The organism is Pseudoxanthomonas koreensis (assembly GCF_041890415.1).
GTDB classification, from domain to species: Bacteria; Pseudomonadota; Gammaproteobacteria; order Xanthomonadales; family Xanthomonadaceae; genus Pseudoxanthomonas; species Pseudoxanthomonas koreensis_A.
Map to the genome: position 1 here is coordinate 1,347,801 of NZ_CP169056.1, position 113,160 is coordinate 1,460,960.

101 protein-coding genes and 1 pseudogene (2 of these 102 running past the window's edge) are annotated in these 113,160 nt (G+C 68.1%); 41 read left to right on the forward strand and 61 right to left on the reverse strand.

Annotated features, from left to right (window positions below):
* The 36 genes from ACEJ41_RS06145 to ACEJ41_RS06320 form a co-directional block, all read right to left on the reverse strand.
* Positions 1-1,234 carry the 5' portion of a flagellar hook-length control protein FliK gene (locus ACEJ41_RS06145; protein ID WP_374013902.1) on the reverse strand. It extends 47 nt beyond the left edge of the window, so only the first 1,234 of its 1,281 coding nucleotides appear in the window; its start codon is at positions 1,232-1,234; the stop codon falls past the left edge of the window.
* A gap of 2 nt (positions 1,235-1,236) precedes the next feature.
* Entirely contained in the window at positions 1,237-1,698 is a 462-nt protein-coding gene (gene fliJ, locus ACEJ41_RS06150) for a flagellar export protein FliJ (protein ID WP_374013903.1), read from the reverse strand.
* A complete protein-coding gene (fliI, locus tag ACEJ41_RS06155) occupies positions 1,695-3,143 on the reverse strand; it encodes a flagellar protein export ATPase FliI (protein ID WP_374013904.1) in 1,449 nt (482 codons plus the stop codon). The genes fliJ and fliI overlap by 4 nt, the downstream gene beginning before the upstream one ends.
* Positions 3,140-3,745 (reverse strand): FliH/SctL family protein, encoded by a 606-nt coding sequence (locus tag ACEJ41_RS06160; protein ID WP_374013905.1) that lies wholly within the window; start codon positions 3,743-3,745, stop codon positions 3,140-3,142. Before ACEJ41_RS06160 ends, fliI begins: the two co-directional genes overlap by 4 nt.
* On the reverse strand, positions 3,742-4,731 hold the full coding sequence (gene fliG, locus ACEJ41_RS06165) for a flagellar motor switch protein FliG (RefSeq protein ID WP_374014082.1): 990 nt from the start codon (positions 4,729-4,731) through the stop codon (positions 3,742-3,744). Before fliG ends, ACEJ41_RS06160 begins: the two co-directional genes overlap by 4 nt.
* Before the next feature lie 13 nt (positions 4,732-4,744).
* Positions 4,745-6,436, reverse strand: coding sequence for a flagellar basal-body MS-ring/collar protein FliF (gene fliF / locus ACEJ41_RS06170; RefSeq protein ID WP_374013906.1), 1,692 nt, complete (start codon positions 6,434-6,436; stop codon positions 4,745-4,747).
* A 17-nt stretch (positions 6,437-6,453) separates the two neighbouring features.
* Positions 6,454-6,828: a flagellar hook-basal body complex protein FliE gene (gene fliE / locus ACEJ41_RS06175; protein WP_374013907.1), complete on the reverse strand. Its 375-nt coding sequence runs from the start codon at positions 6,826-6,828 to the stop codon at positions 6,454-6,456.
* Positions 6,829-6,970: 142 nt separating this feature from the next.
* Complete coding sequence (locus ACEJ41_RS06180; protein ID WP_374013908.1) at positions 6,971-10,456, reverse strand: glycosyltransferase; 3,486 nt, start codon at positions 10,454-10,456, stop codon at positions 6,971-6,973.
* Between the two features lie 44 nt (positions 10,457-10,500).
* The gene (locus ACEJ41_RS06185) at positions 10,501-11,808 is read right to left on the reverse strand and encodes a CDP-glycerol glycerophosphotransferase family protein (protein WP_374013909.1); all 1,308 of its coding nucleotides are present in this window, start codon (positions 11,806-11,808) and stop codon (positions 10,501-10,503) included.
* Positions 11,805-12,935: a DegT/DnrJ/EryC1/StrS family aminotransferase gene (locus ACEJ41_RS06190; RefSeq protein ID WP_374013910.1), complete on the reverse strand. Its 1,131-nt coding sequence runs from the start codon at positions 12,933-12,935 to the stop codon at positions 11,805-11,807. Before ACEJ41_RS06190 ends, ACEJ41_RS06185 begins: the two co-directional genes overlap by 4 nt.
* Positions 12,936-13,013: 78 nt before the next feature.
* Complete coding sequence (locus tag ACEJ41_RS06195) at positions 13,014-14,528, reverse strand: glycosyltransferase (protein WP_374013911.1); 1,515 nt, start codon at positions 14,526-14,528, stop codon at positions 13,014-13,016.
* Positions 14,525-15,796 (reverse strand): ATP-grasp domain-containing protein, encoded by a 1,272-nt coding sequence (locus ACEJ41_RS06200; RefSeq protein WP_374013912.1) that lies wholly within the window; start codon positions 15,794-15,796, stop codon positions 14,525-14,527. The genes ACEJ41_RS06195 and ACEJ41_RS06200 overlap by 4 nt, the downstream gene beginning before the upstream one ends.
* Positions 15,793-18,309, reverse strand: a complete 2,517-nt coding sequence (locus tag ACEJ41_RS06205) for an FkbM family methyltransferase (protein ID WP_374013913.1) — start codon at positions 18,307-18,309, stop codon at positions 15,793-15,795. Before ACEJ41_RS06205 ends, ACEJ41_RS06200 begins: the two co-directional genes overlap by 4 nt.
* Positions 18,306-18,731, reverse strand: a complete 426-nt coding sequence (locus ACEJ41_RS06210; RefSeq protein ID WP_374013914.1) for an adenylyltransferase/cytidyltransferase family protein — start codon at positions 18,729-18,731, stop codon at positions 18,306-18,308. The genes ACEJ41_RS06205 and ACEJ41_RS06210 overlap by 4 nt, the downstream gene beginning before the upstream one ends.
* A gap of 44 nt (positions 18,732-18,775) precedes the next feature.
* The gene (locus ACEJ41_RS06215) at positions 18,776-19,702 is read right to left on the reverse strand and encodes a hypothetical protein (protein WP_374013915.1); all 927 of its coding nucleotides are present in this window, start codon (positions 19,700-19,702) and stop codon (positions 18,776-18,778) included.
* A 31-nt stretch (positions 19,703-19,733) separates the two neighbouring features.
* Complete coding sequence (locus tag ACEJ41_RS06220) at positions 19,734-21,218, reverse strand: sigma-54 dependent transcriptional regulator (protein WP_374013916.1); 1,485 nt, start codon at positions 21,216-21,218, stop codon at positions 19,734-19,736.
* Positions 21,215-21,595, reverse strand: a complete 381-nt coding sequence (locus ACEJ41_RS06225; RefSeq protein WP_374013917.1) for a response regulator transcription factor — start codon at positions 21,593-21,595, stop codon at positions 21,215-21,217. Before ACEJ41_RS06225 ends, ACEJ41_RS06220 begins: the two co-directional genes overlap by 4 nt.
* Positions 21,596-21,610: 15 nt before the next feature.
* Entirely contained in the window at positions 21,611-23,041 is a 1,431-nt protein-coding gene (rpoN, locus tag ACEJ41_RS06230; RefSeq protein WP_374013918.1) for an RNA polymerase factor sigma-54, read from the reverse strand.
* A gap of 192 nt (positions 23,042-23,233) precedes the next feature.
* Complete coding sequence (locus ACEJ41_RS06235; RefSeq protein ID WP_374013919.1) at positions 23,234-23,875, reverse strand: response regulator; 642 nt, start codon at positions 23,873-23,875, stop codon at positions 23,234-23,236.
* A gap of 127 nt (positions 23,876-24,002) precedes the next feature.
* The gene (locus ACEJ41_RS06240; protein ID WP_374013920.1) at positions 24,003-24,587 is read right to left on the reverse strand and encodes a PilZ domain-containing protein; all 585 of its coding nucleotides are present in this window, start codon (positions 24,585-24,587) and stop codon (positions 24,003-24,005) included.
* Entirely contained in the window at positions 24,584-24,886 is a 303-nt protein-coding gene (locus ACEJ41_RS06245) for a hypothetical protein (protein ID WP_374013921.1), read from the reverse strand. Before ACEJ41_RS06245 ends, ACEJ41_RS06240 begins: the two co-directional genes overlap by 4 nt.
* The gene (gene fliS, locus ACEJ41_RS06250) at positions 24,883-25,311 is read right to left on the reverse strand and encodes a flagellar export chaperone FliS (RefSeq protein ID WP_374013922.1); all 429 of its coding nucleotides are present in this window, start codon (positions 25,309-25,311) and stop codon (positions 24,883-24,885) included. The genes ACEJ41_RS06245 and fliS overlap by 4 nt, the downstream gene beginning before the upstream one ends.
* Positions 25,312-25,398: 87 nt before the next feature.
* Complete coding sequence (fliD, locus tag ACEJ41_RS06255) at positions 25,399-26,766, reverse strand: flagellar filament capping protein FliD (RefSeq protein ID WP_374013923.1); 1,368 nt, start codon at positions 26,764-26,766, stop codon at positions 25,399-25,401.
* A 209-nt stretch (positions 26,767-26,975) separates the two neighbouring features.
* Positions 26,976-28,178: a flagellin gene (locus ACEJ41_RS06260; protein ID WP_374013924.1), complete on the reverse strand. Its 1,203-nt coding sequence runs from the start codon at positions 28,176-28,178 to the stop codon at positions 26,976-26,978.
* Between the two features lie 471 nt (positions 28,179-28,649).
* On the reverse strand, positions 28,650-29,852 hold the full coding sequence (flgL, locus tag ACEJ41_RS06265; protein WP_374013925.1) for a flagellar hook-associated protein FlgL: 1,203 nt from the start codon (positions 29,850-29,852) through the stop codon (positions 28,650-28,652).
* The gene (flgK, locus tag ACEJ41_RS06270; RefSeq protein ID WP_374013926.1) at positions 29,849-31,732 is read right to left on the reverse strand and encodes a flagellar hook-associated protein FlgK; all 1,884 of its coding nucleotides are present in this window, start codon (positions 31,730-31,732) and stop codon (positions 29,849-29,851) included. Before flgK ends, flgL begins: the two co-directional genes overlap by 4 nt.
* Before the next feature lie 3 nt (positions 31,733-31,735).
* A complete protein-coding gene (gene flgJ / locus ACEJ41_RS06275) occupies positions 31,736-32,881 on the reverse strand; it encodes a flagellar assembly peptidoglycan hydrolase FlgJ (RefSeq protein WP_374013927.1) in 1,146 nt (381 codons plus the stop codon).
* Positions 32,881-33,951: a flagellar basal body P-ring protein FlgI gene (locus ACEJ41_RS06280; protein WP_374014083.1), complete on the reverse strand. Its 1,071-nt coding sequence runs from the start codon at positions 33,949-33,951 to the stop codon at positions 32,881-32,883. The genes flgJ and ACEJ41_RS06280 overlap by 1 nt, the downstream gene beginning before the upstream one ends.
* A 92-nt stretch (positions 33,952-34,043) precedes the next feature.
* The gene (gene flgH, locus ACEJ41_RS06285) at positions 34,044-34,727 is read right to left on the reverse strand and encodes a flagellar basal body L-ring protein FlgH (RefSeq protein WP_374013928.1); all 684 of its coding nucleotides are present in this window, start codon (positions 34,725-34,727) and stop codon (positions 34,044-34,046) included.
* A gap of 32 nt (positions 34,728-34,759) precedes the next feature.
* On the reverse strand, positions 34,760-35,545 hold the full coding sequence (gene flgG, locus ACEJ41_RS06290; RefSeq protein ID WP_374013929.1) for a flagellar basal-body rod protein FlgG: 786 nt from the start codon (positions 35,543-35,545) through the stop codon (positions 34,760-34,762).
* A gap of 330 nt (positions 35,546-35,875) precedes the next feature.
* Positions 35,876-36,628, reverse strand: coding sequence for a flagellar basal body rod protein FlgF (locus tag ACEJ41_RS06295; protein ID WP_374013930.1), 753 nt, complete (start codon positions 36,626-36,628; stop codon positions 35,876-35,878).
* Positions 36,628-37,884, reverse strand: coding sequence for a flagellar hook protein FlgE (flgE, locus tag ACEJ41_RS06300; protein WP_374013931.1), 1,257 nt, complete (start codon positions 37,882-37,884; stop codon positions 36,628-36,630). Before flgE ends, ACEJ41_RS06295 begins: the two co-directional genes overlap by 1 nt.
* A 41-nt stretch (positions 37,885-37,925) precedes the next feature.
* Positions 37,926-38,594 (reverse strand): flagellar hook capping FlgD N-terminal domain-containing protein, encoded by a 669-nt coding sequence (locus ACEJ41_RS06305; protein ID WP_374013932.1) that lies wholly within the window; start codon positions 38,592-38,594, stop codon positions 37,926-37,928.
* 11 nt (positions 38,595-38,605) lie between these two features.
* Entirely contained in the window at positions 38,606-39,013 is a 408-nt protein-coding gene (flgC, locus tag ACEJ41_RS06310) for a flagellar basal body rod protein FlgC (protein ID WP_374013933.1), read from the reverse strand.
* 19 nt (positions 39,014-39,032) lie between these two features.
* Positions 39,033-39,449: a flagellar basal body rod protein FlgB gene (flgB, locus tag ACEJ41_RS06315; RefSeq protein ID WP_374013934.1), complete on the reverse strand. Its 417-nt coding sequence runs from the start codon at positions 39,447-39,449 to the stop codon at positions 39,033-39,035.
* Between the two features lie 123 nt (positions 39,450-39,572).
* Positions 39,573-40,520: a chemotaxis protein gene (locus ACEJ41_RS06320; protein ID WP_374013935.1), complete on the reverse strand. Its 948-nt coding sequence runs from the start codon at positions 40,518-40,520 to the stop codon at positions 39,573-39,575.
* 112 nt (positions 40,521-40,632) lie between these two features.
* Here ACEJ41_RS06320 and flgA point away from each other — a divergent pair, with 112 nt between their 5' ends.
* The 4 genes from flgA to ACEJ41_RS06340 all read left to right on the forward strand — a co-directional run bounded on the left by flgA (position 40,633) and on the right by ACEJ41_RS06340 (position 43,299).
* Positions 40,633-41,283 carry a flagellar basal body P-ring formation chaperone FlgA gene (gene flgA / locus ACEJ41_RS06325; RefSeq protein ID WP_374013936.1) on the forward strand — a complete coding sequence of 217 codons (651 nt, stop codon included), beginning with the start codon at positions 40,633-40,635 and terminating at the stop codon, positions 41,281-41,283.
* Between the two features lie 90 nt (positions 41,284-41,373).
* On the forward strand, positions 41,374-41,679 hold the full coding sequence (gene flgM / locus ACEJ41_RS06330) for a flagellar biosynthesis anti-sigma factor FlgM (protein WP_374013937.1): 306 nt from the start codon (positions 41,374-41,376) through the stop codon (positions 41,677-41,679).
* 3 nt (positions 41,680-41,682) lie between these two features.
* Positions 41,683-42,027, forward strand: coding sequence for a flagellar protein FlgN (locus ACEJ41_RS06335; RefSeq protein ID WP_374013938.1), 345 nt, complete (start codon positions 41,683-41,685; stop codon positions 42,025-42,027).
* Positions 42,028-42,156: 129 nt separating this feature from the next.
* Complete coding sequence (locus ACEJ41_RS06340; RefSeq protein ID WP_374014084.1) at positions 42,157-43,299, forward strand: ATP-binding protein; 1,143 nt, start codon at positions 42,157-42,159, stop codon at positions 43,297-43,299.
* A gap of 54 nt (positions 43,300-43,353) precedes the next feature.
* Here ACEJ41_RS06340 and ACEJ41_RS06345 read toward each other — a convergent pair whose 3' ends face one another.
* Positions 43,354-45,069, reverse strand: coding sequence for an EAL domain-containing protein (locus ACEJ41_RS06345; RefSeq protein WP_374013939.1), 1,716 nt, complete (start codon positions 45,067-45,069; stop codon positions 43,354-43,356).
* Entirely contained in the window at positions 45,066-47,213 is a 2,148-nt protein-coding gene (locus tag ACEJ41_RS06350) for a PAS domain S-box protein (protein WP_374014085.1), read from the reverse strand. Before ACEJ41_RS06350 ends, ACEJ41_RS06345 begins: the two co-directional genes overlap by 4 nt.
* Before the next feature lie 76 nt (positions 47,214-47,289).
* Between ACEJ41_RS06350 and ACEJ41_RS06355 the strand changes: the two genes are divergently transcribed.
* Positions 47,290-50,094, forward strand: a complete 2,805-nt coding sequence (locus ACEJ41_RS06355) for an EAL domain-containing protein (RefSeq protein ID WP_374013940.1) — start codon at positions 47,290-47,292, stop codon at positions 50,092-50,094.
* Positions 50,095-50,279: 185 nt separating this feature from the next.
* Here the strand turns inward: ACEJ41_RS06355 and ACEJ41_RS06360 are convergent, their stop codons facing one another.
* The 5 genes from ACEJ41_RS06360 to ACEJ41_RS06380 all read right to left on the reverse strand — a co-directional run bounded on the left by ACEJ41_RS06360 (position 50,280) and on the right by ACEJ41_RS06380 (position 54,238).
* The gene (locus ACEJ41_RS06360; protein ID WP_374013941.1) at positions 50,280-50,531 is read right to left on the reverse strand and encodes a hypothetical protein; all 252 of its coding nucleotides are present in this window, start codon (positions 50,529-50,531) and stop codon (positions 50,280-50,282) included.
* Between the two features lie 127 nt (positions 50,532-50,658).
* Positions 50,659-51,852 carry a methyl-accepting chemotaxis protein gene (locus tag ACEJ41_RS06365; RefSeq protein WP_374013942.1) on the reverse strand — a complete coding sequence of 398 codons (1,194 nt, stop codon included), beginning with the start codon at positions 51,850-51,852 and terminating at the stop codon, positions 50,659-50,661.
* Positions 51,853-51,992: 140 nt separating this feature from the next.
* On the reverse strand, positions 51,993-52,604 hold the full coding sequence (gene hflD / locus ACEJ41_RS06370) for a high frequency lysogenization protein HflD (RefSeq protein WP_374013943.1): 612 nt from the start codon (positions 52,602-52,604) through the stop codon (positions 51,993-51,995).
* Between the two features lie 48 nt (positions 52,605-52,652).
* Positions 52,653-53,786, reverse strand: a complete 1,134-nt coding sequence (mnmA, locus tag ACEJ41_RS06375) for a tRNA 2-thiouridine(34) synthase MnmA (RefSeq protein ID WP_374013944.1) — start codon at positions 53,784-53,786, stop codon at positions 52,653-52,655.
* Positions 53,783-54,238 carry an NUDIX hydrolase gene (locus ACEJ41_RS06380; protein ID WP_374013945.1) on the reverse strand — a complete coding sequence of 152 codons (456 nt, stop codon included), beginning with the start codon at positions 54,236-54,238 and terminating at the stop codon, positions 53,783-53,785. The genes mnmA and ACEJ41_RS06380 overlap by 4 nt, the downstream gene beginning before the upstream one ends.
* A gap of 210 nt (positions 54,239-54,448) precedes the next feature.
* Here ACEJ41_RS06380 and clpS point away from each other — a divergent pair, with 210 nt between their 5' ends.
* Both clpS and clpA read left to right on the forward strand, forming a co-directional pair.
* Complete coding sequence (gene clpS, locus ACEJ41_RS06385) at positions 54,449-54,775, forward strand: ATP-dependent Clp protease adapter ClpS (protein WP_374013946.1); 327 nt, start codon at positions 54,449-54,451, stop codon at positions 54,773-54,775.
* A gap of 134 nt (positions 54,776-54,909) precedes the next feature.
* Positions 54,910-57,195: an ATP-dependent Clp protease ATP-binding subunit ClpA gene (clpA, locus tag ACEJ41_RS06390; protein ID WP_374013947.1), complete on the forward strand. Its 2,286-nt coding sequence runs from the start codon at positions 54,910-54,912 to the stop codon at positions 57,193-57,195.
* 104 nt (positions 57,196-57,299) lie between these two features.
* Here clpA and infA read toward each other — a convergent pair whose 3' ends face one another.
* The 4 genes from infA to trxB form a co-directional block, all read right to left on the reverse strand.
* Positions 57,300-57,518: a translation initiation factor IF-1 gene (gene infA, locus ACEJ41_RS06395; RefSeq protein WP_374013948.1), complete on the reverse strand. Its 219-nt coding sequence runs from the start codon at positions 57,516-57,518 to the stop codon at positions 57,300-57,302.
* 74 nt (positions 57,519-57,592) lie between these two features.
* Entirely contained in the window at positions 57,593-58,342 is a 750-nt protein-coding gene (aat, locus tag ACEJ41_RS06400) for a leucyl/phenylalanyl-tRNA--protein transferase (RefSeq protein WP_374013949.1), read from the reverse strand.
* Entirely contained in the window at positions 58,339-59,469 is a 1,131-nt protein-coding gene (locus tag ACEJ41_RS06405) for a GNAT family N-acetyltransferase (RefSeq protein ID WP_374013950.1), read from the reverse strand. Before ACEJ41_RS06405 ends, aat begins: the two co-directional genes overlap by 4 nt.
* Positions 59,470-59,533: 64 nt before the next feature.
* Positions 59,534-60,490, reverse strand: a complete 957-nt coding sequence (gene trxB, locus ACEJ41_RS06410) for a thioredoxin-disulfide reductase (RefSeq protein WP_374013951.1) — start codon at positions 60,488-60,490, stop codon at positions 59,534-59,536.
* Between the two features lie 389 nt (positions 60,491-60,879).
* On the opposite strand from trxB, the gene ACEJ41_RS06415 reads away from it, so the two are divergent.
* The 3 genes from ACEJ41_RS06415 (at position 60,880) to ACEJ41_RS06425 (ending at position 65,375) form a co-directional block, all read left to right on the forward strand.
* Positions 60,880-63,231: a DNA translocase FtsK gene (locus tag ACEJ41_RS06415; protein WP_374013952.1), complete on the forward strand. Its 2,352-nt coding sequence runs from the start codon at positions 60,880-60,882 to the stop codon at positions 63,229-63,231.
* Between the two features lie 74 nt (positions 63,232-63,305).
* Positions 63,306-63,953 (forward strand): outer membrane lipoprotein chaperone LolA, encoded by a 648-nt coding sequence (gene lolA / locus ACEJ41_RS06420; RefSeq protein WP_374013953.1) that lies wholly within the window; start codon positions 63,306-63,308, stop codon positions 63,951-63,953.
* Between the two features lie 129 nt (positions 63,954-64,082).
* Positions 64,083-65,375, forward strand: coding sequence for a replication-associated recombination protein A (locus ACEJ41_RS06425; RefSeq protein ID WP_374014086.1), 1,293 nt, complete (start codon positions 64,083-64,085; stop codon positions 65,373-65,375).
* Positions 65,376-65,429: 54 nt separating this feature from the next.
* Here the strand turns inward: ACEJ41_RS06425 and ACEJ41_RS06430 are convergent, their stop codons facing one another.
* Together ACEJ41_RS06430 and ACEJ41_RS06435 are read right to left on the reverse strand one after the other, a co-directional pair.
* Entirely contained in the window at positions 65,430-67,910 is a 2,481-nt protein-coding gene (locus ACEJ41_RS06430; protein ID WP_374013954.1) for a glycoside hydrolase family 9 protein, read from the reverse strand.
* 297 nt (positions 67,911-68,207) lie between these two features.
* The gene (locus ACEJ41_RS06435) at positions 68,208-70,328 is read right to left on the reverse strand and encodes a cytochrome D1 domain-containing protein (protein WP_374013955.1); all 2,121 of its coding nucleotides are present in this window, start codon (positions 70,326-70,328) and stop codon (positions 68,208-68,210) included.
* A 183-nt stretch (positions 70,329-70,511) separates the two neighbouring features.
* Between ACEJ41_RS06435 and ACEJ41_RS06440 the strand changes: the two genes are divergently transcribed.
* Both ACEJ41_RS06440 and ACEJ41_RS06445 read left to right on the forward strand, forming a co-directional pair.
* Entirely contained in the window at positions 70,512-72,770 is a 2,259-nt protein-coding gene (locus ACEJ41_RS06440; protein ID WP_374013956.1) for a TonB-dependent receptor domain-containing protein, read from the forward strand.
* Positions 72,771-72,947: 177 nt separating this feature from the next.
* Entirely contained in the window at positions 72,948-73,070 is a 123-nt protein-coding gene (locus ACEJ41_RS06445; RefSeq protein WP_374013957.1) for a DUF924 family protein, read from the forward strand.
* A gap of 38 nt (positions 73,071-73,108) precedes the next feature.
* Here ACEJ41_RS06445 and ACEJ41_RS06450 read toward each other — a convergent pair whose 3' ends face one another.
* The 6 genes from ACEJ41_RS06450 to ACEJ41_RS06475 form a co-directional block, all read right to left on the reverse strand.
* Positions 73,109-74,284: a porin gene (locus ACEJ41_RS06450; protein ID WP_374013958.1), complete on the reverse strand. Its 1,176-nt coding sequence runs from the start codon at positions 74,282-74,284 to the stop codon at positions 73,109-73,111.
* Between the two features lie 221 nt (positions 74,285-74,505).
* Positions 74,506-75,633: an NAD(P)/FAD-dependent oxidoreductase gene (locus ACEJ41_RS06455; RefSeq protein ID WP_374013959.1), complete on the reverse strand. Its 1,128-nt coding sequence runs from the start codon at positions 75,631-75,633 to the stop codon at positions 74,506-74,508.
* Complete coding sequence (locus tag ACEJ41_RS06460) at positions 75,630-75,863, reverse strand: hypothetical protein (protein ID WP_374013960.1); 234 nt, start codon at positions 75,861-75,863, stop codon at positions 75,630-75,632. Before ACEJ41_RS06460 ends, ACEJ41_RS06455 begins: the two co-directional genes overlap by 4 nt.
* Complete coding sequence (locus ACEJ41_RS06465) at positions 75,860-79,198, reverse strand: efflux RND transporter permease subunit (RefSeq protein WP_374013961.1); 3,339 nt, start codon at positions 79,196-79,198, stop codon at positions 75,860-75,862. The genes ACEJ41_RS06460 and ACEJ41_RS06465 overlap by 4 nt, the downstream gene beginning before the upstream one ends.
* 1 nt (position 79,199) lies before the next feature.
* Entirely contained in the window at positions 79,200-80,294 is a 1,095-nt protein-coding gene (locus ACEJ41_RS06470; protein WP_374013962.1) for an efflux RND transporter periplasmic adaptor subunit, read from the reverse strand.
* A gap of 10 nt (positions 80,295-80,304) precedes the next feature.
* A complete protein-coding gene (locus tag ACEJ41_RS06475; protein WP_374013963.1) occupies positions 80,305-80,508 on the reverse strand; it encodes a DUF2892 domain-containing protein in 204 nt (67 codons plus the stop codon).
* A gap of 185 nt (positions 80,509-80,693) precedes the next feature.
* On the opposite strand from ACEJ41_RS06475, the gene ACEJ41_RS06480 reads away from it, so the two are divergent.
* Positions 80,694-81,029, forward strand: a complete 336-nt coding sequence (locus ACEJ41_RS06480; RefSeq protein WP_374013964.1) for an ArsR/SmtB family transcription factor — start codon at positions 80,694-80,696, stop codon at positions 81,027-81,029.
* A 156-nt stretch (positions 81,030-81,185) separates the two neighbouring features.
* Here the strand turns inward: ACEJ41_RS06480 and ACEJ41_RS06485 are convergent, their stop codons facing one another.
* Positions 81,186-81,539, reverse strand: coding sequence for a hypothetical protein (locus ACEJ41_RS06485; RefSeq protein ID WP_374013965.1), 354 nt, complete (start codon positions 81,537-81,539; stop codon positions 81,186-81,188).
* 138 nt (positions 81,540-81,677) lie between these two features.
* Here ACEJ41_RS06485 and ACEJ41_RS06490 point away from each other — a divergent pair, with 138 nt between their 5' ends.
* From ACEJ41_RS06490 to ACEJ41_RS06530, 9 genes are all read left to right on the forward strand, one after another.
* The gene (locus tag ACEJ41_RS06490) at positions 81,678-81,968 is read left to right on the forward strand and encodes a hypothetical protein (RefSeq protein WP_374013966.1); all 291 of its coding nucleotides are present in this window, start codon (positions 81,678-81,680) and stop codon (positions 81,966-81,968) included.
* Positions 81,965-82,177, forward strand: coding sequence for a hypothetical protein (locus ACEJ41_RS06495; protein ID WP_374013967.1), 213 nt, complete (start codon positions 81,965-81,967; stop codon positions 82,175-82,177). Before ACEJ41_RS06490 ends, ACEJ41_RS06495 begins: the two co-directional genes overlap by 4 nt.
* A gap of 286 nt (positions 82,178-82,463) precedes the next feature.
* A complete protein-coding gene (locus ACEJ41_RS06500) occupies positions 82,464-83,621 on the forward strand; it encodes a replication initiation factor domain-containing protein (RefSeq protein ID WP_374013968.1) in 1,158 nt (385 codons plus the stop codon).
* Positions 83,609-83,905 (forward strand): single-stranded DNA-binding protein, encoded by a 297-nt coding sequence (locus ACEJ41_RS06505; protein WP_374013969.1) that lies wholly within the window; start codon positions 83,609-83,611, stop codon positions 83,903-83,905. The genes ACEJ41_RS06500 and ACEJ41_RS06505 overlap by 13 nt, the downstream gene beginning before the upstream one ends.
* 216 nt (positions 83,906-84,121) lie before the next feature.
* A complete protein-coding gene (locus ACEJ41_RS06510; protein ID WP_374013970.1) occupies positions 84,122-84,349 on the forward strand; it encodes a major capsid protein in 228 nt (75 codons plus the stop codon).
* A 141-nt stretch (positions 84,350-84,490) separates the two neighbouring features.
* Positions 84,491-85,834 carry a hypothetical protein gene (locus tag ACEJ41_RS06515; RefSeq protein ID WP_374013971.1) on the forward strand — a complete coding sequence of 448 codons (1,344 nt, stop codon included), beginning with the start codon at positions 84,491-84,493 and terminating at the stop codon, positions 85,832-85,834.
* Between the two features lie 3 nt (positions 85,835-85,837).
* A complete protein-coding gene (locus ACEJ41_RS06520; protein WP_374013972.1) occupies positions 85,838-86,161 on the forward strand; it encodes a DUF2523 family protein in 324 nt (107 codons plus the stop codon).
* A gap of 1 nt (position 86,162) precedes the next feature.
* Complete coding sequence (locus ACEJ41_RS06525) at positions 86,163-87,302, forward strand: zonular occludens toxin domain-containing protein (RefSeq protein ID WP_374013973.1); 1,140 nt, start codon at positions 86,163-86,165, stop codon at positions 87,300-87,302.
* 20 nt (positions 87,303-87,322) lie between these two features.
* A complete protein-coding gene (locus tag ACEJ41_RS06530; RefSeq protein WP_374013974.1) occupies positions 87,323-87,919 on the forward strand; it encodes a TraX family protein in 597 nt (198 codons plus the stop codon).
* Between the two features lie 1,246 nt (positions 87,920-89,165).
* On the opposite strand, the gene ACEJ41_RS06535 is transcribed toward ACEJ41_RS06530, so the two are convergent.
* Together ACEJ41_RS06535 and ACEJ41_RS06540 are read right to left on the reverse strand one after the other, a co-directional pair.
* A complete protein-coding gene (locus ACEJ41_RS06535; RefSeq protein WP_374013975.1) occupies positions 89,166-89,303 on the reverse strand; it encodes a hypothetical protein in 138 nt (45 codons plus the stop codon).
* A gap of 150 nt (positions 89,304-89,453) precedes the next feature.
* A complete protein-coding gene (locus tag ACEJ41_RS06540) occupies positions 89,454-90,383 on the reverse strand; it encodes a DNA-binding protein (RefSeq protein ID WP_374013976.1) in 930 nt (309 codons plus the stop codon).
* Between the two features lie 102 nt (positions 90,384-90,485).
* On the opposite strand from ACEJ41_RS06540, the gene ACEJ41_RS06545 reads away from it, so the two are divergent.
* The 15 genes and pseudogenes from ACEJ41_RS06545 (at position 90,486) to ACEJ41_RS06615 (ending at position 106,823) form a co-directional block, all read left to right on the forward strand.
* Complete coding sequence (locus ACEJ41_RS06545; RefSeq protein WP_374013977.1) at positions 90,486-91,571, forward strand: site-specific integrase; 1,086 nt, start codon at positions 90,486-90,488, stop codon at positions 91,569-91,571.
* Between the two features lie 1,602 nt (positions 91,572-93,173).
* Positions 93,174-93,248: pseudogene (locus ACEJ41_RS06550) on the forward strand (SEC-C metal-binding domain-containing protein); the annotation flags it as partial.
* 40 nt (positions 93,249-93,288) lie between these two features.
* Complete coding sequence (locus ACEJ41_RS06555) at positions 93,289-94,209, forward strand: hypothetical protein (protein ID WP_374013978.1); 921 nt, start codon at positions 93,289-93,291, stop codon at positions 94,207-94,209.
* Complete coding sequence (locus ACEJ41_RS06560) at positions 94,155-94,634, forward strand: hypothetical protein (RefSeq protein WP_374013979.1); 480 nt, start codon at positions 94,155-94,157, stop codon at positions 94,632-94,634. The genes ACEJ41_RS06555 and ACEJ41_RS06560 overlap by 55 nt, the downstream gene beginning before the upstream one ends.
* A 215-nt stretch (positions 94,635-94,849) precedes the next feature.
* Positions 94,850-95,941, forward strand: a complete 1,092-nt coding sequence (locus ACEJ41_RS06565; RefSeq protein ID WP_374013980.1) for an AAA family ATPase — start codon at positions 94,850-94,852, stop codon at positions 95,939-95,941.
* Between the two features lie 10 nt (positions 95,942-95,951).
* A complete protein-coding gene (locus ACEJ41_RS06570; protein ID WP_374013981.1) occupies positions 95,952-98,150 on the forward strand; it encodes a S8 family peptidase in 2,199 nt (732 codons plus the stop codon).
* A 66-nt stretch (positions 98,151-98,216) separates the two neighbouring features.
* Positions 98,217-98,468 carry a hypothetical protein gene (locus ACEJ41_RS06575; protein WP_374013982.1) on the forward strand — a complete coding sequence of 84 codons (252 nt, stop codon included), beginning with the start codon at positions 98,217-98,219 and terminating at the stop codon, positions 98,466-98,468.
* 184 nt (positions 98,469-98,652) lie between these two features.
* Positions 98,653-99,399 carry a LuxR C-terminal-related transcriptional regulator gene (locus ACEJ41_RS06580; protein WP_374013983.1) on the forward strand — a complete coding sequence of 249 codons (747 nt, stop codon included), beginning with the start codon at positions 98,653-98,655 and terminating at the stop codon, positions 99,397-99,399.
* Complete coding sequence (locus tag ACEJ41_RS06585) at positions 99,396-100,016, forward strand: hypothetical protein (RefSeq protein ID WP_374013984.1); 621 nt, start codon at positions 99,396-99,398, stop codon at positions 100,014-100,016. The genes ACEJ41_RS06580 and ACEJ41_RS06585 overlap by 4 nt, the downstream gene beginning before the upstream one ends.
* A complete protein-coding gene (locus ACEJ41_RS06590) occupies positions 100,013-103,324 on the forward strand; it encodes a UvrD-helicase domain-containing protein (protein ID WP_374013985.1) in 3,312 nt (1,103 codons plus the stop codon). The genes ACEJ41_RS06585 and ACEJ41_RS06590 overlap by 4 nt, the downstream gene beginning before the upstream one ends.
* 103 nt (positions 103,325-103,427) lie before the next feature.
* A complete protein-coding gene (locus tag ACEJ41_RS06595) occupies positions 103,428-103,934 on the forward strand; it encodes a hypothetical protein (protein WP_374013986.1) in 507 nt (168 codons plus the stop codon).
* On the forward strand, positions 103,934-104,404 hold the full coding sequence (locus ACEJ41_RS06600) for a hypothetical protein (protein WP_374013987.1): 471 nt from the start codon (positions 103,934-103,936) through the stop codon (positions 104,402-104,404). The genes ACEJ41_RS06595 and ACEJ41_RS06600 overlap by 1 nt, the downstream gene beginning before the upstream one ends.
* Positions 104,385-104,876, forward strand: a complete 492-nt coding sequence (locus tag ACEJ41_RS06605; RefSeq protein WP_374013988.1) for a hypothetical protein — start codon at positions 104,385-104,387, stop codon at positions 104,874-104,876. The genes ACEJ41_RS06600 and ACEJ41_RS06605 overlap by 20 nt, the downstream gene beginning before the upstream one ends.
* Positions 104,873-106,231 carry a ThiF family adenylyltransferase gene (locus ACEJ41_RS06610; RefSeq protein ID WP_374013989.1) on the forward strand — a complete coding sequence of 453 codons (1,359 nt, stop codon included), beginning with the start codon at positions 104,873-104,875 and terminating at the stop codon, positions 106,229-106,231. Before ACEJ41_RS06605 ends, ACEJ41_RS06610 begins: the two co-directional genes overlap by 4 nt.
* Positions 106,232-106,238: 7 nt before the next feature.
* Entirely contained in the window at positions 106,239-106,823 is a 585-nt protein-coding gene (locus ACEJ41_RS06615; RefSeq protein WP_374013990.1) for a hypothetical protein, read from the forward strand.
* A 105-nt stretch (positions 106,824-106,928) separates the two neighbouring features.
* Here the strand turns inward: ACEJ41_RS06615 and ACEJ41_RS06620 are convergent, their stop codons facing one another.
* Positions 106,929-107,411, reverse strand: coding sequence for a hypothetical protein (locus ACEJ41_RS06620; protein WP_374013991.1), 483 nt, complete (start codon positions 107,409-107,411; stop codon positions 106,929-106,931).
* Between the two features lie 365 nt (positions 107,412-107,776).
* Between ACEJ41_RS06620 and ACEJ41_RS06625 the strand changes: the two genes are divergently transcribed.
* From ACEJ41_RS06625 to ACEJ41_RS06635, 3 genes are all read left to right on the forward strand, one after another.
* The gene (locus ACEJ41_RS06625) at positions 107,777-108,334 is read left to right on the forward strand and encodes a DUF924 family protein (RefSeq protein ID WP_132986085.1); all 558 of its coding nucleotides are present in this window, start codon (positions 107,777-107,779) and stop codon (positions 108,332-108,334) included.
* Between the two features lie 93 nt (positions 108,335-108,427).
* A complete protein-coding gene (locus ACEJ41_RS06630) occupies positions 108,428-108,991 on the forward strand; it encodes a hypothetical protein (protein WP_344760060.1) in 564 nt (187 codons plus the stop codon).
* Positions 108,992-109,111: 120 nt separating this feature from the next.
* Positions 109,112-110,278: a porin gene (locus ACEJ41_RS06635; protein ID WP_374013992.1), complete on the forward strand. Its 1,167-nt coding sequence runs from the start codon at positions 109,112-109,114 to the stop codon at positions 110,276-110,278.
* Between the two features lie 114 nt (positions 110,279-110,392).
* Here the strand turns inward: ACEJ41_RS06635 and ACEJ41_RS06640 are convergent.
* Positions 110,393-111,543, reverse strand: a protein-coding gene (locus ACEJ41_RS06640; RefSeq protein ID WP_198429481.1) for an IS3 family transposase whose coding sequence is annotated in 2 segments (ribosomal slippage) — positions 110,393-111,288 and positions 111,288-111,543 — 1,152 coding nt in all. Because the reading frame shifts where the segments join, the coding sequence is not laid out codon by codon here.
* 179 nt (positions 111,544-111,722) lie between these two features.
* Here ACEJ41_RS06640 and ACEJ41_RS06645 point away from each other — a divergent pair.
* A protein-coding gene (locus tag ACEJ41_RS06645) for an IS3 family transposase (RefSeq protein WP_374013993.1) occupies positions 111,723-112,810 on the forward strand; the annotation gives its coding sequence in 2 pieces (ribosomal slippage) (positions 111,723-111,975 and positions 111,975-112,810; 1,089 coding nt in all).
* Between the two features lie 71 nt (positions 112,811-112,881).
* Here ACEJ41_RS06645 and ACEJ41_RS06650 read toward each other — a convergent pair.
* Positions 112,882-113,160, reverse strand: the end of a protein-coding gene (locus ACEJ41_RS06650; RefSeq protein WP_374013994.1) for a cation transporter. It continues 342 nt past the right edge of the window; 279 of the gene's 621 nt are visible here — the last part of the coding sequence; its start codon lies beyond the right edge, outside the window — the gene reads right to left on this strand; its stop codon occupies positions 112,882-112,884.

A 113,160-nucleotide genomic window follows, 5' to 3' on the forward strand; every position in this document is an offset into this window, starting at 1 on the left:
CTGCCAGCTCGCTGCCGGCGTCGCCCAGGGCACCGCCTTCCGCATTGCCGCCAGTGCCTTCGCCGGTGGCCTGGCGGCCACCTTCCTGGGACGACTGCGATTGCTGCTGGCCGACGCCGGCGTGGGCCAGCTGGAACCCGTGCTGGCCCAGCATGTCGCGCAGGCGCGGCAGGCTGCTTTCCAGGGCCTGGCGCACTTCGGGCTGGGCGCTGGTGAACTCGGCGCTGATGCGCTCGCCATCCATGCGCAGGCGGATTTCCACCGGTCCCAGTTCCTGCGGCGAGATGCGGATGTGGGCGTGGCCGATCTTCTGGCCCGCCAGCCAGCGCACATGTGTGCCGACATCATCGGCAAAGGTGTCGCCATGCAACTGCGGCGTGGGGGCATGCGGGGCGGACAGCGGCAGGGCGGGGCCCGGCGCGCTGCTGCCTGGGGTCGGTGCCGCGCCCTGGATGGCAAAGGTGGCCGCCGGCCCTTCGTTGGCCGCCACGGTGATGGGGCTGGGGGTGGCCGACGCGGGTGTTGCGGTGGTGGCGGGCAGGGCATCGGGCAGTGCGGGGGCCGGGGCTGACGGCCTGGTGGCCGGCAGCGGGTCGGCTGCGGCGGCTCCTGCCGGCAATGCAGGACCGGCGCGGCCTGGCGTGGCCTGTGGGCCGGCAGCGGTCGATGGATCGGGCTGCAATTCGGGGGCGGTATTGGTGGGTGCGTCCTGCGTCGGCGCGGCGGCGAGGGCCGCTGCCGGCGCCTGCTCCGGCAGTGCGGCAGCCGCAGCCTCGGCGGTCGAGGGGAGTGCCTGCGCGGGCGTCGGCAGCGGCGGCGAGGCCGGTGCCGGCGTGGGGGCCGGAGGTGTTGCTGCGGCCGGGTCGAGCAGGCTGGCCAGCCCGGGCGGCGGCCAGCCGGAGTCGGTGTCGGAGCCGGTCTCGGCGGTGGTTTCGGTGGCGGCGGGCTCGCTGCGCTCTGCCACGGCCTCCGGCCGGGTGTCCTCGGCGGCAGCGGCCTCGTCGGTGCCGGCGGACGGGCGTTGCCCGGCCTCGTCGCCGGCCGGGTCGGTGGTGCGCGGGGTGCGGGCCTGGTCGGTGGCCGATTGCGCAGGGCGCGAAGTGCGTTGCGCCGCCGCATCGCCCTGCAGCATGCGCGAAAAGGTCCCGTTGCCGCTGTCCTCCGGTGCGCTGCTGCCTGCACCGGGAACCGGCTGCGCCGGAGCCGACGTGGCGCCAGCGGCGATGGCGGACATGTTCAAGGCGACTCCCCCTCGGATTCACTGGCCTGCTCATGGGCAGCGCGCACGCGGCGCGCGCCCAGGTCGTCCATCTCGCGCTGGCTGCGGCGCTCGTCCACCTTGCGCTCCTGGGCCCGGTAACTGGCGGCCAGCTGTTCCAGCACCTGCTTGTCGCGGCTGGCCAGCAGCAGGCGGGTACGTTCGGCCTCCAGGTGCTGGCGGCTGTTGTCCACGTTGCGGCTCTGCTGCTCGACCGCGCTTTCCAGGCGGTCCAGGAAGGCGCGCCGGTTGGCCAGCTGCGCCGGGCTGGTGGCCGCCATCTGGCTGCAGCCATATTCGTCCACGTAGCGGCGCAGCTCGTCCAGGCGCGATTCCTGCAGCACGTGCGCACGCTGGCGCTCGGCCAGCTCGCGGGCAACTGCGTCCTCGTGCTCCTGGGCACGGCGCAGCAGCGGGTCGATGCGTCGGGACTGCATCATGCTGCGTTCTCCTCATGCTCGTGCAGCGTGTCTTGCGCCTGCACATGCAACAGTCGGGCCAGAGCTTCGCGGCTATGGTCCAGGTCCGCGGCGCGGGCCACGTCCTGGCCGAGGAACTCGACGATCTCCGGCCAGCGGTCCAGCGCCTCGTCCACCACCGGGTCGCCGCCGCGCTGGTAGGCGCCGATGGCGATCAGGTCGCGGTTGGAGTTGTACGCGGCGACCAGGCGCTTGAGCGCACGGATGCGCTCGCGCCAGGTCTCGTCGGCGATGTCCTGGACCACGCGGCTGACCGAGGATTCCACGTCGATGGCGGGGTACAGGCCGGCGTCGGCAATCCGGCGCGACAGCAGGATGTGGCCGTCAAGGATGGCGCGTGCGGCGTCGGCGATGGGGTCCTGCGGGTCGTCGCCCTCGGTCAGCACGGTGTAGAAGGCAGTGATCGAGCCGCGCCCGGCGGCGCCGTTGCCGGCGCGTTCGACCAGCGCCGGCAGCTTGGCGAACACCGACGGCGGGTAGCCGCGGGTGGTGGGCGGCTCGCCCACCGACAGGCCGATCTCGCGCTGGGCCTGGGCGAAGCGGGTCAGCGAATCCATCAGCAGCAGCACGTTCAGGCCCTGGTCGCGGAACCACTCGGCGATGGCGGTGGCGCGGTAGGCGCCGTGCAGGCGCGCCAGCGGCGGGCGGTCGGCAGGCGCGGCCACGACCACGGCGCGGCGCAGGCCTTCCTCGCCCAGGGTGGTCTCGACGAAGTCACGCACTTCGCGTCCGCGTTCGCCGATCAGGCCGACCACGATCACGTCGGCGGCGGTGTAGCGGGTCATCATGCCCAGCAGGGTCGACTTGCCCACGCCCGAACCGGCGAACAGGCCGATGCGCTGGCCGCGGCCGATGGGCAGCAGGGCATTGATGGCGCGCACACCCACATCCAGCGGCTGGATGATGGGCTCGCGTGCCAGCGGGTTGATCGCCACGCCGGCCATGCCCACGCTGCCTTCGGCGCGGACCGTGCCCTTGCCGTCCAGCGGCACGCCGTCCGAATCGATTACCCGGCCGAGCAGGCCTTCGCCCACTTCCACGCCGCCGCGGCGCCGGACCGGCACCACCCGGGCGTTGGGCAGCAGGCCATGCAGCTCGGCACTGGGCATCAGCGAGGTGCGTTCGCCGGCAAAGCCCACCACCTCGGCTTCGACCCAGCCGCCATCGGCCACTTCGACCCGGCAGGTGGCGCCCATCGGCGCCTCGCAGCCGGTCGCCTCCAGGGTCAGGCCGACCGCACGGCGCAGCACGCCCTCGCGGATCAGGCCGCGGCCGGCGGACGGATCCAGCGATATCGCGTCCAGGCGCGTGGCCAGGCGCAGGTTGCGGGCGGCCAGCCAGTCGGCCGGGACCGCGCCGGGCACGACCGGCGCAGGAGTGGCGGGCGCAGGGGGAGGTGGGGTCATGGGCCGCTCCCGGCCTTGTGGATCACGCTTTCCAGCGCCCCGCGCAGGCGCGCTTCCAGGGTGCCGTCGATGCGCGCGGCCTCGGCGTGCACGCGCAGGTCGCCACGGCCCAGGGCAGGGTCCGGCGCCAGGCGCACGCCTGCGACCAGGGTCAGCAGCGGAGCCAGGGTGGCGATGTCGTCCGGATGCAGGCGAACCTCGACCTCGCGGCTGGCACCGCCCACCGCGTCCACGGCTTCGCCCACCAGGTCCGAAAGCAGTACCGGATCGGCGTCGTAGGCACGCCCGACCAGGCTGCCGGCGATGCGCACGGCCAGTTCACCCAGCGCGGTGGTGACCTCGTCCTCCAGCCGCGCCAGGGGACGCGAGAAGTTGTCCAGGATGCCTTCGATCTGCGCGGTCAGCCGGCGCACCTCGGCCTGGCCCTGGCCGAAGCCCTCCTGGTGGCCGCGCGCCAGGCCTTCTTCATAGCCTTCACGACGCGCAGCCTCCTGGATGGCCTGGATCTCGTCCAGGGTGGGCGGCCGCAGCACCGGCGCCTCGGCGTCCGAGTCGCCCGGCCGTGCGTCCAGTTCCGGTGCCAGCCAGCGCACGGCGCTCATACAAGCTCCTCGCCACCGGCGCTGTTGAGCGCGATCGCGCCCTCATCGGCCAGGCGCCTGACGATGGCCAGGATCTCCTTCTGCGCCGCCTCCACGTCGGACAGGCGCACGGGACCACGCGCATCCATGTCCTCAAGCAGGATTTCGGCGGCACGCTGGGACATGTTGCGGGTGATCTTCTCGCGCACCTTGACGTCGGCCCCGCGCAGGGCGATGCCCAGGCGCTCGCCGGAGACCTCGCGCAGCAGGGTCTGCAGCTCGCGGTCATCGAGTTCGACCAGGTCGTCGAACACGAACATCAGGTCCTGGATGCGCTGGCACAGCTCGGCATCCACCTGCGAGATCGCGCCCAGGATCGACTGGTCCTGCCCGGTTTCCAGGAAGTTGAGGATGTTGGCCGCCACCTTGACCCCGCCGATGCTGGAGGACTTGAGGTTCTGGTTGCCGGCGAACTGGCGCTCCATGATCTCGTTGAGCTCGTTCAGGGCATTGGGCGGGATGCCGTCGAGGGTGGCGATGCGCAACAGCACGTCGGCGCGCACCCGCTCTGGCAGGAACTTGAGCGCATCGGCGGCCTGGTCGCCGTCCAGGTGCGAGAGCACGATGGCGATGATCTGCGGATGCTCGTTGCGCACCAGGTCGGCCACCGCGCGTGGGTCCATCCACTTGAGGGTGTCCAGGCCGGTGGTGTTGCGGCCCAGCAGGATGCGGTCGATCAGGCCACCGGCCTTGTCCGCACCCAGCGCCTGGACCAGCACGTTGCGGATGTAGTCGTCGGCGCCCACGCCCAGCGAGGTCTGCTTTTCCAGTGCGCCCTGGAAGTCGTCCATGACCTTCTCGACCTGTTCGCGGCTGATCCCGCTCATGGTCGCCATGGCCAGGCCGAGCTTCTGCACTTCCTTGGCGCCCATGTGCTTGAGCACCTCGGCCGCGTCGCCCTCGCCCAGCGAGAGCAGCAGCACGGCGGCGCGCTGCACGCCGGTCAATTCTTCGGGATTGCTAGGCTGTCTCATTGCCCAACCAGTCCTTTACTACCTGGGCGACCCGCTTGGAGTCGGTCTTGACCGCATCGCGCGCGTTGCGCAGGCGGTCCTCGTAGGCGCTGGAGGCCAGCGCGATGGGCTGGCGCGGGGCCGCGCCGATGCGCGCGGTGTCCGCGGCCAGTTCCGGATCCTGCTCGCCATCCACCAGTGATACCTCGGCGGTCGACAGATCGCCATCATCACCTCGCCTGGGCATGGGCGCGGCGATCTGGCGCAGGGCCGGGCGCAGCACGCCGAACAGCAGGGCCAGCACCACCGCCGCACCGAGCACCAGGCGCAGGGCATCGTGCAGGCGCGGATCCTCCCACCACTTGTTCGGCTCCATCGCCGGGTCGCCCTGTTCGCGCACGAACGGGGCGTTGACCACCGAGACCACGTCGCCACGCGCCGCGTCGAAGCCCACCGCCTGGCGCACCAGGTCCTGGACCCGGTCGATCTCTTCGGCACTGAGCGGCTGGAGCACGGACTTGCCGTCCTTGCCGGTACGCGGCACGTGATCCACCAGCACCGCGGCGGTAACCCGGCGGATGCGCCCGGCCGGCTGGCGGGTGTGCTGCAGGGTGCGATCCAGCTCGAAGTTGCGGGTGGCCGAGCGCGAGGTCTCGGTGGCGGCGGCCACGGCGGGCGCCGCATCGGCAGCCGGATCGGTGGCCTGTGCAGTGGCGCCGGGTGGCGTATTGCTGGCCGCGCCGGGAATGCCCTGGGGGCCATCGACCGGCGTGTTGTTCTCGCTGACCTGCTCGCTGCGCAGCTTGGGCGGCTCGCCGTTGAACAGCTCGCGCGCTTCCTCGGTGACCGAGAAGTCCATGTCCACGGTGACCTCGGCGTTGATCCGGCCGGGGCCGGTCAGTGGCTCGAGCAGCTCGCGGATGCGCTGGTTGTAGGAGGTCTCCTGGCGACGTACCTGCTCGAACTGCACTGCGCGCAGTTCCGAGTCGCTGTCGGCACCGTTGCGGCTGAGCAGGCGCCCGTTCTGGTCGACCACGGTCACCCGCTCGGGGGTCAGGTCGGGGATGGAAGAAGACACCATATGCACGATGGCATCGACCTGGTTGCGCTCGAGCACGGCGCCGGAGCGCAGTTCCAGCACGACCGAGGCGCTGGCCGCCTCGCGCTGGCGGGTGAACGCGGACGGCTTGGGGATGGCCAGGTGCACGCGCGCGTCGCGCACCGGGCGCAAGGTGGCGATGGTGCGCACCAGTTCGGTTTCCAGTGCGTGCTGGTAGCGGGCGCTCTCGACGAACTGGCTGACGCCGAACCCCGGGTCGCGCTCCATCAGCTCGAAGCCCAGGCGGCCGCTGTCGGTCAGGCCGGAGCCGGCCAGCTTCAGGCGCGCGTCGTGCAGGTGTTTTTCCGGTACCGAGATCGCGCCGGTGGCCTGGTCCAGCTTGAACGGGATCTGCGCGGTGCGCAGCAGGTCGGCCGCTTCGGCCGTGGCCTTGGGATCCATGCCGGTGTAGAGCGGGCTGTAGTCCGGCTTCTGCGACCAGAAGAACACGTACAGGCCGGCGGCGACCGCCAGGGCGATCATCAGCATCGTGCCGAACTTCCGGGCCAGCTGCATTTCCTGCAGCTTGACCACCGCCTGCGCGGCCTTTTCAGTGGCCTGCTCGCGGTTGAGGGATTCCTTGGAAAGCGTGATGGCCATCGGGTCTCAGTCCTGGGTCACAGCGGCATGTTCATGACGTCCTGGTAGGCCTGCACCATCCGGTTGCGGACCTCCACCGTGGCGCGGAACGCCACCTGCGCCTGTTGCGAGGCGACCATCACCCGGGCCAGGTCGGCGCCCGGGTCGCCACGTTCGAACGCGGCCTGGAGTTCACCGGACTTCGCCTGGGCCTCGCTGACGCCATTGATGGCGTTGCGCAGGGTCTCGGTGAAACTCGGTGCCCCCGTGGCGCCGGCCTTGTCGGGTTCCTGGAGGCCGCGCAGCCCCTGGATCGCGTCGCCCCGGGCCACGTCACCCGTCCGCGAAGCCTGGCCCAGTTGGCTCTGGTAGGCGCGGATCTGTGACAGGACGGAGCTGATCGAATCGGTCATGGGTGGCCCCCCGACGGGAACGTGCCGGTCTTGCCTGCCTGATGCAAGCAGTGTGCCGTAACCGCGACGGGATCCCGGCGGGCCATGCGCACCGCGCCGCCAGCACCCCCGGACGGTACGGCAGGAGCCGGCCCTGCCGCAGTCAGTCGGGCAGCCAGGCGCGCAGCCACTCCTGCAGGGCGTCGCCTTGCAGTATCCAATCCCGGCGTACCGCCTCGCGCAGGGCCAACCCGGCCGCGGCGCTGGCATCGCGGTCGGCCAGGTGCTGGCGGATTGCCCCCACCCAGTCGTTGTGCCGGTTGCGGACCCGGGTCACCGGCAGGTCGCCCCGGTACGGCTCCAGGTCCGAGCACACCACCGGGTAGCCGCAGGCGCCGTACTCGAGCAGGCGCAGGTTGCTCTTGCACTGGTTGAAGCGGTTGTCCTCCAGCGGGGCCAGGGCCAGGTCAAGATCAAGCAACGCCAACGCCCGCGAATAAGCATGAAAATCAACGCCTTGATGGAACTCCTTGATGTAGGGCCGAAGCTTCTCCGGGCACAGGCCGAAGAATACCCAGTCCACCTCGCCGGCCAGTTCGCGGACCACCTCGGCAATCATCTCCAGGTCGCCGGCATGGCCGATGCCGCCGGCCCAGCCCACGCGGGGGCGGCCGCCTTCCGGGCGTGACCCGGCAGCAGGCAGGTGGCTCCACGACTTCGGCTCCAGCCGGTTCTGCACCACCCGGATTTGCCCGTGGAAACCGGACATAGCCTCGGCCAATGCGTGAGTGGAGACCACCAGGCGGTCGCAACGGACCAGCACCTGGCGCAGGGACGCAGTGATGTCCTTGGGCATGTCCGCCCGGTGGGCGCTTTTCATTGGCAGGCCGGGCAGCCAGTCGTCCAGTTCGTAGACCCGGAAGGCGGGCGAGAAGCGTTGCATGCGCTCGATGCTGGCCAGCACCACGCCCCCCAGCCTGCGCTGCAGCACCACGACGTCCGGATCCACGCGGGCCAGTTCCAGCGGCTCGAGCAGGCGGGGGGTACAGGCGCCTTCGGCCATGCCTGACGCGCGCAATGCCTCGAAGGGCTGGATCACCCGGTACTGGCCGCTTCCCCACGGATCGGCAGGCTGGGCAAGCACGCGGGGCAGCAGGCCTGCCGGCAATTGCCGCCAGGACAGGTCCGGCTCGGCCAGGTTGAAGCCGCCGGTCGCATCCAGGCGCAGGGACGGATGGTGGAGGCCATCGCCAGCCAGGGCCGGGAGCCAGCGTTCGTACAAGGCATCGTTGACCCGCTGCGTCTGGGCGACGTCCGGGAGCGTCGGCGCGTGCAGCAGCAGGGCGTCCGGCACGCAGACAACACGCCTGCCGGCCTGGCGGATGCGCAGGCACAGGTCCATGTCGGCGCCGCCATCGCTGAAGTGCTCGGCATCGAAGCCGCCCAACTGCGCAAACATCTGCGCATCCACCAGCATGCAGTCGTCGGCCACGGCCGCGCAGCCGTGCGCCACCTGCAGCCGGCCCAGATAGCCCGGGGCATCGATCGATTCGCCGTGGAAGGCGCGGCTGCCCGCCGGCACCAGGCCCGGCACCAGGCCGGCATGGGTCACCTTGCCGTCGGCCGATACCGTGCGCGCACCCGCTGCTCCGATCCCGGGCCGCAGCCCATGTTCCACCAGCAACTCCAGCCATTGCGGTTGGACCACGGCGGCGTCCTGATGCAGGAAAAGCAGGAAGCGGCCGCGCGCCTGGCCGGCGGCCAGGTTGCAGGCCGCGGCGTGGGGCACCGGGGGATCGAGGGCAAAGGCACGGACGCGTTCTCCCGCCAGCCCTGCAACCTGCTCCATCCACTGCCGTCCCTCGGCCGGGGTGCCGTTGTCCACCAGCAGCAATTCGTAAGCGGGATAGGTGGTTTTCTCCAGTACCGAGAGCACGCAGCGCTGCAGCAGGGCGAGCTCGGTGCTGGCGATGACCACCACCGAGACGGGTGGGCGCGCGCTGGTGGTGTAGCGGATCCGGTGCAAGCCCCGGCCCAGGCCCTCCACGCTGGCGCCGTCGTGGCCCACGGCCGCCAGATGGCGACCGATGGCGGCGTGCTGCGCCGACTCGTCCCATTGCGGTGACTCGCAGAACAGCAGTGGTTCGGGCATATGCACGACCGCATCGGCACCGTGGCGCTCCAGCACACGCAACGCCAGGTCCAGCCCGGCCACGCCATCCAGGGCAGCCGAGAAGCCGCCTTCATCCAGCAGCGTGGAGCGGCGGATCACCCAATGCCCGGCGAGCCTGGATGGGTTGGCCAGCAGCAGGTCGGTGTCCAGCGCCGGGCGCAGGATGGGACTGATCGCACCGGTGTGGTCGCGGTGCCACTCGTCCGCAAACACGGCATGCGTGCCAGCGTGGCCGTGCGCCAACTCCACCAGCAGCCGGACCAGGCCAGCCAGCGTGAACTGGGTGCCCGCCTGGACCACCAGCAGCCAACCGACATCCCATTCGCGCAGTTCCGCATCCAGTGACGCTGCGTCCATGCCTGCCCGGCTCACGCCGACGCCCGCCGGCAACGTGCCGGCTGGTGCGTCACAGACGCGGAAGGTGATGCACTCCATCAGCCCGGCCTGCAAGGCCAGCCGCGCTACCGTGCGCTCCACCGCCGAGAGGCGATGCCCCGTGGCCATGACCAGGATGCCCAGCGTTGGCCGGGCAGGCATGTCCCGGAGCCAGGCGTCCAGCCGGTCCGAGATGGACGCCACCGGCGCACGCCGGGCCTGCCATTCATGCAACTGCCAGCGCTCCTCCGCGATCACGGCCACGTCGGCCAGCAGTTGCTGCAGGTCGATGCGTTGGGCCGGGGCCGAGCCGTCCAGCGGGGCAACGCTCACCTGGCCGGCATCGTCGTCGGTATGCCGGTACCAGCCCAGGCGGCGGATCGCGGCGCGAAAGTCGGCGTGCCCCTGCTCGCCGATGCCCACGCGGGTGCGGCCTGCCTGGCTGAACTGCTGCGGCGACTGGCGTGCATTCACCAGCGGTGCGGCCAGCAACGCCAAGTCGCCGTGCTGCAGCAGCTTGGCGTACAGGGCCAGGTCCGACACCCAATGGATGCGGGTGTCGCCCAGCCAGGGCAGGCGGTCCCCGAAGGGCAGTAGATCCTCGCGCCGGCACAGCACGCAGCTGGGCTCACCGATGAAATTGATGGTGTGGTCGGCCAGGAACGACACCAGTTCGGATCCATCCACCAGTACGTCACGGGTGAACGGGAACAGTGTGGCGGCGATATCCGGCAGCCAGCGGCCGACCGGATTGATGCGCCGCCGACGTGACGACGCCAGCATGACGCCCGGCCTGTTTTCCATGGCGGCCACCAGCGCGGCAATGCACTCCGGTTCCATCACGTCGTCGTCGTGCAGGAACTTCACGTAGTGGCCTTGCGCAATCGCGATACCGCGCGCGGTGCTGGCCGTCTCCCAGAGTCGCTTGGGATTGCGGGAGTAGTGGACCGGGAAATCCACCTCCGCGGCGAACTCCTGCACGACTGCTTCCACCGCGCCGTCGCTGGAGTCATCGCACACCACCAGTTCCAGCGGGCGGTACGTCTGCATGGCCACGCCTTGCAGCGTGCGGGCGAGGTAGCGGGCCTTGTAGGCAGGCATCACAACGCTCACCAACGGCGTCGGACCCGTGTCGTGTGCGTGCGTCACCGCCTCCTCCGGGCGTCGACCAGCGCTTGGGTGTGGGCGATCACCCGCTGCGCGCTGTTCGCATCGGCGTGGGCAAAAAATATCCGTTGCACCATCCGATAACGATCATCTGGGAGGGCGCCATCCCCCGACAGCAAACGGTCCAAGGCATTGATCAGCGCATCGAAATCCCGTGCCACCGGGCCAGGGAATGCCAGCCCCATGTGGTAAAGCAGGCCGTTCTGGTGGTCACGATAGTGCTCCAGGTCATAGGCGAAGGACACGACCGGACGTTCCAGGCACAGCGCATCGATGTAGACCGACGAGTAGTCGGTCACGACTGCCCAGGATGCGCGCAGGACCGGGGCAATTTCGGGGAAATGCTCGTGCCCGAGGTCGAGGAAGGGACGCTCGTGGCCGGCTCCGCTGGCCAGAGCAACCGGCCCGTTGGCGAGGTAATGGCCACGCAGCCCCAGTACCGCGCCGTGACGTTGCAATACCTGCGCAAGGCGCTCGATCTCGTCCGGGCTGAAGGGGTAGGACAGGCGTTCGGCGACACTGGCATCACGGTAGGTCGGCGCGTAAAGCACCAGCCGGCGGCCCGCACGCAGCCGGTGCAGCGTCGCCAGGCTCTCTACAAGATCGGCTGGCAACTGTGACTCCGGCATCAGCAGGAAGTCGTTGCGCGGAAGTCCGCAGGCCCATACCCGCGATGGCGGGATTGGGTGGAAGATGGCCGCCATGGCGTGGCTGTCCACGTCGGACGAGGCAACCAGGCCATCGTAATGGCGGCGTTCCAATCGCCGCGACCGGATCCGGTCGCCATGGCGGCGTTGCGCCGGATTGGCCAGTGCAAACAGGCGCTTCAGCGGAATGCCATGCCACATGTTCACCACAACCCGGCGGCGCATGGCCGGACGTGGGGCGCTGAAGCCGCCGTTGCGCCATGCCAGTGACATGTCCATGGCGGTTGAGTTGGTCAGCATCAGGACGCCGCAGCGGGCCAGCGCCCAGAGTCCAGCGATGCTGCCCAGCTCCCACACATGGGCGCGACCGGCGGGGTCCAGTCCCAGTGGTGGCGTTCCGCCGCGGTGGAACACGTGGCAGTGCAGGTCATGTCGTTGCCGGGCCTGCTCGAACACGGCGCGCGCATTCTCCACCAGTTGGTCGGGTTTGAGCGGGTGGCCGAAGAATGCCCAGTGATCCATGCGCTTGGGAACTACCCGGTCCAGCAGCCACCATGCCGCCAGCAGCAGCCGGCCGATGCCGGCCCCGGTGATGCGCCGGTGACCCCAGCGTTGCCAGGAAGGTTCCACCTGGCTCATGCGACCCGGAGCTTGGCCCGTGCGGTAATCAGCTCGCAGATCCGGCCGACTTCGCAATCAGACAGGTCCGGATGGATCGGCAGGCACAGCACCCGTCGCGCCGCAGCGTGCGCGCGGGGCAGGTTGCCCGGGGCGGCAGAGGGCAGCCCGCGGTACATCGGGAACTCGCTGATCAACGGATAGAAGTAACGGCGCACCAGGATGCTTTCATTGCGCAGAAGCTGGTACAGATCATCGCGTGCCAGCGGATACGGCTCATCCACCATCACAGGGAAATAGGCGTGGTTGGCAGTGCCCTGGCCGAACTCGTAGCGGCACTCCAGGCCCGGTACCCCGGACAGGTGCCGGCGGTACAGGGCATCGATCTGCGCGCGGCGGGCCAGGGCCCGGTCGATGTGCTTGAGCTGCAACAGCCCGAAAGCGGCGCTGACCTCGTTCATCTTGCCGTTGATGCCGGGTGCGACCACGGTGGTTTCGTTGACGAAGCCGAAGTTCTTCAGGTGGTCGATGCGCTGTTTGGTCCGTGCATCAGGGCAGATGATGGCGCCGCCTTCGAATGTGTTGAAGACCTTGGTGGCATGGAAGCTGAGGACCGAGAGGTCGCCGTGGCGCAGGACGCTACCGCGTGCATCCCGCACGCCGAATGCGTGGGCGGCGTCGTAGATGACCTTGAGGTTGTAGGTGTCGGCGATACGGCCGATGGCGGCCACGTCGCAGGGGGTGCCATAGCAGTGCACCGGCATGATCGCAGTGGTCTGCGGCGTGATGGCGGCTTCGATCCGGGCCGGGTCCAGGTTGCAGGTGTCCGGGTCGATGTCCACGAATACCGGCTTGATTCCGTTCCACAGCAGGGAATGGGCGGTTGCCACGAACGAATAGGGCGTGGTGATCACCTCGCCGGTGATGCGCAGGGCCTGCAGCGCGGTCACCAGGGCCAGGGTGCCGTTGGCGAACAAGGCGATGTGCTTGACCCCAAGGTAGGCGCACAGGGCCTTCTCCAGCGCCTGGTGCATGCCACCGCCATTGGTCAGGATCCGGCTTTCCCAGATCCGCTCCAGGTAGGGGATGAACTCCTCCAGCGGCGGAAGGAGGGGGCTGGTGACGGGGATGGGCTTGGACGCTTTCATGGGTCGATGCCTCGTGGCGCCGTGCTTTGCAGGGACTTGTCCTGCGGTGGTGCAAGTTGCGTGCCGCCATGGTGCCACTCAACGGGCAAGAAACCCCATTCCGCCGGCCTTGGGCGAATACAGCAACTGCCCGTGCGGGCAGGACAGGGGTAGCCGCGGCGGGAGGTCCGGCGACACCATCGCCTGGCTGATCCGGTACCTCCCGTGGATACCGTCGTGCGTGCGGAAGTGCATGACCAGCCCGTACAGGGCGCCCGGCTCCCACGCCAGGTCGGTCATATCCAGCGCATACCCGTAGTCATCCTCCCCGATCAGGCCTTCACGGACGAGGACCTTGGTGTCTTCGCCATAGATCGAATGCAGCTCGAAATCGACCTCGCCCCCGGCCATGATCGCGGCGCGCAGGTGCAGGGTCAGGGACAGGCGCCGCGCCTCCAGGCGGATGTCGCGCAACTGGAAGAAGCCGATGACGGGAAAGTACAAGCGCATTGCTTCGCGCGGGATCGGGACCTCCGCGTTGTCCAGGAACGGCTGCTTCCAGTAGCAGGCCCCTTCGATCTCCGCGACCCAGCCGCGCTCGTGGGTAATGCCAAGCAGGAAGCAAAGGCCTTCGGTCTCGTCGCGTCGCACCAGTTCCAGGTACAGGCGGCGACGCGGGCCCAGTGGCCGGCAGTCGAGATCGCCATACAGGTCCAGCAGTCCACGCAGGGCAGGCATGAACACCTGCCGGAACGAAGGCGAACCCACGATCCCGGAGGCCGCATGCAGGGCGCGCTGCAGGTTGGCCAACGCGATGCGCTGCCGGTACGCATGCGCCGCTGGCATCTGGGCCAACATTTCCCACTCCAGGCGCGCCGAGCGCATGCGGTCCAGGAAGTTGGCCGACTGGCGCAGGTTGCGGGTGATCGAGCCTCCGTCCGACGCGGGGCGGTCGCGCCACAGGTACACCAGTTGCGGGATGATGGCGGTGCGGCGGCTGAGCCAGTAGGCCCGGTGCACGAACGGCCTGTCGGCATACAGCAGACCCGGCTCCATCCCCAGCCCGTGCTCGCGGAGGAAACCGGTGCGAAAGACCTTGTTCCAGTAGAAGCCATCGTGGTGCAGGTCCGGGAATTCCTCGGCCGAATCGAGCACCCGAGGGCGTGCCCACACGTAGGGTTCATACAGGAAGGACACAGAGGAAATGCCGTCCTCCTGCAGCCGCGCCGCCCGGCCCATGCTGATGTCGGCCCCGGTGCGCAGTGCTTCCTGCATCAGCAGCCGGTAGCCATCCGCGGTGACCATGTCGTCAGAGTCCACCAGGGCGACGTACTCTCCACGCGCCAGCGAAATTCCCAGATTGCCCGACACCGCGCCGCCCTCGTTGGGCTTGGTGATGCAACGGAAGTTCGGATGCGCAGCCTCGTACTGGCGGCAGATGGCCAGGCTGTCGTCGGTACTGGCATCGTCGATGGCGATCACTTCGATGTTGCCGTAGTGCTGGCCGAGCAGGGAATCGAAGCACTCCCGCAGGTAGGGGGCGGTGTTGTAAACCAGCACCACGATCGAAAGGAGTGGCGTGGGGTCGCGTGTGTCCGTTGTCGGCTGGCTCATGCGCGCAGCTCCAGCAGTTGCTCCACCGCGTCGAGGTCGAACACCGGTATGCCACACGCCATATGTACGTCCCTGCGTTCACGGTAGGAATCATCGATGAAGATCGCGTCGCGGTCGCCGCCGATGGCCGCGCTTTTGGGCGACCGGTCCTGCAGGTGGACGATCCGCTCGAACAGGTCTGGACAGATCCGATGGCGCGCAAGGCACTCCAGCGGCTGTCCGGCGTGGCGGGTGAGCAGGACCACGGCGGTGCCGCGTGCGTGCCACTGGTAGAGCAGGGCCATCAGCAGCGGGTTGACCGCGCCATCGATCACCAGCGTGTCGTCCAGGTCCAGGTACACCCGGGCATAGCTCAAGCTGGTGCGGTAGCGATTGCACAGGGCGCGGTCCATGACCACCGCGTGCCCCTGCGCCAGTACCGAGAACGGCTTGCCCAGGTGCGCGTACACGTGCAGCAGCGGATAGTTGATCCCACGCATGCGCGACAGGGCCATCGAGCCGGCGATGCGGGGCGCCACTTCCAGCAGCTTGGGCACACCATGGCGGTCCATTCGCACCTGGAAGAACCACGCCCCCTTCAGGGCCAGCTCGGCGGCGATGGCTTTGGCCATCGCTCCGACCCCTGGCGTGGCGGCCGCTGGAGCGGTACGCACGCTGATGCCGGATTTCACCCGTTCGCGGGTCCGGGGGGCGGCATCGAGCAGGGTCCCGGTGGCATCGGAGATGCAGTCCACTGTGTACTCGGCGCCCGGGAGGTACTCGCTGAACAGGTAGTCCCGGGCGTTCTCCAACAGGTAACGGTGGCGGTCGGAATCATCAACGCGTTCCGCGCCCTGGCTTCCCTGTCCCACCGCGGGCTTGGCGAAGATCGGGTAGCCATCGGCCAGCCCGTCGATGGTGGCCGGGACGATCCCGAGGTGGGCCAGACGGACGTAGGTGAGCCGTTTGTCGCGGCAGGTGGCGGCGATGTCGGGCCCGGGCACGGCAGCTGCGCAGTGCAACCGCGACGCCATGGCCAGCACCGGGATGACGCTGTCGTGCGCGGGCAGGACCAGGTCGATCGCCCATTCGTCGATGAGCGCATTCAGCTCATCGATCAGCGCCGGCGACCGGGCGTCCGCGCCGATGTGCCGATAGCGCGCGTACACGAACTCGCCATGGTCCGGGACGGACGAGACACCATGCAGGCGGATGTCCTTGGCATGGCGCAAGGCGGCATGGATCTCCAGCCCGATCTCGGAGCCGCATGGGAAGACCAGTACGTTCATGCCCACGCCGCGCCCCGTTCCGGGGGCGCGGCAACTGGACTGGCCAGCAATACCGCCTCCCAGCCATCGGGCAGTTGCACCCACTTGAAGGAGAAGTCGTACGGCATTCCGGTGGACGCGAGGAAGCGCGGAATAGTCAGCACGTCGTCCCACTTGTGGTAGAGGCAGAGTGCGAGCATCGGATGGAACCTGCGGATGGTCCGGCGCGCACCTTCCAGCGCCGGGACCTCCGACCCCTCGATGTCCATCTTGATCAGGTCCACGCGCGCCAGGCCCGCCCGCTCCACATAGTCATCGATGGTGATGGTGGGGATCAGTTCCTCGCTGCCGTCGCCACCATCGGCGCCGACCGAGGTCGCGCCCTGGAGCCGGGCCTGGCGGATCGTGACCTGGTCGCCGCTGCGGTCGGACAGGGCGAGGCGGTTGACCACCACCCGGTCCGCGATGCCGTTGAGTGCGTTGTTGTATTCGAACAAGGCGATGTTCTCGTCGAGCAATTCGAAAGCGTGGACCTGGCAGTCGGCTCCGGTTTTGGCGCAGAACAGCGCGGCGGTGTCCCCGACGAACGCCCCGGCATCGATGATGACGTCACCCGGCCTGACCCGGAAAGTGTCGTTCTGATACTGGTCGTAGAGCACGTCGTGGATGCTCAGCACCCACTCGTAGGTGGCCAGGCGGAAGTCGTATCCTTGCGAGCGCAGGTCCTGCAGGCTGTAGGTGCGACCATCAACCACCACCGGTGCACGCGTTTCCGCGCGGATGCGCCGGACCTCGGCGCGGTAGGCGGCCATCTCGTCCGGATCGACCAGGTCGATTCCGCCCCATCGCCTGGCGAACCACACCAGGAAGCGTGCACGCTCGGCATCCGGCAGCTTCTCGTACACAAGCGAGGAAATGGTGGCGGCATGGGGGGCATACCGGCGCATCAGTGCCTGCAGGCGCTCCGTGTCAGCACTATCCAGGCAGGCCCCAAGTGTGGCCAGGTCCGACGCAAACAGGGATGGTGCAGGAGCCGGGCCGAACACGGCCTGGACCACCCGTTGCGCTACCTGGCCGTCGTTCAATGCGCAGAAGCGCTCGCGGAAGGCGGCGTAGCGCTGCGCGTACTGTTCCTGCACTTGCGGCAGCGTGGTCAGCAGCCGGACAAGTTCGGCCGTGGTCCGGGCAACCGGGCCGGGAAGGTCGTGATCGACATCCAGGTACAGCCCGCGCACCTGTGTCTCGTACTGCTCCAGGTCGTAGCAATAGAACAGGATGGGGCGGCCGGTGACCGCATAGTCGAAGAAGACCGACGAGTAGTCGGTGACCAGGATGTCGGCGATGGCGCACAGGAGCGAGATGTCGTCCACGCCCGAGACGTCCCGCACGTTGTGGGGCAGGGCGGCTTGGTCAAGTCTGCTGGCGACCAGGTGGTGGCCGCGCAACAGGAGGATCTGCCCGGGCGCGAGCGCAGCGGAAACCGCCTGCAGGTCCAGCTGCAGGTCGAGGTCAAAACGCCAGTTGCCTAGCGGCTTGTGGTCGCGCCAGGTCGGGGCATAGAGGATGAATCGGGCATCTGCGGGCAAGCCAAGCCGGCCTGCCAGAGCGGTGCGGTCCAGGCCTGGGTCCAGCAACGGGTCGGTCAGCGGATAGCCGGCCTCGAGGGCTTGGCCGTCGTAACGGAAGGCGCGGCGCAGCGTCTGCGTGGAGAACGGATTGGGGCTCAGCAGGGTGGTCCAACCCTGCGATTCGGCATGGAAACTTTCGCGCGCATCCGCCTCTGGTCCGTCGACCTCGATGTCATACCCCAGCCGCTTGAGTGGCGTCCCATGCCAGGTCTGGAAGTAACAGGTCTGCGGTTTTCGTCCAGGCACCGGGAAGCGGATGTTGTTCACCCGGTATTTCGCCGTCGCCAGCAGTCGGTAGTATTCGGCCGACCCCCGGGCTATGCGTTGTGGATTCCCCGGGATCGATTCCCGGCCCGAATAGGCCCACACGCAGCGCAGGTCCGGGCGCATCCGGTGCAGGGCTTCGTAGATGTAGCGCGGGTTGCCGGCATAGCTTTTGCCCAGGAAGCTTTCGAACAGCACGAGGGTGTCGTCCAACGGCAGTTCCTCAAGCCAGCGCGGAAATGCGGCGCGGGCATCCTCTGCCTGGACGACTGCCTGGTGCCGCTCCCACGGCCCGGTCAGCAGAACCAATGATCCCAGGCTGTCGCTCAGGTACGCCGACAGCCCGCAGTTGCCCATGCGGGCGTTGAAGAAGTGCCGGCCCTGCGTCTCCGCCGGCCGGGGACGCAAGGGGGCCTCCACGCCAGCATCGTCAACCAGCAGCACGTCCCAGCGCTGCAATCCCTTGGCATGCAACCCTGCCAGGGGCACATGGGCATTGGCGTTGGTGGAGAAGACGATGTCGACGGTGGCCGCGCGGTCACGGCGGCGCAGACGCAGGCCGGCAGGGCGCACGCCAGTACAGGGCTGGACCCGGAGGTTGAGGGCGTCGTCGTGCAGCCACAGCTCGATGGCAGGGTTCATCGCAGAGTGTGCCCCTGCATCGGTGTTGACGTGCCGGTGCGCCGGATCTCCTCCTTCAGCGCAGTGGTGGAGACGTCCTCTGTCCGCGGAAGGTAGCGCACCTGGCAGTACTGGCCAAAGTGGTCGAAGTGGCCGGTCCAGTCCGAACCCATCACCAGCAGGTCGGCCCCCAGCCGCTGGATGTCGGCGGCCTTCTGCTCCCAGGTGTCCTCCGGGAATACGTCATCGACATAGCGGATAGCGCGCAGCACCGTTTCCCGGTCGGCATAGCACTGGGTGGCCTGCTTCTTCTTGAGCGCGTTGAATGCGTCGCTGGAAAGGCCCACTACCAGGCGGTCACCCAGCGCCCGCGCCCGGCGCAGCAGGTTCACATGCCCGACATGGAGCAAGTCGAAGGTGCCGTAGGTCAAGATGAGCGTCATGGGTTGTCCCTGGGCTGCAATGGCTCATGCACGATGCGTGCCCATCAGCCGATATGCCGGTGCAGTTCAGCGGGATCTATCAGGTCTGTGGAGACCCCCCGGCTGGAGAGTAGGTCCAGCGTGTGTTCCAGGTCATAGGCGAACATGCTGCGGAGCGGGTCGAAAGCGTGGTCGGAAAAATCCGGCTCCGGCTCGTCGAACTCCAGGTCGCTGAGCGTGAAACGGGAATCAAGGGGTGGCCCCGCGCTGGCGCCGCCAGCCAGGCGCACGGCCATTGCCGCGCGGCGGTCCGGGTCGGAAAGGCTGTGGGTGGTCAGGACCACGACATCCTCGGGCTGGTAGCGGTCCAGCAGCATCCGCAGGCCGTGGTAGTAGAAGCTGAAGCGCAGGACGGGCTGGTGGGGAAAGACCTGGCGTGACTGGAAGAAGGCGGTCTCGTAGGCCAGCCGCTGCAGGAAGCTACCTTCAAGCAGGCGGCTGGTCTCTGCGTCGAAATGCGCTTCCACATGATGTGCCGATGCGCGGGGCACGCTGTGCAGTACTGCTTCCTTGCGCTGGCGATGCCACTCGTCCGGGGCGTCCGGGGGCGTAGCGCCCGCAACCTGGTGCAGGCGCTCTATGAACTGACTCGCGCCGTCTGCCCGCCTCGCAAGCAGCTTCTTCATCCGGTAGTCGCTCCACGCCCTTTCGAACGGGTTGCGAAGACACAATGCGACCCTGGTGTGGTGTTCCGGCAGGCGCGACACCACCCGCTGGTTGTCGAAATAGCCGGGCGTCGCGTCCAGCAACGGGGACTGGCCGGGCAGGGGCGGTGCAGGTGGATGGAAGTTGGACGCGGTCCGCAGGTAGGTGCCGGGCTCCTTGACGCCGGGGATCGCATAGGTGGCCAGGCCATTGCTCACCAGCCATCCAGCCAGGGCGGTGGTACCGGCTTTGGCTACGCCGATGATGAAAATGTAGTGGGGCGTCACGGTCGTTCTCCGCAGGCAGCCATTACCGGCATTACCCCGCCAGCTCGCCCTGTTCCTTGTCGATCCCGTACTTGCGCATCTTCTCCACCAGGGTGGTGCGGCGCAGGCCGAGCAACTGGGCCGCATGGGCGACCACGCCCTGGGTGCGCTCAAGTGCTTCGCGGATCAGCTGCAACTCGATGGCGGCCATGTGCTCGCGCAGGTCCAGGCCTTCCTCCGGGAGGCTCGTGGCAGCGAGGGTGGCGGCGGGCTGTTCAGCCGGCGCGGCCGGTGCGGTCTTGCGCTTGGCGGGTGTGGCGGCGGTGGCCGGGGCAGGGGACGGTACCGGCATCTCCGGTTCGGTGCCCGGCGGAATATGGGCGCGGTAGCGCGCCGGCAGGTCCTCCAGCCGCACCAGGCCGCCCGGGTTGAGCACCGCAAGGCGCTCGACCAGGTTGGTCAGCTCGCGCACGTTGCCCGGCCAGGCGTATCCGGCCAGCGCGGCCAGCGCGTTGTCGGCAAAGCGGACCTCGCCGCGGCCGGTGCGGGCAAGCTGGTCGGCGATGGTTGCCACCAGCACCGGCAGGTCCTCGCGGCGCTCGCGCAGCGGTGGCATCTCGATCGGGAACACGTTGAGCCGGTAGAACAGGTCTTCGCGGAAATGCTCCTCGGCGATCCGGTCTTCAAGGTTGCGGTGGGTAGCGGCGATCACCCGCACGTCGCACTTGATGGTCTGGTTGCCGCCGACGCGTTCGAAGCTGCGCTCCTGCAGCACGCGCAGCAGCTTGACCTGCATTGGCAGGCTCATGTCGCCGATCTCGTCCAGCAGCAGGGTGCCGCCGTCGGCCATTTCGAAACGGCCCTTGCGCGCGCTCAGCGCGCCGGTGAAGGCGCCCTTCTCGTGGCCGAACAGTTCGCTCTCCAGCAGGTCCGGCGGGATCGCGCCGCAGTTGATCGCCACGAATGGCCCGTCGTGCCGTGGCGATTGCTGGTGGATGGCACGCGCTGCCACTTCCTTGCCGGTACCCGATTCACCCAGGACCAGCACCGTGGTATCGAACGGCGCCACCTGCGCGATCATCCTGCGCAGGCGCTGCACGGCCGGGCTGTTGCCGGTGGGTCCACTGTCCTGGCCCACGGCCGCGCCGGCCTGTTCCTCGGCATCCAGGCGGGTGAGGCTGGCCCGGCGCAGGCAGGCTTCAAGCTGGACGTGGCGGATGGGCGATTCCAGTGGCCACACGCCGGCCTCGTGCAGCCCGTGCGCAGCGGCGAAGGCGCTGGTCTCGCCCTCCAGCAGCAGGACCGGCGGCGGCAGTGGCGCCGCGCCCACCCAGGAAAAGAAATCGCGCGCGGCTGCCGCATCGTCCAGCTCACCCACCACCAGCGCCATCCAGTCGGTCGGGCGCTGGCGGGTGGTGGCCACGTCGCCGGGCGAGGCAGCCCAGCGCGGGTTGAGGTCCATGAACTCCAGCAGGCCACACAGGCGCTCGGCACGCTCGGCCTGGCTGTCGATCACCAGGATGCGGGATTCGCTCATGCTGCTCCCTGTTGCGCCAACTGCTCCAGGATCGGCATCACTTCCTGCAGGTAGGACAGCTTGCTGACGAAGTTGTCGGCGCCGGCGCGCATGGCGTGCTCGCGGTGCTCGGCATCGTCGAAGTGGCTGGCGATCACGATGTACGGGGGCTCGTCCTGGGTCTTGATCAGGCGGGTGGCCTGCAGGCCGCCCATCTCGGGCATGGCCAGGTCCATCAGTACCACGTCCGGGCGCAACGCCTCGGAGCGTTCGATTGCCTCCAGCCCGTTGCCTGCGGTGCCCGCCACCTCCAGCCAGTCCACCTTGCGGAAGTGGCGCATGGCGGCGTTGATGAAGCCATCGTGGTCGTCAACCAGCAGAACGCGGATGTTGCGCATGGGGGCGTTTCCAGGTCAGCCGGCGCGGACCAGCGCCGGGGCAGGAGAAGCGGCACCCCGGCGGCGCTCGCGGGCCGGGGCGATGGACAGCTGCTCACGATACTTGGCAACGGTCCGGCGCGCGATGTTCACGCCCTGGCGGGCGAGCAGGGCGGCAATGGCCTCGTCGGCCAGCGGCCGGGCCGCCGGCTCGGCCTCGATCAGGCGCCGGACCATGGCCTTGACCGCCGCGCCGGACACGCTGGCCCCTTCCAGGCGCACGGCAAAGAAGTGCTTCAGCTCGAAGGTGCCGCGCGGGGTCTGCACGTACTTGCCGCTGGTGATGCGCGAAACGGTGGATTCGTGCATGCCGATGGCGTCGGCCACTTCCTTCAGGGTCAGCGGGGCCATGGCTTCCTCGCCCTGCTCCAGGAACGCGGCCTGGCGCTCGACGATGACCTTGGTCGTGCGCAGCAGGGTGTCGTAGCGCATCGACAGCCCGCGGGTCAGCCAGCGCGCTTCCTGCAGCAGCTCGCGCAGGCGCCCGGCACCCTCGCTGTCGCCCGCCTGGGACAGGGCGCGCTCGTAGGTGGCGTTGATGTTGAGTTTCGGCGCCGTGACCGGGTTCAGCGCCACCCGCCACTGGCCGCCGCCGTGCCACACCACCACGTCGGGGACGACATAGCCGGCATCGGCCGGGTCGGCCTCGACCTGGGCCGGGTGCGGCTGCAGGGACAGGATCAGGCGCACGGCCTCGGCCACGTCCGGGGCCTCGGCCTGCAGTGTGCGGGCAATGGCGGCATGGTCATGGGCGGCCAGTTCGGCCAGGCACTGGTCGAGGATGCGGGTGGCCAGGGTGCGGCCGGCACAAGGCGAGGGCAGGGCGGCAAGCTGGGCGCGCAGGCACTCACCGGCGTCACGCGCGGCCAGGCCTGCGGGGTCGCCGTGCAGCAGGCGCTGGCGGATGGCCTCGACCCGCTCGGCAACGACATCGAAGCGGGCCACGGCGCGCAGCAGCAGCGCCTGGTGGTCTCCATCCAGGTAGCCGGCGTCGTCGCAATGCTCCAGCCAGAATTGCGCGATCTCCAGCTCGCCGACGTCCAGCTCCAGGGCCAGCTGCTGCAGGGTGCGCACGAACGGGTCGGTGGAACCCGGTTCGGCGATGCGCTGCATGCGGTCTTCGCCTTCGCCGCTCCAGCCGGCACCCGGCACGTCCCACATGGATGGCTCGGGCAGTTCGTCGAAGGCGGCCGTTTCCAGCGCGGTGGCGTCGGCGGCATCGCGCGCGTCGTCGTCCCGGGACGACTCGGCTTCCTCCTCCAGTTCGAGCATGGGGTTCTGCTCGAGCACCCGGGTCACCTCCATCTGCAACTGCTGGGCGTTCAACTGCAGCAGGCGGATCGACTGCAGCAACTGCGGGGTCAGGTGCAGTTGCTGGGACATCTGGACGGACGTGGTGGCCTTCATCGCGACTTCCCCCGCGCCAGGACGCCGGCGCTGTGAAGCCATCGTGAACCCCCGGCGCCGGAAACTGAATCGGGGCTTACCCGAGTCGGGTCATTGTTTCCCCTACACCGTGTAGGGGTTTGCCTTACATGAAAAACGACGCCTGGATGCGTGGTGCTGGAAACCCGGCAGGCTGATGCCCGGCCGGCGTCCTCAGCCCAGTTCCTGTTCGTGCTTGACCGCCAGCAGCACCAGCTCGCTGGCACGGCGGCACCCCAGTGCCTCCATCATCCGCGCACGGTGGGTTTCCACCGTCTTGACGCTGATCCCGAGGTCGGCGGCGATCTCCTTGCTGCTCAAGCCGCGTCCGATATGGGCCAGGATCTCGCGCTGGCGCGGCGGCAGGGCGGCCACGCCTTCGGGCTTGGCTGCGCGGTTGCGGCCGAGCAGCGGGGCAATCATGCGCGCGGAGATGCGCGGGCTCAGGAATACCTCGCCGGCGGCGGCCGAGCGCAGGGCCAGTTCCAGTTCCAGCGGCGCGGCGTCCTTGACCACGAAGCCGGCGGCGCCGCGGTCCAGGGCGTCGCGCACGTGCTGCGGGTCGTCGTACATGGACATCATCACCACCCGGATGCCGGGCGCCTGCTCGAGGATGCCGCTCAGTGCCTCCAGGCCGGTGCGGCCGGGCAGGGACAGGTCCAGCAGGACCAGGTCGGGACGGTGGATGGCGGCCAGGTCGATTGCCTGGTCGGCGGTGCTGGCTTCGGCCACGACGTCGACGTCGGCGAAGGTCTGCAGCAGGCGGCTCAGGCCAGCGCGGACCAGAGTGTGGTCGTCAACGATCAGGACTCGCACGGATGGCCAATTCGCTCCCGTATTCCAGGAATCACCTTAGCCGATCGCGGCGGCGGCGGGAAAGCGCGGCGGGAATACCCGTGCGTATGTGCCCTCGCAGGCGCCGCTGTTGCCGGTGATCCGGCTCCTAGCGCCGGCGCGCGTCGGCGATCTGGCGGCGGTGCATGCGGAACAGGTGGCGGTTCATGGCTTCTTCCAGGCCCGGCGGGAAGGCCGGGAAGCGCAGCCACAGCACCAGGCCGTTGGCATCCTCGGCCGTGGCCGCCACGCTGGCGGGCAGTTCCAGATCGTCCGGCAGCCACTCCGAGGGTTGCAGCCGCAGCAGGCCTTGCGCTTCCTGGGCGGGCACCGTGGTCCCCGGCTCCAGGTGCAGGCGCAAGCCCCGGGCCGACCAGCGCAGGGTGCGCATCGGCAGGGCGTCCATCGATTGCCGGGTCAGGCGGCCCAGCAGCACCAGCATCAGGTCGAGCTTGGCATCCATGCGCTGGACCAGCATGGGCAGTTGTTCGCCGCGCTTTTCCTCGCCGCTATCCTCGCCACGCAGGTCTTCGACCTGGGCCAGCCCCAGCAGCAGCGCCTCGGCCTGCGGCAGCCGTCCGGGGCGGGTGAGGCCGACGCTGAAGTCGGCCGGGAGCACCGCGTCGCAGCTGAGGGTCTCGGCAAACAGGCCGGCCTCGGCAGCCTGCGCCGCCTGGGGCCAGCCCGTGTTCATTGCGCGCTCTCGCGATAGCTGCGGCTGGCCTGGCCAGACTGGCGCAGCCCGCGCAGGGCGGTAGCCGCCGCTTCGCGCGCGTTCGCCATCTCGCCGTACAACTGGTGCTGCAACTGCAGCAGTTCCTGCAGTGCCTGCAGGGGCGCCTGCAGGCCCACGGTGTCGATGTACTCGCGCAGGCGGCGGTCGTGGTGCGCCAGCACGTCGCCGGCGCGGGCGAAGTCCTCGGTATCGAGCGCGGTACGCAGGCTGGCAAGATCCTGGCGCAGCCCTTCGAGGGTGGCGTGCCCGGTGGTCACGGCGCGGTTTCCAGCGTGGCCGGCGCATGCTGGCGCTGGCCGGCGGGGATCGCGTTCCAGGCGGCGTCGATCTCGCCAAGCAGGCTCAACGCCTCGTCCAGCGCTGCATGGTCGTTGTGCAGGTTGGCCTCGGTCAGGCGCTGGACCAGGTAGTCGTACAGCGAGGAAAGATTGCCCGCCAGGTCGCCGCCGGCCTCGTGGTCGAGCGAGCCATTGAGGTGGCCGATGATCGCGCAGGCTTCGCCGATGGCCTTGCCCTTGCGTGCCAGGTCGCCGTTGTCCAGGCAGGCCTTGGCCAGGCGGATCCGCTCGCACGCACCCGACAGCAGCAGCGCGACCAGCTTGTGTGGATCAGCGTCCATGACGTTGCCGGACACTTCGAGTTTGCGGTACTGCTCGGCGTATCGGCGGCTGGACCCAAGCATGGTGTTCTCCTGCGAACGGATGTGCCGGACGGGTGTGGGGGCGCCCGGAAGGCTGTGATCAGGTTATCGGCGCGGCCGGCCTATCCTTTATTTATTCGAGTTGTTGGTCAGGGACTGCAGGGACGACAATTGCTGGGTCAGGTAGGAACTGGTGCTCTGCATCTGCGCCATCAGGGTGTCCATGGCGGTGAACTGGGCCATGTAGCGCGTCTGCACCGCTTCCATCCGCCGGTTCAGTGCATCCATCTGGTCGGACAGGTCGCCCATGCGCCGGTTCAGGCTGCCGGTGCGCTGGGTCAGGGTGCCGGTGCTGGCATCGATCGCGCCATTGATCTGGGTGGCCAGCCTGGACCCGACCGTACCTTCGGCGCCGAACAGCTTGCGCACGCTGTCCGGGTCGGTGGCCAGGGCACTGTCGAGCTTGGATGTCTCCAGGCTCAGGGTGCCGTCGGTGGCCACGGTGAGCCCCATCGCGCGCAGTTCGAAACTGTGTTCGCCCAGGGCGCTGCGCAACTGCTGCTGCAGGCCGCGCACCATCGAATCGCCGGTCAGTGCCGAAGCGCGCCTGGTTTCGGGATCATAGGCGCTGACCCCGCGCAGCACGCTGTTGGCGGCGTTGTACATCGACACCAGCGACTGCAGGTTGGCCTTGAGCGCGCTGTTGTCGGTACCCACGTTGACCGTGAATGCCTCACCCGGCTTGGCCGCGGTGAGGTTCAGGGTCAGGCCCGGCACCAGGTCGGCCACGGTATTGCTGTCGGCGGTGCGCAGGAAACCGTCCACCTTCACCTGTGCATCGGTGGCGGCCACGGTTTCCTGCAGCGTGTTGGCGCCGCCACCGGGTTCGTACACCAGTGCCGCAAGCCCGCCATCGCCACCGCTGGCGGTGACCGTCAGCATGCCTGCGCTACCGGCGGTGGTGGCATTGAGCACCAGGTGCTGGCCGGCGTCGGCATTGACCACGCTGGCGGTCACGCCCTTGCCACCGCTGGCGGTATTGATGGCCTTGGCGATGTCGGCCAGGGTCGCCCCTTCGGCGATGGCCACCTCGTAGCTGCTGCTGCCCGCGCTGATCTGCAGGGTGCCGTGGCCGACTGCCGCGTCCTTGGCGAACGCGGCCGAACCCAGCTTGTGGGTGTTGGCCAGCGACAGCACCTCGACCTGGTAGCGCCCGGCGGCCACGTCGCCGGCGGCGCTGGCGGTAAAGCCGGCCTTGTCCTGGACGGTGGCCTTGAATGCCGGCGTGTCGCTGCTGGTGGCGAGTTTTCCGATCGCCGCGTGCAGGTTGTCCAGCGCACTCTTCACCGTGCCCAGGGCCGAGAGCTGGGAATTGATCTTGGCTGCCGCGTTGTTGATCCGGTTCTCGGCTGGCGCCCGTTCGGCGGCAACAAGCTGGCTGGTCAGCGTGTTGATGTCCAGGCCCGAGCCCAGGCCGCTGAAACTGATCGTCGCCATATGGATCCTCCAGTGGAACTTGCCAGGCAGCGGGTGCCTCGAGGTTGGTAGCGGCTGCTTGCGCCGGGACTTTAGCCTGGCAATCCTTCCTGGGAAGCAAGACCTGTTCCAGCCCGCTGGCCAGCGAGCAATAAAAAACCCCTCCCGTTGCCGGGAGGGGTTGCCTGCGCCACCGGGGGGGCGCGCCCTGGAGAACCGCGTGCGGTGGATCAGCCCAGCAGGCTCAGCACGCTCTGGGTGGAGGCATTGGCCTGGGCCAGCATCGCGGTACCGGCCTGCGCCAGGATCTGCGTGCGGGTCAGCTCGGCGGTCTCCTTGGCGTAGTCGGTGTCGCGGATACGGCTGCGAGAGGCCGACAGGTTCTCGGAGGTGGTGTTCAGGTTGGCGATGGTCGAGGTGAAGCGGTTCTGCACCGCACCCATCTCGGCCCGCGAGCTGCTCACCGCGGTCAGGGCCTTGTCCACCACCTCCAGCGCACGCTGGGCGCCGGTGAAGGAGGAAATATCCAGGTCCGCCAGCTTGGCCGGGCTGGTGAGGTTGGTGGTCGGGGCGGTCATGGCACCACCGGCGTAGGTGACGCCCGTGCCGCCAGCCATGGTGCCGCCGGTGGCCGCGGTGATGTCCTGACCGGCACGCAGCGACTCGAACTTGATGTTCGCGCCGTCGAGCGAGGCATACACGCCGGTCTGGTCCAGCTTGTCGTTGAAGGCGGCAATGATCTTGCGGTTCACCGCGGCGGCATCGTCCCCGTCTTCGATCTTGACGTTGTCGATGTTGACCGTGGTGGCGCTGGTGGCACCGGCGGCCCGCACGCTGACGCTGATGCCGGAGACCGTGCCCGAGGCGGTGGCCGCACCGGTCGCCGCGACGCCGGTCATGTCCGAGGCGAACTCGGCCTTGCCCAGCGTGTCGATATTGGCGTCGACGATGCTGTTGATGCCGATGGTCTGGCCGGAGTTGGCGCCCACCTGGAACAGCGCGCCCTGGAAGCTGCCGTCCAGCAGCTTGGTGCCGTTGAAGTTGGTCTGGTTGGCGACGCGGTCGATTTCCTTCAGCAGCTGGGTGACTTCGGCGTTCAGCGCCTCGCGGTCCGACGCCGAGTTGGTGGCGTTGGCCGACTGCACCGACAGCTCGCGGATACGCTGCAGGTTGTTGCCGATCTCGACCATCGCGCCTTCGGCGGTCTGGGCCAGCGAGATGCCGTCGTTGGCGTTGCGGGCGGCAACGTCCAGGCCGCGGATCTGGGTGGTGAAGCGCTCCGAGATCGCCAGGCCGGCCGCGTCGTCCCTGGCGCTGTTGATGCGCAGGCCCGAAGACAGGCGCTGGATCGTGGTCGCCAGGCTCGCGCTGGTGGTGTTGAGGTTGCGCTGGGCGTTCAGCGACATCACGTTGGTGTTGATGACTTGTGCCATTTTGATTCTCCTCTAAGCGTTCTATCCCGGCGGGAAGGTGTGTTGGCCTTGGCCGGAGCCTCCGCAGGGGGGTCATCAAGCTGACCGGTGCCGCTGCTGGAATGAATAACGGCGCTTTGTCAAGAACCTTTAGAGGCTTGCCGGAACTTTATGCCTTTCCGGTATCCCCGCTTGGCTGCGTGTCGCTGCGCCACGGTAGCGGTTGCCCGCCGATATGGTTAACGGCAAGGGGGCGGGAGAATTTAGGGGGGTTTCTCCCGGATGGGGGAGAAGGGTGCGGATGCGGTGCCTGTAGGAGCCGGTCTTGCCGGCGACAGGGCTCTGCCTGCCCCGGCCGCGGTCGCCGGCAAGACCGGCTCCTACAAACACGTGGCGGCATCTATGCGGGAAGCAGGCGCGGCGCCGGCACGGGAAGCAGGCACGAGGTCGATACGGAGGGGCCGGCGTGGTGCCGGCACCTGGAAAGCCGTATCAGCGCAACAGGTCGAACAGCGACATGCCCTGCATGCGTGCGAACACCGTCTGCGCGGTCTGCAGTGCGGTGGTTTCCATCCGGTAGCGGGTGATGGCCTCGGCGTAGTCCAGGTCACGCAGGTCCGAGAGCGTGGCCTGCATGGTGACGCCGTTGGCCTCGCGCATGCTGGTGGCATCGTCGATCGCCGCAAGCTGCGCGCCGCCGGCGGCGCGCGCATCGATCATGTTCTCCGACGCGCGGGCCACGTCGCGCATCGCCGCCTGCAGGGCGTTCTGCTGCACCGTCTTCTCCGCCGGCGTGACCGGGTTGGATTCGAGGGTGTCGATCAGGTTGCGCAAGGTGGCGAATACGTCCCGGTTGGGTGCCGGGCCGATGGCGAAGCTGTCTCCTGCCACGGGCTCGCCTTCGATGCGCAGGCGCACGCCGCCGTGGCTGATGTCCTCGCCGCTGTTCCATGTGCCGGTGCCGACATTGGCGCCGAGTCCATCGAGCACGTCGTAGGTGTCCGGGCCGGTGAATACGACGGTGTAACTCTCGCCGTTCCAGCCGCCTCCGGTACTGCGGCCGTAATCGATCAGCACGCCGGTGCCGCCGTTGCCGGTGTCGGCCAGGGCCTGCACCGTGCCATCGCCGGTGCGCACGCGCATGAAGATCTCGCTGCCCGGGGTGGCGTCGTTGACGAAGGTTTCCGGTGCGATCTCGACCCGGCGCTGGGTCTGGTCGCCGTTGTAGGCCACGCCGCCGGCGGTCTTGCCGAAGGGAGCCGAATCATCCGCGCTGCCGCCGAACAGGTAGCGGCCGGCGCCATCGGTGCTGTTGGCCAGGCTCAGCAGGCCGTCATGGATGGCGCGCAGTTCCGCGGCGATGGACGCGCGGTCGTCTGCGGTCAGGCTGCCATTGTTGGCCTGGATGGTCAGGTCGTTGACCCGTGCCATGTTGCTGCCGGCCTGGGCCAGCAGGTTCTCCTGCAGCCCCAGCCGGTTGGCCACGGTGACGGCGTTCTTGCCGAAGCGCTCCAGCTCGGCCAGCGCACGATCCAGGCCCACCGCGGTGCCGGCGGCAACCGGGTCGTCCTTGGCGGTCACCAGCTTCTGCCCCGAGGCGAGCTGCTGCTGCAGGGTGGTGAGCTGCTTCTGGCGCAGGGTCATGCTGGCCAGCGACTGGCTGAACATCATGCCGGTGGAAATGCGGTTGTTCATCGGCGCACCGCGCTGAGGATGGTCTGGAACATGGTGTCGGCGGTGGAGATGATCTGCGCGGCCGCCTGGTAGGCCTGTTGCAGGCGCAGCATGTTGGCCGCTTCCTCGTCCAGGTTGACCCCGGCCACCGAATCGCGCGCGGCCTGGGCCTGGTCGTGGATGACCTGTTGCGCATCGGCGGAGTACTGGGCCTGGCGCGCGGACGAACCCACCATGGTGGTCAGCCCGCCCATCGCACCGTTGAGGCTGATGGTGCCGCCGTTGAGCAGGCGCGCGTCGTCCAGGTTGGACATCAGCACCGCGTTGCCGTTGTCGCCGCTGCGGGCACTGGTGCCGGTGACACGGAACTGGTCGCCTGCCTCCGGTGCACCATCCAGGGTGAGCGACCAGCCATTGGCGCTGATCGTCTGCCCGGCCGTGAACGCGAACGGTCCGCTGGCGCCGACCATGTACTGGCCGGCGTCGATGAACTCGATGGTCACGTCATCCAGCAGGGTGGGATCGGTGGCATCGGTGACCTGCAACCCGGAGAGGATGCCGCTGCCCATGTTGTCGAGGTCGGCACTGCCGGACACCGGGCTGGCTGCCGCAATCCGCGACGGGTCGGTGATCGCCACGCTCAAACCGCCGGCACTCGCACCGGTGGGCTGCAGCAGGAAGCGCTCGCCGGCCACGGGCGGCGGGGCGGTGGAGACCACCAGTTCGACGCCGTCCACCCGCAACGGATCCAGCGCGGTGCCGGTACCGGTCAACGTGGCCAGGGCGCCGGTGTCGGTGCGGGTGGCGCTCCAGTTGGTGCCGTCGAAACGCAGCACCAGGTTCTGCCCGGTCAGGGCAGCGGGGTCCACCACCTGTGCCTGCAGGCTGGCGCCGCTGGTGTTGTTGGCGTGGGCGTTGGCCCGTGGCGCGGTCACGCTGAAGAAGTCGCCGCCCATGTCGCCGTACAGGTCCATGCCGGCCCGGTGCCCGGCATTGAACGAGGTCGCCAGCGACACCGCGATGCGGCCCAGCTCGGCCATCGCCGGATCCAGCACGGTGCCACGGAACTGGGCCAGGCCGCCCATGCTGCCGCCGAGGGTGCGCTGGTCCAGGGCCACGATGGTGTTCTGGCTGTGCAGTGCCAGTTGCAGGCGCTCGGGGCGGTACGGGTCGGCGACGGTGGTCACCGCCGAGGCCGTGGCGCCGACCACCAGCGGCTGCCCGCCGGCCGTGAACACGTTGAGCATGCCGCCATCCTGGTCCACCGCGGTGCCGCCGGTGTAACCCACAAGTTCGGAGATCAGCTGGTCGCGCCGGTCCAGCAGGTCGGGCGAGGCGGCCGACGGATTGTTGCCGATGGTGGCATTCATCCGCGCGATCTCGCCGGCCAGGCGGTTGATCTCCTGGGTCCCGGCGACCAGGCCGTTGTTCACTTCCGCATCCAGCGCACGCAGTTGCCCGTCGAGCTGGCGGAAGCGCGTGGCCAGCGAGTTGCCCATGGCCAGCAGGTCCTGGCGCTCTGCGGTGCCGGCGGCGTTGGCGGACAGCGCGGTGACCGAATCGAAGAAGTTGGACCACAGCCCGGCCACGTTGGTGGCGCTGTCGGAGAACAGGCTGTCGACCCGGTTGGACAGGCTGGAAAGCTGCTGCAGGCGCGAAAGTTCGCCGCCGCTGTCCAGCAGCCGCGACGTGGCCAATCCGTCGGCGATGCGCTGGATGTCGTTGATCTTGACCCCGTTGCCGACATAGCCGTAGCCATAGTTGGTCGGGTTGCGGGTGGCCAGTTCCACCCGCTGGCGGCTGTAACCCTCGGTGTTGACGTTGGCCACGTTGTGGCTGACCGTCGCCAGCGCACGCTGGAATGCGACCAGGGCGCCAGTACCTGTGGACAGGACGGACATCGCTTACCTCCGGGTTGCGGCGCCCAGGGCGCCGGCAGCACTGGTGATGGCCGCGCCTGCATCGGCGGCCAGCCCGGCCCCGGTGCGCGCAGTGTCGGCGATCGCCTGGACCGCCCGGCCGATGGTGGGGCCGTGGGCGATGGCGGTGATCTTGGCCGCATAGGAAGGATCGGTCGCATAGCCCGCGTTCTGAAGGGCCTGGGCGAAGCGTTTGACGTCGCCGCCCGATTCCAGGGCCTGGCGGTAACGCGGGTTGTTCTTGAGCATGCGCACGTAGTCGGCGAAGCTTTCCGCCGGCGAGGCGTAGGCGCGGAACTGGGCGGTCTCGTTGCGGCGCGTGCCGTTCACGTATTCATGGGTGCCGGCGGTGGCGCGTTCTCCCTTCCAGCCGGTGGCCTTGATCCCGAACAGGTTGTGGGCGTTGCCGCCGCTGTCGCGCTGGATCTGGCGCCGGCCCCAGCCGGTCTCCAGCGCCGCCTGGGCAACCAGGGCGCGCGCGTCCACTCCCAGTTCGCGGGCGGCGGCCTGGGCGTGCTGCCAGATCCCGGCCACGAAGCTCTCCGGGCTGCGCGGGGCCAGGCCGGTCACGGGAGGGGCGGGCGCCGGCTTCGGGGTGGCGCGGGCCGAGGCCACCGCGCCGTCCACGCCCGCCATCAGGCGTTGCACAAGGCCGTCGAGCGGGGAGGTGCCAGCCGCGCTGCCGCCATCCTCGCGGCCGGCGATCAGGGCCAGGGCGCGATCCAGCCCGCCACCGGCGTCCAGTGCGGCCGCTCCCTGGCGGGTGGAAGCAAGGGCTGCGGCCGCCGAACGGGTGGGGCCGGGCCGGTTGGCCTGCGGCAGGCTGGTGTCGAGCGTCGGGGCGGGGCTGTCGGCGACGCCGGACTGCCGCGCCAGCTGGCGCGCGATCATCGGCGCCAGGCCCAGCCCCTTGCCTTCGGTCATCGCCTTGGCCAGTTGCTGGTCGTAGAGGTCGCGGAAGGTCTGGTTCTCGCCCGGGAACAGGGAGTCGCCAAAGCTCGCATCGCGCATGCTCTTGACCAGCATCTGCGCGAACTGCCCCTCCAGCTGGCGCGCCACCTGGTTGATGCGCGCGGCATCGGCCTGGGCAGGCGTGGACAGCTCCAGCGGCGGCGTCAGACCGATGCGCATCAGATGACTTCCAGCTCCGCGCTCAGCGCGCCGGCCTGGCGCAGCGCTTCCAGGATCGCGATCAGGTCGCCGGGTGCGGCGCCGACCTCGTTCACCGCGCGCACGATCTCGTCCAGGGTGGTGCCGCCCTCGAACTTGAACATCCGGCTGCCTTCCTGCGCGGTGCTCAAGGTGGAGGCGGGCGCCACCACCGTGTTGCCGGCGCCGAAGCTGCCTGGCTGGCTCACCTGCACCGACTCGTTGATGGTGACGGTGAGCGATCCGTGGGCGACGGCAGCCGGCATCACCCGCACCTGCGAGCCGATCACCACGGTGCCGGTGCGCGAGTTGACGATGACCTTGGCCGCGGCCGCGCCGGGGGTCAGCTCCAGGTTTTCCACCCGGGCCAGGAAGCCGATCCGCGCACCCGGGTCGATCGGCGAGGTCACCGCCACGGTGACCCCGTCCACCGCGCGCGCAGCGCCGGGGCCGAAAGCGTTGTTGAGCGCATCGACCATGCGTGCGACCGTGGTGAAGTCGTTGCGGTGCAGGTTGAGGGTGATCTCGCCGCTGCTGTCGAACACGTCGCCCAGCGCACGCTCGATGGTGGCACCGTTGGGAACCCGGCCGACGCTGGGTACGTTCACCGAGACCCGCGATCCGTCGCGGCCCTGGACGCCGAAGCCGCCGACCACCAGGTTGCCCTGGGCGATCGCATAGACCTGGCCGTCGGCGCCCTTGAGCGGCGCCATCAGCAGCGAGCCGCCGCGCAGCGAGACCGCGTTGCCGATCGAGGACACGGTCACGTCGATGGTCTGGCCGGGCTTGGCGAACGGCGGCAGCTCGGCGTGGATCGCCACCGCGGCCACGTTCTTGAGCTGCGGGTTGACGTTGTCCGGGACGTTGACGCCCAGCTCGCCGAGCATGTTCTTCAGGCTCTGCACGGTGAACGGTGCCTGGCTGGTGCGGTCGCCGCTGTTGTCCAGGCCGACCACCAGGCCGTAGCCGACCAGGGCATTGCCGCGCACCCCGCCGACCTGGGCCAGGTCCTTGATCCGCTCGGCGTGGGCCGGCGCCAGGAATGCGCCCATTACCGCGAGCGTGCAGAGCAGGGCGCCGATCGGCCGGCTCAGGCCGCGGATGCGGGATTTCGGGATGGCGTGAAGGGTGCGCATGATCGACCTCAGTACGGCGCCAGCCGCGAATTGAAGAACCGGGCCAGCCAGCCCATCGCGTTGGACTGGGCAAGGGCGCCGCGGCCGCCGTAGACGATGCGTGCCTCGCCGACGCGGTTGGAGGAGACGCTGTTGTCGCGGCCGATGTCGGCGGGGCGCACGATGCCCTGGATCTGCACCAGTTCGTCGCCCTGGTTCAGGCGCAGGCTCTTCTGCCCCTGGATCACCAGGTTGCCGTTGGGCAGGCGCTGGACCACGCTCACCGTGACGCTGCCCTGCAGGCGATTGCTCTGGCTGCTTTTGCCCTGGCCATCGAAATCGCGCTCGGCACTGGCCGAGGCGGACAGGATCTCGCGGCCGTCGTAGGTCACCGGCCCGCCGAACAGCGCCGGCGCGCCCATGCTGATGCCGCCGCTCTTGCCGACCTGGGTGCTGGCGCTGGTCTGGGCGGTGGTGGACTCGACCAGGTTGATGGTCAGCAGGTCGCCCACGTCGCGTGCCACCCGGTCCGAATACAGCGAAAGCCCAGGCCCGGCCTGGTAGATGGCGCCCGGCGTGGCCGCCATCACCGGCGCCACCACCGGCGTGATCGGTGCCATCGGCGGGTAGGGACGCACGTCGCCGGCGGCCACGCAGCCGCCGAGCACGGCAGTGGCGACCAGGGCGATGGTGGTGCGGAACGCGAGGTTCATGGCGCTCTCCTGCTGCGCGGGCTGCGCGCGGGTCAGACGTTGTTGTTCAGGTAGGCAAGCATCGAGTCGGTGGTGGAGATGGCCTTGGCGTTCATCTCGTAGGCGCGCTGGGTTTCGATCATGCTCACCAGCTCCTCCACCACATTGACGTTGCTGCCTTCCAGCGCGCCCTGTTCCAGCATGCCCAGGCCGTTGAGGCCGGGGGTGCCGTTCTGGGCCGGGCCGGAGGCGGTGGTTTCCAGGTACAGGTTCTCGCCGCGCGCCTGCAGGCCGGCGGGGTTGACGAAGTCGGTCAGGGTCAGCGCGCCCACTTCCAGCGCCTGGGCCTGGCCGGCCATCTGCACGCTGACCGTGCCGTCGTTGCCGATGGTCACCGACTGCGCGCCCTCGGGCATCTGGATGCCCGGCTGCACCGGGTAGCCGCTGCTGGTGACCAGCTCGCCCTGGGCGTTGATCTGGAAGCTGCCATCGCGGGTGTAGGCCGAGCTGCCGTCGGGCATCAATACTTCAAAGAAGCCGCGGCCGTTGACCATCACGTCGAGGGCGCGCCCGGTCTGCTGCGGGTTGCCCTGCTGGAAATCCTTGGAGGTGGACACCACCCGCACGCCGGTGCCCAGTTGCAGGCCGGAGGGGAGCTGGGTCTGGGCCGAGGTCGAGCCGCCGGGCTGGCGCAGCTGCTGGTACAGCAGGTCCTCGAAGTTGGCGCGGTCGCGCTTGAACCCGGTGGTGTTGGTGTTGGCCAGATTGTTGGAGACCACCGACATGCGCGTCTGCTGCGCATCCAGCCCGGTCTTGGCGACCCAGAGTGCCTGGTTCATGACGCGATACCTCGTGAGGCGGATTGACGCCAATGCACATGCATGCGGCGTGCCAAAGGTCTGGTCGCGGCGGTGCGATCCTCGGCCGCAGCACGGAAATCCAAGGCCGCGGAACGCTCGCCGGCCTCCGGCTATTACGTTGAGCGCCGGCCGAGCCTGAAGCGACCTGGCATGGGTGTGCTGACGGGAAGTAAAGAAGGAGGGCCTGGCCCGCAGGGCCGGGGCCGGGGGACATGAGCGGCAGCACACCCATGCCGAGGCGCCGCAGCACAGCGTCCGCATCCTCGCTGACTGGGGGAGAAGAACCTGGAGAAGGAGAGTGTGGCGGGATCAGCCGCCGCTCAGGCGCAGCAGCGAGTTGGCCGCGCGCGCGTTCTCGTCGCCGCGCGAAATCACCTTGACCTGCATCTCGAACTGGCGCTGCAACTGGATCATCTGCACCAGCGCACCGGCCGCGTCCACGTTGCTCTGCTCGAGCGCGCCGGTGGTCATTACCGCGCCCGGCGCCTGGGCCAGCGGCAGTTGCGGGTCGACGTTGCGCATCAGCCCGTCCAGGCCGCGGGCAAGCCGTTCCGGAGCGGCGTCCACCACCTTCAGCCGGCCGATCTCGGCCATGGTGTCGGCACCTTCGCCCAGCGGCACGATGGAAATCGTGCCGTCCTGGCCGATGGTCAGTGCCTGGTGCGGGGGCAGGGCGATGGGATTGCCCTGCTGGTCCAGCAGCGGCCGGCCACCGGCGGTGACCAGCTGGCCGTTGGGGGTCAGCGACAGGTTTCCGGCGCGGGTATAGGCCTCGCTCCCATCGGCCGCCTGCACCGCCAGCCAGCGGTTGGCCTCCAGCGACACGTCCAGCGGGTTGCCGGTGACCTGCTGGGCACCGGCCCGCGTATCAAACCCCTGGTCGATGTGCATGGCCGCCGTGCGCGAGGCGTGGCCGGCACCGCGCACCGGAAACGCCTCGGTGTTGGCCAGCGCCGCCTTGAAGCCGGCGGTGTCGGCGTTGGCCAGGTTGTGCGACACCGTGCCCTGCGCCTGCAGGGTGGCGCGCGCACCGGTCATGGCGATGTAGAGGGCCTTGTCCATCAGCGGATGTTGAGCACGGTCTGGGTGGCCTGGTCCTGGGTGGAGATCATCTGCGCGTTGGCCTGGAAGTTGCGCTGCGCCACGATCATGTTCACCAGCTGCTCGGTCAGGTCCACGGTGGAGGACTCCAGCGCGCCGGACTGGATCTGGCCGTAGTCCGAGCTTGCCGGCGCACCGGTGCGCGGGGAGCCGGAGCTGAAGGAGGCCGCCCACATGTTGTTGCCCTGCGGCTGCAGGCCCTGCGGGTTGACGAAGTTGGTCAGCGCCACCTGGCCAAGGGCACGGTCGGCGCCGTTGGAATAGCGGGCGAACACCACGCCGTCCTCGCTCACGCTGATCTCGCTGAGCTTGCCGGCGGCATAGCCATCCTGGTTGACGCCGCGCAGGGCGAAGCTGCTGCCGTACTGGGTGCTGCCAGTCAGGTTCAGGGTCATGTCCAGCACGCCGGCGCCGGTGGCGGGCGTGTAGGGATCCAGTGCCACCTGGCCATCGGGCGGCGAGACCAAAGTGCCGGTATCGGAGAACTGCAGGGTGGTCGGCGCGCCCACCGCGGTCCCGTCCACGAAGTTGTGGACTTGCCATTCGTTGACGTTGGCCGTCTTGACGAAATACGAGGTCTGCACGTGGGCCACGCCCAGCGAGTCGTAGACGGTGACGCCGCCGCTGGAGGCGTTGTAGCTGTTCGGGTCGGCCGGATCGAACGGGATCGGGGTCGGCACGGTGGCCGGCGGCACCGGCGGAGTGGCCGGCTGGTCGGCGTTGCCGGGCAGGGTGAACATCAGGTCGATGCTGCTGGTCTGCTGCGGCGGGCTGTCGGTGGTCTGCAGCTGCAGGTCGGTCAGCCGGCCCACGTCGAAACCGTTGCCGCCGGCGTTGGGGGCGAACACCTGCAGGCGGGCGCCGTCCGGGGTCACCACGTTGCCCTGGTTGTCCGGCTGGAAGTTGCCGGCGCGGGTGTAGAGCATGTTGCCGTTCTTGTTGACGGTGAAGAAGCCTTCGCCGTCGATCGCGAAGTCCAGGCTGCGCCCGGTCGGGTCGATGTTGCCCTGCGAGAACTGCTGGGCGACGTTGCTGATCTTCACGCCGGTGCCGATCGCGTTGCGCGACAGGCCGTAGGTCGTGTACGAGAACAGGTCGGCGAATTCGGCCCGCGACTCCTTGAAGCCGGTGGTGTTGACGTTGGCGATGTTGTTGGCGGTGACGTTGAGGTCGGCGTTTGCCGCGTTGATGCCGGACAGCGAAGTATTGAAGCTCATGGCGGACTCCTGCGGGAGATCGTGCGTTGGTCGGTGTCGGCTCAGCTCACGCGGAGCACGTAGTCGAGCGGTACGGTGCCCAGGCCGGGCAGGTCGAGGTAGAGGCCATCGCTGCCGACGGTGACGCTGTCGACCCGGCCCTTGACGTAGGTATCGAGCTTGCTGGCAGTGCCATCACTGGCCAGGTGGCGGGCGGTGATGCCGTAGCTGCCGGCCGGCAGGCGTTCGCCGCCGGCGCCGGTGCCGTCCCAGGCGAAGGCCACCTCGCCGGCACGGCTGGCGGCCATGCTGAATTCATGCACCTTCTGGCCATTGGCATCGGTGATCTCGAACAGCACGGTGCCGGCCTCCGGGGCGGCCACCGCGCCGCGCACGCCGCCGTCCTCGCCCAGCGACAGCCGCGCCGAGGGCACCATCACTTCGTGCCCGACCAGCGCCGCGCCGCGCAGCACCTGGTCGTTGCCCAGGGCACTGGAAAAGCCCTGCACCTGGGTGTTGAGGTCCTGGATGCCCTGGACCGTCGAGAACTGCGCCAGCTGGCCGAGGAACGCGCTGTTCTCCATCGGCTTGAGGGGATCCTGGTGCTGGAGCTGCTTGGTCATCAGGCGCAGGAAATCGGCCTGGCCCAGTGCGTCGTCCTTCTTGTCGGCCTGGCTTGGCTGCGTGGCCAGGCCAAGGCTGCTGTAGATGTCGGAAGCGATGGTGCTCATGTGCGGGTCCCTCAGCGGCCCATGGACAAGGTGGCCAGGGCGAGTTCCTTGGCCGTGGAGATGACTTCGACGTTGGCCTGGTAACTGCGCGAGGCCGAGATCAGGTTGACCATCTGCGCGACCGGGTCGATGTCGGGCGAGAACACGTAGCCGTCGCCATCGGCCAGCGGGTGGCCGGGCTCGTAGCGGCGCACCGGCGGTGCCTCGCTCTGCGCGATCTCGCGCACGCGCACGCCGGTGAGGTTGGGATCGGCCGCGCTTGCCTGGGCCTGGAACACCGGCTCGAGCGGCTTGTAGACCTGCTCGACCGAACCGGCCACCGAATCGGCATTGGCCAGGTTGGAGGCAATGGTGCTCAGGCGCACCGACTGCGCCTGCATGGCGGAGCCGGCGACGTCGAAGATGGGCAGGTTGCTCATGGCATGTCCCCCTTGGCGCTTACTGGCCGGTGATGGCGGTGAGCATGTTGCGCACCTTGGATTCGAGGAAGCTCAGCGACGCCCGGTACTCCAGCGCGGCACGGCCGTAGGCGGCGCGCTCGGCATCCGGGTCCACGGTGTTGCCGTCCAGGCTCGGCTGGCTGGCCTGGCGGGTGAACTGGAACGGCAGGCCGCCGGTGTCGATGGCGTCGGACAGGTGCCGCTCGTGGGTGGAAACCAGGCCGCCTCCGGCCTGCTGCACGCCTTCGCGTTGCTGGCGGGCGGCATTCAGGGCGGCATTGAAGTCGATGTCCTGGGCCTGGTAGCCGGGCGTATCGGCATTGGCCAGGTTGCTGGCGATCAGCTTCATCCGCTGCTCGCGCAGCGGCAGGGCATCGGCATGGACCCCGAAATAGGATGCGATCGGATTGGACATGGGCGCCTCCTGGCGGACCGTTGCCAGGGGATAGGCAAGCGGCGTGCCAGTGGCGCGGAGGCCGTGGTGTCGGGAAAGTGTCCTGGCCGCGGCAGGCGGCCCTTGTGCAGCGGCCCGCGACGATCAGGCGGCGCTGGCAACCTCGCGCAGGCGCGCCAGGACGTGTTCGGCCAGCTCGTGCGGGCTGTATTTGGCGACGAAGGCATTGGCGCCCACGCGTTCGACCATGGCGTTGTTGAACACGCCCGACAGCGAGGTATGCAACAGCACGTACAGGCCCGACAGCCCCGGATGGCGCCGGATTTCCGTCGTCAGGGTATAGCCGTCCATTGCCGGCATCTCGATGTCGGAGATGACCATGGCGTAGCGCCGGGCCGGGTCTTCGCCGCTGGCGTGCACCTGCAAGAGGTGGTCCAGGGCCTGGCGGCCGTCCGAGAGCAGGGTCACGCCGACCCCCAGCTGGTCCAGCACGCTGCGGATCTGCTGGCGTGCCACCCGCGAATCGTCGGCCACCAGTACCTGCAGCGGCGGCGCGTCGGCCGGCAGCACCATCTCCGGGGCCAGCACCGCATCCATGCGTGCCTGGGTGATGTCCGACAGCACGCTCTCCACGTCCAGCACCTGGATCAGTTCGCCCTGGAAGCGGGTGACCGCGGTCAGGTAGCTGCTCTCGGCGCCAAGGTCCGGCGGCGGATGGATGTCCTCCACCGCGATGTTGACGATGCGTTCCACGTCGCTGACCAGGAACCCCTGCACCGAGCGGTTGAACTCGGTCACCACCAGGTACTGGGTGGCGCCGTCGCCCTCGGGGATGTCGCGTTCGGGATGGCCGATGGCCAGGCCCAGGTCCAGCACCGGCACCGAGCGCCCGCGCACATCGGCCGCGCCCGCGAACTGCGCCGGCAGGCCGGGCAGCTGGAACAGCGGTGGCTGGCGCAGGACCTCCTGCACCTTGAACACGTTCACGCCAAAAAGCTGACGGCCGCCAAGGCGGAACAGCAGCAGCGCCAGGCGGTTGTGTCCGGCCAGCCGGGTGCGCTGGTCGATGCGGTTGAGCAGGTTGTGGGTCATGCGTCCGGTATCGGCGCCGCGCGCGGCCGCTTGAGGGACGCCCGGCCACCGGTGCGGCACGCCGCTTGCATGAAGCCAGGCAGGTTTTTGGGCCGATCCGGCCGAGGTTGCCATGATCCTGTCGCGCTGCGCGCTCATGTTTCTGCTTGCCCTGCCGATGACGATGGCACTGGCCGGCAACGGCTTCCAGCCTGTGGAGTCCATCCGGAACGCGGCGCTGGGCGCGGTGGCCGGTGGCCAGGCCGAGGTCAACCTCGACCCGGCGCTGCGGATGCCGGTGTGCGGCCAGCCGCTGCAGGCCCAGCAGGCCTCGGCGGGTACGGTCGAGGTGAGTTGCCCGGGTGGCTGGCGCCTGTACGTGCCGGTCAAGCTGCGCCGCAGCCAGCCGGTGCTGGTGCTGGCGCGCGGGGTGGCCGCGGGCGAGCCGCTGGTGGCCGAGGCATTGGTGGTGGAAACCCGGGATGCGTCGCGGATTGCGGGTGCGGCACTGGCCGACCCGGCCCAGGCGGTAGGCCAGGTGGCCCGGCGGGTCCTGACCGCCGGCACCGTGCTCACCGCTGCCGACCTGGTCGCGCCGCGGCTGGTCAGGCGCGGCGACCAGGTCGCCCTGGTTTCGCGCCGGGGCGGGGTAGAGGTGCGTGTGGCCGGTCGCGCCTTGGGCGATGCCGGCGAGAATGAGCGGGTCGCGGTGGAGAACCTGTCCTCCCGCCGCGTCCTGCAGGGCCGGGTGGGGCCGGGCGGCGACGTCCTGGTGGCCCATTAGCCGGTTTCCGAGAATATTGTGATCCAGTCCTAAAGTTTCCTCCCGACCCTGCCGATACTCCCGGCGTAACCCGTTCAAGGACTCATCATCATGAGCCAGAAGATCGAAGGAGCTCCGCCCCCTCCGGCGGTGCAAGGCACCGGCCCGCTGGGTCGGGTGGCCCACGCAGGCGGCGACCGTTCCGCCCCGGTAGAGAACGTGCAGGCCGGCGACAGCCTGCGCCTGACCGGCGAGGCCACCGGCCTGCAGACCCTGCAGCGCGAGCTGGCCGCGGCCCCGGCCGTGGACTCGGCCCGCGTGGCGGAAGTCCGCCTGGCGCTGGAGTCGGGCAGCTACCGGGTCGACCCGGCGCGCATTGCCGAGCGCATGCTGGACATGGACCGCCTGCTGGCCTGAGCCATGACGACTCCGGCCACCAGCGATGCCGCGCTCGACCGCCTGGCCTGCGCCCTGGCCGAGGAGCGCCGTGCACTGCTCGATCACGACATCGAGCTGCTGGTACGTTCCACCCAGGAGAAGCTGGCCGCCCTGCGCGAGCTGGAAGCCGAGCTTCCCGATGGTCGCGCCGAGCGTCTGGCCGAACTGGCCGAAAGCAACCGCAGCAACGGCGCACTGCTGGCGCGCCGCCGGCGCGAGGTCAACTGGGCGCTGCGCCACCTGGGCCGTGCCGAGAGCTCGCCCGAATACGACGCACAGGGCCAGGCGCAGCAACTGCAATCGCGCCGGGACCTGGCGGTGGTCTAGGCACGGCGACCGGCGCCCGTTGCGGGCGGCTAGAATCGCTGCTGGCCTCCACCTCCCAGTGTCGTGACCACCATCTCCGGACAAACCCCTGCCCTGACGCCCGCGATCCTCGATGCGTTGCACGCACGCATGCTCGAGGGCGTGCTGCTGTACCACGCCGACGGCATGCTGCTGTACGCCAATCCGGCCGCCCATGCCTTGTGCAGGAACTACCCGCGCGACCTGGACCATGGCCTGACCCTGGACCTGCTGGTGCCCGATGGCGCCTTGCCCCAGGCCCGCGAAGAGGGCCACTGGACCGGGCACCTGTCCTTTGGCCAGGGCTCCATGCTGCTGGTGCACCTGTACTACGCCGAACAAGAGGGCGGCCACTTCCTGGTGCTGATGCAGGACCTGCACCAGATCCGCGCCTATGACCAGGACCTGCTGCGTCGCCACGCCGAACTCAACGTGCGCCTGACCGCCGCGCAGGAGAAGTTGCTGCAGGCCGAGAAGCTGGCCTCGATCGGCCAGCTTGCCGCGGGCGTGGCCCACGAGATCAACAACCCGATCGGCTACGTGCACTCCAACCTGGGCAGCCTGCAGGAGTACCTGCACAGCCTGTTCGCGCTGATCGACGCCTACGAGCGCGCGCTGCGCCTGCCCGACCCCAGGGCGATGCTGCCGGAGATCGACCAGACCCGGCAGCGCCTGGACATCGACTTCATCAGCCGCGACCTGCCGCAGCTGATGACCGAATCACGCGAGGGCATCGAGCGGGTCACCCGGATCGTCAAGGACCTCAAGGATTTCTCGCGCAGCGAGCGCGACGAGTCGTGGAAGCTGGCCGACATCCACGCCGGCCTGGAATCCACCCTCAACATCATCTGGAACGAGCTCAAGTACAACACCACGCTGGAGAAGCACTATGGCGAGCTGCCGCCGGTGGAGTGCCTGCCATCCGAGCTCAACCAGGTGTTCATGAACATGCTGATGAATGCCGGCCAGGCCATCGGCGAGCGCGGCACGGTGCGGGTGAGTACCGGCCACAAGGGCGATGAGGTATGGGTCGAGATCGCCGACAGTGGCCCGGGCATTGCGCCCGAGGTCGTGCAGCGGATCTTCGACCCGTTCTTCACCACCAAGCCGGTGGGCAAGGGCACCGGCCTGGGCCTGTCGATCTCCTATGGCATCGTGGCCAAGCATCACGGCCGGATCGACGTGGACAGCACGCCGGGGCAGGGCTCGTGCTTCCGCATCGTGCTGCCGGTGCGCCAGCCCAAGCCCGCCTGACGTTTTGCCGGCGGACCGTCACGGCGTGGCCGGAACCAGGCTCCAGGGCGGTGTTCAGCCGGCCACGTCGCCGCGCATGGGCTGGCGCTCCTGGTGGGTACGGAACGCCTGGCGGATGTGCTCGCGCAGTTCGTCGTCGTTCCACGGCTTGGTCAGGAAGCGGTAGATCGCGCCGCGGTTGATCGCGTCGGTGACCGTGGCCAGGTCGGTGTAGCCGGACAGCACCATGCGCACGGTGTCGGGGTAGAGCATCTTCACCCGGCCCAGGAACTCGGTGCCGCTCATGTCCTGCATGCGCTGGTCGGACAGGATCACCTGCACGTCGTTGGTGGCCAGCAGGTCGAAGGCGTCGCGCACGTTGCCGGCGGCCAGGATCCGGTACCCGTCGCGGCGGAACAGGCGCACCAGCGAGCGCAGCACGTTCTCCTCGTCGTCCACCAGCAGCAGGGTCATGTCGTGCTTGGCGGTGGCGAACAGCTCCGGGCGCAGGTAGCGCCGGCGCAAGGCCATGCCTGCCGTCTCCGGCAGCATCGGTTCACCGAACAGGTAACCCTGGAACATGTCGCAGTCGCTGCGGCGCAGGTAGCCGAGCTGGGCTTCGCTTTCCACGCCGTTGGCGATCACCTTCATGTTGAGCTGGTGGCCCATGGCGATGATCGCGCGCACGATCGCGGTCTCGCGCTCGCCGGCCGGCGCGCTGCGGATGAAGCTGCGGTCGATCTTGAGCATGTCCACCGGGTAGCGCACCAGCGCGCTGAGGCTGGAGTCGCCGGTGCCGAAGTTGTCCAGGGCCAGGCCCATGCCTTCGCGGCGCAGCATCGCCAGCCCCTCGTGCACGGGGGTGACGTTGGCGGCCAGGGCGCTCTCGTTGATCTCCAGCACCAGGCATTCGGGCGGCACGCCGGCCCGGCGCAGGCGCTCGAGTACCTCGTCGGTGAAGCCCGGGCGCACCAGCTGCAGGGTCGATACGTTGATCGCCACGAACAGGTCGTCGTACCCGGCTTCCCGCCACAGGCGCAGCTGGGCGATGGCGTTCTCCAGCACCCAGTCGCCGATCTGCACGATCACGCCCAGCCGCTCGGCGATCGGCATGAAGCGCTCCGGCACCATCAGCCCCAGGCTCGGCGACTGCCAGCGCAGCAATGCCTCCATGCCGACCACCCGGCCGTCGCGGGCGCTGATCTCAGGCTGGAAGCGCAGGCGCAGTTCGCCATTGGGAATCGCATCGACGATCTGGCGTGCGATCACGCTCTCGTTGTGCACGTTCTGCAGGCTGGGTCCGCCGTAGAACTGGATCCTTTCCTCGCCGTGGCTGGCCTGGCGCGCGGCGGTCTCGGCCATGCGCAGCAGCGCGTCCGCGTCGCGTGCGTGCTGCGGGCACAGGCTGATGCCGGCCTTGGCGGTGAGGAACAAGGTGTAAGGCAGCACGCTGAGCGGCGATTCGGTGTGGCGCAGCAGGTCCTCGCCCAGGGCCTCGGGCGAAGGCATGCCCGGCTCCAGCGCAATCGCTGCCACGAACTCGTCGCTGCCGTGCCGCCACAGCCGCCCGCGTCCGCGCAGCGCCTCTTCCAGGCGGCAGGCCAGCAGGTCCAGCGCCAGGTCGCCCACGTCCACGCTCATGTTCTCGTTGACCGAGGCGAAGTGGTCGATGTCCAGGTGCACCAGCATCAGCGGTGGCCCGCCATCGGCGGCGTGGGCGATCATCGCCGCCAGTTCCGGGTTGGCGGCACCCAGGCGTGGCGGGACGTCGGTGGGCGAGGCCTGGATCATGGCAGCGGGACCTCCGCCACTGCCCGTGGCGCGTAGGGCAGGTGCAGGCGCACGCGGGTGCCGCCACCCGGCGCGGTGTCGATGTGCAGGCGGCCGCCCGCGCTCTGGGCGCGTTCGCGCATGATCACCAGGCCCAGCCCGCGGGCGCGGGCCGGGTCGAAGCCGTGGCCGTCGTCGTCCACGCTCAGGCGCAGGCCGTCGTCGCCGTCGTCCTCCAGGGCCAACTGGATCGTTCCGGCGCCGGCATGGCGCAGGCCGTTGGTCAGGGCTTCCTGGGCAATGCGGAAGCAGGCTTGCTCCACTTCGCGCTGCGGTCGCCGCGGCAGCGGGTGGATATCCATCTCCAGGCGCACCGGCGAGTTCCGGAACAGCCCGCCGGCATGCCAGCGCAGTGCCGCTTCCAGGCCCAGTGCATCCAGTTGCGGCGGGCGCAGCAGCATCGACAGGTTGCGCAGCTTTTCCAGGGTGCTGTCGGCGGTGGCGGCGATGTCGTCCAGGTCCTCGCCGCGGCGCGTCGCATCCTCCTCGCTCCCGGCGGCGTGCGCGGACAGTTTCATCGCGGTGATCGCCTGGCCGATGTCGTCGTGCAGTTCGCGCGAGATCGCGCGGCGCTCGTCCTCCTGGGCCGAGAACAGGCGCGCGGCCATCGCCTGCAGTTCAAGGTTTCCGGCGGCCAGCGCATCGCGCATGCGCTCGGGCTCGCTGAGGTCGCGCACCAGCAGCAGCTTGCAGGCCTGCCCGCCATAGCTGGCATCGGCCAGCGAAAGTGCGGCGCGGAAGGTGCTGCCGTCGGCGCGGCGCATGCGCGGTGGCGTGTCCGGCTCCTGGCCGTGCTCCAGCCAGGCACGCAACGCCGGAAGGTCGTCGGCAGATACCAGCTCGGCAAGCGGCTCGCCCAGCAGGGTTTCGGGACGATGGCCGAACAGGCCGCCGCAGGCCGGGTTGGCGTAGAACACCCGTTCGCCGGCCAGGATCATCACCCCGTCGGGCAGGATCCGCACCAGTTCGCGGAACTGCTGCTCGCGTTCGTCCAGCAGGCGCCGCGTGTGCTGCTCCTCGGTCACGTCCTGCACGGTGCCGCGCAGGGTGCGCTGGCCGTCCTGTTCCACCCGCTGGGCGCGCAGGCGCAGCCGCCGCTCGCCGCCGCCGGCCCCGACAAAGGGCAACAGCACGTCCATCTTCTGGACCTGGCCGCGGGCCAGTTCTTCGAGCAGCTGGTCCAGCCGGCTCTGGCTGGCGGCATCGGCCGCCACCAGCACTTCGCCCAGCTCGCGCGGGCGGTCGTCGACCATGCTGTGGCCCAGCAGGTGCAGCAGGGTGGGGCAGAAGCGGCCGCGGCGGCCCGGCAGGTCGATCTCCCAGGAACCAAGCCGGGCCAGTCGCTGCGCCTCCTGGAGGCGCGCCATGGCCTGCTCGCGCAAGCGTTGCGATTGCATTTCGCTGGTGCGGTCCGACAGCACCACCAGGCGCCGGCGGCCGTCCCCGGCGGCACTGGCCAGCTCGGTACTGCGCAGCTCCACGTCGCGGAAGCTGCCATCGCTGACCCGCAGCCGCTCGATCCGTGCGTGCGGCTGGTCGGGTGCCTGGCGGATGGCGTCCGCACCGGCGTGGAAGGAATCACGCTCCTCGGCGGGCCAGAGCATGGCCATGTCCATGCCCCGCAGTTCGCCACGCGACCAGCCCAGGAAGGCGCCGGCGGCGGGGTTGGCGTCGATGATCCGCATCGAGGCCGGATCGTAGGTCCACATCGGGTTGGGGTTGGCCTCGAACAGCTCGCGATGGCGCGCTTCCGAATCCAGGGCCTCGCGCTGCGAGCGCACGACGCGTCCCATCAGCCAGCGCAGCAGCAGGTAAAGGAGCAGGGCGCTGGTGCCGACATAGAAGGCACCCTTGAGCGTCTGCAGGCGGGTGATCGCACCCGGGTCGGAGGCCAGCAGGCCCAGGGCATGGTCGCTGAACACGATCCACAGCACGCCCACCGCCAGGTAGGCCAGCGGGATCTGCCAGGACAGCGCCATGGCTCGCCCGGCCGGGCCCGACAGCCCGGCCGGGGGCTGCGTCCGGTGCGTGGAACCGGCCTGTTCGGGCATCCCGCTCCCCTGTGCGACGGAGTCGGACAAGCATAGCAGCGGGGCGGACGCGATCGGCCCTCAACCTTTCCCGGTCGCTGCCGTTATCGAATCGAAGGGGGGCGAGGTGCCCGTTCAAGGAGTTCACGGTGTGGATGCGGGCGCAATCGCCAGTCTGATGCAGCATCCGATCAACAGCGCGCTTCTGGTCCTGGACCAGGACGGGCGGGTGTTGGCGGCCAATCCCTGCGCACAGGCCCTGGGCCTGCCGCAGGCGGTGCTGCGTTTCGGCCCGTTGCTGCAGGACCTGCGCCAGCTCCTCGTCGATGGCTCCCAGAACACCGTGCCATGCAGCCTGCCAGGGCCGGAGCGGCGCCTGGATGGCTGGATGCGCGCGGTCCGCGCACCGGAGGGCGGGGTGCTGGCCTTTACCCTGAGTGTCCCCGATCCGGACGGCGGCAGCCGCGGGCAGGTGGCGCTGGACAGCGCCGGCCACGGGCTGTGGGACTGGGACATCGGCGTGGACCGCATCTTCCGCTCCGACAGCTGGCTGGCGATGCTCGGCTATTCCACCGAGGACGCGCCGGACAACGGCCTGGAAACGGCGATGGCGCTGGTCCATCCGGACGACATCGAACGGGTCCGCGCCAGTGTGCAGGAACACCTGACCGGGCGCGCCGACGCCTACGTGTGCGAGCACCGCGTGCGCCGCCGCGACGGCGGCTGGCGCTGGGTCCGCGACAGTGGCCGGGTGGTGGCCTGGTCGGCCGATGGCCGGCCGCTGCGCATGGTCGGCACCCACACCGCCATTGACGACCAGAAGCAACTGGAAGAACGGCTGCGTCGCCAGCAGGCATTGCTGGAGGAGATCCAGCGCCTGTCCGGCATGGCGTCCTGGTCTTGGGACCCGATCAGCGACACCGGCTGGTGGCCGCAGGACCTGTATCGCCTGCTCGGCCAGCCGGTGCGCCCGCATGATTCGGCCCGGGCCTGGCTGCGGCGGTTGCCGCCCTGCGCCTCGGCCGCGTTGCGCCGCGCCTGGCGGCGGATGCGCCGCGATGGCGAACCGGTCAACTTCGACCTGGAGCTGCGTGACGCCGAGGGCCAACCCCTGTACCTGCAGGCCTGGAGCCAGCCGCAGCTGGACGACGACGGGCACATCGTCCGGGTACTGGGCCAGGTACAGGACGTGACCTCGCGCTGGCGCGCAGATGCGCTGCTGCGCTGGCGTACCGAACTGCTCGACCGGGTGTCGGCGCTGGGCCACATCGGCGGCGCGGAGATCGAGCCCGGGACGCGCCGGGTGCAGTGGACCGACGAGTGCTACCGCCTGCACGGCCTGCCGCACGGCCCGCTGACCCTGGACGACGCACTGGCGCTGTACACCCGTGAATCCCGGGAAACCTTCGAGGCGGCGCTGGCGAGGTTGGCCGCCGGCGGCCCTCCGGAACAGCTTGAGCTGTGCTTCTATCGCCAGAACGGGCGCCGCGCGCGGGTCCAGGTGCTGGTCGAACTGGATTGCCGTGAGGGCATGGCGCCGCGCTTCGTGGCCCTGTACCGCGATGTCAGCCGCGAGCTGGAAACCAGCGAGCGGATCGAACTGCTCTCGCATTACGACCTGCTCACCGGGCTGCCCAACCGCTTCCTGCTGCGGGTCCAGGCCGAGGAGGCCATCGTTACCGCCCAGGATGGTCTCGGCCACGGCCTGGCCCTGCTGCTGGTGGACCTGGACGGTTTCAAGAGCATCAACGATTCCTTCGGCCACGCCGCAGGCGATGCCATGCTCAAGGCGGCCGCCGGACGCATGCATCACACCCTGCAGGGCGGCGACCTGTTCGGCCGCCTCGGCGGCGACGAATTCATGGTGGTGCTGCGCCGGCCCGTCGACGGCACCGAGGCCGAGGACGCCGCGCGCAGGCTGATCGCCGCGCTGTCCGAACCGCTGGCCTTCGGCAGCGAGCACCTGAAGGTCGGGGCCAGCGTCGGCATCGCGCTGCTCGGCCGCGATGGCGAGGGCTTCGACGACCTGCTGCGCGCAGCCCATGCGGCCCTGCGCGTGGCACGCGAGCGCGGGCGCAACGGCTGGCAGCAGCACAACGACGAGATCCAGCGCGATACCCGGCGCCGGCTCGAGATCGAACACGCCCTGCGCGGCGCCCTTGAACGCGAGGAACTGGCGCTGGTCTACCAGCCGCAGGTCTGCATCAAGGGTGACCACCTGCCCGGAATCGAAGCACTGCTGCGCTGGCACTGGCCGGGCGGCCCCTGCCATCCGGGCGAGTTCATCCCCATTGCCGAGCAGTGTGGCGAGATCGTGCGCCTGGGCGAGTGGGTGATCGCCGAGGCCTGCCGCCAGGCCGCGGCCTGGCATGCGGCCGGGCTGCAATTCGGACGCATCGCGGTGAACGTCTCCGGCGTGCAGTTGCGTGACCGCGGCTTCGCCGACCGGGTGGTGGCCCTGTGCCAACGCGCCGGATGGCCTCCGGCACGGCTGGAGCTGGAGCTGACCGAGTCGGCCCTGATCCTGGACAGCGACAACCTGCGGCACTGCTTCCAGGTGTTCGAGCGCCACGGCGTGCAACTGGCGGTGGACGACTTCGGCACCGGCTTCTCCAACCTGCATTACCTCAACCGCTTCCCGGTGCAGCGGCTGAAGATCGACCGCAGCTTCGTGGCCGACATGCTCAGCGACACCAACGCCGGCGAAGTCACCCAGGCGATCGTGCACCTGGGCCATGCATTGGGGATGCGGGTCGTGGCCGAGGGCGTGGAAACGGCCGAGGAACAGAGCCAACTGCGTGCCTGGGGCTGCGACGAGATCCAGGGCTACGTGTACACCCGCCCATTGCCGCCGCGCGAACTGGCGCAGTGGCTGGCGCGCCTGGCCAGCGAATCGGCCCCGGCGCCGGCCTGGTTGGCGGCCGAAACGCCACCGGCACGCATGCCGGTGCGCTGAGCAGGTTGCCGCCGCTGCGACGGCCTGGCCCCCACGACAGTGGCCCCGGCGATCGTGCGTAGTGCGACCCTGCTGCATTGCGCAGCCTCCTCCGGTCAGCACGCGCACCGCCCGGCACGCACGTACCGGCTCCATCGTCTTGATCGTGTTGGCGGAGGACGCCGCCGGCATCGCCCGGCGCGCGGTCAGCCCTGGGACTGGCCTTCGGGCGTGCCGTCGGCGCGCCGCATCGGTGCGGCCATATCCCACGCCAGGCAGGTTTCGAGCGGGTCGTCATGCCCCCCGGGCGTTGCCGCAGCGGCCAGGCGGGCAGCCTCTGCCAGTTCGGTAGTGGCCATCTCCTCCATCTGCTTCAGGGCCTGCGGCAGGGGGCGTGCCGCGGCGGTTGCGGCATGCCGCGGCCCCTTGCCGGCCTGCTGCTGCGGCGAGCGGCTCATGGCGGCGGCCTGCGCGTCGCGGCGACGGCGGCAGACAAATGCGTGAACCCCGGCACCTGACCGGGGTTCTGGTGACAGGGCCGCCGCATGGCATGCGCGGCGGCCCGGCCGATGGGTGGAACGCGGCTCAGAACAGCTCCACCGTGCCCACGCCCATGGTCTGCTGGGTCACCGGCTTGTGCGGCGGGACTTCCCATTCGCCGCGCAGCTCGTTCAGGCGCCCGCCCAGCCGCTGCAGGGCGCGGATCATTTCCTCGTCGCATGCGCCATTGCTGCGGTGGAGCAGTTCCTGCAAGGCCAGCGCCTCGCGGTTGATCGCATCCAGCCGGTCCAGGTGCACGTGGGCGCCGCCCAGGGCCTGGGTGGCGATGTCCTCGAACTGCAGCGCCCGCACCGCCTCGGCAACCGAGCCGTCGATCGCGCGGCCGCACTCGGAAATCTCACGCATGCCTTCGCCCAGCGAGCTGTTGATCGCGGCCACGTTCTGCAGCATCTGCGCAGCCTCGGAGCGCGCATCACGGGAGCGGTCCAGGTCACGCGAGGCCATGTGCGAGACCGTGTCGCGGACCTTGGCGATGGCGTCCTTGGAGCTGTGCGCCAGCTTGCGGATCTGCTCGTTGAAGGTGGTCGAGCGCTCGGACAGGTTGCGCACCTCGTCGGCCACCACCGCGAAGCCGCGGCCGGCCTCGCCGGCGCGGGCCGCCTCGATGGCCGCATTCAGCGCCAGCAGGTTGGTCTGGTCGGCAATCGACTTGACGTCCTCCAGCAAGGCGAAGATGCCGTCCAGGTGCTGGGCCATCTGGTCGATGTGCTGCACCGTGGTGGTGCTCTGGCCCGATACCTGCTCCAGCGCCTCCACCAGCTGTTCCATGCGCGAGCTGGCGTGCTGGGCAAAGCGGGCCACGTCCACGCCGCCGGCGCCGTCCTGGTCGGCGATGATCCGTGCCATCGCACCGCTCTGCTGGCGCGATTTGCGGTTCATCTCCTCGAAGCTGCCGCCCAGGCCAGCCACCGCCTGCCGGATCAGGTCGCGGGCCCGTTCCACTTCATTGCGCGAGCCCTCGATCTCCCGGCTCACGAAGGTGCGCAGCTCGCCAAGCAGGAGTTCCTGCTCGCGCACCACCCGCAACTGCTCGGGCGAACGCGATGGCGACGTCGGGCCGCGCAACAGGAGCCAGGCGGCAAAGCCGAACCAGCTCAAGGTCAAGGTGGTCAGGATCGCCCAGCGCATCGGTGCCGGCCAATCGAAGCCCACGGCGATGGGGGTGAGAAGGGTCAGCACCAGTGGTGCGGCCATGCGGATTAGCAAACGGGAGTCCATGGGTGATCTCGGCGGAGCCTCGTTCGCAGTATCGGCCGCATGGCGGGGGCCTTTAATGCGCGCCAGCCCTTCTGCCGGGCTCGCACACGGCAAAAAACGGCAAACGTGATCGTGCCGGGCCTGCGCCCGCGGCCGCAGGCTCAGCCCAGGTGCCGCTCCACCGCGTCGAGCAGCGCCCGTCGCGCCAGCAGGAACTGCCACTGGCTGCCGCCCAGTTGCCTCCACAGCATGGCCGAGCGCACCGCGGCCAACAGCAGGGCGCGGATTTCCGAGACCACGCCGGGCTGGCCCAGGTAGTGCGGGTTGCCCTGGACCATGATCCGCGGCCGCAGGTGGCTGATGGTGTCCGCGTACAGGGTGCCAAGCGCTGCAAGCACGTCCGGATGGGTGCTGCCGCGGGACTCGGCCTGCGGCGCGATCGTGGCGATGCCGGCCGCCACGGCGGACTGGGCTTCGGGCTCGCGCGCGAAGCGCCGTTCCAGTTGCACCGCCGCCAGCGCCAGGCGTGGCAGCAGCGGGTCGTCGCCGCGGCTGGACAGGTGGTTGCCCAGCAGCCGCAGGCCCGGCGCCAGCGCATCGGCGCCGCCATAGACCTGGGCGACGGAGTCGGCGTCGATGCGGAACACGCTTTCCAGCACCGGCCGCGCGGTTGCGGTCTCGCTTTGTCCGGTTTCGGCGATGCGGCGCACCTGCTGCAATGCCTGGGCAAGGCCCGCCAGGGCCAGCGTGCGGTCGTCGTGAGGGGAGCTCATGCGGGCATTCTACCCGCCGCACCGCTGCACGAGCCGGCCCCGGTGGCCCTACCGTGCAGGCGTCGGGCCCTGGCGCGGCTGCGGGGCATCGGTGGCGGCGATCACCGCGCCGCCCAGGCAGGCCGGGCCGTCGTACAGCACCAGCGACTGTCCCGGCGTGGCCGCCCGCTGCGGGCGGGTGAAGCGCACCTGCAGGCTGCCATCGTCGTTCACCTGCACCCGGCAGGGCTCCTCGTGCTGGCGATAACGCACCTGCGCGGCGCAATCGAAGCCGGCAGCCGGTGCGCCGCCGTCGATCCAGTGCGCGGCCTCGGTGTGCACGGTATGCGAGAGCAGCCATGGGCTGTCGCGGTCCTGGTCCACGTACAGCACGTTGCCGGGCACGTCCTTGCCGACCACATACCACGGTGCCGCGGCGCGCCCGCGCACGCCGCCGATGGCCAGGCCCTCGCGCTGGCCCAGGGTGAAATAGAACACGCCCGGATGCTCGCCGACCTTTACCCCGTGCGGGTCGCGGATATCGCCGGGCTGCGCCGGCAGGTACTGGCCCAGGAAACTGCGGAAGTCGCGCTCGCCGATGAAGCAGATCCCGGTGGAATCCTTCTTGGCGTGGGTCGGCAGGCCGGCGTCCCGCGCCAGGCGGCGGACCTGCGCCTTGGGCAGGTGCCCGATCGGGAATGTTGTTGCGGCCAGTTGCGCCTGCCCGAGCTGGTGCAGGAAATAGCTCTGGTCCTTGTCGCGGTCCGCGCCGCGCAGCAGCCGCCAGCGGCCGCCGTCGCGCTGCACCTGCGCGTAGTGGCCGGTGGCGATCCGTTCGGCGCCCAGCTCGCGCGCCGCATCCAGGAAGTGCTTGAACTTGACTTCGCGGTTGCACAGCACGTCCGGGTTCGGCGTGCGCCCGGCGGCGTATTCGGCCAGGAAGTGCTCGAACACCCCGGCCCAGTATTCCTTGGAGAAATCGCGGAAGTGGAACGGGATGCCGAGCCGGCCACACACGGCCACGGCGTCGCGGCGGTCATCCTCGGCGCGACACTGGCCGCTGCCGTCATCGTCCCAGTTCTGCATGAACAGGCCAGCCAGCGGCTCGCCCGACTGCGCCAGCAACCAGGCGGCAACCGAGGAGTCGACCCCGCCGGAGACGCCCACCACCGTGCGCGGCACGGTGCCCACGGCCGTGTTCATTCCACCTGGCCCAGCAACTCGAGGGGGCAGCGGCGCCCGGCCTGCCAGTCGGCCACCGTGCGCCACACCAGCGGGCTGCGATGGCGCGCGGCCTGCGCCTGGAGCGCGTCGGGGGTCAGCCACAGCGCGCGTTCGATGCCGGCGTCCAGCGGCCGCTCCGGGTCGTGGTGCAGGGCTTCGCCGGCAAAGGCGAAGCGCAGGTAGTGGCGGCCTCCCGGCGCGGTCCACTGGTACATGCCGACGAGGGCGTGCAGGCGGATGTGCCAGCCGGTTTCCTCCAGGGTCTCGCGTACCGCCGCCTGGGCCAGGCTTTCGCCGGGTTCCAGGTGTCCGGCGGGCTGGTTCAGGACCAGGCGGCCGTCGATCCGTTCTTCCACCAGCAACAGTTGCCCGTCGCGTGCGACCAGGCTGGCGACAGTCACGTGCGGATGCCAGGTGCGGGATGCGTTCATCGCCGCAGGCCGCCAGGCACCGGCGTGGATGCGGGGTCGCCCGGCACCATCCTCGTGCCCGGCAACGCATCGGCGCAGGTGCGCGGCCGGGGTTGCATCTGGAGGGGGAGGGTGTTGCGAAGCATCGATCCTGATCGTGGCGGCGGCGGCGCATTGTCCGGCAGCCGGCGCTGCGGCGTCCATCCGCGCGGCGGTCCGTATAATCGCCCGATGCCCCGCACCACACGCCCCGAGCACGAACACGAACACGGCATCCTGGTCGATCCGGGCCGGCCGGCCGTCGCCCCGCCGCCGATGTACCAGGTGGTCCTGCTCAACGACGACTACACGCCCATGGACTTCGTGGTCGCCGTGCTCCAGCAGTTCTTCAACCTGGACCTGGAGCGGGCCACCCAGATCATGGTCCACGTGCACACCCGCGGGCGGGGCGTGTGCGGCGTCTTCACGCGGGAAGTGGCTGAATCCAAGGTGGCCCAGGTCAACGAGTTCTCGCGGATGAACCAGCACCCGCTGCTGTGTACGATGGAAAAAGCCTGACCCGGCAGCCCTTGCAGGCGCCAGAGCGCCCCCCGGTCCGGCACCGCCGGACGGGTTGCTGAACGCAACGGACGCGGGGACTGTGGAATTCGGACCGGCAGGCCGCATATTGTTGGCAAACCCCCGGAGTTGCCATGTTCAGCAAAGACCTCGAACAGACCATCGGCCAGTGCTACAAGCGCGCCCGCGAGGCACGTCATGAATTCATGACGGTCGAGCACCTGCTGCTGGCCCTGCTCGACAATCCTTCCGCCCAGGCCGTGCTGCGCGCCTGCGGCGCCGACACGCCGCGCCTGCGCGGCGAGCTTGAACAGGCCATCGAAGCGTCGGTTTCGCGCCTGGCCGAGGACGACGGCCGCGACACCCAGCCCACCCTGGGTTTCCAGCGCGTGCTGCAGCGGGCGGTGTATCACGTGCAATCCTCCGGCAAGAAGGAGGTCACCGGTGCCAACGTGCTGGTGGCGACCTTCGGCGAGAAGGACTCGCACGCGGTCTACTTCCTCACCCAGCAGGACGTGACCCGGCTGGACGTGGTCAATTACCTGTCGCATGGCATCGCCAAGCTCGGCGATGAATCGTCCGAGGGCCTGTCGGCTCCGGGCGAAGGCGAGGGTCGGGCCGAGGGCGGGGAGGCCGAAGGCAAGGCCGACGCGCTGGCCGACTATGCGGTCAACCTCAACGACAGCGCCCGCATCGGCAAGATCGATCCGCTGGTGGGGCGTACCGATGAAGTCGAGCGCACGATCCAGATCCTGTGCCGGCGGCGCAAGAACAACCCGCTGTACGTGGGCGAGGCGGGCGTGGGCAAGACCGCGATCGCCGAAGGCCTGGCCCGGCGCATCGTCGAGGGCGCCGTGCCCGACGTGCTGGCCGACGCGGTGATCTACTCGCTGGACCTGGGCGCCCTGGTGGCCGGGACCAAGTACCGCGGCGACTTCGAAAAGCGCCTGAAGGGCGTGCTGACCGCGATCAGGAAGATCCCCGGCGCGATCCTGTTCATCGACGAGATCCACACCATCATCGGTGCCGGCTCGGCCAGTGGCGGCACCATGGACGCGTCCAACCTGATCAAGCCGGCGCTGGCCTCCGGCGACCTGCGCTGCATCGGCAGCACCACCTTCCAGGAATACCGCGGCATCTTCGAGAAGGACCGGGCGCTGGCCCGCCGCTTCCAGAAGATCGACATCGTCGAGCCGACCGTGGGCGAGACCTACGAGATCCTGCAGGGCCTGAAGGGGCGCTACGAGTCGCACCACGGCGTCACCTACGCCGACGAGGCGATCCAGGCTGCGGTGGACCTGTCGGTCAAGCACATCGGCGACCGCCTGCTGCCGGACAAGGCGATCGACGTGATCGACGAGGCCGGCGCGCGCCAGCGGCTGTTGCCGGAGGACGCACGCAAGGAGCTGATCGACGTCGAGGAAATCGAGACCATCGTCGCCAAGATGGCGCGCATCCCGACCAAGCAGGTCAGCGCCACCGACAAGGACGTGCTGCAGCACCTGGAGCGCAACCTGAAGATGGTGATCTTCGGCCAGGACCCGGCCATCGAGACCCTTGCCTCGGCGATCAAGCTGGCCCGCAGCGGCCTGGCCAACCCGGAAAAGCCGATCGGCAACTTCCTGTTCGCCGGCCCCACCGGCGTGGGCAAGACCGAGGTGACCAAGCAGCTGGCGCTGCAGCTGGGCATCGAACTGGTGCGCTTCGACATGTCCGAGTACATGGAGCCGCACTCGGTGTCGCGCCTGATCGGCGCGCCCCCGGGCTACGTTGGCTTCGACCAGGGCGGCCTGCTGACCGAGAAGATCGTCAAGACCCCGCACTGCGTGCTGCTGCTGGACGAGGTGGAGAAGGCGCACCCGGACATCTTCAACATCCTGCTGCAGGTCATGGACCGCGGCATGCTGACCGACACCAACGGACGCGAGGCCAACTTCAAGAACGTGGTGATCGTGATGACCACCAACGCCGGTGCGGCCCAGGCGGCGCGGCGCTCGATCGGCTTCACCCGCCAGGACCATTCCACCGATGCGCTGGAAGTGATCCGCAAGAGCTTCAGCCCGGAGTTCCGCAACCGCCTGGACGCGGTGGTGCAGTTCCAGCCGCTGGGCTTCGACCACATCCTGCGGGTGGTGGACAAGTTCCTGATCGAGCTGGAGATGCAGCTCAACGAGAAGCACGTGGCGATGTCGGCCACGCCGACCGCGCGCGACTGGCTGGCCCAGCACGGCTTCGACCCGCTGATGGGCGCGCGGCCGATGGCGCGGGTGATCCAGGAGAAGATCAAGCGTCCGCTGGCCGACGAACTGCTGTTCGGCAAGCTGGTCGATGGCGGCCGCGTCAGCATCGACGTGGTCGACGGCGAGCTGGTGGTGGATGCCCAATCCGAACCCGAGCGCCTGCTCCCGGCGACCGTCTGATTGCCATCACCCGTCGCGTCGCCGGACGTTGTTGGCCGGCGCGGCGCCACACACAGGAAAGGCGGCCGGTGGCCGCCTTTTCCCGATCGATCACCGACCCGCGCTTACTTCATGCGGTAGGTGATGCGTCCCTTGGTCAGGTCGTAGGGCGTCATCTCCACCTTCACCTTGTCGCCGGTGAGGATGCGGATGTAGTGCTTGCGCATGCGGCCGGAGATGTGGGCGATGATTTCATGCCCGTTCTCCAGGCGAACCCGGAAGGTGGTGTTGGGCAGGGTCTCGGCGACCGTGCCCTCGAACTCGATGGAATCGTCTTTCGACATGCGGCTGCAATATGCACTTATGAAGGCATGAAAGGCCGGAATTCTACGCGAGTCCGCGCCCCAACGCAAAAGCGCTAACGGTCGGCGGCCCGGGCCAGCTCCGCTGCGGGCAGTTGGCCGAACCGGGCGGTCCAGTTCCGCGGCCGATCCTCTTCGTCCACCAGGCCGGCCACGGCATCGAGGAAGCGGGCGCGTGGCCAGCGCTCACCGCCCAGCGCAAGCAGGTGCGGGTTCTCCACCTGCGCATCCAGCAGCGGCCATCCCCATGCGTGCAAACGCAAGGCCAGGGCCGCCAGGGCCACCTTGGAGCCGCCGGAGTAGGCGCTGAACATGCTCTCGCCGAAGAACATCCTGCCAACCGCCACGCCGTACAGGCCACCGGCCAGCCGGCCCTGCCGGTCCCATACTTCGATGGAGTGGGCGTGGCCCAACTGGTGCAGGCGCAGGTAGGCCGCCCGCATCGACGCGGTGATCCAAGTTCCGGACTGGCCCGGGCGAGGGCTGTCGGCGCAGGCACCGATCACCGCCGCGAAATCGGTATCGGCCCGGACCTGCCAGTCGCAGCGGCGCAGGCTGCGGCGGAACCGCGAGGACAGGCGCACTGCATCGGTGCGGAATACCAGCCGCGGGTCCGGACTCCACCACAGGATCGGCTGGCCGTCCGAGTACCAGGGGAAGATCCCGCCGCGGTAGGCATTGAGCAGGCGCCGGGGAGACAGGTCCCCGCCCACCGCCAGCAATCCATCCGGCTCGCGCAGCGCCAGCGCCGCGGGCGGGAAGGGCGCATCGGGATCGTCCGCCAGCGGGAACGGGACGTGGCTCATGCCGGCGTCCGGAACGGGCCGTGTGCGGCCAGGGTCTGGGCGTAGCGGCGCACCGCCTGCGCCTCCTGTCCGCACCATTCGCGCAAGGCCTCGGCAAATCCCGGGTGGGCGATGAGATGGCGGCTGCGCACGAACGTCGGCAGGAATCCGCGGGCCAGCTTGTGTTCGCCCTGGGCGCCGGGCTCGAACCGGGCAAGCCCGTGCTCCAGGCAGTACTCGATGCCCTGGTAGTAGCAGGTCTCGAAGTGCAGCCCCGGCAAGCGCGCATCGCTGCCCCAGTAGCGGCCGTACAGGGTGTCCCCGCCGACCAGGCAGAGTGCTCCGGCGATGGGTTCATCATCCATGGTGGCGAAGACTATCAATAGGTTGCGAGGCATTTCTCGCGCAATATATTGGATGAAGTCCAGGGTCAGTGCGGGCGCATTGCCGTAGTCGTCGAAGGTCTGCAGGTAGAAGCGGTGGATCGCCTCCAGTTCCGCCGGCGAGGCCTCGTCACCGTGCAGCCGGCGGAAGCTCACCCCCGCCCGCAGCACCTTGGCCCGCTCCTGGCGGATGTTCTTGCGGTGCTTGTGGTCCATCGCCGCCAGGAACGCATCGAAGTCGTTCCAGCCGTCGCGGTTGTGCCAGTGGTATTGCACATCCAGGCGCGGCAGCCACTCCTGGCCGAACAGCGCATCCTCGGCCGGCGTGTGGAAGTTGACGTGTGCCGATGACAGGCGCCGGGCGGCGACCTGCCCGGCAACCGCCGCCAGCAGGGCGCGCCGGGCGTCGTCATCGCGCGCCAGCAGCCGCGGGCCGGTCACCGGCGAGTACGGCACCGCCAGCAGCCACTTCGGGTAGTAGTCCAGCCCCTGCCGTGCATAGGCATTGGCCCAGGCATGGTCGAACACGAACTCGCCATGCGAGTTGCCCTTGAGGTAGCCCGGCGCAGCGGCCACCAGCCGTGCACCATCCCACAGGGTGAGGTGGCGCGGGATCCAGCCCCAGTCCGGGCGCAGGCAGCCGCAATGCTCCAGGCCGTGCAGGAACGCGTGCTGCAGGAACGGATTGCGGCCGTCGTGCAGGGCGTCCCATGCGGCCGGCTCGACATCGGCCAGCGCATCCAGGCAACGGACCTGCAGCGTCATGCCGGCGCCGGCACCACTGCGGCTGGCCGCCGCCGCGTTGCTGGCGGGCGGCGGCGGGCCATCGTCATTCGCCCTTGCTGTCCAGCCAGCGCTCGGCGTCCAGGGCGGCCATGCAGCCGAAGCCGGCCGAGGTGATCGCCTGGCGGTAGTGCTGGTCGGTGACGTCGCCGGCAGCGAACACGCCGTCCACCGAGGTGGCCGTGGCATTGCCGCCCAGGCCGGAGCGGATCGTCAGGTAACCGTTGTCCATCGCCAGCTGGCCCTCGAACAACGCGGTGTTGGGGTGGTGGCCGATGGCCACGAAGAAGCCGTGCGCGGCGATGTCGCGGGTGCCGCCATCCAGCATCGACTTCACCCGCACGCCGGTGACGCCGGCATCGTCGCCCAGCACTTCGTCCACGGTGTGGTGCCAGACCGGCTCGATCTTGCCGGCCTCGACCTTGGCGAACAGCTTGTCCTGCATGATCTTTTCCGCGCGCAGGGTTTCGCGGCGGTGGACCAGGTACACCTTGCGGGCGATGTTGGACAGGTACAGCGCTTCTTCCACCGCGGTGTTGCCGCCACCGACCACGACCACGTCCTGGTCCTTGTAGAAGAATCCGTCGCAGGTGGCGCAGGCAGACACGCCGCGCCCCTTGAACTTCTCCTCCGACGCGATGCCCAGGTACTTGGCGGTGGCGCCGGTGGAGATGATCAGTGCATCGCAGGTGTAGGTGGCGCTGTCGCCGACCAGGCGGAACGGACGCTGCGACAGGTCGGCGGTGTGGATGTGGTCGAACACCACCTGGGTGTCGAAGCGCTCGGCATGGGCCTGCATGCGGGCCATCAGGTCCGGGCCCATCAGCCCATGGGCATCACCTGGCCAGTTGTCGACCTCGGTGGTGGTCATCAACTGGCCGCCCATCTGCATGCCGGTGACCACCACCGGCTTGAGGTTGGCGCGGGCGGCGTAGACGGCGGCGGTCCAGCCGGCGGGGCCGGAACCGAGGATGAGCAGGCGCGAGTGCTGGGTGGTGGTCATGTATAGTCGGTCGAAGAGGGAAGGGACGCGAAGTCGAGTCATAGAGTGGCTGCCGCACCGGGGCGAATCAAGGCGAACGACAGGACTCACTGGCGTGCGCAGTGGACCGGCCGGCGCATCGCGCGCCAGACAGCGGGCATACGCACGGGGATCCGCGCGCGGCGTGGCCACCTCGCTGCGGCCGCGGCACCGGGGCTACGCCCTCCGGGCCAGCGCAGGCAGCGCGTCACATGCCTCAGGACCTGACCCTCGGGACCGCATCGGCGACCGGACGACGCCCGGCACCCAAGTTGGCGCCTCGTCACGCAACTAGGCAATGCCCGATAGAAGCGTTTAATATCAATGCCTAACGCAGTATTCCTGCGAATATTTCAAGATCCCGGAACCACGTGGCCAAGGCACTGACGGAACGCAGCAAGTCTCCCCGCGGCAAGCCCGCGCACGAGGAACGCACGCCCGGCATCCGGCGCCAGCGGTTGTGGCGTGACCTGGCATTGATCGTGATTGCGCCGTTGCTGCTGTATCTGCTGGCGTGCCTGTTCACCTATTCGCCCACTGATCCGGGCTGGTCGCACAGCGGCAGCGTGGTCGCGCCCATCCACAACCTGGGCGGCCGTGCAGGTGCGTGGACCGCCGACGTGCTGCTGCAACTGTTCGGGCATGCCGCCTTCGTGCTGCCGCTGGTGATCGGCGCGGTGGCGTGGATCGCACTGTTCGGCCTGGGCGAGGAGGATGAGCTTGGTCCTGCGCTGCGGCTGGTGGGCATCGTCGGCTTCCTGATTGCAGTTACCGGGCTGCTGCACATGCGCCTGCTCGGCGTCGGCGGGGGCGGCGACGTGGCCCGTGCCGGTGGCGTGATCGGGCAACTGGTGGGCAAGTCGCTCGCGGCCGGCTTCGGTGCGCTGGGCGCCAACCTGTTCCTGCTGGCGCTGCTGCTGGTGTCGGTGACCCTGGCCACCGGCCTGTCCTGGTTCTGGGTGATGGAACGGATCGGTGCCGGCGTGCTGGCGCTGCCGGACCTGCTGCGGCGCAAGTCGCAGCAGGCCGGGGAGTGGCAGCGTGCGCGCAACCTGCGCGGCGAACGCGAGGAAGTCCGGCGCACCGACGCGGTGCGCCAGGCCCGGCGCGAGCCGGTCAAGATCGAGCCGCCCCCGGCAGTGGTGGTGGAGAAGAGCGAGCGGGCCAAGCGCGAAACCCAGATCCCGCTGTTCCAGGGCGCCGGTGGCACCGCGGACGGCCTGCCGCCGCTGGCCCTGCTGGACGACCCCAAGCCACAGACCAAGGGCTATTCCGAAGAGACCCTGGAAACCCTGTCACGGCAGATCGAGTTCAAGCTCAAGGATTTCCGGATCGACGTGCAGGCGGTCGGCGCCTATCCGGGCCCGGTGATCACCCGCTTCGAGCTGGAGCCGGCACCGGGGGTCAAGGTCAGCCAGATCAGTTCGCTGGACAAGGACATCGCCCGCGGCCTGTCGGTCAAGTCGGTGCGCGTGGTCGACGTGATCCCGGGCAAGTCGGTGGTCGGCCTGGAGATCCCCAACACCAGCCGGGAGATGATCTTCCTGTCCGAGCTGCTGCGCTCCAAGGAATACGACAAGTCCGGCAGCCCGCTCACCCTGGCCCTGGGCAAGGACATCGCCGGCCGCCCGACCGTGGCCGACCTGGCGCGCATGCCGCACCTGCTGGTGGCCGGTACCACCGGCTCGGGCAAGTCGGTGGCGGTCAACGCCATGGTCCTGAGCCTGCTGTACAAGGCCAGCCCGAAGGAACTGCGGGTGCTGATGATCGACCCGAAGATGCTCGAGCTGAGCGTCTACCAGGACATCCCGCACCTGCTGGCGCCGGTGGTCACCGACATGAAGGAGGCAGCCAATGGCCTGCGCTGGTGCGTGGCCGAGATGGAGCGGCGCTACAAGCTGATGAGCGCGGTGGGCGTGCGCAACCTGGCCGGCTTCAACAAGAAGGTCAGGGACGCCATCGACGCCGGCCAGCCGCTGATGGACCCGCTGTTCAAGCCCAACCCGGAGCTGGGCGAAGCGCCGCGCCCGCTGGAGCCGCTGCCGTTCATCGTCATCTTCATCGACGAATTCGCCGACATGATGATGATTGTCGGCAAGAAGGTGGAGGAGTTGATCGCACGCCTGGCGCAGAAGGCGCGCGCCGCCGGCATCCACCTGATCCTGGCCACCCAGCGGCCGTCGGTGGATGTGATTACGGGCCTTATCAAAGCGAATATCCCGACCCGCATCGCCTTCCAGGTCTCCAGCAAGATCGACTCGCGCACCATCCTGGACCAGTCCGGTGCCGAGACCCTGCTCGGCCACGGCGACATGCTCTACCTGCCGCCGGGCACGGCCATGCCCGAGCGCATCCATGGCGCCTTCGTCAGCGACGACGAGGTGCACCGCGTCGTCGAGCACCTCAAGGCCAGCGGTACCGCCGATTACGTCGAAGGCGTGCTGGACGAAGTGCAGACCATGGGCGACGGCGTGGTGGTGGGCGCGACCGGCCTGCCCGAATCGGGCGCAGGCGGAGACGAATCGGACCCGCTGTACGACGAGGCCGTGCGCATCGTAACCGAAACCCGGCGCGCGTCCATCTCCGGCGTGCAGCGCCGGCTGAAGATCGGCTACAACCGCGCCGCACGCCTGATCGAAGCCATGGAGGCTGCCGGCGTGGTCACCCCGCCGGAGCACAACGGCGACCGCAGCGTCCTGGCCCCGCCGCCTCCGCGCGATTGAGGCCACCGCCTCTGCGCCTGCGTTCAGGTTGATCGCGGCACACTTCGGCCCGACCTGATACGGACCTTGCACGCATGCCGCACCACCTCCGTCACGCACTTTTCGGATTGACCCTGCTGGTCGGCACGGCCGCCGGCATGTTCGCCGGTGATGCAATGGCCGGCGCACGCGACGACCTGGCCCGCTTCACCAGCGGCCTGAAGGGCCTGGAAGGGCGCTTCACCCAGCAGGTGTCCGACCCGAACGGGCGGGCCAGGGAAACCAGCAGCGGCAGCGTCGCGGTGTCCGCGCCGCGCCTGTTCCGCTGGGAGTACGTCAAGCCGTTCGAGCAACTGATCGTGGCCGATGGCGACAAGCTGTGGATCTACGAGCCCGACCTGCAGCAAGCCACCGTGCGTGCCCAAGGCGAAGAGGAACGCAACAGTCCGCTGGTCGCGCTGTTCGACCCGGCCCGGCTCGAGCGCCAGTTCGACCTCAGTGAAGAAGCGGTGCCCAGCGACGGCCTGCACTGGTTGACCCTCACCCCCAAGGTCGATGCCGAAGCCAGCTTCCAGATGGCGCGGCTTGGCTTTGGATCGCAGGGCCTGGCGCGCATGCAGGTGCTGGACCTGGTCGGGCAGACCACCGACATCCGCTTCGAGGACTGGCGACGCAATCCGTCGTTCGCCGCCGGCACGTTCCAGTTCAAGCCGGGCAAGGATGTCGACATCGTCGGCGAATAAGCCGCACCCCGCGCGTCGCACCCCGGCTCCCGCGCCTGCACCTATCATGGGCGCATGAGCCGTCCCCGCAGTCCCCGACCCACCGCCACCGCCGGCCACCTGCTGGCCGACGACCTCCGCCAGGAGGCCATGCGCCCGCTGGCCGAGCGCGTGCGCCCGCGCAGCCTGGACGAAATGGTCGGGCAGCGGCGCCTGCTGGCGCCGGACTCGGCCCTGCGCCGTGCGGTGGAAGCGGGCAGGGTGCACTCAATGGTGCTGTGGGGGCCGCCGGGCTGCGGCAAGACCACCCTGGCACTGCTGCTGGCGCAGTACGCCGATGCCGATTTCCGTGCCATCTCGGCCGTGCTCTCCGGCCTGCCGGAGGTTCGCCAGGTCCTGGCCGAGGCGGCGCAGCGGTTCGATGAAGGCCGTCGCACCGTCCTGTTCGTGGACGAGGTGCACCGTTTCAACAAGGCCCAGCAGGATGCATTCCTGCCGCACATCGAGCGCGGCAGCATCGTGTTCGTCGGCGCCACCACCGAGAACCCCTCGTTCGAGCTGAACTCGGCGCTGCTGTCGCGTTGCCGCGTGCACGTGATGGAAGCGGTGTCGGTGCAGGACATCATGGCCGCATTGCGGCGCGCACTGGACGATGCCGAGCGCGGCCTGGGCGGGCAGGGGATCGCGATCGAAGAAGGCGCGCTGGGCGAGATTGCCGGCGCGGCCGACGGCGACGTGCGCCGTGCCCTGACCCTGCTGGAAATTGCTGCCGAACTGGCCGCCGACGAGGGCGGCCGGATCACCGAGGCGACCCTGCTGCAGGTGCTGGCCGACCGCACCCGGCGCTTCGACAAGGGCGGCGAGCAGTTCTACGACCAGATCTCGGCGCTGCACAAGTCGGTGCGCAGTTCCAACCCGGACGCGGCTGCGTACTGGCTGGCACGGATGCTGGATGGCGGCTGCGACCCCTCGTACCTGGCCCGTCGGCTGACCAGGATGGCGATCGAAGACATCGGCCTGGCCGACCCGCGGGCATGGCGCATGGCGCTGGATGCCTGGGACACCTACGAGCGGCTGGGCAGCCCGGAAGGCGACCTGGCCCTGGCCCAGGCCGCGATCTACCTGGCCAGCACGGCCAAGTCCAATGCCGCATATGCCGCCTACAAGGCAGCCCAGGCCGACGTGCGCCAGCACGGGACCGCCGAGGTGCCGCTGCACCTGCGAAACGCGCCGACCAAGCTGATGAAGCAACTCGGCTACGCAAAGGGTTACCAGTACGACCACGATGCCGAAGGCGGCATCGCCCTGGACCAGACCGGATTCCCGGACGCGCTCGGCGAGCGCGTGTACTACCGCCCGGTCGAGCGCGGCCTGGAAATCAAGCTGAAGGAAAAGCTCGACCGCCTGCGCGAGGCGCGCGAACGGGCACGCAAACCGGGCTGAGGGGCCAGCCATGGCGAAGCACCGGGCCATGGCCCGATGCTTCGCCACATATCGCTATCGCTGCTGCGCCGTGTGCTGCGCCGCCGCCAGGGCCAGGAACATGAAGTTCTCCGCGCCGCCGCCAATCACGTACTCGCGCTGCTGCCAGAAGTACGGCCAGATCTTCAGCTCGGGCAGGTCCGGGCGGATCAGTGCCGTGCCCGAGATCACCCCGCCCGGGATGTAGCCCCAATCGGCACGGTTGGTGCCATAGGCCACCGTGGCCGAGTGTGCACCCACGCCGGAGGCGAAGGATTCGGTGACGTTGCCCGGGTGCACGCCCAGCACGAAATTGAGCGCATCCATCTGCAGCGCATCGGAGGTGTGCTGCGGCCAGCCCTTGCGGAAGAAGTACTGGTCCACGCCGAAGCGCTGGATGTCCCAGCCGGCACCCCAGATATAGGGCACGTAGGGCACCCGGTACGGGGTCCTGGTCGCCTCGTCGGCGAGCTTGGCCTGGTGCGCCGCAACCGCGGCATCGACCTCGCGCAGGAACGCGGCGTCCTTGACCAGCGGCAGGGCACTGGACAGGGCAGGACCGGTCTTGTCGATCGCCGCCACGATGTCGGGCTTGAGCGCCAGCAGCGCATCCACGTAGGCCTGGTCGCCGGTGCTGCGGGCCAGTTCGCTCAGCGCTGCCACCTTGGCGCCGACATTGGTGGCCCGGCCCAGGGCCTTGGCGGTCAGGTCGATGGCCGCGTCCAGGGCTTCCCTGGCCATGGCCGGATTGGACGTGCGCAGGACGCGTGCCGCCACCGCCAGGCCCGAGGCCGTGGACAGCTCGCGGTTGGGGTTGTCCTCGGTGAACACCCAGCGGTCGTCGTTGATCGATGACGTGGTGCCGGTGCGGTCACCGGCGGGCAGGGCGGGGTCGTAGGCCAGGTTGTCGGTCTGGGTGGTGACGTCGCCCAGCAGCACGTACTGCTCCAGGGTCGGTTCGATCACGCCGCGATAGGTGCGGCCCAGCGCCCGATAGCCGGCCAGCACGTTGAGCAGGCCGTGTTCGATCTGCTGGAGGCCGTCATTGACCCCGTCCGGGCGCAGCAGGTGGGCTTCCTTGCGTGCCTGGTCGATGGTGGTGGTGTCATGGTCCAGGCCGAACTCCTCGACCATCTGCGCCAGCAGCTTGATCGTGCCCATCTGGCTCTCGATGCGCAGGTCGTAGTCGCCGGCGTCATGCCAGCCACCCACGGCCATGCCCGGGATGCGGTCGCCGGGCTTGAAGCGGGTGAGGGTGTCGGCGCCCTGGTCGTAGCCGTCGAAATGCACGCCGGCCGGAGCCATGCGCGCATCGTCCATGTGGTCCAGGCCATGCCAGGTGCGGTAGTTCTCCTTGACCAGCATGTGGCACATCTGCGCCGGCAGGAAATACTCCAGGGTGGGCTGCCACACGCCACGGTCGAACACGTCCTCGCCGATGCGGAAGGCATGGGTGCGCTTGCCACGGTAGGACAGCTCGTACATGCCCGGTTCGCGCACCGCGCTCAGGTCCGCGGTGAGGTAGTGGTAGCGCAGGAACTTGCCCCACGACCTGGGCGTGTAACGCGCCGCCTCCCTGGGGCCATCCTCGGTGATGCGGTACAGGGTGAGCACGTCAGCGCGGGTGTCGCGCTTGTCCTGTTCGATGATGACGGTCTTGGCCTGGTCGGGCCGGTAGCCCACCTGGGAGACCTGGACCACCGGCGCATAGCGCCATTCGGGCACCACGTTGGGCGTCACCACCCAGGTGATCGCGTCACGGGTAGCGCCGGGGCGCGTCAGCTCGCGCACGATGTACCAGCCATTGTTCATGTTGCCGCGACCATCCAGCAGCACCAGCTCGCCGCTGCGGCTTTCGATCTTCAGGCGCTGCAGCGGGCTCTCGGGGGCGACCACCAGGCTGCTGCCGGTCGCCAGCGGTGCGGTGAGCGTGTGGCCTTCCATCGTGACCACCGGGCCGTTTGCCTGGCGCGGGAAACTGCCCGCGGCACCGTCCATGAGATAGGACTTGCCGAACAGGTCGGTCGGGAACAGCTCGAAATTGAAGCCGACCTTGCCTTCCCACTGCGCGGGCAACGGCTTGTCCAGGTGCACCGAGACCTGGAAGGCGTGGCCGTCCAGCGGCGTGACTCCCACCTCGTAGCGGAAATCCAGGTCCGGGTACTCGATCGGATTGAAGCCCTTGCGGTTCTTGCTTTCGTCCGGGTAGCGCAAGGCCTGGGTCACGGTGCCGGTGGCCGCATCATGCGTCGTCTTTCCGTCACCGGCCGGGACCGGCGACCACTGGCCGGGCGAAGGCTCCAGCCGCAGGTCGCCATTGGCCGCCACGCGCTCGCCATGCTGGATCACGGTCACGCCGGTCTGGTGGCCGTCCGGGTAGATGTCGGCGAACACGGTGACGTTGAGGCCAGGCGCCTCGAAGTAGCCCTGTTCGTTGAGTTTGAGCTGCGAGGCGGCGCCCGCGTTGCCCGCCAGGGCAAGCAGGCTGGCTGCCGCCACGAATGTCACACGCTTCATTGGTTCTCCCCGGTTCGAATCGTGCCGCCGGAAACCCGGCGGCGGGTTCAGCAGGATGCCAGCACTGCGACCGTCTCACACGGCGCTGGCGACTGTGCATGCTCAGGTGTGATGGTAGGCGAGGGGGAAAGTTCCCGGCAGATTGCTGGCCCGCAGGGTGCGGACCGGGGGACATGAGCGGCAGCACACCAGCGCCAAAGCGCCGCAGCAATGCAACCGGCCCTTCCGGGTTCCCGAGAGAACAATAAAAAAGAGCGGGAGCTTGCGCTCCCGCCCCGGAGGTACTGCCGGTGCTGGTCAGTACACGTCGTTGACGGTGTTGTGGACGTTGAACTTTCCGGTCGGCGTGATCAGGCGCGGATCGTCAAGCACCGCCTTGAGCTTGCGGGTCTTGTCGTCAACCACCACCAGTGCCGAGCGCTGGTCCTTGCCGTTCCACACCGAGAACCAGACCTCGTCGCCGGCCTTGTTGTACTCCGGTTGCACCACGCGCTTGGGGCCTTCGCCCAGGTTGGCCCATTCGGCGATCGGCAGCACCTCAAAGCCCTTGTCCAGGTTGTCGATGTCGAACACGGCGATCGACTGGCTCATCGCGGCATCCGGGTTGAGGGTGGTGTCGACCCACAGGTTGCGCGACTTGGGATGCGTCTTCACGAACAGCGAGCCGCCACCCTGGCCCTTGAGCACCTCCACCGCCTTCCACGCATACTGCGGGTGCTTTTCGGGATCGGTCGCGATCAGGGTGATGTTCTCGTTGCCCAGTGCCGAAGTTGCCCACACCGGCCCGAATTTCGGATGCGCGAAGTTCGCGCCTCGTCCCGGGTGTGGGATCTTGTCGACGTCGATCAGCGCAGTCATCTTCTGCAGTTTCGAGTCGACCACGGCGATCTTGTCGCTGTTGTTGGCCGCGGTCAGGAAGTAGCGCTTGCTCGAGTCCCAGCCGCCGTCATGCAGGAAGCGCGCGGCCTTTAGAGTGGTGGTCTTGAGATTGTCCAGGTCGGAATAGTCGACCAGCAGGATGTGGCCGGTTTCCTTGACGTTGACGATGAACTCGGGGTGCTCGTGGCTGGCGACGATGGCAGCCACGCGCGGCTCGGGGTGGTACTCCTGCGTATCCACGGTCATGCCGCGGGTGGAGACGACCTTCAACGGCTCCAGCGATGGCCCGTCCATGATCACGTACTGCGGTGGCCAGTAGGCGCCGGCAATCGCCAGCTTGTCCTCGTAGCCCTTGAACTTCGAGGTTTCGACCGAGCGTGCCTCCAGCCCGATCTTGATCTCGGCCACCCGGTCGGGGACCTTCATCCACAGGTCGATCAGGTCGATCTTGCCGTCGCGGCCGATAGTGTAGATGTAGCGGCCGGAGTGCGAGACGCGCGAGATGTGCACCGCGTAACCGGTCTTGAGGATGTTGATGATCTTCTTGCTGGCGCCGTCGATCAGGGCGATCTCGCCCGAATCACGCAGCGTCACCGCAAAGACGTCGTCGAGGTCGTAGTTGTTCATCTTCCGGGTCGGACGTTTGTCCTCGGGGATGAACACCGTCCAGCTGTCGCGCATCTCCTTCAGACCCCACTCCGGCGGGTTGGGGGGAGTGTGCTGGAGGAAGCGCGCCATCAGGTCAACCTGGGCGGCGGTGAGCTCGCCGCCGGTGCCGAAGTTGGGCATGCCGCCGGGCGAGCCGAAATTGATCAGCGCCTTGAGGTATTCGGTACCGCGCGGCTGGGTGAGGTCCGGGGTGAGCGGCTTGCCGGTGGCGCCCTTGCGCAGCACGCCATGGCAGCCGGCGCAGCGCTGGAAGAAAATCTCGCTGGCCTGGGCGAACTCCGGCTCGGTCATGTCCGGAGCGCCGGGCGTGCGCACCTGCCGGATGTCGCTGGCGGTGACCGTCGAAGGAGCGCCCTCGTAGGCGGCCTGGGCCTGACTGGTGCCCGGATGCACCTGGCCCTGGGCCGGATCGGTCGAGACCTGAAGCGCCGTGCGCTGCGCGGTGACTTCGGCCGCTGTGATGCTGCCACCAGGATTGTCCCAGCTATTGAGCAGGTACGTGGTGATGGCGGCGATGTCAGCGTCGCTGAGGTGGCTCTGCGCGGGCATCAGGCTGTCGTAAGTGACGCCGTTGACCACGATCGCGCCCTGCAGGCCTTCGAGTACTGTCGCTGCGACCTGCGCCGCGGTCTTGCCCTGCAACCAGTCAGAGGCGGCCAGTGGCGGGAAGGCACCGGCCAAGCCCTTGCCATCGGGCTGGTGGCATGCGGCGCAGTTGTCCTCGTAGGCCTTCTTGCCGTCTGCGATTGCGGCTGCGGAAGCCGGGGCCGGAACAGCATTGGCCGAGGCCGACTGTCCGACGGCTTGCCAGGCGACGGTGCCGGCGGCGAGCACGACGGGAATGCAGAGTGCGAGCGTCGAGCGTTTCATCAGCGGAGTCCTTGGCTGAGGTGAGAAATCTGCTGAACATCGTCTAGCGGATTGTCCCGCGCAATCTCCCCAATTCGATGACATGGGTCAAGGGCCGGGCGACCAATGGCGGACTGCCGACGGACGGTGGACATCCGCGCAGGGAATGCGCATCGTTCGCGTTGGTCCGAAATGGAGGCGCGCGTGACTGGATCCACCTTTTTCCTGACGCTGCTGGTTGCCTTGGGTGCGGGCGCAGCCATCGCGCAGGAACCTGCGGCGAAGTACACGCCCGAGCCTGCGCACGAAACCCACCCGACCACGCTCGATGCCGTGGTGGTGGTGTCCAGCCGGGCGCCGGAACCGATCAGCCAGGTGGTGGCCAGCGTGGCCCTGGTTGATCGCGACGAACTCGACCGCCGTCTGGTCCGCGACCCGGAGAGTCTCGTGCGCTACGTGCCAGGGGTGGAGGTCATATCCGAGGGCAACCGTTTCGGCACCCGCGGCTTCTCGATCCGTGGGCTTGAGGGCAACCGCGTGCGTATCGTGGTCGATGGCATCCCGCTGGCCGATGCCTACAGCATCGGCCAGTTCGCCTCGGCCGGGCACGACCTGGTCGACCTTGAAGCGGTGGAGCGGGTGGAGATCCAGCGCGGGCCCGCCTCGACCCTCTACGGAAGCGACGCGCTGGCCGGCGTGATCGCTTTCCGCACACTCGATCCCGACGCCCTGCTGCTGCGCGGCGAAGGGGGCGCGCGCAGCGGGCGCCACATCGGCCTGCGCCTGGGCCATGATGGGATCGACAGCAGCCAGCTGCTGGCGGCGACCTGGGCGGCCGGCCATGCCCAGGGCTGGCAGGCGATGCTGATGGCGGCGCAGCGCAGCGGCCACGAGGCCGGCAACCGCGCCTGGCGCGCAGAGGACGCTCCCAACCCGCTCGACTTCCGCCGCCAGAGCGTGCTCGCCAAACTGGTGCGTGATGCAGGCGCGGCCGGTCGTTACGTGTTCACCTTCGATGGCGCGCGCGAGCGCCGGGACACCGCAGTCAACTCGCTGCGCTTCGGCAGCGGGCGCTTCGCCACGACCTATCGCCTGGATGCCGACGACCGCCAGCAGCGCACGCGCGCCAGCCTGGCCGCGGAATGGGAACCGGGGCTTGCCTGGCTGCAATCGCTGCAGGCGCAGGTCTGGGTGCAGGACACCGACATCCACCAGGAAAGCGGCCAGCGCCGGATGCCGGATGCGGCCACGCCGTTCGAGTCGCTGCGCTGGCGCCGCTTCGACTACCAGAGCCGGGCCGCAGGCGTAGGTCTGCTTGGCCAGGCCCGGCATGACGGATGGCGCGGCAGGCACTGGCACGTATTCGGTGTGGACCTGACACGCCAGCGCTACGAAGGGCTGCGCAATGGCCTGGAAACGAACCTTGGCAATGGCGCGGCCAGCAACGTGGTGTTGGGCGAAGTAATGCCGGTGCGCGACTTCCCCGACTCGGTGCAGTCCAGCCTGGCGCTGTTCTGGCAGGACGAGATCGGTTCCGGCAAACAATTCGCCCTGATCCCGGGCCTGCGGGCCGAGTGGAACCGGCTTCGCGCGCAACCCGATGCGATCTTCCGGGAAGACTTCCCGGATACCGTTCCCGTCCACGTCGACTCGGACCAGGTGACCCCGCGGCTGGCGTTGCGCTGGTCGCCAGGCGATGGCCACAGCCTGTTCGTGCAGTACGCACGCGGCTTCCGCTCGCCGCCCTTCGGCGACGTCAACATCGGCCTGGTGTTGCCGGTGTTCAATTACGAGGTGCGCGCCAACCCGGGCCTGCGTCCCGAACGCAGCGAAGGGCTTGAGCTGGGCTGGCGCCATGTCGGGGACACCCTGCGCACCAGCGTGTCGGTCTACGAGAACAGCTATCGCGACCTGATCGAGTCACGCGCCAACCTCGGCATCGATCCGGCTACCCGCGCATTGGTGTTCCAGTCGGTCAATCGCGACCGTGCGCGCATCCGTGGCATCGAGGGCGACCTGCTCTGGCACCTGCCGTGGACCGATCCTGCCCAGCCGGGTGGATGGCAGTTGCGCGGGGCCATGGCATGGGCGCAGGGTGACGACACCCGCCGCGATGTGCCGCTCAACAGCGTCGATCCACCGACTGCCACGCTCGGCCTTGGCTACGAGGCCGGCAGCGGTCGCTGGGGAGGGGAGGGCGCGATGGTCGCGGTGCGCGGCCAAGATCGCGTCGACCACGGCACCGCGCGCCTGTTCCAACCTCCGGGCTACGCGCGCTTCGATCTGTTTGCGTGGTATGCGCCGCGGCCCGGCATCCGCATCAATGCCGGGCTGATGAACCTCGCCGACCGTCGTTACTGGAGCTGGGGCGGGGTGCGCGGTCTTGCCGCCAGCGAGGACAACCTCGGTTTCTACACTCGGCCCGGACGCAGCGCGGCGGTCAACGTGTCGCTGGACTGGTGAGCGCGATGGACAGCGGCTGTTCGCGCGTCAGGCCGAACGCCGTGGCCACATCGATGCGGTGGAGCCAGCCCGGCGCGTGTTCTTCATCTTTCCCTTTACCCATTCCGGGCACATATCCGACCAGGCCCTGTCGCGGGAGCTGAGCGCACGGATGGGGCCTGAACGGGTGGAGCGGGGGTGAGGGGACACCACGACATCGTGCAGCGCTTCGGCCGTTTCCCGCATCGCAACCGGGTGCTGGGCCGCACGGACAGCGCGGACGAGGCGGCGTACCTGGCGCAAGGCGACTTCGCCGGCTGAGCGGGCGGCGCCGCGAGCGGAAACGCCGCTGACAGGAGTCAGAAGCGCCAGGTGGCGCGCACGTAGATGTCGTCGTCGCGGCGTGCGTTGCGGGCGAGGGCAGTCAGGTCGATCTCCTGGCGCCTGCGGACCCGCGCATCGAATTGCCACGCCGGCGTGGCCTGCCAGACCCAGCGCAGTTCGGCCAGCGTGTCGTTGGGCCGGAAGTCGCTGGAAATCAGCCAGCCATCGGCGCCCCGGCCATAGACGATACCCAGGTTGTGCCGGGGCAGGATGTCCATGACGTTGAGCGAAGCCTGCCAGGACAGCGCATCGGCGCGGCCGGTGCCGGAGTTCATCACCGCGCGGCGGGGCGTCTTTGGCGCGTAGCCCAGTTCACCGCCCAGCCGCAGCTTGGTGCCGCTTTCGCCGAGCGGCCACTGCGCGGTGGCCTTTGCGGTCACTGCCAGATAGTCCTCGGTGCGCGGATCTGCAACACCGTAAGGGTGAAGTGCCGATGGCAGCCAGTTGAGTGTGACAGTGCGCTGGATCAATGGGCCTATCGCGGTCTTCGACTCGACGGCGGCGAACACGCCGAGGCGCGAACTGTCGTCTGTAAAATCCAGCGGCCGGCGCAGCGTGCCGGTCGGGCCGCGGCGGTCGTTGTGGCGCACGATGACATGTGTGGTCCAGTCCTCGCTGGCCTTCCATTGCAACCAGGCACCATCGGTCCAGGTGACGTCGAAGTTGGTGCTGTCGTTCTGGTCGAGCGACTTCTTCATCACGTCGTCCAGCCCCCATGCCGCCTGGAAGCGGCCGAGGCGCAGGCTCCAGGGCGCGTCGGCCGGACGGTATTCCAGGTAGACCTCGTCAATCGTTCCCTGGCCGTTGTACAGCCCGGCCGGGCTTGGCGCATATGTGCGTATCCAGAACTCATCATGGTCCTGGTCGCTGTCAAGGCGGGCCGCCAGGCGACCACTGAAATGCCAACCTCCCCCAAGGTCGCCGCGCAGCCGCAAGCGGGCGCGCGCACGCAGGCTGTCGGCATCGGACTCGGCACCGCCGCGGGTGCGGCTGTCCGATGCGACGTAGCCGAAACGGATGTCGCCGCTGGCCTGCCACGCATCGCCGGCGCGCACGCTACCGGTCCCCAGCGCCAGCGCGACGGCCAAGACGAGGCCCGAACGCAACCGGTACGGGCGATGGGGGATGCACGGGCCGGATCGCGGATGCATGGGAGACCTCCTGGCGGCGTCGGAGCAGGCAGGATCCGATTGCCCCGATCGCGTCTGCGACTGTGCGCCCGGAAGCTGGCACCCGTCTTGACCCAGATCAATCCCGGATCACGTCTCGCGGCCATCGCCTGCTGGCAACCAGGCTCCCACGGACGCGGTCGATCGCTCTACGACCGCCGCGGCGGCAATCACCGCGCGGATCAGGAACGGGCCCAGGCCAATCACCGGTAGGCCTTCAGATAGCGTGCCTCGAAGTGCTGCTTGAGCCAGTGAAGAACACGCATGCGCGGCAGCGCCAGGTTGCGCCTGCCGCCGCGGTAGACCAGCATGCCGCTGTCGAGCGCGTCGACAATGCACACCAGTTCGGTCCTGAAGCCGTGGTTCGCGTTTTGGCCGTGCAGTTCTGCGGCAATGTTCTTTGCGACCGCATCTGCCTGCAGGTCGGCCTGGTGGGCCTGCTTGGCCATCCACTCGGGGCCGGGATAACTGCCGGCGTCACCGGCCACGTAGACCCGCGCCATGCCGCGCACGCGGCAGGTGTCGTCGGCCGCCACGAAGCCACCGTCCGACTGCGGCAGGGCACTGCCTTCCAGCCAGGACGGACCGGTCAGGCCGGGCATGAACAGGATCATGTCCGCGCTGAACTCGCCGCCTTCGGTCACGACCTTGCCGGGTTCGAAGCGCAGCGGTTTGTGGCCAAGATGGGTTTCGATGCCCAGTGCCTGCATGCGCGCCAGCATCTTCGCTACCGCCGCGGGTCCAAGCCGCTGCCCGGGCTGCTGCGCTGGATTGAAGAACACCAGTTTGAAACGTTCGCGACGGCCCTGTCGGCGCAGCAGGGTGTCGATGCCGAACAGAAACTCGAACATCGGCCCGCCGCGCACGGCGCCGGGCTCCTTCGGGTTGCTGGAAAACCCGATCGCAATCGTGCCACCGTCCATCGCCGCGAGACGGTCGCGGATCGATTCCGCTGCCGCGATGCCTTCGCAGGGGATGATGGCGCGCTCGATGCCCGGCAGTTTGCGCAGGTAGCGTCCGCCGGTGGCGATCACGAGCACGTCGTTGGTGAGCTGGCCCTCGTCGGTGATGACGCGACGGCCGCCGTCGAGCACCTGCAGCACGCTGCCGCGGTGCCAGCGCACGTCGTGGCGCTCGAAAAAGCGTGCCAGCGGGATACGCAGGTCGCCGCCGCTGCGCTGACCCGAAGGAATCCAGATCAGGCTCGGCAGGTAGACCAGTTCATTGCGCGGCGAGACCACGGTGATCGGGTCGCGCACGCCGAGCGCGCGCAGCCTGCGGGTGGTGGTGAGCGCTGCAAAGCCGCTGCCGAGGATGACGATGTGCTTCATGGGTGCACCTGCGGCACCTCGACCCACAGCGCGCCGCGCAGGTCGCTGATTGCGAAGCCGGTGGCGCCGTCGCCCGGATGACGCGCGGTGATCGCGTCGCACACCGCGGGCGCGACAGTCGCCTGAGGCCTGCTGCTCGCCGCGACCGGCGCGGCTTCGTATGCGCAGGCCGACAGCAGCGTCAGCGTGAGCACGGACAGGGCGGCATGGCGGGCGATGGCTGCGTTCATGGCGTGATGGCCTCGTCGGGTGGGAGTGTGCGCCGGATCAGCGTGTAGTACAGCAGCGGGATGACCAGCAGGGTGAGCACGGTGGAGACCAGGATGCCGAACAGCAGCGAGATGCCCAGGCCGTTGAAGATCGGGTCGTCGATGATGAACACCGCGCCGGCCATTGCCGCCATCGCGGTCAGCGCGATCGGTTGCGCGCGCACCGCGCAGGCGTCGATCACCGCCTGCACCGGCGTGCGGCCCTGCGCCAGCAGGTGGTTGATGAAGTCCACCAGCAGGATCGAATTGCGCACGATAATCCCGGCCAGCGCGATCATGCCGATCATGCTGGTGGCGGTGAACTGCATGCCCAGAAGCGCGTGCCCGGGCATCACCCCGATCACGGTCAGCGGGATTGGCGCCATGATCACCAGCGGCACCAGGTAGTTGCCGAAGTAGGCCACCACCAGCAGGTAGATCAGCACCAGGCCGGCGGCGTAGGCGATGCCCATGTCGCGGAAGGTTTCATACGTGATCTGCCACTCGCCGTCCCACTTGATCGCAAATCCGGCGGTGTCTTCGGGCTGCGCGATGTAGTGCTGCGACAGCCGCTGGCCGTCGATGGCGCTGTCGGCCACTTGGCCGACCAGGTTGAACATGCCGTACAGCGGGCTGTCGATATGGCTGCTTTCATCGCCCATCACGTACACCACCGGCAACAGGTCCTTGTGATGGATGGCGCCGTCCCAGGAGTCTGTGCGTACGTCGACCAGCTCCGACAGCGGCACCAGCTGGCCGTCGCCGCCGCGCACGCGCAGCAACAGCACGCCTTCGAGCGTGGCCTGGTCGGCGGCGGGCAGGCGCAGGCGGATCGGGCGCGGGTACTTCGAGCTGCCGTCGATGACATAGGTCGCGTCGTGGCCCGACAGGCCGGCGGCGATAGTGTCGGCGATCGCGGACTGCGACACGCCCAGGCGGGCGGCGCGCTCGCGGTCGATCACCAGCACTTCGCGCGCAGCGTCGGCCTCGACGCTGGTGTCGATGTCGACGATGTCGACGATGCCGTCGGTGGCGAGGAAGCGCTGCTCCAGCGCGCGGCCGACTTCGCGCATGCGTGCGTAGTCCGGCCCGTAGATCTCGGCCACGATCGGCGACAGCACCGGTGGCCCGGGCGGCACTTCGACCACCTTCACCGAGGCGCCGTGACGGCGGCCGACCTCGGCCAGCTGCGGACGCAGGGCGACCGCGATCTCATGGCTCTTGCGGCTGCGCGCGCGGTGGTCGACCAGGTTGACCTGCAGGTCGCCGACGTTGGCACCGGTGCGCAGGTCGTACTGGCGCACCAGACCATTGAAGTTGATCGGCGCGGCGGTACCGGCGTAGCCCTGGTAGTGCAGCACCTCGGGCACCCGGTCGATGACCGCGACCAGATCGGTGAGCAGCGCGCCGGTGTCCTGGAGCGTTCGGCCCTCGGGCAGGTCGACCACCACCTGCAGCTCGGACTTGTTGTCGAAGGGCAGCATCTTCATCACCACCAGCTTGAACCCGGCCAGGCTCACGGCCAGCAGCACCAGCCCGGCCATGGAGGCGAACAGCAGGTGGCGCCGGCGCGCGCCGCGGGCCGGATCGAGGAAGGGCGTCATCAGCCGCTCGAAGAAACGGTGCAGGCGTGCTGCGATCGACCCGTGCGCATGGTCGGATCGATCAGTTGGGCCAACCCTGCCCGCAGCTGCCGTATCAACGCCGTCGCACATGCCGCGCCCGTCGGCAGCAACAACGTTTGCGGCCGCGTTGTCTTCGCCGTGCCGCTTCAGCAGCTTCAGCGACAGCCACGGCGTGACGATCAGCGCGATTGCCAGCGACAGCAGCATGCCGACCGAGGCGTTGATCGGAATCGGGCGCATGTAAGGTCCCATCAGCCCACTGACGAAGGCCATCGGCAGCAGCGCTGCGATCACGGTGAAGGTGGCGAGGATGGTCGGGCCGCCGACCTCGTCGACCGCCGGCGGGATCGCCTCGCGCAGGCTTTTACCGCCCATCGCCATGTGCCGGTGGATGTTCTCCACCACCACGATCGCGTCATCGACCAGGATGCCGATCGAGAAGATCAGCGCGAACAGCGACACCCGGTTGAGGGTGAAGCCCATCGCCCACGACGCGAACAGGGTCAGCGACAGGGTGAGCACCACCGCGGTGCCGATTACCAGCGCCTCGCGCCGGCCGAGCGCGAACAGCACCAGCAGCACCACCGCGGACGTCGCGAAGAACAGCTTCTTGATCAGTGTCTTCGCCTTTTCACTCGCGGTCAGGCCGTAGTCGCGGGTGACTTCGACCTGCACGCCCTCGGGGATGACCTGGCGGCGCAGCGCGTCGACGCGCTCGAGCACGCGGGTAGTGATGTCCGAAGCGTTGCTGCCGGGCGTCTTCGCGATCGCCAGGGTGACCGCAGGCGCGGTGCCGGACTCGGGGCCCGCGCGCCCGGGCGGCACGCCGTGCCAGACGTAGCTCGACGGCGTGTCGGCGGCGTCACTGATCCGGGCCACGTCGCCCAGCCGCACCGGCTGGCCGCCGTCCACGCCGAGCACCAGCGCGGCCACGTCCTTGCGCCCGGCGAGAAACCGTCCCGAGGTCACCTGCACCACGCCATCGGCGCCCACCCGCTCGCCGGCCTGGCGCGCGAGGTTGGCGGCCTGCAGCGCGCCGGCGAGGTCCTCGACCGCCAGCCCGTGGCTGGCCAGGCGCGTGGCGTCGAGCTCGACCATCAGCGCGCGCTCGGGCGCGCCGATGGTGAACACGTCACGGGTGCCGGGGATGCGCTTGAGTTCGGTTTCAAGCGTGTGCGCGACCTGCGCCAGCTCGCGCGCGCTGCGGTCCGCGTCGTCGGTCCACAGCGTCAGCGCCATCACCGGCACGTCGTCGATGCCCTTGGGCTTGATGATCGGCTGGCCGACGCCGAGGTTCGGCGGCATCCAGTCCTGGTGCGAGAACACCTTGTCGTACAGCCGCACCAGCGCCGGCTGCCGCTTCACGCCGACCTCGAACTCGACCGTGGCCACCACCATGCCGGGACGACTGACCGAATAGGTGTGCTTGACGTCCTCGATCTCCGAGAGCACCTGCTCCAGCGGATACGCCAGCATCTGCTCCACCTGGCGCGCGTCCGCGCCGGGGAAGGGCACGATCACGTTGGCCATGGTCACGTCGATCTGCGGCTCTTCCTCGCGCGGCGTGATCATCACCGCGACCACGCCCAGCAGCAGGCCGAGCAGGGCCAGGATCGGGGTCAGCGGGTTGGCCTGGAAGGTGCGGGCGAGGCGACCGGAGATGCCCAGCCGTGCTGGAGCCGGCGCGGTCACGTCACTTGCCTCCGCGTGCGGCGACCAGCGCCTGGCGCGCCGCCACCGGATCGGTGGCGATCGTTTCGCCCACGCGCAGCCCGGCGATCACCTCGACGTCGTCGGACGTGGCCTCGCCCAGCCGCAGCTGGCGCAGCGACAGTGCACCATTGGCGAGCACGTAGACGGCGACAACCTCGCCGCGACGCACGGTCGCGCTGGTCGGGATGCGCGGATGCGAGGTTCCAGCCGCTGCGGGGAAGCGCACCTTTGCGATTGTGCCGGGCACGGGCGCCGGGTCCAGCGTTGGCAAAAGCACGCGCACGCGGACGGTGTGTGTGGTGGCATCCGCGGCGGGGAAGGGGATAACCTCGTCCGCGTCGATGGTGCGTCCGTCGTGCAACTGCACGATCGCGTGCGGGTCCGCGCGCATGGCGTCGGCTACGGCCTGTGGCAGCGTCACCTCGATCCGCAACGCACCTGGCGAGAACATCATGGCCACGCGCTGGCCTGGCGCGACCGCCTCCCCGGGCTCGACGTCGCGACTGGCTACAATGCCATCGTAGGGCGCGCGCACCACTGTGTAAGCCACGTTCTGTTCTGCGCTGGCGCGCGTGGCGCGCGCGGCGTCGCGGGAGGCGACCGCGGAATCACGTGCAGCCAGCATCCTCTCCAACTGCGACTGCGAAACGTAGTGACCCTGCGACAACTCCAGGTAGCGCCGGTAGTCGGCTTCGGCTTCGCGCGCGGACGCCTCGCCAGCGACCAACTGGGCACGCGCGACGTCCACCGCTGATTGCTGCTCAACCGCGCTCAGGCGCACCAGCACCGTGCCGGCGGTCACCCGGTCGTCGACGTCGTGCGCAACCTCGATCACCCGGCCGCTGGTCTGCGCGGTCAGCCTGGTTTGCTGCACGGCTTCGACCACCCCGTCCCAAGCGCGGCCCTGGCCGCTGGCGGGGTCAGGGACTGTCATCATGTCCAGCCCGTCGATCGGGGCCAGGCCGCGGCTGTCGTCGCCCGCGCCGCCGCAGGCCGCTAACACGGCCGCGAGCAGCACGAAACAGCCAATCCGTACCAGCGTCCGCGTCGATACCGTAATGGAGCTGCTTCGCACGTCACGCTCCCTATTTGAACGCGCAGCCGCTGCGTACGCCCAGCTTCGCGAAAAGTCTGGCAACCGGACAGAAACCGGTAGCGGCCGACTGCAGCAGGTTCACTCCGACGAAGGCGGTCAGCAGCAGCCACCAGGGGGAAACGAAATGGCCCAGCGCCAGGCTGGCCAGGATCATCACGCCGGCGAAGGCGAAGATGGCGCGGTCGAGGTTCATGGCGGTGTCTCCTCAGGAAGCATTTTTCGAAAACGACCCTGGCCAGGTGCACCCAATTGCCAGCTTCGACCAGGCGACTACCCGGCGAGTCTACATTAGCAGTAGCTTATAGTAGGATCAACTGATATAATTCCGGCATGTTGCGGACGCGGGCCGCGACATTTCTGGCGACCGATGGAAGGACGATGGGAAGAGCCACGCACACACCACGCTTCGATCTGGAGCAGATGCAGGCCCATGCCGGCGAAGCGGCCAAGCTGCTCAAGGCGCTGGCGAACGAGCGCCGGCTGCAGGTTCTGTGCCTGCTCGCCGGCGGTGAGCGTTCAGTCGGGGAAATCAACCAGATGCTGGACCTGAGCCAGTCTGCGCTGTCCCAACATTTGGCGGTGCTGCGCGAGGAAGGCCTGGTACAGACCCGTCGTGATGCGCAGCTTGTGTACTACTCATTGGCGCCAGGCCCGGCGGCAGCGGTGATGGGAACGCTGCACGGCATCTATTGTGGTCAGCTGACTGCGACCTAGGGCCGCAGACTCACTGATTGACCGATGTGGCAGGCCCCTTGCCGGAGACAGCAGGGCTGACAGGGAAGTGCTGGCCCAGGCCCAGGTGTATGCGCCGCGCGTGGCCGTGCCGGCAGGCAGCCAGCCCGAATCAGGCTGAGCGGACGCGCCGTCGCTTTACATAATGTGCAATCCCGGGGGATTCTGCGAAATGAGACCGGCCGGCGCGGTCACCTGAGCCGCGCCCAGCACTGCCACGGCTAGGAGGGTGGCGGTAGCAGCTAGTCGCCTCCACACGGCCTTTTCTGCGGCCGAATGTGCGCGGGCTTCGCCAACCATGCCAAGCACCTGAGCTAGTGGCAGCCCGGTCAATCCCGCGAGCCGTTCGCAGGACACGGTGTCCGGCAAGCTGACGCCAGACCGCCAGTTTCCGACGGCCGTTCGGCTAAGGCCCAGGTATTTCGAAAAGGCGCTGTCGCTCTCGACGCCTGCGGCTTTCTTTGCCCGGTCGATTATCTGCGCGATGTTCATGACCAAACCCCTTGACAGTTGGTGTCCAAGCCCTTTATACAGTCCGCCGTGACCAACGGCGTTGGTCACCCCATCCTCCCGGCCCCGCCCGGTGCCGGGCTGGGTGGGTCAACCGGGCACCGGGCAGGGGGTATCGCAATGAGCATCAACCATCGCGCCGAATTTGAGCGGGCAGTTGACGGGGCTGACCGGATTGTTCAGGAGCTAATGCTGGCGCGGGAGCTGGGGGGCGATTTCGCTGATCTCCGTCTCGTGGAGTGGCTGGAACAGTCGCTGAGGGTTTACGAGGGCCGGATCGCGCGTTGGCGCGTCGTGCTGCTCGGCACGGACCCTGCCTATATCGCGAAGTTTGACCGTGAACAGGCTCGGCTTGATGACCTGGCGGGGGATCAGGCCCTGCAGGCTGACATGGCGGAGATGGGCTTGTGACCGCCGCCGATGCCGTGATCGGCCTTCTGCCTGCGCTCGCCTACGCGCTTCTTGCGCTCGGCGGGATGCGGCTGCACCGCGCCATGCGCGCGAACCGGCAGCGTCGCGCGTTCGCTGAGTACCGCGCCGCGTGCCTCGTTGTCACTGAGCGCGCCAAGCTGCGCGCCGGCCAGCATCGCGCCCAGGTGGCGGAGTGGGGCAGGGCATGACCGCGCCCCGTCCCGCTTTTGAGGCAGCTGACGGCAAACAGCCTGCGCGCCGTTCCGTACTGCCGGCCATCCCGCCGTCCCCGAGTGCGCCATGCCAGAGCCGCGCGGCTCACGGGTCGATGGCTGCACCTGCTGGTCACCCTGACACAGCACCCGCGCCAACCGCTCTTCCGCCGTTGCGCTGTTACCAGTGCGATTCCCGGGTGTGGTGGCTGGCACCGGATTCTCGCTGCGTCGAGTGCACCCGTTTCACAGTCGGTGAGTTGACCGGCCTGGACGGTGAGGCGTGAGCCGTCAAGAGCGCCCCGACTTCGCGGAAGTCAAGGCTCGCCGCATGTCGGCCGCGCTGTCGTATACCGATGCGGAAGCGGGCTTCTGGAACGGGCGTGCTGCTGCGGTAGTACACCGGTTTTCCGCGGGCCGTCCGGTGGATACGGCCGCCGGCACGGCGGATGGCCCAGTGAGTAACACGGGCCAAAAGTCTCCGATTGCGGCGACGCATGGTGCAATCGTGGACTTTTTGACCGTTGTCGTCCCGCGCCGGTTGCTGGCTGAGCGGGTCGACCGGCTTTCGCTCGTGCTTCCGCAGTTGTTCGGCCTGGACGCTCGCGACGTGCGCGTCTGTGATGTGCAGACCAAGCGCTGGCAGTTCTACTCCGAATCCGCGTGCATCGTTGACCGGAACGGCGAGGTTGTTGGCCGGTACGGGCAGGGTGGCAACAATGACACGGTGTGCGTGAGCCTGTCCGGCGGTGCGTGCCGGTTCATTCGCAATTGGCCGCTGGTGGCGCAGAAGCTCGAATTAAACGGAGCGCGCATCACGCGCTGCGACGTTGCGTACGACGATTATGACGGGGTGTTTGGGACCGTCCGGGACCATGAGCGCGCCGCGCTTGCTGGTGCCTTCGCCGGCAACGGCCGCCCGCCGATCACGCGATTCCTCGATGACCACGGAAGCGGCACCGGATCAACGCTGTACGTCGGCCAGAAGGGCCATAAGCAGTGCTGCATCTATGAAAAGGGCATGCAGCAGGGCGTCGCACACTCACCGTGGGTGCGCTTCGAAGCGCGCTTGTACGGCAAGCATCAGCAGATACCGCGCGATGTGCTGACCAATCCCATGCACTACCTGCGGGGTGCGTACAGCTATCTCGGCGAATTGCTCGCGGCGGTGGGCGATGGCCTCGCGTGTCGCATTGAACTTGCGCGGCGCACGGTCGAAGCGACCGGCCACGCGGTTGTCACATGGGCACGGCGTCAAGTCGGCCCGACCCTCGGCCTGCTGTGGCAGGCCTTGGGCGAAGAAACCCCGCAATTCCTGCGGGATCACGTGTCGCGCGAAGGGCTGCCCGCGCGATTCAAGCGTGTATGCACGGCGGCGCAATTGCCCGCATTTCTGCGGGAAACACTCTGGCCTAAGGAGGCACAGTCATGTCTTTCGTGAGGATCAAAGATGATCGCATCATTGAGCGCCGCATCAACGGCAAAAACGGTCCCGTCCTGCTGCGCGAGCAGCGCGCATGCATTCTCATGGGCGGCGGGTACGAAACCACGTTCAACGTCGGACTCGGCGATGGCCCGGTCTATTCGGTGGGCGATTATCTGCTCCACCCCGATTCCTACGGGCAGAACACCTTCGGTGAGCCTGCGTTGAAGCGCCCGAAGCTGTGGCCGCTGTCCGTCGCGGTCAAGGAATGCGGTCTGAATCTTACCGTGCCGAAGGCCTGACCCATGTCACACGTCGTCCGTGGCTGTCTTGAATCCGACTTCAATTCGGCCACGGGCACGTGTGCGCAAGAGATTTGGATTCCACAGCAGACCAGTCTCCCGGCGCTGTCTGTTGAGGGAGCGCAGGCCATTGGGCTTGCGTGCGCGGTCCTCTGGGGCCTCGCGTTCGTGTTCCGCCGGATTCGTAAGTTCATCGACCAAGCCTAGGAGGCTCATATGTTCCAGAAGTTCCGTTCCAAGTTCGCTGCCCTGGTCACCGGCCTGACGCTGGCCCTTGCGGCTCCGTTCGCGTTCGCTGGTGGTGGTGGTTCCACCGGTGTGGACGTGTCGGCCGTCGTCTCGGCCATCGAAGGTGCCGCCGCGCCCATCGCGGCAATCGGTGCGGCCGTGCTGATCGTGATGGTCGGCATCAAGGTCTACAAGTGGGTGCGTCGCGCGATGTAACCATTGCCGGCGGGAAGGGTCCGACGCCCTCCCGCCGGTGTCTTGCTGGGGGTAGAAGATGGAAGGCTGGTTGTGGTTGCTCGCGTTTCTCGTTGCCCTAGGCGTCCTGCTGGGGGGCGAATGAATTTCCGTCGAATCTTCATGCACGCACTAGCCCGGCGCATTGCTGCGCTGCTGGTGCTGGCGTTGCTTGGTGCCATCGGCATCGGGACCGCGCGTGCGGCCACGTACCCGGATCAGGGTTCGGCGTATGCGGGCTGCATCGCGGCGACGCATGCGTATCTAGCTGTCCGCAACATGACGCCGGGTTATGACTCCGGGCAAGTCTCGTGCGAAATAAACGATCCGTCGAACAACTTCTATACAGGGTATTTCGAAACGCGAGCATGCAAGGACTCATGTCCTTGGTATTGGGCGCTACATGGGATTCATGAGTGGCCACCGGGCCAGACATGCGAATCGCGCCCGTCAGTGACAAGCACGTTTCTGCCTAAATCCGGTTCGTATCGTTGCGTAGACGGCTGTAAAACCTACTTCTTCCAGAACGGCGACGGTACGTCGTCAAGCATCACGGTCAATGAGGGGTGCGCGAGCAGCGACGACCCCGGAGAATGCGCTGCCTCCGGCAACAACTGGAACGCTTTTCTGCATATCTGCGAGCCTCCCGGGCCTCAATGCGAGGGCGGCGCGCCGGCAAACTCGCTGGGTCAGTGCGGCCCTGAGCCGTGCCCGGAGGGCATGTCCCAACTTGCGGACGGTAGCTGCAAGCGCAAGGAGGGCGAATGCCCTGCCGGCAAGACGAAGGCGCCCGATGGAAGCTGCATTGACGAACCGTGCCCGGCTGGTTACGTGAAGGGTGCGGATGGCACCTGTAAGAAAGACAACGACAATAACGGGGAAGAGGACGAAGGCGAGGGTGAAAGCTTCTCCGGTGGCGATGACTGCAACACGCCGCCTGCATGCAGCGGGTCGGCGATCTTGTGTGGGCAGGCGCGGATTCAATGGCGCATTGATTGCAACACGCGCAAGAATCGCAACATCAGCGGCGGGACGTGTTCAGCCATGCCGGTCTGTACTGGCGAGAAATGTGACGCGATGGAATACGCCAGCCTGCTCCAGCAATGGCGCACGGCCTGCCACCTGGAAACGCTGGTCCGCGATGGTATCGGCGGCGGCGACGGTGGTGATGGTGAGGACATTGCCGCGATTCGTGACGCACTGACCGGTTCGTCTGCCGGCGATGCTGGGCCCGCTGGCGACGCTGATGATGCTTGGGCCGGGGAAGGTGTGGGCGACGATTACACGCCCGACACCGCCGGTTATGGGTACGGGCGCACATGCCCGTCTATTCCGCCCATTGATGTGATGGGTCACTCCGTGAGCATTGACATAGCGCCGCTGTGCGAATGGGTCACGCTGGCCGGTCAGATTGTTATGGCGCTAGCTGCGCTGGCCTCGCTGCGCATCGTCGCGTCTCGGGAGTAATCAATGCCGTTCCTCGCACCAATTCTTAGTGCCCTACTCACCGGCCTAGCGTGGCTATTCCGCAACCGCATCGGCCAGTGGGTCACGGCGGCGCTTGTTTGGATGGGTCTAGCTTGGGCAACCAATGAGTTTGCTGTGCAGCCGTGGATTGACTCGCTTGAAACGTCGATGACGCCCGGCGCAATCGGCGGCGGTGACCTCGCCGCCGTTGCGATCGCGTGGATCGGCGTCCTGAGATTCGATGTGGCCTGCACCATGATTGCCAGTGCAGTGGCCGCGAAGTTCGCCGTAGGCGCGGCGAAAGCCTTCCTTGTGCGGAGGACGTAACGTGCCAATCGAGATTTATTCCGGCCAGCCCGGCAATGGCAAAACTGCGCTCATGATGGAGCGTCTGTTGCAGGAGGCCGAGAAGGGCGAACGGCCGTTGTTCGCTGTCGGTATCGAAGGGCTGCGCGATGGCCTAGCCACGCCGCTGGAAGATGCGCGTAGCTGGAACGCGAAAGACCCAGCTACGGGTGAGTACATCGTGCCGCACGGCTCGCTCATCTTCGTTGACGAGGCGTGGAAGTGGTTCGGTCATCTGCATGACGCCAGCCGGCAAGCGACGCCGAAGCATGTTCTTGACCTGGCTGAGCATCGCCACCGCGGGCTGGATTTCGTGTGGACAACGCAGCAGCCTAACCAACTCTATCCGTTTATCCGTGGCCTGATTGGTTCGCACCATCACGTCGTGCGCCGGTTCGGAACGAAGATGATTGATGTGTTTTCGTGGGGTGAGTTGAATGAGGATGTGAAGTCGTCCGCCAAGCGCGAGCTTGCACAGCGGAAAACCCGGCTTCTACCTGCGCACGCATTCGATGCGTACAAGTCGGCCGAAGTGCACACGATCAAGGCTCGTGTCCCGTTCAAAGTGCTTGCGATTCCGGGGCTAATTCTGGCCGCCGGCATTCTCGGCTGGTGGGCCGTTAGCGTGTTGCGACCGGACGCCTACGCCGCGTCGCTCACGGGTAAAGTGCAGACGAGCGCGGCGCAAGCCGCGCCGGCTGCTGTCCCGGCGGCAACCGGCCAGGGCGACCGTGCCCACCGTACCTATGCCACGCTGACCGACTACGCCCGCGCCCATTTGCCCAGGTTCGCAAGCATGCCGTGGACCGCGCCCGTTTTCGATGAGCGGGGTATCACTGCCGATCCGCAACTGTATTGCATGTCGAGCATGCCGACGCCCTCGGAGCCGGGCGAGCCGTCGTGTACGTGCCTCACGGAGCAGGGCACACGTTACGACATCAGCCAGCCCGAATGCCGCACTGTCGCACGCCACGGCATGCCATATAACCCGTACAGGGAACGGCGCGAGGAACGCATGCAGCAGCCCCAGCCGCAGCACGCTAGCGCGGGACGGCCGGCCGGCGTGATGCATCAAATACCCGGTAGCGTGACGGATGTAGTCGGCGCAGGGCCTGTGCTGTGACTTCCGGCGGTCGCGAGCTGGTGAAATGGTTCGCGCTGTTGCTCATGACGGGCGACCACGTCAACAAGGTGCTGTTGCATGGTTCCGCGCCGTGGCTGAGTGATGCGGCCCGGGTCGTATTCCCGCTGTTCGCTGCGGTGCTTGCATGGAATGTGGTTGCAGCCGGCGAGGGGAGCCGCAATCGGGCTATCGTTCGTTTGCTTGTGGCTGGCGCGGTGGTGCAGCCGCTGCACGCGCTGGCGTTCGGCTACGCTTTGCCGCTGAATATCCTGTTGACACTCGGCCTCGGGTTGCTTGTGTCGTTCGGGCGCGTGTGGTGGGCCATGCCGGCGTGGCTGGTCGGCGGTCTGTTCGTGGATTACCAGTGGGCCGGCGTCGGCGTCGTGCTGGGCGGCGCAGTCTTGGCCAACTCCGGCGGCCGGCCGGCCGGCTGGGCCGTGTTCGCGGCATCGTTGCTGCCGCTGTGCTGGTTCAACGGCAACGCCTGGGCGCTGCTGGCGCTGCCGCTGTTGTGGATGCTGAGCCGGTACCGGGCCGACGTGCCGCGCTGGCGGTGGACGTTCCTCGGCTACTACGTCCTGCATCTAGCCGCACTGGCCGCTATCGCTGCGAGCTGACGCACCATTCACCCGGGACGTTCTCCCAACCGCCGCCGGGCAGTGGGCGGAATGGCGTGTTGCCAACGCATCGCCAGCCGCTGCGATCAATCGGTGCCGCGGGGGCGACCATCATCGGGGCATGCCGTACAGGGGCAGGCGCTGCGGCGCGGGTCTGCTGCGCGGGTGGCGGTGGCGCGTTGTACCGGATATGCCAAGCGGACACGGTGTCCGCGTATATCCGCCAGCCGCCCACCAGGGCGATCAGCAGTGCGCCGGCCAGGACGTACATCGGCCAATTGCCGCGACGGTCGCGCGGTAAGTCGCTGAGGTAGGGTGGTCGTTCGCGTTCCATGTGGCCGGCTCCATGTGGTCCGGCCGCAGTGTAAAGACAAACCGCCGCGAGCTGGGGTGTAGGGGCAGCGCCCCTACGGTGACCGCTCCACCCGCGCCGATATCTTCAATGCTCCTGGGCTGTCCGGTCTGCCGTTACCGGCGCAGCGTCAGAGCCACGATCTGCCCACGCAAACCGCTTTTGCGGGATCTCGCGGCCTCCGCACGCATCCGGCTGGCCTCGGCCCATATCAGGCCTTGCAGCCGTTCGACGGTGATCCTCGGGGCGCTGCGGCTGTTCCCGGGGCCGACAAGCCAGCGGCCAGCCAGTCGCCAGCCTGCCCACGGCCCGGCCAGTTGCACGTGGTTGTGTACGACGTGGTCGTAGTGGGCGCGGGCGCAGGGGTTCGGGCATTGCGCGCCCACCGGCCAGCAATGCGGCCGGCGGTGCAGTTCCCACGGATCTACAGGCATATCCTTGCCTCAATGCTGTTGCTGGGCCTACGGCGTGGCAAGAATTGTGCCAGCCACGCTCGCAGCAGCCCGAACCGCCGCGTTGCGCGGGACATAATGTGCATTATGCGCACTTCTGGTACATCTAAGGGTGTTGCGTAAAGAAGGCCTTCTAACCCTCAAGAACCGCAACAGCTGTTTAGCGCACTCTAGTGGGTACTGACTCTGCACATCTAGGGCACAACGCACGCTCACCAGTAGATACAGCGGGAAAAGTTCTGCACTCCAACGGGTACTACGAGAAATGTTGCGCACTCATTTATGTACATGCGGATGGTCTACGCACCGTTGGTGTTGGACGCGGCGTAGTCTCCCCATTTGATGCGCTAACTCATCCACGTTTGAGGCGGACATTTCTCCCCACCCTCGAACCGCTGCGGTCAATTGTCGCCACCCACAACACTCTTTTGCAGCAAGACGGTCACCTTCGATGTACTTCCTTGGCACGTTGCTCCAGCCAGGGGAACAGGATCTCGTCGTACCAACGCTCCATCTCTTCATGTGTGATGGTCCGGCCAGCGGTAACATCAGCCAGGGCCTCCCGGGTGAGGCGATCCATCTCCCCCTCGGATAGGTAGGGATAGGACGCTGGGGACTCTCGTTCGTCCAGGAGAGGTGACTCTCTAGACTTGGTTGGAAATAGGTACCTGTTTTTTTCCCATGAGCGTTCTCGCCATGTTTGGTCACCTGATCGCACAGGGCGGTGCCTTCAGGATTTCTTGGCCTTCTTACTTGCTTTCTTCGTGGCTTTCCGTGGCGCAGAGGCCCGCTGAACCTTCGTCAAGGCGGACTCTACAGCCGCGGATAGCGCCTCCAACTGGCCAAGTTGAGTCTCAAGTGTACTCGCCCGAGCTTCTTGCGCCGCGGCGTGTTGTCGGGCCGCTGCGACCTCGTTCTTCGCAAGTAGGAGCTCCTCTTGGTATCTCTTTTCGGCGGCTGACTTCTCGCTTTCGAGTCCTGACACGCGATCCTTCAGTTCCCGACTCTCTTGCCTGGCCCGATCAACCTCGGCATGCGCTCGATCTTCGACCGCCCTCACATGCTGCGTCAGCAAGTTACGCTCAGTGGTGGCAGCTTCGTGCAGGGTTTGATTTCGCGCTTCCGCGGCCTGCCGCGCGGCTTCTGCTTCAGTGAACCGAACTAGCGCTTCATCTCGCTGTCGGATTCCTTCCTCGACCTGTTTCTCGAGCTGCTTGACCAAGCGCTGGAGCTCAGTCGTCTGAGCCAACGCCAAGCGCTTCGCTTGAAGAGAGGTGGATAGTTGCTCCTTGAGCGTTTCCGCGTCCGTGGCGAAGGCGACCCGCTCCAACTCGAGTGCTTTCTGGTCCTCCTGAAGAGCTTGGCGCTCCTTCACAAAGTCCTTCTCGACCAGGTTGCGTGCGTGACCTAGCGCGAATCGCCATAGCTCCCCTGCCATCTCAGCGACACGTTCAGGCGCCTCGGGTAGCTCGAGTGTCGCTTGTTCAGCACGCAACCGAGCTCCTAAGTTGTCCCACCAGGTGCTGAGCCAGCGCGTAACGGTGTTAGGCGAACCCGTGCCTAAGTGGGCACGAATCCGCTCGACGGTTGGGCGTTCACCGGCCTGCACAAGCTCATCGGCGGCGCTGTGGACATCTTTTTCTGTGACTCCGCGTGCCATTTCGCTCTCCTACTCGGGCGCCCTACCCCGCACTTGACGTACTTGTGATAAGTGATGATTATCGCTGGTACACGGTCTGCAACGTAGTGCACACTACATACTATGAAGGATAATCACGCACTCCCGGTCCTCGCGCAACCGGCCGCCGGGCTGGTCCTGCCCGACCAGCTCGCCCAACAGGCGGCCGATGCGGTGCGCGAACTGCTCGCGGAAGCCGCGGCTGCCAACACCACCCGCAGCTACGCCACCGCCCTGCGCTACTGGGCTGGCTGGCATGCGGCGCGCTACGGCGTCGAACTGGCGCTGCCGGTCTCGGAAGCCGCCGTGCTGCAGTTCGTGGTCGACCATGTCCAGCGCCGCTCGGCCGACGGCGAGCTGGCCTGGGAACTGCCGCCGGCCGTCGACCAGGCGCTGGTGGCCGCCGGCCTCAAAGCCAAGCCTGGGCCCTGGACCCTGGCCACGGTCCGGCACCGGGTGGCCGTGCTCTCGACCGCCCACCGCCTCAAGCAGGTCGCGAATCCCTGCGAGCAGCCGGCGATCCGCACCGTGCTCAGCCGCGCGGCCCGGGCGGCGGTCAAGCGCGGCGAGCGGCCGCGCAAGAAGACCGCGATCACCTTGGCCGAGCTCGAGGCGATGCTCGCGACCTGCGACGACAGCCTGGAAGGGATTCGCGACCGTGCCCTGCTCTGCTTTGGGTTTGCCAGCGGTGGGCGGCGGCGCAGCGAGATCGCCGCGGCCGACCTGCGCGACCTGCGCCGGATCGGTGAGGCGGCCTACATCTACCGCCTGGAGCACAGCAAGACCCAGCAGGCGGGTGTTACCGCGTCCTCGACCCCAGACAAGCCGGTGCTCGATCGGGCCGCCCTCGCACTAGAGGATTGGTTGGAGGCGTCCGGGATCACCGAGGGGGCGATCTTCCGGCGGCTCTGGAAGCAGCGCATTGGCCCTACCCTCTCCCCTGCCGCTGTCGGCGAGATCGTGCAGCGGCGGGCGCGCATGGCGGGCTTAGAGGGGGATTTTGGCGGGCATAGCCTGCGGTCGGGGTTCGTGACCGAGGCCAGCCGCCAAGGTGTGGCACTGCCGGCGATCATGCAGCTGACCGAGCACCGGTCGGTGTCGAGCGTGGTCGGGTATTTTCAGGCGGGCGGAGCCGCGGCTAATCCTGCTGCTCGCTTGCTGGAGGATTAACTGCCCTGAGCGGACTATGGGCGCGGAGCTTTATGACCGAAGGCGGCCGGCGAGGCGTTGCCCTCCCGCCTTGATGGCGCCCACCGAGCACCGCTCGGTGGCGCAGGCGATCGGCTACTTCCAGGCCGGCGAGATTACTCACAACCCCGCGGCCCGCTTGCTCGACGACGGCCCGGGCCCCGCTCGCTAGACTGCAGTGGTTCGCGTCGAGGAGTGTTTTGCATGGAGGCCAGACACAAATCCGCGGGGGTGACCGACACCGAGCGCATGCTCGCGGACTTCTGCGAGCGCTCCTTCCTGAAGTTGTGGACCTACCCGAACCCGTACAAGGACGACGGCAAGGAGCTGTGCGACGTCCTGGCGGTGTTTGGTGACCACATCTTCGTCTTCTTCGATCGCGAGAAGGCCTATGCGGAGACCCCGGACGCCGATCCCCTGATCGCCTGGGACCGCTGGAAGCGACGCGCGATCGATCGCCAGATCATCACCGCCCACGGTGCTGAACGCTATCTGCGCAGCGGCCGCCCCATCTATCTCGATGCCAAGCAGACCGTGCCGTTCCCGTTGTCGGTCAACCCGGCGGCCACCGTCCACAAGATCGTGGTGGCGCACGGCGCCAAGGACGCGTGCGCGCGCAGCTCCGAGCAGAACATCTACGGCAGCTTGGCCATCACCTACTGCGATCTGGACAAAGGCTGCGCACCCCGCCCCTTCCACGTTGACCTGGACCGGCAGGATCCGGTGCACCTGTTCGACAGCCACAACCTCCCGATCGTCCTGGGCGAGCTCGATACGATCAGCGATTTCTCGCGCTACCTCGACGAGAAGGTGCGTGCAATCCGACGCTTCGACGTTCTGGCGTACTGCGGCGAAGAGGACCTGCTCGGGCACTACCTGCTCAACTTCGACCAGGCGACGAATGTGCACAGGATCGGCTCCGACGAGCCGGTCACCGGGGTGATGATCGGCGAAGGCGAATGGCACGGCTTCGTGAACTCGGCCCTGTACCAGAACACCAAGCGCGAAGACGAGGTCTCCTACTTCTGGGACGAGCTGATCCAGCGCACCTGCCAGAACCTGCTGGACGGCACCCTAGGCGGCAACGCCGACCTGCTTCGCGGCCAGAGCGCCATCGTCGAGATGGTGAAGGAACCGCGGTTCGTGCGGCGCGCCCTGTCGAGCAAGATTCGCGAGAACGTCATCAACTTCCCCGACACCGGCGGGTTGACGCGTCACGTGTCCCTGATGCCGTCGTTCTATCCGGAGGTCGGCTACGTCTTCTTCCAGTTGCGCGCGCCCGAGGCGATCCGCGCGCAGCCCGACTATCTCGACAAGCGACGCACGTTGCTCGAGATCGCGTGCGGCGCGGCGCGCAACAAGTTCCCGCACCTGCAGAAGGTGATCGGGATCGGCATGGACGCGCCGATGTTCGCCGGGGACACCAACTCCGAGGACTTTATTCTCATGCCCGGCGAGCCATGGCCGGACGACGTCCGCGATCACTACCAGGCGCTCAACCGGGACTGGCGGTTCTTTGATACCGAACAACTGCAACGCTACGAGCAGACGGTCACGCAGTTCGTGCCGCCGCCGCGCGGCGTCGAGAACAAGGTCGGTCGCAACGCGCCGTGCCCGTGCGGCTCCGGCAAGAAATACAAGAAATGCCACGGCGCGTAGTCCCGGAACCGCCGGCGCCACGGCCCGGTATCCTTCCGGCATGCATCCGAATTCCCTAGCCCGGTTCAATGCCTTGGCGGCGTGGTGCCGCTTCGGGCCGACAATGTGGATCCTGGACGAGGTGGCCTGGTTCGAATCGTCCGACGGGCACCTGCTCGGGCTGGTTGTGCGCGACCGCACCGACGGCGACTTCCTCGGGATCTACCTGGCCAAGGATCGCGTCGAGCGGTTCCGCCGGATCAGCCAGACCGACGCCTTCTTCGATACCGCCGAGGCCGCTGCCGCCGCGCTCGTGGCCGGAGCCCCGGGGTTATTGGCCCGCCTCGAGGCCGAACGTCGGCAAGGAAATGAGGGGCCTGCACCGGTCGACTTCTTCCGGCTCGAGGTGCCGCGCGAGCGCCTGCATCCGAGTTTTGCCATGCTACTGGACAGCGAAGGGTTCAGCCCGGCGCGAGCGATTGTCGGCGCGATGATGCGGTGGTACAACGATGTCGACGGCAACTTCATCGAACAGTTTCAAACTGGCGGCTTCGATGCGCGTCTGCTCGAGCTCTATGCGTACGCCCTGCTGGTCGAGAACAGCTTTTCGCTGTCACGTGAGCACGCCGCGCCCGACTTCCTGGCGGAGGACATCCTCGGGACGATTGCCGTGGAAGTCACCACGGTCAATCCGACCCAGGATCGCCAGGGCAATCCGCAGCCGCCTCCCGAGATCAACACGTCGGAGGAGCGTCGTGCCTACCTCAAGCACTACATCCCGATCAAATTCGCCGCCGCACTAACCAGGAAACTCGGCAAGGCGTACTGGGCCCTGCCGCATGTCGCCGGCAAGCCACTGGTATTCGCCATCCAGGATTTCCACGCGGCGGGCTCGATGACCTTCGCGCGCAGCGGGCTGATCAATACTTGTACGGCTACGAGCACGACGCGCACCACGACGCGGACGGCAAGCTCGTGGTAGTGGCAACCAGGGTGGCGAAGCATCGCTGGGGCCAGCGGACGGTGACCTCCGGCTTCTTCGATCTGCCCGGCGCCGAGCACGTCAGCGCCGTGATCTTCAACAGCAGCGCCACCCTGCCGAAGTTCAACCGGATCGGCTACGTGGCGGGCTTCGGCTCCCGGCGTGTCCACATGATCCGCCACGGCACCGTCTGGAACCCCGACCCTGACGCCCCCGAGCCGATCGCCTTCGCGGTTAGCGTCGACGATCCGGACTACGCCGAATCGTGGACGGAAGGTCTGGACGTCTTTAACAACCCCCGTGCGGCAATTCCGCTCAACCCGGAGCACTTTCCGGCAGCCGTGCATCACTACCTGCAGCCGGACGGCAATCTCAACTCGATCCAGGCCGGCGACTTCGCGCAGCCGTTGGCCTCCTGGACGTAGATATTCATTGCTGAGGAAGCCGCTGACCCGGCGCCGTAGCCGCGCCGGCGACGCCCGCCCAATCGCCTGCTGGGCGAGCGGCTGCGTCGCTCCCGACGCGCCCCGGTGTGAGTGCTGCCCGGCTCACCGGACGCCGACGCTGCGGCCCCTTGCACTGTTGCACGTTATGGTGCAACACTTTGCAACACTTTGCAACACGTGCAACAGGGGCGATCATGACAGCACCATCTTCCGAGGCCGAGTGGTTGGCACTGGTACGGGAGGGCTGCGCGGGCAACGCCCCGGCCTTCCAGCTGCGCCTGAGCCGATTGATCGCACGCCTGCGCCGAGAGAAGTCCGCCCTGGCCCCGCTGCTGGCCAAGGCGCTGACCGAAGCGAACAGTTCCCGTCTCACGCTCGCCCGCGACGCCGCCGCGCAGCAGGCCCTGGTCAGCCCGGTCGATCTGGACAGCAACCTGGCCCTGTCCACGGTGCAGTTTCCCGCCTTCGTCGAACACGCGCCGGTCTGGCCACCCGCGGTGGAAGAGTCGCTCGACGGCCTCGTGCGCGAATGGCAGAACGCCGATCGCCTGCGCGAGGCGGGATTGTCGCCCTCGCGTACGGTGCTGCTTTCCGGTCCCCCGGGGGTCGGCAAGACCTTGGCCGCAACGTACGTGGCCGAGCAACTGCACTTCCCGCTGATCACGCTCAACCTGGCCGCAGCCGTCAACAGTCTGCTGGGTAAGACCGGCGCCAACCTCACGCGCGTGCTCGCCCATGCCAAGGCACAGCCGTGCGTGCTCTTGCTCGACGAGTTCGATGCCTTGGCCAAGCGGCGCGACGACAGCCAAGACGTGGGCGAGCTCAAGCGCGTGGTCAACGTGCTGCTGCAAGCCATCGATGAATGGCCGGGAACCTCGTTGCTGGTGGCCGCGACCAATCACGAAGAGCTGCTCGATCGCGCCGTATTTCGTCGCTTCGACCTGTGGCTGCGCTTCCCCGACAGCACGGCGCGCCAGGTCGAGACGTTGCTCGCCAAGCTGGGAGCCGGTCACGCGGTCGCGCGGCAGATGGCGCCCGCCCTGGCCGGCAAGCCGCTCTCGGACGCCAGTCGTCTGGTCATGCGGGCGCGGCGCGAGATCGCGCTGGGCGGCGGCGAACTCGACGAGGTGCTGATGCGTCTGGCCCTGCCGAGTGCGACCGATCCGGCCGAGCGCGAGCGTTTGCTGCAGGTCATGCGTTTGCATGCCGACGGCCTGTCGATGCGCGCCATCGCCAAGCAGGTCGGGGTGAGTGCTGCCACCGTCTCGCGCTGGTTGAACAAGTAGGAGCGCACGCATGGCCCCCACCCCGCGCAACACGCTGATCGTCAACGGCCAGGCCCTCATCGGCGACCTGGCGTGGCCAACGGGCGGTGGCCCGAAGTGGCACCCGTACAACATCGGGCAGACGCGCGAAGCCCTGCACCCCCAGCTCACGGCCGTGGCCCGTGCGGCACGCGCGGTCCCGCGCGCGTACGCGCCACGCGGCGAGATCACCGCGCGGCTGACGCTGCATCCGACATTCCTGGCCAAGTCCCACTTCCCCGCCCACATCCTGCGCGACGCGGGCTTGACCGTGTTGGGCTCGCGCGCCACGCAGGTCACGCCCCGCGTCAGCCAGGGCGACAAGCAGGGCCCGCAGGACACCGCCGAGATCCTGGTGGCGGGCACGCCGGAGGGATTCGAAGCGATGGATCGCCAGCTCGGCGATCCGGCCATCGCCAAGAGCCGGCAGGAAGAATTCACCCACATCGAATCTGTCCTGGCCTACGCCGGCGAGAGCAAGTTGCGTCTGGACCCGGAAACCCCCTGGCCGAATTTCGTCCACGTCACCTTGCACGCCGGTGAGCACGACGCCGACATCCTGACCGCATTCCAGACCCTCGCCTTGCAGCTGGGCGGTGAGATCAGTACGCGCGGGTTTCGCTTCGTGCCGGGCTTGGCCTTCGTCGCGGTCCAGCTGCCGGCCGCCCGCGTACCCGAACTGGCACGCTTCGAGCGGATTCGCCTGGTGCGGTCGATGCCGCGCCTGCGCGAAGAACTCGATCTCACCGCGGCCCTGACGCGCAAGTTTCCGACCCTGGTGCTGCCGGCTTCGCGGCTGACGGCTCCGGGCCCGCGCGTGGCCGTGTTCGACGGCGGCACGCAGAACGCCTTCGGCGCCCACGTGGTCGAACTGGCCGCGTCCGGCTTGCCGCCGGCGACCGTCGCGGACCTGGCGCACGGGGTCAACGTCACCTCCGCCCTGTTGTTCGGCCCCGTCGATCCGGCGCACACCGCGCTGTCCGCACCGCCGTGGATGGTCGAGCACCACCGCGTGTTGCCGACCAATGACAGCCCCGAGCAAGCCCTCGATGTACTCGATCGCATCGTCACTGCCTTGCGCATTGCGCGCACGGCCGAGCGCCCGTACCGCTTCGCCAACATCAGCCTGGGGCCGGTGGCGACCTTCTTCGATGACGACATCCATGAGTGGACCTCGCGGCTGGACACCGAACTGGCGGACGGACGCACGCTGTGCACGGCGGCGGTGGGCAACAACGGCGCGCTGGACGGCGAGCTCGGTCGCATCCAGCCGCCCGGCGATGCCGTGAATCTGTTCGCGATCGGCGCGGCGGATACGCGCCTCACCAAGTGGAACCGCGCCCCGTACAGTGCCACCGGGCCGGGCCGCAGCCCCGGGTTCGTGAAGCCGGATGTGCTCGCCTTCGGCGGTTCCTCCGTCGAGCCCATGCCCGTGTACAGCCCGCTGGCGGGCGGCGTAGTTGCGGTGGGTGGCACTAGCTTCGCCAGCCCCTTGGCCTTGCGCACGGCGCTCGGCGTAGATGTGCTGAGCCAATCGCGCTTCGATCCGATCACGTTGCAGGCTCTGCTGATCAATGCCGCCGAATACCGGCGCGGCCACAAGCGCACCGACGTGGGCTGGGGCCGCATTCCGCTGGACCCGGAAGCCATCGTGCACACCCCGCTCGATGTCGTGCGCGTGGTCTACCAGGGCATCACCCACCCCGGCTATCCGCAGAAGGCGGTGATCCCGGTGCCGCGCGGGCTCCCGGCCGGCACCCGGGTGCGCATCGGTGCGACGTTCTGCTATCGCGCGCCGGTCGATTCTGCCCACGCGATCAACTACACCCGGGCGGGGTTGTGGGTGCGCTGCTACAAGGCGCCGGGCCAGAGCCTGCCCCTGTTCGGCAGCGGTATGTACAAGTCCGAAGAGGAACTGCGCCGGGACGCGATGCGGTGGGACACGGTGCTGAACAACGCGTGCACTGTCGACGCGGCCGAGCTCGACGCGCCCTATTTCCATATCAACTACCAGGTGCGCGACGAGAGCGAGGCGGTGCGCTGGGAAGACGCGGTGCCGATGCCCTACGCCCTGATCGTCACGCTGCAGGCGCCGGGCGTGGCCGATCTGATGACGCGCGTCCAGGCGGAATTCCCGGTCCTGCAGACTCTGCCGGTCGAGGTCCAGGTGCCGGTGGACGGCCGACGCTAGGCCCACACACGCCGCGGGCCTCAGGGGCAGCCCGCCGCGACCCTTTCGCCCCGACGGAGAAGCCGCATGGCCAAGAAGCACGAGTCCTCGGGTCCGAAGGTGACGCGCACGGCGTCCTCGGTGTTGCGCGACAGTGGCGCCAGCAAGACCGCCAAGAGCCTGGCGGGCAGCACCCTCGCCCAGGCCGGCACCCGCAAGGTCTCCTCGGCGACCACGGCCCGCATCGCGGCCAAGGCGCTCAATGACGGGCGCACCAACGCCGGGACCAAGGCTTTGGCCGGCAGCGTGCTCACGCAGCGGCCCGGCAAGCGCAAGTAATCGGAGCCCACCGCGGGGTGGGGGCGCGCCTTGCCCCCACCCTGCCCCCGGGCGCCTGCCGGCATCTGGGGCGCCAAAACCGGCGAGCCCGGAGCCATTTCCGATTTCCGCGAGGGGCTGCGACTTGCCTTAGAGGGACGCTCGCCACGGTGGCGGAGAGGGTCCCACGACCATGGAACGAGAGATGGACGCACCCCAACCCGACGATCTAGAAAATTTGGCCGAACCGGACCTCGTCGAACGCCTGCGCTGCGTCGACTGGAACGACCCGCAGTTCGTCAGCGAGGAGCGGCTCGTACAGCTGTTCTTGGCGGCGCGGACCGCAGGCCACACCGCCCGGGTCGGCCTGTGCAGCAGCGAACTGTCCCGGCGCCTACTCAGGCGCGCCCTGGCCTTCGCCAAGAAGAACACGCTGGTTCCGCAACACTTCTCCGACTACGACAAAGCCGCCCACGACCTGGCCGGATACGTGTGGGAACGCCTGCTCAGCGGCACGAATGCCGAGTTTGCCGCGCGTCGGTTCGGTGTGTTCTTCGAGAACAAGTCGATTTCGTTCTTGCGCGCCTTGCTGGCCCAGTGCCGCCAAAGGATGGACAGCCTCGAGGAATGGCACCAGGCCGGGCACGACGATGCGGAGGTCGACGACGAGATGGTGTCGCTGGGCGAAGACGACGACGGCGAGGATGCTGACGCCACCTTGCGCGACGACGCGACGCCGGACCGGGTGCTGGGCCACGCGCTGCAGTTCCACCAGGTACACGCGCGGCTGCAGGTCCTGCTCACCCGTAACGAATATTCGGTCTTCGTGATGCTCTGGCGCGAGGAGATGAAGGTCAAGGACATCGCCGCTGCGCTGGGTGTCACGCCGCGCATGGTCAACAACCACAAGCGCAGCATCGAAGCCAAGATGAAGAAGGAGTTCAATGTATGACTTCGCCCAACCGTAGGCCCTCGCTCGAGGACGTTTTGGATGCGCTGTTCCTGCGAGACGACGCGCCGACGCCCGAGACGATCGTCCAGGCGTGCCAGACGCATGCGGAGTTTCGCGAGGAGATCCTGGAGTTCGCGGCACTGCAGGCGGCGCAAGCCGCCCTGCCCGAGGTGACCGAGTCCGAGCTGGAGGTTTCTGACGCATCCGTGATGCGCCTGCAAAGCCACGTACTCAATTTGCTGTACGGCGCGCCGCGCGCCCGCGAAACGGACGCCGTCCGCAAGGCGCTGCGTTCGTTGGCCGGACAGCGCCTCAAGGCGGCGGCCCAGGCGATCGACCTGGATTCGACGGTGCTTCTGCAAAAGATCCTGACGCAGGCGATCATCGATACGCCGCGGGTCGTGCTTGAGCGTCTGGCGCAGTTCTTGAAGGTCGGTGTGGACGGGCTCGTGGAAGCCTTGGGTCCCCAGTTGGCCTTGCACCGCAGTTACAAGGCCGCGGACAAGCCGACCATGGTCAGGCAAGAATCCTGGGAGCAGGCCGTGGCCGCCCTCGCCGTCGATGATGCCGAGAAAGCGCGGCTACGCGCAATGCAGGACCGGAGCGATCGCGCGTGACGCCATTTCGGCGGGCGCGATTGGCGGCGCAGCAACTGCGCCAGCGGTACTGTCCGGAGGCCGTCGCCGGCGGGCTTCGGTCGATCGAGCTGATTGATCGCATCGCCGCCGCCGACGCCGAAGACTTCGACATCTCGCTGACGCGTCCCGACGACACCGCGTTATGCGGCGCCGATGCCGTGCTCGTGCGGTCCTTTCGGCAGATCCTGGTTCGCGACGATGTGGACCCGCCCGACCGGGCGTTCCTGGTGGCGCACGAGTTCGGGCACTGGATCTTGCACCCGGAGGAGCAGGAGGGTTGCCGGCAGGTCATCGCCAGCACCCTTAATCCTGCCGAGGACGACACCCTCGGTGCCAAACGCGTGGAAGCGTACGGCGCCCGAGAGCGGGCCGAGTTGCAGGCCAACGTGTTCGCGCGCGAGTTGCTGCTGCCGCGCCCGCTGGCCCGTGCGCTGTACTTGGCCGGCCACACCGCATCCCGGATCGCCACCGACCTGGCGTTGCCGCTCGAACTGGTCAGGCAACAGTTGCTCGATGCCCTATTGCTCCCCGAGGACGGGCTCACGGACGATGCGCCGGAGCCGGCCTTGACCCCGACCGACGAACAGCGCGATGCCGCACGATCGTCGGCGCGCACCTCGCTCGTGGTCGCCGGCCCGGGCACCGGCAAGACGGCCACCTTGCTCATGCGCATCGAGCACCTGCTCGCGAACGGCGCCAAGCCCGCCGAGCTGTTGGCGCTGACCTTTTCCAACCGCGCAGCGCGCGAACTGGTCGATCGCCTCGCGGCCACGGGTGTCCCCGACGCGCACGAGATGTGGGTGGGCACTTTCCATGCCTTCGGTCTCGAGTTCTTGCGCAAGAACCACGAGCGCTTCGGCTTGCGGCCGGGGTTCGGCGTGGCCGACAAGATGGCCCAGATCGCGCTGCTCGAGCCGCACATCTACGGACTGCCCCTGCAGGTGTTGAACCCGCTGGGCGATCCGTTGCCGTGGCTGGACAATGCCGTCAAGACGATCCAGCGGGCCAAGGATGAGTTGCTGGATGCGCAGGCGTTCACGCGTGTCGTCGAAGCCGGCGCCGCGCGGGCCGATCCTGAGCGGCTGGCGCTCGACCGCGATCTGGCCTTGCTGTACCGCACCTACGAGGGCTTGCTGCGGGCCAACGGCGGCCTCGTGGATTTCGGCGACCTCATCCTGCTACCCGCGCAGGCCCTGCGCGCCGGCTTGGCCGAGTTCGCGCCCAGCATCGGCCGCTTTCGACATGTACTCGTCGACGAGTATCAGGACGTCAATCGCGCCAGCGCGGAACTGGTGAAAGCCTTGGCCGCACAGGCCGACAGCCTGTGGGTCGTCGGCGATCCGCGACAGGCGATCTATCGGTTTCGTGGCGCGTCCATGCGCAACATCGTCCGGTTCGCGGACGATTTTCCGCAGCATCGCGAGTTCCGGCTCAACGAGAACTGGCGCAGCTTCGAGGAGATCGTGCGTGTCGTGGAGCACACCGGCCGCGATGACAATCCCCTACAGGGCGTGCTCCCGCTCGGCGGCGTCGCGCCGATCCGCGGCCAAGGTGGCGTGCGCCCGACGCTGGTCAGCTGTGAAGACGAAAGCATTGCGTTTGGCGAACTGGTTTCGCGGGTGCTCGGGCTGCAGGCCGAAGGCACCGCCTTCCGCGAGCAGGTGATTCTGGCCAACCGCCACGATACGTGCGATGCGGCCGCTGCCGCCCTGGTCGCCGCCGGTATCCCGGTCCTGCATCTGGGCGATGTGTTCCAGCGCCCGGAGGTCAAGGACCTGCTGGCGTTGTTGCAACTGTTCGTCGATCGCTCGGGCAGCGCCCTGGTTCGGATCGCGCAGTTGCCAGGCATTGCCTTGCCGACCCCCGACGTGGACGTGTTGCTCGCCCATCTGCAGCACACTCGCCCCACGCCCTTGTCCTGGCTCCAAGCGACTCCGGCAGGTCTGTCGCCCGCGGGCGTGTCGACGCTGCCCCGGTGGCTCGCCACCTTCGGCGGCCTGAGCGCGCACGACAGCCCGTGGGAGGTGATCTGCACGCTGCTGTTTGAGCGGACGCGGTGGCTCGCCGATTACGTAAGCGGCACCGACATGCAGGCCGTCACCCGGCGATTGGCCTTGTGGCAAATCATCTACTACCTGCGCGTTCCCGACGGGGGCCGCGCCTACCAGACCGTAGGCACGTTCTTGACGCGGCTACGTCGGCGCTTGCGCTTGGCCGACGACCGCGACTTGCGGATTCCCCCGCCGGAGGCCGAACTCCTGGACGCGGTCGCCGTGATGACCATCCACCAGAGCAAGGGCTTGGAATTCGAAGCCGTTCACTTGATGGATGTCGACGCGCGCCATTTTGAGCGCTCGGACGACGCGCCGTGGCTTCCTGCCGTCTTGACCCAATCCGCCGGTGGGGTCGACGAGGCGCGCTCCGAGGCTGCAAACAGGTTGTATGTGGCCTTGTCCCGCGCGCGCTCGTCGCTGACCTTGTACGAGGAAAAGAGCTACTTCAAGGCGGCCCGTGCGCCGGCGGTGCAGCGTGCCACGCATTTGCTCAATTGCGTTGTCGGGACCATCAGCTGCGCGGCCGGCCGCGATGCCTCCCCACCCGTCGCGCTGGCGCCCAGCCTGCCGGTGGACCTAAAGGAATTTGTCACCTACCGCACCTGCCCCCGACGCTACTACTACGATGTGTTGAAGCGGCTCAGTCCGGCGGCGGGGCTGCACCCGGCCGCGAGGATCGAAGCGGCCGTGATGCGGGAGCTGTTTGTGCCGTCGGGCGGGGAAGTTTCGACGCCGGCCAACGATGTTGCGGTCGAACTGGCGATGTTGCCGGAAGAGTACGAGCCGGCAAGGCCGCACCTGTTGGCATATGCCGAGCAACTGCTCGAGGCCGGGCGTGCGTGGTCCGGCGCCGTCCGCGCGGCGATGGCGACGCCGATCGACGTCGTCTGCGACGGTTTGCCGGTGCGCGTGACCGCCCATCGCGTCACGCGGCAGGACAATGTCGTCACTTTGCATTTCGTGCGTGCACAGCCATCGAGTCTGTATGCCAAGCAGCACAAGATTCTTCGGTGGGCGCTCAAGTGCTTGAACCAGCAGTACCGGCAGTATCGCTTTCAGGGCAGCTTGTACGTATTGAGCACGCGCATGTCAGAGCACGTTCGCCCGTACCGAGACTTGGGGTTCGACCACCTCGTCGAAATGGGACACGAACTGATGGAAGGCCGATTTCCGGCTAAGCCCAACGCATGGGCATGCGCTGGATGTCGACACTTCCTGTATTGCCCGGCGTGAATCTCGCCTCGGTTCGCCTTCCGATTCGTTCTTGTCGCTGCGACTTACTCCTTAAGGGCCACGCAATTTCGTGCGGCCCGCAGCCGAAAAGGAGTAACACCGCATGTCCACCATTCGCGTCTATGTGCAGTCGGAGCACTTCTCCGACATCAAGCTGGTGGAGGTCGACGACCACGCCACCGTCGCTGACCTCAAGCGCGCCGCGCTCACCCTGCTCCCGGCCGGCACCGATCCGACCGGCCTGTCGCTGTCCATCGAGGACGACGAAGTCGATGACGACGAGGCCGCGTCGAAGCGCCGCATCAAGGACCTGAACCCGGACCGCGGAGTGCGCGTGCACCTGCACCGGTGCAAGCAGGTCGCGGTCACGGTCCGCTTCGGTGGTCGCACGGAAGACCATCCGTTCCGTCCGGCGACGACGCTCGGCCGCATCCGCCAGTGGGCGGGCCGCCGGTTCGGCCTGAAGGCGGGCGACATCGCGGAACACGTCCTGCAGATCGCGGGCTCCAACGAGCAGCCGGACATGGATACGCACGTGGGCACGCTCGTGCAGCACCCGCGCTGCGCGATCGTGTTCGACCTCGTGCCCGCGCACCGGATCAACGGCTGATGGTCGCGCAGGTGCCGCCGGATGAGCAGTCCTTGCGCGCCGACCTCGCGTCGGCGCGCTTTCTGTCCGGCCAGGATCGTGGGCGCTGGCGGCTGCGCAGGCTCGACTGGCCGTACGTCTTCATCGGCGTCTTCGCGGGTAACGGACAGGAGTTCGTGCTGCGGCTCGACTGCCAGGGGTTCCCGACGGCGCCGCCCACCGGCACGTTCTGGGACCTGGCCGCCGGCGTGCGTCTGCCGGATGCCCGATGGCCGCGCAGCGGCGAGCGAATGAGTCTGGCTTTTCGGCCCGACTGGAAAGGCGGCATGGCTTTGTACGTGCCCTGCGACCGGGAGAGCCTGGTCGGCCATGACGCCTGGCCGGCGCAGTACCCGCAGCTCATCTGGAACCCCGCGAAGGGGATCTCGCACTACCTCGAGGTGGTGCACGACCTGCTGCAAGGGTTCGAGCATGAACGCGCCGCTGCTTGAGCTCGCGCCGGCGCTGTGGACGGCGATCCTCGCGCACCTTCGCCAGCAGGGCGCGGGGGTGCGCGAGAGCGGCGGCTTCCTGCTTGGGCGGGTACGTAAAGGGGTGCGCGTGGTCACCAGCTTCCTGCCCTACGAGCAGTTGCAGGCGGACGCGCTGCAGGCGGATTTCGTGCATCTGTCCGGCGCCAGCTTCAGTCGGCTGTGGGACTACTGCGCCACGCATGGACTCGAAGTCGTTGCCGACGTGCACACGCATCGTTACGGCGCAGGACAGAGCCGCAGCGACGGCGAGAACCCGATGCTGGCGATCGCGGGGCACATCGCCTTGATCGTTCCCGACTTCGCGCAGGGGCCGGTCGGCCTGGAGCACCTCGGGCTGTACGTCTACCAAGGCGCCCACCGCTGGACGCGCTACCGCGGACCGACCGTGGCGCGCGTCATGACCTTCAAAACGCCGGAGAGCGAACCATGACGCAATTCGATGCCGACGCCATGCACCGTCTGGCGAAGCTGGCGCTGGATGCCGGTGAGGTTGCCACGCCGGAAGCGGCGCTCGCCCTGTTTCAGCAGTACCGGCTGCGCATCCATCTGGGCGAAGGCTGGGCGAACACGCTGGCGGGCCAGGCCTGCGTGCTTACCGCGGTCAGTACCGCCTCCCGAGCGCTGCTCGGCGGGGTGGAAGTGACCGGCGATCTCACCCCGGTGATCCAGGTACCGCTGTTCGCGGGACGGCCGGCGGCAGACGTCGTGGCGGCGCTCGGCGGGACCGTCATGGCCGCACCGACAGCCCGCCTGCCGTCGCTCCTGATCGGCGACGGTGCGCCGCCGGAGGGCGCGACCCTCGCCCTGCGCCCTTCCTGGGACGGCTGGTGGGCGCAGGTGGCCCCCGCCGACAGCGCTGGCCACCTGACCGTCGGCGACGACAACCCGCTGGCAGGGGTATGTGCCGGTGCCCTGGCCGTCAGCGAAGTGTTCTCCCACGTGCGCGGCGACTCGCCCGAGGCGGGCTATCGCCGGATTGGCGTGTCGCTGTGGAACCCGCTGGCGATCGAGGACTGGCATGCGCCTGAGAACCGGGGGCCGGCGCTGGCGTACCTGCCGACCGATCTGTGGTTGATCGGCCTCGGGCACCTTGGGCAGGCCTACGCCTGGGGTCTGGCGATGCTCCCCTACCCCGCGCAACGCCGACCGCGGCTGGTCCTCCAGGATGTAGACCGCGTGACCGAATCGAACTTGAGCACCTGCATGCTGGTGGGCGCCGACGACTTCAAGGGGCGCAAGACGCGCGTCATGACACGACGCCTGGAGGCGATCGGCTTCGAGATCGACTTGGTCGAGCGCCGCTTCGGCGCACAGCACCGGCTGCAGCCAGGAGAGCCGACCGCGGCCCTGTTCGGCGTGGACAACGTGGCCGCGCGGCGCGATCTCGACACTGCGGCATTCGCCTTGGTCGTCGAGGTCGGGCTGGGCAGTGGCTATCGCGATTTTCGCAACCTGCGCCTGCATACCCTGCCCGGGCCGCGCCCGGCCACGGAGCTGTGGCCGGCCCAGGCCGCGAGTCAGTCGTCGACGGAGCTCAACACCGCATACCAGCAGCTCGCACGCGACAGCGGTGACCTGTGCGGCGTGACGATATTGGCTTCCAAGGCGGTGGCTACGCCGTTCGTGGGCGCGTTCGCCGCGGGCCTGGCTCTGGCCGAGCTAGTTCGGCCTCTGCATGGCGGCGGCGTCCACGCCAGCCTCGACTGCCCGCTGCGATCGCTCACGCATCGTCTTGGTGAGCCGACCCCTGCGAATGCGCACTGCGCGTTCATTGCACTGCCCTAGGACCAAGATGAAAAAGTCTCGCCACCCCAATCGACAGGTTTCGGTCGCTGACAACACCTTGGCGCCGACGACCTGGGCTGAACGCAAGCTCATGTTCCTGCGGGCATACGAAGGCGAACGCGGCGTCGCCTATTTGCTCGGGGCCGTGGGCGTGTTCGCGCCTACGACCGTCGCCTTGTTCCTGATCGATCGGCCAGCGTACCTGGAGATGGGCTGGAGCCAGTCCCTGCTCGTGGTCGGCGCCGTGGGCGGCATGGTGACCGCGACGCTCATGTGCGGCCTCGTGATTCTGGCCGTCGCCGAGCGCCGCACGCCCGTGCCTGCCGACGAGCGCCAACGCCTGATGCGCGACGCGTTGGTGTGCGGGCCGGTGCTGGCGATGTTTGCGCAGTTCGGCGGCCTCACGATTGCGCTTACCTCGCGCATGGCCTTCCCGAGCTACGCCTACACCGTCCTGCTGATCGCGGTGGGATTCGCCACTACCCAAGGGGCCTGGGCCGTGCTGACGCGCGCTCGGCAGAACCTCGTAGCGCGCATTCGCCATTGGGTTCGCACGCAGCGCTCCGCTGGCTCGGATACACCTTCACGGTGAGGGCACGAGGGTCCCGGGCGCGATCCACTGACGCACCATCTGCGCACAACGACACCCTTCCCGACGACGCGACGGTGGCATCGGCCCGCCTCGTTACGGTCGAGATCAGTCGCCGTAAATGAACTCCGCCCGGCTGACGGCGGGATCGGGCTCTCCCACGACGAAACGAATGAAAACGCCGTGCGCGTATCCCAGGTGACGCCCGTACGCGCGCAGCTTCTCCAGATCCCGGTCATCGGGCAGACGATTGCTGGACTTCTTGAGTTCGAACACGACGTGGTTTCCGCCGGGGCCTCGGTGGTGGACGATGATGTCCGGCAATACGGCGCTGCCTTCGTCGTCATCATTGCCGCTCCCATCCGGGATCATTTTTCGTGCCGCGCCATCCCGGTCGTACTCGCAGTCGACGTCCCAGCCGGGGAACTGTGCCTCCACGTAGATCGCCAGCCGATGCGAGATGGCCCGCTCACCGACGCGATGAACGAAGAGGTAGCGGTCACGTTCCAGTAGTTGTTCCACGGCCACGATCACGCGCTCGGCGATCTCAGCATCTCGCGAGCTGCGTCGTAGATCGTTTTGCCACGGCATTGCCTCTACTCCGTTGTATAGATTGCCCTACAGAATGCTACCAAGCCGTTCAAGGTGCACCACAGTAGCGTTAGGTCATCACCACACAACCTCTAGCGAAGCCTCGAATGCATGGAAGAACCCAGGCATCTGCACGATTGACCTTCCCTACCCCCGATAAATCCACCTAATCGGTCCCCTTTGCCCAACCGCGGTTGCGGGCACGACGCGTCGGATCGCAGGCATACTCGGCGCGAGTCTGCTGTATGCGACGAAGTCTCTCCAGTACATGCGCTAACCTTGGCCACATGATGCGGTCAATCGTCCCAACCGCCCAGCAGTAGCATTCGATTGCTCCCGCCCTCCAAGCGCGGCGCAGCGCGGAGATGAGCACCTTGACGGCGCAACCCTGCATCACCGAGCTGGCCGATTTTTGGCGGAACGTCGTCGCCGAGGGACTGTGGATGGTGAAGGATCCCGATTTCGACCGCCTCTTCCGCGAGCGCTTCCTGACCGCGCACATGGAGGCTGCCGCGCGCCGCTGCGATGACTGGATCCGGACCCCGCACGGCGCGCTGGCGCTGCTGGTACTGCTTGACCAGTTCCCGCGCAACGCTTTCCGCGGCACCGCGCATATGTTTGCCACCGACGGCCTGGCGCTGATGTTCGGTCGCGAGGCGGAAAAGCTGGGGCACATGCAGCGCGTTGAGGACGGGTTCCGGGTGTTCTTCGTGTATCCCTTCACCCATTCCGAGGATCCCGTCGACCAGACGCTGTCGCTGACGCTGGCAGCCCGGCTCGGTGGCAGGCGCGCCGACGGGATGCGGGGGCACCATGACATCATCCGCCGCTTCGGCCGCTTTCCACACCGCAATTGGCTCCTTGGGCGTGAATCCACGGCCGAAGAGCGGGCCTTTCTGGCCGATGGCGGCTTCGCCGGCTGAACTTCCAGCGCCGCAGCGGGCTTTGCATACCCGCCGCCCCCGCGCCAGACTGGGCTCTGAAGATCTTTCGATTTTCCTTACACGGAGCCTTGTATGAATGTGAAGCAGATTCCCCTCGTCGCGGCACTCGCACTCGCGCTGGGCACGCTGGCCCCCGGCTGCACACAAGACACTTCGTCGGCTGCGTCCGCTGCCTCGGACGCGACGGCAACGGCGCAGGCCGACCAGGCGGCCACCAGTGCCTCTGACGCGGCGGGTGCGCACGACGACGACCACCATGGCCACGACACGGCGCACGCGGCCGGCGTGGATTTCCCGGTGCCCGACCACCACGTCCAGTGGGAGCCGGACGCGCCGCTGATCGAGGGCATGTCGCGGGTGCGCGCCGCCATCGGCAGCCTGGAGCAGGCCTCCGACGAAGCCACGATCCTGGCAGGAGCCGCCGAGGTCGATGCCGCCGTCGAATACATGTTCGAGAACTGCAGCCTGCCGGTCGAACCCGACGTCGCCCTGCACGCCGTGCTTGCCCGCTTGATGGCCGGTACCCAGGCGCTGCAGGCCGATCCGTCCGACGCCGCCCCCGTGCATGACATGCACGGTGCCGTTGCCAATTACGAGGCGCTGTTCGACGATCCCAACGAAGGGGCGGGCTCCTGACCACCCCTTGCGGTTGATCTGGGTCAAAGACGCACATGTTTACGGCGCGCAAAGTCTCCACGACGATCAGGCGCAGTCGATAACCCGCCACCTGCGCCTCCCGACCCGGAGGCCAAACCCATGCGTACCCGGCGAGCCCTGCCTGCCCGACGGCCCTACCCCTTCGCGTGGCTCGCCGTCACGCTGCTCGCACTGGTGACGGCCGACGCGACTGCGGCAGATGCCTGGAAGACCAGCGGCGATATGCGCTTCGGCTACGTCGCCTCGGAGACCCGCAGCCGCAGCGGCACCGAATCGGATGCCGACAGCCTGCGCGCCCGCCTCCGCTTCCGCCTGCAGGGCGAGCTGGGCGGCGGCTGGCACTTCAGCGGCCGGGTCGCCGCCCGGCTCGACGGCGACCAGGACAGCGAGGAGTTCTGGATGCGCACCTGGGCGCCGGGTCCGGCGGGCCTGGAGAACGGCCAGGGCACGATCGACGAGGCCTGGCTGGAATACCGCCCGGCCGAGGCGCCATGGAGCGTTCGCGTCGGCCGCTTCCAGGCCGCATGGGGCCTGGACGACGTGATGAAGAAGTCGCTGGACCAGAACGACAGCACCAACTTCGACGTCACCTGGACCGATGGCGCCTGGCTGCAGTGGCGCCCCGGCGACGACTGGACCACCCACCTGGTCCTGCGCCACAACGACCGCCGCGGCCCGACCGGCACCCTGCGCCGGCCGCTGGAGTTCAGCGACAGCGGCTCGCGCCTGGGCATGCTGGCCGTCCTCGAATCCAAGACGCCGATCGGACCGCTGATCCAGCGTGTGGTCACGGTCAACTGGCTCCCGTCCGCGCTGCATCCCTACGGCGTCGCCGATGCCCGGACGGAGGACTACTTCGCCGTGACCGCCAAGGCCACCGCCCAGTGGCGACTTGGCGACGGCGAAACCAGGCTGCGGCTCGGCGGCGAACTCGGCTATGCCCCCAACACTCCGCGTCGGGAAGCCATGAACTCCGGCAGCGGCAGTTCGGATTCGCTGTCCTGGCAGGCGTCGCTCAGCTTCATGGACATCCTGCCGGGGCACAACTTCGGCATCGTCTACGGCCGCGTCGCCGACGGCTGGCTGCTGTCGAGTGACTTCCGCCCGAACGACGAACTGATCGAGGCGCGCTGGGTGTGGCAGGCGACACAGGCCTGGCAGCTGGACGCGCGCCTGCGGCGGCGCAAGGAAATCGACCTCCCCGCCGCCGCCGCCGGTCCACGCCGGGATGACGATCTGTACGTGCGCGCCACCTGGAGGTTTTGAGTGATCCCTTCACGGCTATTCGCAACGGTGCCTCATGCGTAAGCTGAGGCATGTGTTTGCCGGAGCCGTGGTGCTCCTGGTGGTCCTGTGGACCGGCCAGAGTTCCATAGACACTCAGTCGCCGCTCTGCGCGTAGCGCTTTTCGAACTCTACCGGTGACATGCCGCCAGCGGAACCATGCCGGCGAATCGGGTTGTAGAACATCTCGATGTAGTCGAACACGTCCGAAGCAGCAGTGGCTCGCGTCGGGTAGATCCGCCGCTTGATCCGCTCCTTCTTCAGGACGCTGAAGAAACTCTCGGCCACGGCGTTGTCGTGGCAGTTCCCGCGACGGCTCATGCTCGGCACCATCCGGTGCGCCTTCAGGAACGACTGCCAGTCGTTGCTGGTGAACTGGCAGCCCTGGTCGGAGTGGACCAGCACGCCCGGGCCGGGCTTGCGTCGCCATGCCGCCGCCATCAGCGCCTGCAGCACCAGGTCGCTGGTCATCGTGGACGCCGTTGCCCACCCGACGATCTGGCGCGAGTACAAGTCCATCACTGCAGCCAGGAACAGCCAGCCCTCGTAGGTGCGGATGTAGGTGATGTCCGTGACCCAGACCTTGTTCGGGGCGTGCGGCGTGAAGTCCCGGTTGAGCACGTTCGCCACGGCACCGACCGGGCCGCCGCGGTGGCGCGGCTTGCCGCCATAGCCCACCTGCGCCCGCAGGCCCTCGGCCTTCATCAGCCGCCGGACGCGGTGCCGGCTGCAATGCTCGCCCGCTTCCCGCAGGTCCAAGGTGATCTTGCGATAGCCATACACCGCGCCGCTGGCCAGCCAGTGGTGCCTGATCAGCCCCAGCAGGCGCTGATCGTCCCGCTCGCGGGCACTGGTGCCTTGGCGCAACCAGGCGTAGTAGCCGCTGCGGTGCACGCCCAGCACCCGGCACATCGCGACCAGGCGGAACTCGCGGATGTGCGCGCGCATGAACGCGTACTTCGCCCTTACCCCTTGGCAAAGTACGCGGCGGCTTTCTTTAGGATGTCGCGCTCCTCGGTCACACGCCGCAGCTCGGCCTTGAGCCGGCGGATCTCGGCCGAGTCGCTCGGCGCTGCTGAAGCGCCCGATGCCGGCGCCATTTTCCTCGCCACCTGCACCCAGCCATACAGGGTGTGCTTGGGGATCCCGATCCGGGCGGCGACGTCCACCACCGTGAAGCCGCGCTCGATCACCTGCTTCACCGCCTCGGCCCGGAACTCATCCGTGTACTGCTTGCTGTTGCCCATAAACACCTCGGTCATTGCCATGAATTATGGCGTCCGGATGTCTACGAAAGGCTGGTCGGTCCACCCGCTTGTGGTTCCAGCGGAACCCCTTGACGTTGCGCAGGTGCAGGGGTAATCCCCCCGCGGGTTAGCTGACGCCAGAAGTGGAATTTTCTCGTACCCTTTCCCGAGGAGGTTCCATGAAGAAGTCCCGCTTCACAGACAGCCAGATCATCGCCGTGCTCAAGCAGGCCGAAGCCGGTACACCCGTGCCGGAGCTATGCCGCGAACACGGCATCAGCTCGGCGACGTTCTACAAGTGGCGCAGCAAGTTCGGCGGCATGGAGGTGTCCATGGTGGCTCGGATGAAGGAGCTGGAGGAGGAGAACCGTCGGCTGAAGAAGATGTACGCCGAGGCCCAGCTCAGCACCGACCTGCTCAAGGAGGCGCTCTCAAAAAAATGGTGAGGCCATCTCAGCGCCGGGAGATGGCCAGAACAGCAGTGGAAGGCGGACGCACCAGCATTCGGCATGCCTGTCAGACCTTCGAGGTCAGTGAAACCTGCTACCGGTACCAGGCGAAGGCCTGCGAGGAGAACGCCCGGATTGCGGACTGGCTGGTGCGGCTGACCACGACCTATCGCGACTGGGGTTTTGGCCTTTGCTTCCTGCACCTGCGCAACGTCAAGGGGTTCCGCTGGAACCACAAGCGGGCCTACCGCATCTACCGGGAGCTGGAGTTGAACCTGCGGATCAAGCCCAAGAAGCGTTTGGTGCGGGAGAAGCCGGAGCCGCTCGCGGTGCCTGAGGCGATCAACCAGGTCTGGTCGATGGACTTCATGCACGACCAGCTCAGCGATGGACGAAGCTTCCGGTTGTTCAACGTACTCGACGACTTCAACCGCGAAGGGCTCGGCATCGAGGTCGACCTGTCACTGCCTTCGAGTCGCGTGATCCGCTCACTGGAGCAAATCATCGAGTGGCGTGGCAAGCCGCGCGTGATCCGCTGCGACAACGGGCCCGAGTACATCAGCGGGGCACTGCTGGCCTGGGCGGAGCGGCAGGGCATCCGGATCGAGCATATCCAACCGGGGAAGCCGCAACAGAACGCTTACATCGAGCGCTACAACCGCACGGTGCGCTACGGCTGGCTGGCCCGCACCCTGTTCGACACGATCGAGCAGGTGCAGGACAGAGCCACCCGCTGGCAATGGACTTACAACCATGAGCGCCCGAACATGGCGCTCGGCGGCATCACGCCGATGCAGAAATTGGCCCTTGCCGCTTAGCTCCACTTTTGGCGACTGCTAAAAATGGGGGGATTACCGTGAGCTCCGCGGCTGCATTTACTTTCGACAGGCTATGTCGCGTTCCGATAGCTTTTGAACGCCGACCGCAGCACCCGCCACGCCGAGCGTAGGAACATCAGCAACAGCACCGTCGCAATAACAAGATCCGGCCAGCCGGCGTCGAACATCCACACACTGGCGGCAGCCAAGAGCACTGCGAAGCCTTCATAAATGTCGTTGCGCGAACACTCCCACACCGACGCCATGTTCACGTCGCCGAATCGGTACGGGGTCAGCAACCACAGGCACAGGCCGTTGAACGCAAGGTTGACCGCCGCTGCAAGGCCCAT

Excerpts from the sequence above, each read along its gene's own strand:
- fliJ (WP_374013903.1), bottom strand. The coding sequence starts at position 1,698 with ATGATGCAGTCCCGACGCATCGACCCGCTGCTGCGCCGTGCCCAGGAG.
- fliI (WP_374013904.1), bottom strand. The coding sequence starts at position 3,143 with ATGACCCCACCTCCCCCTGCGCCCGCCACTCCTGCGCCGGTCGTGCCC.
- ACEJ41_RS06160 (WP_374013905.1), bottom strand. The coding sequence starts at position 3,745 with ATGAGCGCCGTGCGCTGGCTGGCACCGGAACTGGACGCACGGCCGGGC.
- fliF (WP_374013906.1), bottom strand. The coding sequence starts at position 6,436 with ATGGCCATCACGCTTTCCAAGGAATCCCTCAACCGCGAGCAGGCCACT.
- fliE (WP_374013907.1), bottom strand. The coding sequence starts at position 6,828 with ATGACCGATTCGATCAGCTCCGTCCTGTCACAGATCCGCGCCTACCAG.
- ACEJ41_RS06180 (WP_374013908.1), bottom strand. The coding sequence starts at position 10,456 with ATGCCTGCCTACAAGGCCCGCTACCTCGCCCGCACGCTGCAAGGCGTG.
- ACEJ41_RS06185 (WP_374013909.1), bottom strand. The coding sequence starts at position 11,808 with ATGAGCCAGGTGGAACCTTCCTGGCAACGCTGGGGTCACCGGCGCATC.
- ACEJ41_RS06190 (WP_374013910.1), bottom strand. The coding sequence starts at position 12,935 with ATGAAAGCGTCCAAGCCCATCCCCGTCACCAGCCCCCTCCTTCCGCCG.
- ACEJ41_RS06195 (WP_374013911.1), bottom strand. The coding sequence starts at position 14,528 with ATGAGCCAGCCGACAACGGACACACGCGACCCCACGCCACTCCTTTCG.
- ACEJ41_RS06200 (WP_374013912.1), bottom strand. The coding sequence starts at position 15,796 with ATGAACGTACTGGTCTTCCCATGCGGCTCCGAGATCGGGCTGGAGATC.
- ACEJ41_RS06205 (WP_374013913.1), bottom strand. The coding sequence starts at position 18,309 with ATGAACCCTGCCATCGAGCTGTGGCTGCACGACGACGCCCTCAACCTC.
- ACEJ41_RS06210 (WP_374013914.1), bottom strand. The coding sequence starts at position 18,731 with ATGACGCTCATCTTGACCTACGGCACCTTCGACTTGCTCCATGTCGGG.
- ACEJ41_RS06220 (WP_374013916.1), bottom strand. The coding sequence starts at position 21,218 with ATGAGCGAATCCCGCATCCTGGTGATCGACAGCCAGGCCGAGCGTGCC.
- ACEJ41_RS06225 (WP_374013917.1), bottom strand. The coding sequence starts at position 21,595 with ATGCGCAACATCCGCGTTCTGCTGGTTGACGACCACGATGGCTTCATC.
- rpoN (WP_374013918.1), bottom strand. The coding sequence starts at position 23,041 with ATGAAGGCCACCACGTCCGTCCAGATGTCCCAGCAACTGCACCTGACC.
- ACEJ41_RS06240 (WP_374013920.1), bottom strand. The coding sequence starts at position 24,587 with ATGAACACGGGCTGGCCCCAGGCGGCGCAGGCTGCCGAGGCCGGCCTG.
- fliS (WP_374013922.1), bottom strand. The coding sequence starts at position 25,311 with ATGCTTGGGTCCAGCCGCCGATACGCCGAGCAGTACCGCAAACTCGAA.
- fliD (WP_374013923.1), bottom strand. The coding sequence starts at position 26,766 with ATGGCGACGATCAGTTTCAGCGGCCTGGGCTCGGGCCTGGACATCAAC.
- ACEJ41_RS06260 (WP_374013924.1), bottom strand. The coding sequence starts at position 28,178 with ATGGCACAAGTCATCAACACCAACGTGATGTCGCTGAACGCCCAGCGC.
- flgL (WP_374013925.1), bottom strand. The coding sequence starts at position 29,852 with ATGAACAACCGCATTTCCACCGGCATGATGTTCAGCCAGTCGCTGGCC.
- flgK (WP_374013926.1), bottom strand. The coding sequence starts at position 31,732 with ATGTCCGTCCTGTCCACAGGTACTGGCGCCCTGGTCGCATTCCAGCGT.
- flgJ (WP_374013927.1), bottom strand. The coding sequence starts at position 32,881 with ATGCGCATCGGTCTGACGCCGCCGCTGGAGCTGTCCACGCCTGCCCAG.
- ACEJ41_RS06280 (WP_374014083.1), bottom strand. The coding sequence starts at position 33,951 with ATGGGCGCATTCCTGGCGCCGGCCCACGCCGAGCGGATCAAGGACCTG.
- flgH (WP_374013928.1), bottom strand. The coding sequence starts at position 34,727 with ATGAACCTCGCGTTCCGCACCACCATCGCCCTGGTCGCCACTGCCGTG.
- flgG (WP_374013929.1), bottom strand. The coding sequence starts at position 35,545 with ATGAACCAGGCACTCTGGGTCGCCAAGACCGGGCTGGATGCGCAGCAG.
- ACEJ41_RS06295 (WP_374013930.1), bottom strand. The coding sequence starts at position 36,628 with ATGGACAAGGCCCTCTACATCGCCATGACCGGTGCGCGCGCCACCCTG.
- flgE (WP_374013931.1), bottom strand. The coding sequence starts at position 37,884 with ATGAGCTTCAATACTTCGCTGTCCGGCATCAACGCGGCAAACGCCGAC.
- ACEJ41_RS06305 (WP_374013932.1), bottom strand. The coding sequence starts at position 38,594 with ATGAGCACCATCGCTTCCGACATCTACAGCAGCCTTGGCCTGGCCACG.
- flgC (WP_374013933.1), bottom strand. The coding sequence starts at position 39,013 with ATGAGCAACCTGCCCATCTTCGACGTCGCCGGCTCCGCCATGCAGGCG.
- flgB (WP_374013934.1), bottom strand. The coding sequence starts at position 39,449 with ATGTCCAATCCGATCGCATCCTATTTCGGGGTCCATGCCGATGCCCTG.
- ACEJ41_RS06320 (WP_374013935.1), bottom strand. The coding sequence starts at position 40,520 with ATGACCCACAACCTGCTCAACCGCATCGACCAGCGCACCCGGCTGGCC.
- flgA (WP_374013936.1), top strand. The coding sequence starts at position 40,633 with ATGATCCTGTCGCGCTGCGCGCTCATGTTTCTGCTTGCCCTGCCGATG.
- flgM (WP_374013937.1), top strand. The coding sequence starts at position 41,374 with ATGAGCCAGAAGATCGAAGGAGCTCCGCCCCCTCCGGCGGTGCAAGGC.
- ACEJ41_RS06335 (WP_374013938.1), top strand. The coding sequence starts at position 41,683 with ATGACGACTCCGGCCACCAGCGATGCCGCGCTCGACCGCCTGGCCTGC.
- ACEJ41_RS06340 (WP_374014084.1), top strand. The coding sequence starts at position 42,157 with ATGCTCGAGGGCGTGCTGCTGTACCACGCCGACGGCATGCTGCTGTAC.
- ACEJ41_RS06345 (WP_374013939.1), bottom strand. The coding sequence starts at position 45,069 with ATGATCCAGGCCTCGCCCACCGACGTCCCGCCACGCCTGGGTGCCGCC.
- ACEJ41_RS06360 (WP_374013941.1), bottom strand. The coding sequence starts at position 50,531 with ATGAGCCGCTCGCCGCAGCAGCAGGCCGGCAAGGGGCCGCGGCATGCC.
- ACEJ41_RS06365 (WP_374013942.1), bottom strand. The coding sequence starts at position 51,852 with ATGGACTCCCGTTTGCTAATCCGCATGGCCGCACCACTGGTGCTGACC.
- hflD (WP_374013943.1), bottom strand. The coding sequence starts at position 52,604 with ATGAGCTCCCCTCACGACGACCGCACGCTGGCCCTGGCGGGCCTTGCC.
- mnmA (WP_374013944.1), bottom strand. The coding sequence starts at position 53,786 with ATGAACACGGCCGTGGGCACCGTGCCGCGCACGGTGGTGGGCGTCTCC.
- ACEJ41_RS06380 (WP_374013945.1), bottom strand. The coding sequence starts at position 54,238 with ATGAACGCATCCCGCACCTGGCATCCGCACGTGACTGTCGCCAGCCTG.
- clpS (WP_374013946.1), top strand. The coding sequence starts at position 54,449 with ATGCCCCGCACCACACGCCCCGAGCACGAACACGAACACGGCATCCTG.
- clpA (WP_374013947.1), top strand. The coding sequence starts at position 54,910 with ATGTTCAGCAAAGACCTCGAACAGACCATCGGCCAGTGCTACAAGCGC.
- infA (WP_374013948.1), bottom strand. The coding sequence starts at position 57,518 with ATGTCGAAAGACGATTCCATCGAGTTCGAGGGCACGGTCGCCGAGACC.
- aat (WP_374013949.1), bottom strand. The coding sequence starts at position 58,342 with ATGAGCCACGTCCCGTTCCCGCTGGCGGACGATCCCGATGCGCCCTTC.
- ACEJ41_RS06405 (WP_374013950.1), bottom strand. The coding sequence starts at position 59,469 with ATGACGCTGCAGGTCCGTTGCCTGGATGCGCTGGCCGATGTCGAGCCG.
- trxB (WP_374013951.1), bottom strand. The coding sequence starts at position 60,490 with ATGACCACCACCCAGCACTCGCGCCTGCTCATCCTCGGTTCCGGCCCC.
- lolA (WP_374013953.1), top strand. The coding sequence starts at position 63,306 with ATGCCGCACCACCTCCGTCACGCACTTTTCGGATTGACCCTGCTGGTC.
- ACEJ41_RS06425 (WP_374014086.1), top strand. The coding sequence starts at position 64,083 with ATGCGCCCGCTGGCCGAGCGCGTGCGCCCGCGCAGCCTGGACGAAATG.
- ACEJ41_RS06430 (WP_374013954.1), bottom strand. The coding sequence starts at position 67,910 with ATGAAGCGTGTGACATTCGTGGCGGCAGCCAGCCTGCTTGCCCTGGCG.
- ACEJ41_RS06435 (WP_374013955.1), bottom strand. The coding sequence starts at position 70,328 with ATGAAACGCTCGACGCTCGCACTCTGCATTCCCGTCGTGCTCGCCGCC.
- ACEJ41_RS06450 (WP_374013958.1), bottom strand. The coding sequence starts at position 74,284 with ATGCATCCGCGATCCGGCCCGTGCATCCCCCATCGCCCGTACCGGTTG.
- ACEJ41_RS06455 (WP_374013959.1), bottom strand. The coding sequence starts at position 75,633 with ATGAAGCACATCGTCATCCTCGGCAGCGGCTTTGCAGCGCTCACCACC.
- ACEJ41_RS06460 (WP_374013960.1), bottom strand. The coding sequence starts at position 75,863 with ATGAACGCAGCCATCGCCCGCCATGCCGCCCTGTCCGTGCTCACGCTG.
- ACEJ41_RS06475 (WP_374013963.1), bottom strand. The coding sequence starts at position 80,508 with ATGAACCTCGACCGCGCCATCTTCGCCTTCGCCGGCGTGATGATCCTG.
- ACEJ41_RS06480 (WP_374013964.1), top strand. The coding sequence starts at position 80,694 with ATGGGAAGAGCCACGCACACACCACGCTTCGATCTGGAGCAGATGCAG.
- ACEJ41_RS06485 (WP_374013965.1), bottom strand. The coding sequence starts at position 81,539 with ATGAACATCGCGCAGATAATCGACCGGGCAAAGAAAGCCGCAGGCGTC.
- ACEJ41_RS06490 (WP_374013966.1), top strand. The coding sequence starts at position 81,678 with ATGAGCATCAACCATCGCGCCGAATTTGAGCGGGCAGTTGACGGGGCT.
- ACEJ41_RS06505 (WP_374013969.1), top strand. The coding sequence starts at position 83,609 with ATGTCTTTCGTGAGGATCAAAGATGATCGCATCATTGAGCGCCGCATC.
- ACEJ41_RS06510 (WP_374013970.1), top strand. The coding sequence starts at position 84,122 with ATGTTCCAGAAGTTCCGTTCCAAGTTCGCTGCCCTGGTCACCGGCCTG.
- ACEJ41_RS06515 (WP_374013971.1), top strand. The coding sequence starts at position 84,491 with ATGCACGCACTAGCCCGGCGCATTGCTGCGCTGCTGGTGCTGGCGTTG.
- ACEJ41_RS06520 (WP_374013972.1), top strand. The coding sequence starts at position 85,838 with ATGCCGTTCCTCGCACCAATTCTTAGTGCCCTACTCACCGGCCTAGCG.
- ACEJ41_RS06535 (WP_374013975.1), bottom strand. The coding sequence starts at position 89,303 with ATGGATCGCCTCACCCGGGAGGCCCTGGCTGATGTTACCGCTGGCCGG.
- ACEJ41_RS06540 (WP_374013976.1), bottom strand. The coding sequence starts at position 90,383 with ATGGCACGCGGAGTCACAGAAAAAGATGTCCACAGCGCCGCCGATGAG.
- ACEJ41_RS06545 (WP_374013977.1), top strand. The coding sequence starts at position 90,486 with ATGAAGGATAATCACGCACTCCCGGTCCTCGCGCAACCGGCCGCCGGG.
- ACEJ41_RS06555 (WP_374013978.1), top strand. The coding sequence starts at position 93,289 with ATGCATCCGAATTCCCTAGCCCGGTTCAATGCCTTGGCGGCGTGGTGC.
- ACEJ41_RS06565 (WP_374013980.1), top strand. The coding sequence starts at position 94,850 with ATGACAGCACCATCTTCCGAGGCCGAGTGGTTGGCACTGGTACGGGAG.
- ACEJ41_RS06570 (WP_374013981.1), top strand. The coding sequence starts at position 95,952 with ATGGCCCCCACCCCGCGCAACACGCTGATCGTCAACGGCCAGGCCCTC.
- ACEJ41_RS06575 (WP_374013982.1), top strand. The coding sequence starts at position 98,217 with ATGGCCAAGAAGCACGAGTCCTCGGGTCCGAAGGTGACGCGCACGGCG.
- ACEJ41_RS06580 (WP_374013983.1), top strand. The coding sequence starts at position 98,653 with ATGGACGCACCCCAACCCGACGATCTAGAAAATTTGGCCGAACCGGAC.
- ACEJ41_RS06585 (WP_374013984.1), top strand. The coding sequence starts at position 99,396 with ATGACTTCGCCCAACCGTAGGCCCTCGCTCGAGGACGTTTTGGATGCG.
- ACEJ41_RS06595 (WP_374013986.1), top strand. The coding sequence starts at position 103,428 with ATGTCCACCATTCGCGTCTATGTGCAGTCGGAGCACTTCTCCGACATC.
- ACEJ41_RS06600 (WP_374013987.1), top strand. The coding sequence starts at position 103,934 with ATGGTCGCGCAGGTGCCGCCGGATGAGCAGTCCTTGCGCGCCGACCTC.
- ACEJ41_RS06605 (WP_374013988.1), top strand. The coding sequence starts at position 104,385 with ATGAACGCGCCGCTGCTTGAGCTCGCGCCGGCGCTGTGGACGGCGATC.
- ACEJ41_RS06610 (WP_374013989.1), top strand. The coding sequence starts at position 104,873 with ATGACGCAATTCGATGCCGACGCCATGCACCGTCTGGCGAAGCTGGCG.
- ACEJ41_RS06615 (WP_374013990.1), top strand. The coding sequence starts at position 106,239 with ATGAAAAAGTCTCGCCACCCCAATCGACAGGTTTCGGTCGCTGACAAC.
- ACEJ41_RS06620 (WP_374013991.1), bottom strand. The coding sequence starts at position 107,411 with ATGCCGTGGCAAAACGATCTACGACGCAGCTCGCGAGATGCTGAGATC.
- ACEJ41_RS06625 (WP_132986085.1), top strand. The coding sequence starts at position 107,777 with ATGAGCACCTTGACGGCGCAACCCTGCATCACCGAGCTGGCCGATTTT.
- ACEJ41_RS06630 (WP_344760060.1), top strand. The coding sequence starts at position 108,428 with ATGAATGTGAAGCAGATTCCCCTCGTCGCGGCACTCGCACTCGCGCTG.
- ACEJ41_RS06635 (WP_374013992.1), top strand. The coding sequence starts at position 109,112 with ATGCGTACCCGGCGAGCCCTGCCTGCCCGACGGCCCTACCCCTTCGCG.